The 112295-nt window shown below is 70.8% G+C and carries 106 protein-coding genes, 1 pseudogene and 1 riboswitch (2 of these 108 cut by a window edge); of the genes and pseudogenes, 60 read left to right on the forward strand and 47 right to left on the reverse strand.

Features of this window, described 5'->3' with window-relative positions; genetic code table 11:
- The 6 genes and pseudogenes from RGE_RS02075 to RGE_RS02095 all read left to right on the forward strand — a co-directional run.
- Positions 1-429: the 3' portion of a phenylacetate--CoA ligase family protein gene (locus RGE_RS02075; protein WP_014426644.1), read on the forward strand. 960 nt of this gene lie to the left of the window's left edge; the window shows 429 of its 1389 coding nt (coding positions 961-1389); its start codon lies off the left edge, out of view; it ends in the stop codon at positions 427-429.
- Complete coding sequence (locus RGE_RS02080; RefSeq protein ID WP_014426645.1) at positions 422-1723, forward strand: putative O-glycosylation ligase, exosortase A system-associated; 1302 nt, start codon at positions 422-424, stop codon at positions 1721-1723. The genes RGE_RS02075 and RGE_RS02080 overlap by 8 nt, the downstream gene beginning before the upstream one ends.
- Positions 1723-2937 (forward strand): hypothetical protein, encoded by a 1215-nt coding sequence (locus RGE_RS02085; protein ID WP_052310953.1) that lies wholly within the window; start codon positions 1723-1725, stop codon positions 2935-2937. Before RGE_RS02080 ends, RGE_RS02085 begins: the two co-directional genes overlap by 1 nt.
- Positions 2934-3287 (forward strand): annotated as a pseudogene (locus RGE_RS24970) (GNAT family N-acetyltransferase); the annotation flags it as partial. The gene RGE_RS02085 and the pseudogene RGE_RS24970, both read left to right, overlap by 4 nt.
- Positions 3288-3471: 184 nt before the next feature.
- Complete coding sequence (locus RGE_RS24475) at positions 3472-4014, forward strand: hypothetical protein (RefSeq protein ID WP_014426647.1); 543 nt, start codon at positions 3472-3474, stop codon at positions 4012-4014.
- 46 nt (positions 4015-4060) lie between these two features.
- Positions 4061-5056, forward strand: a complete 996-nt coding sequence (locus tag RGE_RS02095) for a glycosyltransferase (protein WP_014426648.1) — start codon at positions 4061-4063, stop codon at positions 5054-5056.
- Between the two features lie 4 nt (positions 5057-5060).
- On the opposite strand, the gene RGE_RS24430 is transcribed toward RGE_RS02095, so the two are convergent.
- From RGE_RS24430 to RGE_RS02140, 8 genes are read right to left on the reverse strand one after another with little or no spacing between them, the layout of a single operon-like run.
- The gene (locus RGE_RS24430; protein WP_198408836.1) at positions 5061-7439 is read right to left on the reverse strand and encodes a glycosyltransferase family 4 protein; all 2379 of its coding nucleotides are present in this window, start codon (positions 7437-7439) and stop codon (positions 5061-5063) included.
- On the reverse strand, positions 7436-9088 hold the full coding sequence (locus RGE_RS02110; RefSeq protein WP_014426650.1) for an asparagine synthetase B family protein: 1653 nt from the start codon (positions 9086-9088) through the stop codon (positions 7436-7438). The genes RGE_RS24430 and RGE_RS02110 overlap by 4 nt, the downstream gene beginning before the upstream one ends.
- Positions 9085-10014, reverse strand: coding sequence for a glycosyltransferase family 2 protein (locus RGE_RS02115; protein WP_014426651.1), 930 nt, complete (start codon positions 10012-10014; stop codon positions 9085-9087). Before RGE_RS02115 ends, RGE_RS02110 begins: the two co-directional genes overlap by 4 nt.
- Positions 10011-11027, reverse strand: a complete 1017-nt coding sequence (locus RGE_RS02120; RefSeq protein ID WP_198408837.1) for a glycosyltransferase — start codon at positions 11025-11027, stop codon at positions 10011-10013. Before RGE_RS02120 ends, RGE_RS02115 begins: the two co-directional genes overlap by 4 nt.
- Positions 10958-11908: a glycosyltransferase gene (locus RGE_RS02125; RefSeq protein WP_014426653.1), complete on the reverse strand. Its 951-nt coding sequence runs from the start codon at positions 11906-11908 to the stop codon at positions 10958-10960. Before RGE_RS02125 ends, RGE_RS02120 begins: the two co-directional genes overlap by 70 nt.
- Entirely contained in the window at positions 11901-12686 is a 786-nt protein-coding gene (locus tag RGE_RS02130; RefSeq protein WP_043783720.1) for a polysaccharide deacetylase family protein, read from the reverse strand. The genes RGE_RS02125 and RGE_RS02130 overlap by 8 nt, the downstream gene beginning before the upstream one ends.
- A gap of 15 nt (positions 12687-12701) precedes the next feature.
- Positions 12702-13946 carry an ABC transporter ATP-binding protein gene (locus RGE_RS02135; protein ID WP_014426655.1) on the reverse strand — a complete coding sequence of 415 codons (1245 nt, stop codon included), beginning with the start codon at positions 13944-13946 and terminating at the stop codon, positions 12702-12704.
- 11 nt (positions 13947-13957) lie between these two features.
- On the reverse strand, positions 13958-14764 hold the full coding sequence (locus RGE_RS02140; RefSeq protein ID WP_198408839.1) for an ABC transporter permease: 807 nt from the start codon (positions 14762-14764) through the stop codon (positions 13958-13960).
- Between the two features lie 233 nt (positions 14765-14997).
- Between RGE_RS02140 and RGE_RS02145 the strand changes: the two genes are divergently transcribed.
- Together RGE_RS02145 and RGE_RS02150 are read left to right on the forward strand one after the other, a co-directional pair.
- Complete coding sequence (locus tag RGE_RS02145; RefSeq protein ID WP_014426657.1) at positions 14998-16308, forward strand: glycosyltransferase; 1311 nt, start codon at positions 14998-15000, stop codon at positions 16306-16308.
- 62 nt (positions 16309-16370) lie between these two features.
- Positions 16371-17261, forward strand: coding sequence for a hypothetical protein (locus RGE_RS02150; protein WP_014426658.1), 891 nt, complete (start codon positions 16371-16373; stop codon positions 17259-17261).
- On the opposite strand, the gene RGE_RS23905 is transcribed toward RGE_RS02150, so the two are convergent.
- The 9 genes from RGE_RS23905 to RGE_RS02200 form a co-directional block, all read right to left on the reverse strand.
- Positions 17254-17682, reverse strand: coding sequence for a hypothetical protein (locus RGE_RS23905; protein ID WP_014426659.1), 429 nt, complete (start codon positions 17680-17682; stop codon positions 17254-17256). The genes RGE_RS02150 and RGE_RS23905 overlap by 8 nt on opposite strands.
- Positions 17683-17771: 89 nt before the next feature.
- Positions 17772-18722, reverse strand: coding sequence for a glycosyltransferase family 2 protein (locus tag RGE_RS02160; protein WP_014426660.1), 951 nt, complete (start codon positions 18720-18722; stop codon positions 17772-17774).
- A complete protein-coding gene (locus tag RGE_RS22985; RefSeq protein ID WP_052310954.1) occupies positions 18719-19651 on the reverse strand; it encodes a class I SAM-dependent methyltransferase in 933 nt (310 codons plus the stop codon). Before RGE_RS22985 ends, RGE_RS02160 begins: the two co-directional genes overlap by 4 nt.
- On the reverse strand, positions 19648-21105 hold the full coding sequence (locus RGE_RS02170) for a lipopolysaccharide biosynthesis protein (protein WP_014426662.1): 1458 nt from the start codon (positions 21103-21105) through the stop codon (positions 19648-19650). The genes RGE_RS22985 and RGE_RS02170 overlap by 4 nt, the downstream gene beginning before the upstream one ends.
- Positions 21106-21186: 81 nt before the next feature.
- Positions 21187-22086 carry a DUF6492 family protein gene (locus RGE_RS02175; RefSeq protein WP_014426663.1) on the reverse strand — a complete coding sequence of 300 codons (900 nt, stop codon included), beginning with the start codon at positions 22084-22086 and terminating at the stop codon, positions 21187-21189.
- A gap of 37 nt (positions 22087-22123) precedes the next feature.
- A complete protein-coding gene (locus RGE_RS02180) occupies positions 22124-24145 on the reverse strand; it encodes an acyltransferase family protein (RefSeq protein ID WP_043783725.1) in 2022 nt (673 codons plus the stop codon).
- Between the two features lie 62 nt (positions 24146-24207).
- Positions 24208-25116 (reverse strand): FkbM family methyltransferase, encoded by a 909-nt coding sequence (locus RGE_RS23530; RefSeq protein ID WP_014426665.1) that lies wholly within the window; start codon positions 25114-25116, stop codon positions 24208-24210.
- A gap of 287 nt (positions 25117-25403) precedes the next feature.
- A complete protein-coding gene (locus tag RGE_RS02195) occupies positions 25404-27119 on the reverse strand; it encodes an asparagine synthetase B family protein (protein WP_014426666.1) in 1716 nt (571 codons plus the stop codon).
- Entirely contained in the window at positions 27116-28321 is a 1206-nt protein-coding gene (locus RGE_RS02200; RefSeq protein ID WP_014426667.1) for a right-handed parallel beta-helix repeat-containing protein, read from the reverse strand. The genes RGE_RS02195 and RGE_RS02200 overlap by 4 nt, the downstream gene beginning before the upstream one ends.
- 175 nt (positions 28322-28496) lie before the next feature.
- Between RGE_RS02200 and RGE_RS02205 the strand changes: the two genes are divergently transcribed.
- The 6 genes from RGE_RS02205 (at position 28497) to RGE_RS02230 (ending at position 37899) form a co-directional block, all read left to right on the forward strand.
- Positions 28497-28934: a hypothetical protein gene (locus RGE_RS02205; RefSeq protein WP_014426668.1), complete on the forward strand. Its 438-nt coding sequence runs from the start codon at positions 28497-28499 to the stop codon at positions 28932-28934.
- 61 nt (positions 28935-28995) lie between these two features.
- Complete coding sequence (locus tag RGE_RS02210) at positions 28996-32154, forward strand: VanZ family protein (RefSeq protein ID WP_014426669.1); 3159 nt, start codon at positions 28996-28998, stop codon at positions 32152-32154.
- Positions 32155-32205: 51 nt separating this feature from the next.
- Positions 32206-32529: a preprotein translocase subunit YajC gene (gene yajC, locus RGE_RS02215; RefSeq protein WP_014426670.1), complete on the forward strand. Its 324-nt coding sequence runs from the start codon at positions 32206-32208 to the stop codon at positions 32527-32529.
- A gap of 50 nt (positions 32530-32579) precedes the next feature.
- On the forward strand, positions 32580-34487 hold the full coding sequence (gene secD / locus RGE_RS02220) for a protein translocase subunit SecD (RefSeq protein ID WP_014426671.1): 1908 nt from the start codon (positions 32580-32582) through the stop codon (positions 34485-34487).
- Positions 34488-34496: 9 nt separating this feature from the next.
- Entirely contained in the window at positions 34497-35531 is a 1035-nt protein-coding gene (secF, locus tag RGE_RS02225; protein ID WP_014426672.1) for a protein translocase subunit SecF, read from the forward strand.
- A 49-nt stretch (positions 35532-35580) separates the two neighbouring features.
- A complete protein-coding gene (locus RGE_RS02230) occupies positions 35581-37899 on the forward strand; it encodes a DUF1631 family protein (RefSeq protein WP_014426673.1) in 2319 nt (772 codons plus the stop codon).
- 94 nt (positions 37900-37993) lie between these two features.
- Here the strand turns inward: RGE_RS02230 and RGE_RS02235 are convergent, their stop codons facing one another.
- From RGE_RS02235 to RGE_RS02245, 3 genes are read right to left on the reverse strand one after another with little or no spacing between them, the layout of a single operon-like run.
- Positions 37994-38446, reverse strand: coding sequence for a DUF494 family protein (locus RGE_RS02235; RefSeq protein WP_014426674.1), 453 nt, complete (start codon positions 38444-38446; stop codon positions 37994-37996).
- A 46-nt stretch (positions 38447-38492) separates the two neighbouring features.
- Positions 38493-39584 (reverse strand): DNA-processing protein DprA, encoded by a 1092-nt coding sequence (gene dprA / locus RGE_RS02240; protein ID WP_014426675.1) that lies wholly within the window; start codon positions 39582-39584, stop codon positions 38493-38495.
- Between the two features lie 22 nt (positions 39585-39606).
- A complete protein-coding gene (locus RGE_RS02245) occupies positions 39607-40785 on the reverse strand; it encodes a LysM peptidoglycan-binding domain-containing protein (RefSeq protein WP_014426676.1) in 1179 nt (392 codons plus the stop codon).
- A 220-nt stretch (positions 40786-41005) separates the two neighbouring features.
- On the opposite strand from RGE_RS02245, the gene def reads away from it, so the two are divergent.
- The 18 genes from def (at position 41006) to RGE_RS02335 (ending at position 59117) form a co-directional block, all read left to right on the forward strand.
- Positions 41006-41524: a peptide deformylase gene (gene def / locus RGE_RS02250; RefSeq protein ID WP_014426677.1), complete on the forward strand. Its 519-nt coding sequence runs from the start codon at positions 41006-41008 to the stop codon at positions 41522-41524.
- Between the two features lie 5 nt (positions 41525-41529).
- Complete coding sequence (fmt, locus tag RGE_RS02255) at positions 41530-42471, forward strand: methionyl-tRNA formyltransferase (protein ID WP_014426678.1); 942 nt, start codon at positions 41530-41532, stop codon at positions 42469-42471.
- Positions 42472-42563: 92 nt separating this feature from the next.
- Positions 42564-42893, forward strand: a complete 330-nt coding sequence (locus RGE_RS02260) for a hypothetical protein (protein WP_014426679.1) — start codon at positions 42564-42566, stop codon at positions 42891-42893.
- Between the two features lie 117 nt (positions 42894-43010).
- Positions 43011-43739, forward strand: coding sequence for a head GIN domain-containing protein (locus tag RGE_RS02265; RefSeq protein WP_043783734.1), 729 nt, complete (start codon positions 43011-43013; stop codon positions 43737-43739).
- A 56-nt stretch (positions 43740-43795) separates the two neighbouring features.
- Entirely contained in the window at positions 43796-44515 is a 720-nt protein-coding gene (locus RGE_RS02270) for an AzlC family ABC transporter permease (protein ID WP_014426681.1), read from the forward strand.
- On the forward strand, positions 44512-44853 hold the full coding sequence (locus RGE_RS02275; protein WP_014426682.1) for an AzlD domain-containing protein: 342 nt from the start codon (positions 44512-44514) through the stop codon (positions 44851-44853). Before RGE_RS02270 ends, RGE_RS02275 begins: the two co-directional genes overlap by 4 nt.
- Before the next feature lie 61 nt (positions 44854-44914).
- Positions 44915-46108 (forward strand): phosphoglycerate kinase, encoded by a 1194-nt coding sequence (locus RGE_RS02280; protein WP_014426683.1) that lies wholly within the window; start codon positions 44915-44917, stop codon positions 46106-46108.
- 113 nt (positions 46109-46221) lie between these two features.
- On the forward strand, positions 46222-48549 hold the full coding sequence (locus RGE_RS02285; protein WP_014426684.1) for an NADP-dependent malic enzyme: 2328 nt from the start codon (positions 46222-46224) through the stop codon (positions 48547-48549).
- Between the two features lie 91 nt (positions 48550-48640).
- Entirely contained in the window at positions 48641-50068 is a 1428-nt protein-coding gene (gene pyk / locus RGE_RS02290; protein WP_014426685.1) for a pyruvate kinase, read from the forward strand.
- 133 nt (positions 50069-50201) lie between these two features.
- Entirely contained in the window at positions 50202-51266 is a 1065-nt protein-coding gene (gene fba, locus RGE_RS02295; RefSeq protein WP_014426686.1) for a class II fructose-bisphosphate aldolase, read from the forward strand.
- 115 nt (positions 51267-51381) lie between these two features.
- Positions 51382-52284, forward strand: a complete 903-nt coding sequence (locus RGE_RS02300) for a phosphoribosylaminoimidazolesuccinocarboxamide synthase (protein WP_014426687.1) — start codon at positions 51382-51384, stop codon at positions 52282-52284.
- Between the two features lie 4 nt (positions 52285-52288).
- The gene (locus RGE_RS02305) at positions 52289-53392 is read left to right on the forward strand and encodes a hypothetical protein (protein ID WP_014426688.1); all 1104 of its coding nucleotides are present in this window, start codon (positions 52289-52291) and stop codon (positions 53390-53392) included.
- A gap of 19 nt (positions 53393-53411) precedes the next feature.
- The gene (gene purE, locus RGE_RS02310; RefSeq protein WP_043783736.1) at positions 53412-53924 is read left to right on the forward strand and encodes a 5-(carboxyamino)imidazole ribonucleotide mutase; all 513 of its coding nucleotides are present in this window, start codon (positions 53412-53414) and stop codon (positions 53922-53924) included.
- Entirely contained in the window at positions 53921-55081 is a 1161-nt protein-coding gene (locus tag RGE_RS02315) for a 5-(carboxyamino)imidazole ribonucleotide synthase (protein WP_014426690.1), read from the forward strand. The genes purE and RGE_RS02315 overlap by 4 nt, the downstream gene beginning before the upstream one ends.
- 8 nt (positions 55082-55089) lie before the next feature.
- Positions 55090-56064 carry an L-threonylcarbamoyladenylate synthase gene (locus tag RGE_RS02320; protein WP_014426691.1) on the forward strand — a complete coding sequence of 325 codons (975 nt, stop codon included), beginning with the start codon at positions 55090-55092 and terminating at the stop codon, positions 56062-56064.
- 39 nt (positions 56065-56103) lie between these two features.
- A complete protein-coding gene (locus RGE_RS02325; protein WP_014426692.1) occupies positions 56104-57069 on the forward strand; it encodes an SGNH/GDSL hydrolase family protein in 966 nt (321 codons plus the stop codon).
- A 136-nt stretch (positions 57070-57205) separates the two neighbouring features.
- Entirely contained in the window at positions 57206-58423 is a 1218-nt protein-coding gene (locus RGE_RS02330; RefSeq protein WP_043784517.1) for an SGNH/GDSL hydrolase family protein, read from the forward strand.
- Between the two features lie 34 nt (positions 58424-58457).
- Positions 58458-59117 carry an OmpW/AlkL family protein gene (locus RGE_RS02335; protein ID WP_014426694.1) on the forward strand — a complete coding sequence of 220 codons (660 nt, stop codon included), beginning with the start codon at positions 58458-58460 and terminating at the stop codon, positions 59115-59117.
- Between the two features lie 72 nt (positions 59118-59189).
- Here the strand turns inward: RGE_RS02335 and RGE_RS02340 are convergent, their stop codons facing one another.
- Positions 59190-59471 (reverse strand): SemiSWEET transporter, encoded by a 282-nt coding sequence (locus tag RGE_RS02340; RefSeq protein WP_014426695.1) that lies wholly within the window; start codon positions 59469-59471, stop codon positions 59190-59192.
- Positions 59468-60889, reverse strand: a complete 1422-nt coding sequence (gene dacB, locus RGE_RS02345) for a D-alanyl-D-alanine carboxypeptidase/D-alanyl-D-alanine endopeptidase (RefSeq protein WP_014426696.1) — start codon at positions 60887-60889, stop codon at positions 59468-59470. Before dacB ends, RGE_RS02340 begins: the two co-directional genes overlap by 4 nt.
- A 31-nt stretch (positions 60890-60920) precedes the next feature.
- Between dacB and tsaB the strand changes: the two genes are divergently transcribed.
- From tsaB to RGE_RS02360, 3 genes are read left to right on the forward strand one after another with little or no spacing between them, the layout of a single operon-like run.
- Positions 60921-61706, forward strand: coding sequence for a tRNA (adenosine(37)-N6)-threonylcarbamoyltransferase complex dimerization subunit type 1 TsaB (gene tsaB, locus RGE_RS02350; RefSeq protein WP_014426697.1), 786 nt, complete (start codon positions 60921-60923; stop codon positions 61704-61706).
- Complete coding sequence (rimI, locus tag RGE_RS02355; RefSeq protein WP_014426698.1) at positions 61703-62173, forward strand: ribosomal protein S18-alanine N-acetyltransferase; 471 nt, start codon at positions 61703-61705, stop codon at positions 62171-62173. Before tsaB ends, rimI begins: the two co-directional genes overlap by 4 nt.
- Positions 62163-62996, forward strand: coding sequence for a uracil-DNA glycosylase (locus RGE_RS02360; protein ID WP_014426699.1), 834 nt, complete (start codon positions 62163-62165; stop codon positions 62994-62996). The genes rimI and RGE_RS02360 overlap by 11 nt, the downstream gene beginning before the upstream one ends.
- A gap of 57 nt (positions 62997-63053) precedes the next feature.
- Here RGE_RS02360 and RGE_RS02365 read toward each other — a convergent pair whose 3' ends face one another.
- Both RGE_RS02365 and glmU read right to left on the reverse strand, forming a co-directional pair.
- Positions 63054-64499: a sensor histidine kinase gene (locus RGE_RS02365; RefSeq protein ID WP_310732399.1), complete on the reverse strand. Its 1446-nt coding sequence runs from the start codon at positions 64497-64499 to the stop codon at positions 63054-63056.
- Between the two features lie 91 nt (positions 64500-64590).
- Entirely contained in the window at positions 64591-65964 is a 1374-nt protein-coding gene (gene glmU / locus RGE_RS02370) for a bifunctional UDP-N-acetylglucosamine diphosphorylase/glucosamine-1-phosphate N-acetyltransferase GlmU (RefSeq protein ID WP_014426701.1), read from the reverse strand.
- 22 nt (positions 65965-65986) lie between these two features.
- On the opposite strand from glmU, the gene RGE_RS02375 reads away from it, so the two are divergent.
- On the forward strand, positions 65987-66856 hold the full coding sequence (locus RGE_RS02375; RefSeq protein WP_014426702.1) for a DUF6279 family lipoprotein: 870 nt from the start codon (positions 65987-65989) through the stop codon (positions 66854-66856).
- 4 nt (positions 66857-66860) lie between these two features.
- Here the strand turns inward: RGE_RS02375 and RGE_RS02380 are convergent, their stop codons facing one another.
- From RGE_RS02380 to RGE_RS02395, 4 genes are read right to left on the reverse strand one after another with little or no spacing between them, the layout of a single operon-like run.
- The gene (locus tag RGE_RS02380) at positions 66861-67472 is read right to left on the reverse strand and encodes a DUF4136 domain-containing protein (RefSeq protein WP_014426703.1); all 612 of its coding nucleotides are present in this window, start codon (positions 67470-67472) and stop codon (positions 66861-66863) included.
- Positions 67469-68404, reverse strand: a complete 936-nt coding sequence (gene ttcA / locus RGE_RS02385; RefSeq protein ID WP_014426704.1) for a tRNA 2-thiocytidine(32) synthetase TtcA — start codon at positions 68402-68404, stop codon at positions 67469-67471. Before ttcA ends, RGE_RS02380 begins: the two co-directional genes overlap by 4 nt.
- Positions 68401-68793 carry a dihydroneopterin aldolase gene (locus RGE_RS02390; RefSeq protein ID WP_014426705.1) on the reverse strand — a complete coding sequence of 131 codons (393 nt, stop codon included), beginning with the start codon at positions 68791-68793 and terminating at the stop codon, positions 68401-68403. Before RGE_RS02390 ends, ttcA begins: the two co-directional genes overlap by 4 nt.
- Before the next feature lie 7 nt (positions 68794-68800).
- On the reverse strand, positions 68801-69604 hold the full coding sequence (locus RGE_RS02395; RefSeq protein ID WP_014426706.1) for an SDR family oxidoreductase: 804 nt from the start codon (positions 69602-69604) through the stop codon (positions 68801-68803).
- An 18-nt stretch (positions 69605-69622) separates the two neighbouring features.
- Here RGE_RS02395 and RGE_RS02400 point away from each other — a divergent pair, with 18 nt between their 5' ends.
- Positions 69623-70708 (forward strand): class I SAM-dependent methyltransferase, encoded by a 1086-nt coding sequence (locus RGE_RS02400; protein ID WP_014426707.1) that lies wholly within the window; start codon positions 69623-69625, stop codon positions 70706-70708.
- Between the two features lie 5 nt (positions 70709-70713).
- Positions 70714-70905, forward strand: a complete 192-nt coding sequence (locus RGE_RS02405) for a DUF2905 domain-containing protein (protein WP_014426708.1) — start codon at positions 70714-70716, stop codon at positions 70903-70905.
- Between the two features lie 4 nt (positions 70906-70909).
- On the opposite strand, the gene RGE_RS02410 is transcribed toward RGE_RS02405, so the two are convergent.
- The 5 genes from RGE_RS02410 to RGE_RS02430 are packed head-to-tail and all read right to left on the reverse strand — an operon-like array spanning position 70910 to position 76818.
- Positions 70910-72136, reverse strand: coding sequence for a multifunctional CCA addition/repair protein (locus tag RGE_RS02410; RefSeq protein WP_014426709.1), 1227 nt, complete (start codon positions 72134-72136; stop codon positions 70910-70912).
- Positions 72133-72816, reverse strand: coding sequence for a glutathione S-transferase family protein (locus RGE_RS02415; RefSeq protein WP_014426710.1), 684 nt, complete (start codon positions 72814-72816; stop codon positions 72133-72135). The genes RGE_RS02410 and RGE_RS02415 overlap by 4 nt, the downstream gene beginning before the upstream one ends.
- Before the next feature lie 25 nt (positions 72817-72841).
- Entirely contained in the window at positions 72842-73798 is a 957-nt protein-coding gene (locus tag RGE_RS02420) for a complex I NDUFA9 subunit family protein (RefSeq protein ID WP_014426711.1), read from the reverse strand.
- Positions 73799-73801: 3 nt separating this feature from the next.
- On the reverse strand, positions 73802-75829 hold the full coding sequence (locus RGE_RS02425) for a lytic transglycosylase domain-containing protein (protein ID WP_014426712.1): 2028 nt from the start codon (positions 75827-75829) through the stop codon (positions 73802-73804).
- A 47-nt stretch (positions 75830-75876) separates the two neighbouring features.
- The gene (locus RGE_RS02430) at positions 75877-76818 is read right to left on the reverse strand and encodes a LysR substrate-binding domain-containing protein (RefSeq protein ID WP_014426713.1); all 942 of its coding nucleotides are present in this window, start codon (positions 76816-76818) and stop codon (positions 75877-75879) included.
- Positions 76819-76928: 110 nt separating this feature from the next.
- Here RGE_RS02430 and RGE_RS02435 point away from each other — a divergent pair, with 110 nt between their 5' ends.
- Positions 76929-77255: a DUF2917 domain-containing protein gene (locus tag RGE_RS02435; RefSeq protein ID WP_232504975.1), complete on the forward strand. Its 327-nt coding sequence runs from the start codon at positions 76929-76931 to the stop codon at positions 77253-77255.
- On the opposite strand, the gene RGE_RS02440 is transcribed toward RGE_RS02435, so the two are convergent.
- Positions 77256-77612, reverse strand: coding sequence for a TfoX/Sxy family protein (locus RGE_RS02440; protein ID WP_014426715.1), 357 nt, complete (start codon positions 77610-77612; stop codon positions 77256-77258).
- 54 nt (positions 77613-77666) lie between these two features.
- On the opposite strand from RGE_RS02440, the gene RGE_RS02445 reads away from it, so the two are divergent.
- Together RGE_RS02445 and RGE_RS02450 are read left to right on the forward strand one after the other, a co-directional pair.
- Positions 77667-78266, forward strand: coding sequence for a 5-formyltetrahydrofolate cyclo-ligase (locus RGE_RS02445; protein ID WP_014426716.1), 600 nt, complete (start codon positions 77667-77669; stop codon positions 78264-78266).
- A 67-nt stretch (positions 78267-78333) separates the two neighbouring features.
- Positions 78334-81021: a S8 family serine peptidase gene (locus tag RGE_RS02450; protein ID WP_052310957.1), complete on the forward strand. Its 2688-nt coding sequence runs from the start codon at positions 78334-78336 to the stop codon at positions 81019-81021.
- 52 nt (positions 81022-81073) lie between these two features.
- Here the strand turns inward: RGE_RS02450 and RGE_RS02455 are convergent, their stop codons facing one another.
- From RGE_RS02455 to ppk2, 4 genes are all read right to left on the reverse strand, one after another.
- The gene (locus tag RGE_RS02455) at positions 81074-81694 is read right to left on the reverse strand and encodes an OmpW/AlkL family protein (protein ID WP_014426718.1); all 621 of its coding nucleotides are present in this window, start codon (positions 81692-81694) and stop codon (positions 81074-81076) included.
- A gap of 145 nt (positions 81695-81839) precedes the next feature.
- A complete protein-coding gene (gene metF, locus RGE_RS02460) occupies positions 81840-82682 on the reverse strand; it encodes a methylenetetrahydrofolate reductase [NAD(P)H] (protein WP_014426719.1) in 843 nt (280 codons plus the stop codon).
- Between the two features lie 106 nt (positions 82683-82788).
- Positions 82789-84225: an adenosylhomocysteinase gene (gene ahcY, locus RGE_RS02465; protein ID WP_014426720.1), complete on the reverse strand. Its 1437-nt coding sequence runs from the start codon at positions 84223-84225 to the stop codon at positions 82789-82791.
- Positions 84226-84308: 83 nt separating this feature from the next.
- A riboswitch (S-adenosyl-L-homocysteine riboswitch) is annotated at positions 84309-84389 on the reverse strand.
- 60 nt (positions 84390-84449) lie between these two features.
- Entirely contained in the window at positions 84450-85613 is a 1164-nt protein-coding gene (gene ppk2 / locus RGE_RS02470; protein WP_043783742.1) for a polyphosphate kinase 2, read from the reverse strand.
- A 30-nt stretch (positions 85614-85643) separates the two neighbouring features.
- On the opposite strand from ppk2, the gene RGE_RS02475 reads away from it, so the two are divergent.
- Complete coding sequence (locus RGE_RS02475; RefSeq protein WP_014426722.1) at positions 85644-86468, forward strand: HAD-IIB family hydrolase; 825 nt, start codon at positions 85644-85646, stop codon at positions 86466-86468.
- Here RGE_RS02475 and RGE_RS02480 read toward each other — a convergent pair whose 3' ends face one another.
- Positions 86469-86966, reverse strand: a complete 498-nt coding sequence (locus RGE_RS02480; RefSeq protein ID WP_014426723.1) for a hypothetical protein — start codon at positions 86964-86966, stop codon at positions 86469-86471.
- A gap of 139 nt (positions 86967-87105) precedes the next feature.
- Here RGE_RS02480 and purT point away from each other — a divergent pair, with 139 nt between their 5' ends.
- From purT to RGE_RS02495, 3 genes are all read left to right on the forward strand, one after another.
- Positions 87106-88311, forward strand: a complete 1206-nt coding sequence (purT, locus tag RGE_RS02485; protein WP_014426724.1) for a formate-dependent phosphoribosylglycinamide formyltransferase — start codon at positions 87106-87108, stop codon at positions 88309-88311.
- Between the two features lie 165 nt (positions 88312-88476).
- On the forward strand, positions 88477-89436 hold the full coding sequence (locus RGE_RS02490) for a chemotaxis protein CheX (RefSeq protein ID WP_014426725.1): 960 nt from the start codon (positions 88477-88479) through the stop codon (positions 89434-89436).
- Between the two features lie 32 nt (positions 89437-89468).
- On the forward strand, positions 89469-89840 hold the full coding sequence (locus tag RGE_RS02495) for a response regulator (RefSeq protein ID WP_014426726.1): 372 nt from the start codon (positions 89469-89471) through the stop codon (positions 89838-89840).
- A 12-nt stretch (positions 89841-89852) separates the two neighbouring features.
- Here the strand turns inward: RGE_RS02495 and RGE_RS02500 are convergent, their stop codons facing one another.
- From RGE_RS02500 to metK, 4 genes are all read right to left on the reverse strand, one after another.
- Complete coding sequence (locus RGE_RS02500) at positions 89853-90908, reverse strand: S66 family peptidase (protein ID WP_014426727.1); 1056 nt, start codon at positions 90906-90908, stop codon at positions 89853-89855.
- Positions 90909-90976: 68 nt separating this feature from the next.
- Positions 90977-92305: a type II toxin-antitoxin system HipA family toxin gene (locus RGE_RS02505; protein WP_014426728.1), complete on the reverse strand. Its 1329-nt coding sequence runs from the start codon at positions 92303-92305 to the stop codon at positions 90977-90979.
- Positions 92302-92619 carry a helix-turn-helix domain-containing protein gene (locus tag RGE_RS22990; RefSeq protein WP_014426729.1) on the reverse strand — a complete coding sequence of 106 codons (318 nt, stop codon included), beginning with the start codon at positions 92617-92619 and terminating at the stop codon, positions 92302-92304. The genes RGE_RS02505 and RGE_RS22990 overlap by 4 nt, the downstream gene beginning before the upstream one ends.
- A 403-nt stretch (positions 92620-93022) precedes the next feature.
- Positions 93023-94204, reverse strand: coding sequence for a methionine adenosyltransferase (metK, locus tag RGE_RS02515; RefSeq protein ID WP_014426730.1), 1182 nt, complete (start codon positions 94202-94204; stop codon positions 93023-93025).
- A 212-nt stretch (positions 94205-94416) separates the two neighbouring features.
- On the opposite strand from metK, the gene RGE_RS02520 reads away from it, so the two are divergent.
- Genes RGE_RS02520 through RGE_RS02545 form a run of 6 tightly spaced genes read left to right on the forward strand, consistent with a single transcriptional unit; the run spans position 94417 to position 99840 of the window.
- Positions 94417-95271, forward strand: a complete 855-nt coding sequence (locus RGE_RS02520) for a lysophospholipid acyltransferase family protein (RefSeq protein ID WP_043783744.1) — start codon at positions 94417-94419, stop codon at positions 95269-95271.
- Positions 95268-96158 carry a lysophospholipid acyltransferase family protein gene (locus RGE_RS02525; RefSeq protein ID WP_014426732.1) on the forward strand — a complete coding sequence of 297 codons (891 nt, stop codon included), beginning with the start codon at positions 95268-95270 and terminating at the stop codon, positions 96156-96158. Before RGE_RS02520 ends, RGE_RS02525 begins: the two co-directional genes overlap by 4 nt.
- 7 nt (positions 96159-96165) lie before the next feature.
- Positions 96166-97011 (forward strand): diaminopimelate epimerase, encoded by an 846-nt coding sequence (dapF, locus tag RGE_RS02530; protein WP_014426733.1) that lies wholly within the window; start codon positions 96166-96168, stop codon positions 97009-97011.
- Positions 97008-97673, forward strand: a complete 666-nt coding sequence (locus RGE_RS02535) for a DUF484 family protein (protein WP_014426734.1) — start codon at positions 97008-97010, stop codon at positions 97671-97673. Before dapF ends, RGE_RS02535 begins: the two co-directional genes overlap by 4 nt.
- Positions 97674-97681: 8 nt before the next feature.
- Positions 97682-98620: a tyrosine recombinase XerC gene (locus RGE_RS02540; RefSeq protein WP_014426735.1), complete on the forward strand. Its 939-nt coding sequence runs from the start codon at positions 97682-97684 to the stop codon at positions 98618-98620.
- A 38-nt stretch (positions 98621-98658) separates the two neighbouring features.
- The gene (locus RGE_RS02545) at positions 98659-99840 is read left to right on the forward strand and encodes a class I SAM-dependent rRNA methyltransferase (protein WP_014426736.1); all 1182 of its coding nucleotides are present in this window, start codon (positions 98659-98661) and stop codon (positions 99838-99840) included.
- 4 nt (positions 99841-99844) lie between these two features.
- Here the strand turns inward: RGE_RS02545 and RGE_RS02550 are convergent, their stop codons facing one another.
- The gene (locus RGE_RS02550) at positions 99845-100780 is read right to left on the reverse strand and encodes a YcjF family protein (protein ID WP_014426737.1); all 936 of its coding nucleotides are present in this window, start codon (positions 100778-100780) and stop codon (positions 99845-99847) included.
- Between the two features lie 76 nt (positions 100781-100856).
- Entirely contained in the window at positions 100857-101330 is a 474-nt protein-coding gene (locus tag RGE_RS02555) for an Lrp/AsnC family transcriptional regulator (RefSeq protein WP_148280104.1), read from the reverse strand.
- A 154-nt stretch (positions 101331-101484) separates the two neighbouring features.
- Between RGE_RS02555 and glmS the strand changes: the two genes are divergently transcribed.
- Both glmS and RGE_RS02565 read left to right on the forward strand, forming a co-directional pair.
- Positions 101485-103335 (forward strand): glutamine--fructose-6-phosphate transaminase (isomerizing), encoded by a 1851-nt coding sequence (glmS, locus tag RGE_RS02560; protein ID WP_014426739.1) that lies wholly within the window; start codon positions 101485-101487, stop codon positions 103333-103335.
- A gap of 39 nt (positions 103336-103374) precedes the next feature.
- Positions 103375-103803: a hypothetical protein gene (locus RGE_RS02565; protein WP_043783746.1), complete on the forward strand. Its 429-nt coding sequence runs from the start codon at positions 103375-103377 to the stop codon at positions 103801-103803.
- 152 nt (positions 103804-103955) lie between these two features.
- Here RGE_RS02565 and RGE_RS02570 read toward each other — a convergent pair whose 3' ends face one another.
- The gene (locus RGE_RS02570) at positions 103956-104405 is read right to left on the reverse strand and encodes a carboxymuconolactone decarboxylase family protein (protein WP_014426741.1); all 450 of its coding nucleotides are present in this window, start codon (positions 104403-104405) and stop codon (positions 103956-103958) included.
- 200 nt (positions 104406-104605) lie between these two features.
- Between RGE_RS02570 and RGE_RS22995 the strand changes: the two genes are divergently transcribed.
- From RGE_RS22995 to RGE_RS02585, 3 genes are read left to right on the forward strand one after another with little or no spacing between them, the layout of a single operon-like run.
- Positions 104606-105397, forward strand: a complete 792-nt coding sequence (locus tag RGE_RS22995; protein WP_014426742.1) for an acetoacetate decarboxylase family protein — start codon at positions 104606-104608, stop codon at positions 105395-105397.
- A complete protein-coding gene (locus tag RGE_RS02580; protein WP_014426743.1) occupies positions 105390-105842 on the forward strand; it encodes a DUF2000 domain-containing protein in 453 nt (150 codons plus the stop codon). The genes RGE_RS22995 and RGE_RS02580 overlap by 8 nt, the downstream gene beginning before the upstream one ends.
- A complete protein-coding gene (locus tag RGE_RS02585) occupies positions 105833-106624 on the forward strand; it encodes an AraC family transcriptional regulator (protein ID WP_014426744.1) in 792 nt (263 codons plus the stop codon). Before RGE_RS02580 ends, RGE_RS02585 begins: the two co-directional genes overlap by 10 nt.
- An 18-nt stretch (positions 106625-106642) precedes the next feature.
- On the opposite strand, the gene RGE_RS02590 is transcribed toward RGE_RS02585, so the two are convergent.
- On the reverse strand, positions 106643-107593 hold the full coding sequence (locus RGE_RS02590) for a LysR family transcriptional regulator (protein ID WP_014426745.1): 951 nt from the start codon (positions 107591-107593) through the stop codon (positions 106643-106645).
- A 133-nt stretch (positions 107594-107726) separates the two neighbouring features.
- On the opposite strand from RGE_RS02590, the gene RGE_RS02595 reads away from it, so the two are divergent.
- The 4 genes from RGE_RS02595 to pflB form a co-directional block, all read left to right on the forward strand.
- Positions 107727-108656 carry a dihydrodipicolinate synthase family protein gene (locus tag RGE_RS02595; RefSeq protein ID WP_014426746.1) on the forward strand — a complete coding sequence of 310 codons (930 nt, stop codon included), beginning with the start codon at positions 107727-107729 and terminating at the stop codon, positions 108654-108656.
- A 187-nt stretch (positions 108657-108843) separates the two neighbouring features.
- Positions 108844-109977, forward strand: coding sequence for a porin (locus RGE_RS02600; RefSeq protein WP_014426747.1), 1134 nt, complete (start codon positions 108844-108846; stop codon positions 109975-109977).
- A gap of 11 nt (positions 109978-109988) precedes the next feature.
- Positions 109989-111443, forward strand: coding sequence for an MFS transporter (locus RGE_RS02605; RefSeq protein ID WP_014426748.1), 1455 nt, complete (start codon positions 109989-109991; stop codon positions 111441-111443).
- 141 nt (positions 111444-111584) lie between these two features.
- Positions 111585-112295: the beginning of a formate C-acetyltransferase gene (pflB, locus tag RGE_RS02610; RefSeq protein WP_014426749.1), read on the forward strand. It continues 1545 nt past the right edge of the window; only the first 711 of its 2256 coding nucleotides appear in the window; the start codon lies at positions 111585-111587; the stop codon falls past the right edge of the window.

Here is a 112295-nt window from a genome sequence, read left to right on the forward strand (position 1 = left end):
TTCATCCGCTACCGCACCGGCGACGTCGCCGTGCTCGACACCGCGCGCTGCGCCTGCGGCCGCACGCTGCCGCTGGTCAGGGAGATCCAGGGCCGCAGCACCGACTTCATCGTCGCCGCAGACGGCACCGTGATGCACGGCCTGGCGCTGGTCTACGTCGTGCGCGACCTGCCCGGCGTGCGCGGCTTCAAGATCGTGCAGCACAGCCTGCAGCGCACCGAGGTGCAGATCGTCGCCGACGAGGGCTTCGACCGCCCGGCGCGCGCCGCCGAGATCCAGGCCGGCCTGAAGCGCCGGCTCGGCGCCGGCGTGCAGGTGGACGTGAATTACGTCGACGCCATTGCGCCGGAGAAGTCCGGCAAGTACCGCTACGTCGTCAGCCACGTGGCGGCGGCGTCGCCCGCACCGGAGGCCGCCCCTCATGCGTGACTTGGCCGTCGCTCTGGTCGTCTTCGGCCTGCTGCCTTTCGTGCTGAAGCGCCCCTTCTGGGGCATCCTGCTGCTGGCCTGGCTGGGCTACATGAACCCGCACCGGCTGTGCTACGGGTTCATGCTGAACTTTCCGATCGTCTTCATCGTCGCGATCTTCACGATGATCGGGTTGCTCGTCGCGAAAGAGACCAAGCGCATGGTCTGGTCGCGCGAGGTCGTCCTGCTGATCGTGTTCGTCATCTGGATGGGCATCACCACGACCCAGGCGATGTACCCGGCCTATGCCTGGCTGCAGTACGAGAAGGTGCTGAAGATCCAGATCATCACCTTCATGACGCTGCTGCTGCTGTCGACGCGCGAGCGCGTCGATCTATTCGTCTGGGTGGTGGCGCTGTCGCTGGGTTTCTATGGCCTCAAAGGCGGCGTCTTCACCATCGCCAAGGGCGGCGAGCACCGCGTCTGGGGCCCCGAGGGCACCTTCATCGGCGGCAACAACGAGCTGGCTTTGGCTCTCGTGATGACCATTCCGCTGATGCGCTACCTGCAGACGCAAGCGAAGCGGCGCTCGCTGCGCCTGGCGCTCGGGACCATGATGTTCCTGACAGCGATCGCGGCGATCGGCAGCCAGTCGCGCGGTGCCCTGCTGGCGTTGAGCGCCATGGGCTTCATCTTCTGGCTCAAGGGCCGCCACAAGCTGCTGTTCGCCATCCTGATCCCCGCCGTGGCCGCGATCATCCTCGCGTTGATGCCGGAGACCTGGTACGAGCGGATGGGCACCATCGAGACCTATCAGGACGACGCTTCCGCGCTGGGACGCATCAACGCATGGTGGATGGCGTGGAACCTGGCGCGCGACCGATTCTTCGGGGGCGGCTTCGAGGCCTTCCAAGCGCCGACGTTCGCGATCTATGCGCCGAACCCGGACAACGTCCACGACGCCCACAGCATCTACTTCGAGGTCATGGGCGAGCAAGGATTCGTCGGCCTCGCGATGTTCGTCGGGCTGCTGCTGCTGACGTGGCTGAAGTGCAGCCACGTCATCCGGATGTGCAAGAAGCGTCCGGACGGCGGCTGGGCGCGCGAACTGGCGGCGATGATCCAGGTGAGCATCATCGGTTACATGGTCGGCGGCGCTTTCCTCGGGCTGGCGAACTTCGACTACTTCTACCATCTGGTGGCGCTGGCCGTCGTGGTCCACGACATCGCGCTGCGCCGGCCTGCCGAGGGGGCGGCGCGCTCCGTGCCGCGGGCCGGAGGTGCCGCCGGCAGCAGGGCCGGGGCCAGCACGTGATGCCCGCGGGGGCTTGGCCGGCCTTCGGCGTTTTCGTCTGCGCGTGGGGCCTTGCCCTGTGCTCGATCCTGCTGGTGTACCGGAGGCAGATATCGGCGGCCTGGCGTGAGCCGGTGTGTGCCCGCCCGCTCCTGGTCATCGAGAGCGACGACTGGGGCGCCGGCCCGCTGCCACAGGCCGAGGCACTGGACGCGCTGGCCGAGATCCTGACCGAAGTGCGCGATGCGTCGGGGCGTCCGGCGACCTTGTCTTTGGCCGTGGTGCTCGCGGTGCCTGACGCCGCGAGCGGGCGCCTGGAACTCGACGATCTGCGTCTCGCGCCCGTGCTCGAGGCGATCCGCCGCGGTGTCGACCGTGGCGTGTTCAGCCTCAACCTCCATGGTCTCGAGCATTACTGGCTGCCTGCCTTGAAGGCTTCGCAGGATCCGGCCGTCGCGCAATGGCTCGCCCAGCCGGCACCGGCTGCCACGGAGATGTTGCCGCCGCATCTGCAGAGCCGCTGGGTCGACGCCGCGACGCTGCCGTCCCGGCCGCTGGATGCCGGTGACATCGCCCGGGCGGTGGATGAGGAGGTGTCGCTGTTTCGTCGTGTGTTCGGTCGGATCCCTGCTGCGGTGGTGCCGCCCACCTTCGTCTGGACCCGGGAGGTGGAGCGCGCCTGGGTCGCCGCCGGGGTGCGTTGCGTCGTGACGCCGGGCTGCCGCTACACGCAGCGAGGCCGGGGTGGGGAGGCTTGTGGGGTGGAGGGGCCTATCCGCAACGGCGACCATGCGGATGAGCTGCTCTACCTGGCGCGCAGCGAGTACTTCGAGCCTGTCAAGGGGCGGGGCGCGGCCCACGCGCTTCAGGCGCTCACCCGAGACCTGATGCTGGGCCGTCCCTGCGTGCTCGAGAATCACCGCAACAACTTCTGCCAGGACGCGGCGCTGCGTGCCCGCTCTCTGGAAGAGCTCCGCCACTTCTTGCGGGCCGCGCTCGACCTTCATCCGGGACTGCGCTTCGTCACCACCGCCGAACTGGCCGCGCTTTACCGGCATCCGGGGGCGGACGGCTTTGCGTCGGGGCGCACGAAGTGGCCCTTCCTCTGGCGCCGGCTCCAGGCGACGGGCCGGCTCTGGAAACTGCTGCGCCTGACCGGCGCAGCGGCGATGGGTGGCCTTGCCGTTGCACTGCTTTCGACGCCCGGTGTGCGTGCTCCCGCCGGAGGCAAATGAGCCCCCTCGCTGGCGAAATCGAGACCTTCCTCCTGCGCGAGGACGACATCCCGGCCTGCGTTGCGTTGGCCGAGCGGTGCTTCGACGCCTTCGCGGGCCAGCCTCACCTGGTGGGGCAGTGGTTCGAGCGCCGGATCCGCCGCAACCCATGGCAGGTGCAGCTCCCCGGCATCGGTGTCGGCCTGCGCGAAGAAGGGCGGCTCATCGGCTTTCGCGCCATGTTCGCGCAGCCGTGGTGGCTGGCCGGCCGATCCACCGTCGCCGCCTTCGCGGCGCATACCGCGGTGGATGACGCCTATCGAGGTCGGGGGCTCGGTTCCCGGCTCATCGCCGACAGCCGTCGTTTCGCGGACTTGACGGGCAGCACGTCCGCGGGCGACATCACGCAGCGGGCGTATGCCTCGCTGGGCTTCCTGGCCGTGGGGGGGGGCGGACAACGACTTCCACCGCTGTCGCGCCAGCTACGTCGGATCCTGGCGTGCTCGGCTCGGTCCCCGGCTGGGTCGGCCAGTCGGCGAGATCTGCGATCTCGCGTTGAGGCTGCGCCGCCTGGAGTCGGCGCCGGTCTGCGGTCATCTGCTCGTCGACGAAGCCGGCTGCGGCGAAGAGTTCGACAGCTTCTGGAGTCAAGTTCGCGACGGCTACGGGTCGTGCCTGCAGCGCGATGCGCGATTCCTTCAATGGCGACTCTTCGACGCCGCCACGCATCCGTTGACGCTGAGCGCGCTTCGAGACGCGCAGGGGCGATTGAAGGCCTGGGCCGTGTGGGGCCGGCAGGAGTACTCGCGCGATGTCAGTGCCGCCGTTCTGCGCGACGTGCTGTGCCCGGCGGGCGACCGAGAGACGTTTGGCCTGTTGTTGAGCCTGCTGCTGCGGCGTTGGCGGCGTGCCGGCTCGACCTGGGCCAGCCTCGAGGTCGCGATGCCCTGGATCAGTGACGTGTTCCGCTCAAGCGGCTGCGAGCACGTTCCCTCGCGAGGCAACCGCTACCACGTTCACCTGGCCTCTGCTGTCGACCCGGCCGTTCTCGGGAACTGGTACCGAGGCGCACTGGACGGCGACTATTTCGACTACTGAACCGAGCGTCATGCAATCCGATACACGGCCCGAAGGAGCCGAGCGCGTGGCCGTCATCGCCACCGTCCTCAACGAGCGAAAAGGCATCGCGGTCCTGCTCGACGGCTTTCTGCGCCAGACCCGGCCCGCCGACGAGATCGTCGTCGTCGACGGCGGCTCGACCGACGGCACCCTGGACGTGCTGCAGGACTACGCGCGTCGCCACCCGAGCGTACGCGTGTTCGTGGAGCCGGGGGCCAACATCGCGCGAGGTCGCAACGTCGCCATTCATCACAGCCGTGCCGACATCGTCTGCGTCACCGACGGCGGCTGCACGCCGGAACCCGACTGGATCGAGGAACTCGTGCGCCCGCTTGTCGGCCATCCGGAGTTCGGCGCCGTCACCGGCGTGCGCCGTATCGACGCCGCCAACCGATTCGAGGCCTATGCCGGCCTGCTGACGACTTCCGGCAATGCCGCCGACGAGGCCCAGCGTGTGTTCCACGGCCGAAACTCCGCGTTCCGCAAGTCCTTGTGGCAGCAGGTGGGTGGATATCCCGAGTGGCTTTACACCGCGGAAGACACCCTGTTCGCTCAGCGTGCCAAGGCCCTCGGATGCCGCGTCGCGCTGGCGGACTCGGCAGTCGTCGGCTGGCGGCCGCGGCCGACCTTGCGCAAGGTGGCCAAGCAGTACTTTCTTTATGGCCGCGGCACCGGCCGTATCGGGGCGAGCGACCTGGCGGCGGTCCGCTACCACCTGCGCAACCATGCACTCTGGATGCTCTGCCTGCTCGTCAGCCCCTTGGTGCCGCTGGCGGCGCTGGCCGCCGCCGCGATCCTCGGCTTCATGTTCCGCACGCTGGTGCTGCCGGTCCTGCGCACCACCCGCCCCGACGGCTGGGCCCCGTACTACGTCACCCTGCTCGTGATGACGCGCAGCCTCGCGAACAACCTCGGGCAGCTCTATGGCGAGCGCGAATACCGCACCGAAGCCGAGTTCCGCCGCAACCTCGAGCTGTACCGGCGGGGCGAGTGGCGCATGGCACCCGTCGCGACGGTTTGAGGCCTCAAGGCCCCAGGATCACTTCGTAGACCGTTTGCACCTGGCGCACGTGCTCGGCCACCGCGAAGCGCCGCAGCGCTTCCTCGCGCGCCGCGGCGCCCAGGCGCCGGCCGAGCTCGCGGTCGGCGTGCAGCTGCAGGATGCGCGCTGCCAGTTCGTCGGCGTCGTTGGGCTTGAACAGCAGCCCGGTGCGGCCGTCCTCGACCATCTCGACGGCGCCGCCGTGCGCCGGCGCCAGCAGCGGCCGCGCCATCGTCATCGACTCGATGATCATCGTGCCCAGCGGCTCCGGCGAGGTCGAGGCCGAGAGCACGATGTCCAGCCCGTTGTAGACCTCGGCCATGGCGCTCACGTGGCCGGTGAAGACGACGCGGCCGGCAAACGGCGGCTGCGCCGCGCGCTCGCGCAGCTCGGCCTCGAAGTAGCGGCACTCCTCGGGCGCGGCGCCGACGATGACGAACACCGCGTCGGGCATGCGCGTGGCGACGCGCTCGACGGCGTCGAGGAACAGGCGCTGGCCCTTCCACGGGATCAGCATGCCGACCAGGCCGACGGCGAAGGCGTCTTCGGCGATGCCGTGGCGGCGGCGGAAGGCGCCGCCGTCGGCCGCCAGGTCCAGCTTGTCGAGCTCGATGCCGTCGTAGACGTAGCAGCGCTTGCGCTCGGGCACGCCGAGCCGGCCGATGCTGTCGGACACCCAGCGCGAGACGGCGATGAAGTGGTCGGGCAGGCGGAACAGCGAATGCATCATCGGCGAACCCTGCTGGTCGCCGCGCACGTGCGCGACCACCGGCACGCCGGCCAGCTTGCCGGCCAGCACCGCGGCGCGGTTGCACAGCGGCTCGTTGTTCACGTGGATCAGCGCCGGGCGAAAGCGCAGCACGGTCCACAGCGTCTGAAGGAACGAAGGCAGGAAGTTGCCGATGTCGTCGGCGCGCGCGAGCACTTGGTTGGCCAGCCAGCGCAGCCCGGGCAGGGCGTCGGGCCAGCGCGCGTCGGCCAGACGGCGCTTGGCGCTGACCGTGTCCAGCCGCCGGTCGGGGATGTGCTTCCAGCGCGACTCGTTGGCGATGTCCTGGTACTTGGCGTCGCCCAGCCCGGTGACCACCATCGGCTCCCAGCGGCTGCGGTCCAGGTTGCGCACCAGGTGGCGCAGGCAGATGATCGCGCCGCCGTAGCCGATGCCGTTCTCGACGAAGAGCACGCGCCGCGGCGGCGCCAGCAGCGCGGCGTACAGCGCCTCGTAGCGGTCGGCGACACGTTCGATCGCGTAATGGCGCTCTGCGGCGGCGCGGGCCGCGCGCCCCATCGCCGTGCCGGCCGGGCCCAGCGCCTCGCGCACCGCGGCGCCCAGGGCGGCGCTGTCGTCGGGCGCGTAGGTGCGGCCGGTGAGGCCCTCGACGACCAGCTCGCGCGTGCCGCTGGCCGCGGCCGCGACGCAGGGCAGGCCGCAGGCCATGGCCTCGAGCACGACGTTGGGCAGGCCTTCCTTCACCGAGGGCAGCAGCAGCAGGTCGGCGGCGCCATAGTAGCGAGTCAGGTCGGCGCTGAAGTCGTGCAGCGCGAAACGCTGCGGGTGCGCCGCGGCCAGCGCCGCGAGCCGGCCGCGCAGCGCGCCGTCGCGGTCGTCGCGGCTGCGCGGGCCGACGGCGACCAGCAGCGCGCCGGTGCCGAAGGCGTCTTCGGCGCACCAGCGCTCGGCCAGCCAGAGGATGTTCTTGCGTTCGTCGAGCACGCCGGCGTACAGCGCCAGCGGGCGCTCGGCCGGCAGGCCGAGTTCGCCGCGCAGGCGCCGGCGCTCGCCGGCGTCCACCGGGTGGAAGCGCATCGTGTCGACGCCGTTGGGCACGTGGTGCACGCGCTGCGCCGGCAGGCCGCCGGCGCGGAACTCGTCGACCAGGTCGCGGCTGATCGCGACGTGGGTGTCGATGCGCCCGAGCATCGCCCGGTGCAGCCGGCCGACGAGGGTGTGCGACAGGCCTTGCAGGTCGTCGTTGGCGAGGCTGGCCTTGATCAGCGACTTCAGCCCCAGCAGCCGTGCCAGCGGGCCGATGAAGGCGTTGGTGAAGTAGGCGCCGTGGCTGTGCAGCACGTCGAAGTCGCGCCGCCGGCGCCAGACGTGACGCGCGAGGTTGAACCAGAGCCGGAACTCGCGGTGCTTGCGCATGCGCCCGGGCTCGACGCGGTGCACCGCGAAGCCGTCGACGACGACGTCCTCCTCGAGCCCGGCCCAGCGGTTGGTGACGAACTCGACGTGGTGGCCACGCGCGCGCAGCACGCGCGCCAGCGTCAGCGCCTGGATCGCCGCGCCGCTGTATTCGGGGGCGAAGTAGGCCGTGTACATCAGCACGCGGGCGGGGCGGGGCGGGGGCAGGTGGGTCATCGGTCGCCCGATCGGGAAAGCCAAGCGTCCAGCACGATGAGGCTCCAGACGCGGAACGCGAGGCCGTTCTCGCCAGCGAGGAAGCGCCGGGCCAGACTCTGGACCTGCCGAGGGTCCAGCAGTCCGTGTCGGCGCCAGCGCGAAGCCTCCAGGTGCTCGTGAACGATCACATGATCGTCGGCCTGCAGGAAAGCGAGCAGGGGGAAGTCGAAGCCGTGCTTCGGCGTGTCCCAAAAGCCGGCCGGCAGGTGGCGAGCCAGCAACGTACGCAGGATGCGCTTGTTCTCGCCGGGCCGGAAGCGGTAGTGCGTCGGCAGGCCGCGTAGCAGCGTCGCGGCACGGCCCTCGCAGAACGGATAGCGGACTGGCGGCCCGGACAGCCGCGCGGCCTGCGGCAGTCGGTCGCAAGGCATGGTGTCGATCAGGGCGCTGAAGCGCGCAAAGTGCTCGTGACGGGCGTAGCGGCCATAGGCTGCGTAGAACGCCGTGTCGGCGAACGACACCGGCTCGCCGCACAGCGCCTCGATCTCCGTGCGCGTGAACCCACGCCAGCGGATCATCGTGTCGGCCGGGTGCTCGAAATCGATGATCGGTGCGTACCCCGACAGAAAATCGACAGCGCGCAGGCCGCGGTGCGCGATCCGTCGCCATCCGGGGGGAATCAGCGACCCGTACTGCGTTGCCAGGCGTACGTGTCGCGGCGGCATCGCGCCAAGCGCCTCGTCCGCTCCGGTGCCGTCGAGCACGACGTCGAATCGAGAGGCACAGTGCTCCAGCGCCAGCAGCGTCGCGGGTGTCGCAGGATCGGCGCTCGGCTGTTCGGCGCCCTGTCCCAGGCGACGCACCGCGTCGCGGTACTGGGCGACCCCGAACCGCAAGGTCTCGTGGTGCAGCCCGAGCGCCCGTGCGATGGCCTGTGCCGCGCCCGACTCGTCGAATGGCGCTGTGTCGAACCCGACCGTGACCGCGACGACATCTGGCCGTCGGGCGGCCGCCAGAGCGCACAGCAGCGACGAGTCGATGCCGCCGCTGAGGAAGGCCGCCGGGTGCTGCGCGCTTGCCAGGCCGAGAGTCACCGCCTCGTCGAGCAGTCGCGCGACCTCGTCTGCAGCTTCCTCGTATGCCATCGCCGACGAGGCCGGCGTCGCCTCCGGCGCCGGCGGCCTGCGCCGGCCCCCCGACCAACGGACCGCGATGCCGGGCTCGGCGGCCTCCACGCCGTCGAACATCGTGTGCGGCGCCGTGATGTCGCCGAACCGGAGGTACTCGTGCAGCGATCGCCGGCGGATGGCAGGCGGCGCGCGGTGCTGGGCGATCAGGGCCGCCAGATCGCTGGCGAAGAGCAGGCGGTCGCCGTCTGCGCGGAAGAACAGGTTGCGCAGGCCCGACCGGTCCCGATACAGGAGGCGTTCGTCGCCATGCTCCAGAGCCAAGGCGAACACGCCGTGCAGGCGCCAGAGCACGCGCTCGCCCCAGCGCATCCATCCCGTCCCGACGAGCCCGACCGGGTCGGGCGGGACGCCCAGTTCGCCGGCCAGGGACTCGGCGTTGCCAAGAACGCCGGCGAACCAGACCGTCGGCGTCTCGGGCCGCGAGTCGCCGAAACGGCCGGCGAACCCGCCGTAGGGCTGTATGGCGTCCTCGTTCACGCGCGCGACCTGAACGCCTCCGGCAGGTCCCGTAGCAGCACCTTGAGCGACCCGAGCACCGACTCGAAGCCAGGTGCGGCCGATACGCTGCGTCCGAGGCGCTGCAGGGCCACGCCGGGCAGCCCTTTGCGGCTCGCCATCGCCGCGAGCAGGCGGTACTCGCGCGACTCGATGCGACGCGACGCGTGCAGCAGGCCCTGCTCTTCGGTGGACCAGCCGCTGCGATGGCGGTTCAGGACCTGAAGGAAGGCCAGACCCACGGCTTCGCCGTCGAGGGAGATGTTGTGCTCGTGCCGCCGGCGCCAGAGACACTCGTCGGCGCACCAGGCCACGCCGCTTCGACGGGCGAGCCGCAGCCAGAGGTCCAGATCCTCGACCAGCCGAAGATCCTCGGCGAAGCCTCCGGCCTCGACAAGCGATTCGCGACGCGCGACCACCGATCCGGTGGTGACGAAGTTGTGATCGAGCAGGCGCGCATAGGCATCGGCGATCTGCTCACCGTCGCCGAGCCCGTGGTCCGCGAACTCCGTCCGCGCACGGCGCCCGTTGCGGTCGAACTGGCGGCAGTCCCCGGCCACCATGGAGCAACTCGGCAGCCGCGCGAGCACGGTCAGTTGCCGATCGAGTTTTCCTGGCGGCCACAGATCATCGGCGTCGAGAAAGGCGACGAAGTCTCCGGCGGCCTCCCGGATGCCGGTGTTGCGGGCTGCGCTGGGGCCTTGATTGGCCTGGACGATGCAGCGCACGCCGGCATGGGCCTGCGCGATCTCGGCGCTGCGGTCCTTCGAGCCGTCATCGACGACGACGACTTCCATACGGAACGCGCCGCGCTGGGCGAGCACGCTCTCCAGGCACTCCTCCAGATGAGCCTCGGCGTTGTAGGCCGGGATCACGACGCTGACCAGGGGCAGGCCCGCTTCGCTCATGCCCGCGCTCCTGCCGGTGCACGCGTCTTGCGGCGCGCACCCACGATGCGTCCGCAGGCGTAGGTGAAGGTCATCGCCTGACGCAGCCAGGAACTGCCCGACGCCAGATGGCCCAGCGCCCTGAGGCCTTGTCGCAAGGCCTGCGGATAGAGGTACAGCGGCGCGCCGAACGCCTGGCGCGACGAGGACGGCGTGGCATGCAGGCCGGCCCGCACCCCGCTGGTGAAGTGCAGCCGCAGGAAGTACATGCGGCGCAGTCGCCACGCTTCGACGAAATGCTCGACGACCATCTCCGGCCGGTAGCCCATGCGGTGCCCGCGTTCGAGCAGGCTCTCGAACATCACGACGTCCTCGCCTCCCCCCAGGCCGTTACCGACACGGCTGTAGCGCATGTCGAAACGCAGGCCGGTCGCGAACAGCGCCATGCGGTAGCCCACGTTCGCCGTCCAGATCGGGGTGCTGTCGTCGGTGATCGGCCGCGCCTCGGTGCCGTGGTCCACCTCGCACAGAAAGCCCAGAAGGTCGTCGCCCAGCCAGCGGGGGCGGCCTTGCTCGAAGCGCACGCAAACCCGTCCGCCGACGCATTCGAGCCCTTCGTCGCGCAGCGCCCGCAGACCGGCCTGCACCCAGCCCGGAGCAGGCATCTCGTCGTCGTCCATCATCAGCAGGAACTCGTAGCCCTGGGCCTCGCGCAGCAGCCTGTTGCGCGCCGGCACGATGCCTTGCTCCGTCTCCCGCACGTGGTGCAAGCGTACGCCCGGGGCCTCGGCCAGACGGCGCAGCACCTCGGCAGTGTCGTCGGCGCTGTTGTTGTCGACGACGAGCAGGTCGAACGGCTCGTCGCACGCCTGGGCGCGAAGGGCCGAGATCAGCGCCGGCAGCCGGGCCGAGCGGTTGTAAGTGCAAAAGCCGACGGCGGTGCGGCAGGTGTTTGCCGATCCACTCATGAAGATGTCTCCTGCCGATTTCGCATCAGGCGGATGAGAGCGGCGTGCCAGCGCAGCGGCAGCCACGATGGCAGCATCAGCCGCCAGTCGGATCTTTGTCCGTACCAGTGGCGCATCACGGTCGTGAAGATGAGTCTCGCGTCGTCCAGTTCGTCGGCCCAGTAGCACTCGAATCCGCGGTGCATCAGCGTGCCGACCGTCAGGTCGCGGCAGCGTCGCGTTCCCAGGGCTCGCGTGAACTCCGGGTGCCGTGCCAGGTAGCGTTGCTGCACGGCGAAGAACTGGAGCGCCGCCCGTGCGCGATGCCGGGACGCCTGGGCCCCAGAGTGGAAGATGTAGTAGGCCAGCACCTCCGGAACCCGCACGAGCGACCCCGTCGTGCCGATGCCGAGCCACAGCGCGTAGTCCTCGGCGTTCTGCAGCGAGGTGTCGAAGCCCCCGGCTGCCACCACGGCCTCGCGCTGCACGAGCGCGGCATGAATGGGCCACTGGCAACCGGCGAACAAGGTCTCGCGCTTGGTCGCGGATTCGATGTCGGGCGGCACGTACGGCGCCCCGGCCGGCCCCGGGCGTCCGACGTTCTGCCAGCCGCAGTAGGCCAGCACCGCATCGGGTCGCGTCTCCAGGGTCTCCGTCATGCGCTGCAGGAACCGTGCGTCCCAGCGGTCGTCGGCATCGAGGAACGCGATGTAGCGGCCGCGTGCGAGCCCGATGCCCTTGTTGCGCGCCGAACTCACGCCGCCGTTGTCCTGGCAGACCGCGCGTACGCGGGGGTCGCCGACGGCCTGCAGCCAGGCCATGGTCCCGTCGCTGGAACCGTCGTCGACTGCGATCAACTCCCAGTTCTCGAAAGTCTGCGCCAGCACGCTCCCGACGCTGCCGTCCAGGAACGCGAGGGCGTTGAAGCACGGCATCACGATGGAGACCAGGGGTAGCAGGTCATCCATGGCGCAGCCGTCTCCAGGCGTAGCGAGCGACCCCGCTCCAGCCGGCGTCGTGGGACGCGAAAGCCAGCTTGCGCGCGAAGCGCGCGGTCCCGTCGTCGTTGAAGACGCTCAGGCGTCGGATGCGAAAGGCGTCGCCGTCGCGCAGCGCCCATCCGGGCTGGGTGGTGCAGGCGCTCGAGTACCCGGCGGCCCGCACGGCGGCCGCACTGTCTGCGTCGAAATCGCCGTACGGGTAGGCGAACGCGTGCACGGGGCTGCCGAGCGCGTCTTCGAGCATGGTCCGGGAGGCTTCGATCTCATCCTGTCGTCGCCCTGCTGCCAGGCTCGTCAGTCGCTGGTGCGACATCGTGTGCGAACCGATCTCCATCCCGGCGGCCTGGAGTTCGCGCAACTCCGAGGCGGACATCAGCCGGTCCGTCGGACCGCCGTCGGCTTTCCAGCCGGGACGATGCCCGAGGCAGCCCACCACCACGTACCAGGTGGCTCGCATGCCGCGGCGGCGGAGTTCCTCGGCAGCCGCCAGGTTGTCGACGTAGCCATCGTCGAACGTGATCGCCACAGACCGCTTCGCAGGCGCGGGCGTGGCGACCAGTTCGGAGACCGTCGGTGTCACGCAGCCCAGTTCCTGCAACAGGTCGAGCTGGGCCGCGAAGGCCTGTCGCGTGACCGCCCAGCGCCATCGCGCACGGGCACCGTCTTCCAGCGCGTGGTACATGAGCACGAGCGGACTCGCGGCAGCAGCGCTGCCGACAAGTCGCCTCGTGATCGGATCCAACATGGCGCGGGCCAGCCTTCAGGACACCAGGTCCCAGGACGGCGCCAGTTCGACGAAGCCCTGGCGTACAACGGAGGCAAGCTGAGCGTCTCCGGAGGAAACCGCAAAACGCGCGAGGTGCTCGCCGTAGAACACTCCGTGATTCGCCGCACCGACGCCTAAATGCAGGCGGATGCCGTAGACGCCAGGCAGGAACGGCATCGAGTCGAACCGACAGTCGAGCACGTGGCGCCCGGGCGCCAGCTCTTGCAGCTTCAGGCCGCTGTGGGAGGTGCAGGTCGCCAGCCAGAGCGATTCCATCGTATGCACGCCGAACTCGACTTCGAGCAGATCGATGGGCTCGTTGAGTTTGAGCGTGATGCGAAACGTGCAAGGCTGCGCGTAGGGCAGCGAGTCGCAGGGCTGCCCCTTGCCATCCAGCGTCTCGATGGATTCGAGCTCGATCTCGCCGCTGGCCTGGACATGGCTGCTGCCGCGCCCGCCGCCATCGGCTTGTTCCAGGATCTTGCGATGGCTCTGCTCGAAGTACAGATCGCAGACCTCCTGCGGCGAGCCCAATGCGGCGACACGGCCGTGGTCCAGCAACAGGACCCGTTTGCTCAGGCGCTCGATCTCCTTCACGTTGTGTGACACGAAGAGGATCGTTCGTCCTTGACGGTAGATCAGGTCCTGCATCCGGTCGTAGCACTTGCGCTGGAAGGCGATGTCGCCGACGGCCAGGACCTCGTCGACGATGACGATCTGGGAGTCCACCGCCGTGGCGATCGCGAAGCCCAGGCGGACCTGCATGCCCGAGCTGTAGCGTTTCAGCGGCGTGTCGATGAAACGCTCGAGTTCGGCAAAGGCGACGATCTCGTCGAACTTGCGGTCGATCTCGCGCCGCGACATCCCGAGGATCGTGCCATTGAGATAGACGTTTTCGCGGCCCGTCAGCTCGCCTACGAGGCCAGCCCCCACTTCGATCAAGGGGGCGACGCGTCCACGCACGTTCACCCGGCCGGACGTGGGCGCCGAGATGCCGGCGAGCATCTTCAGCAGCGTGCTCTTGCCGGCGCCGTTGTGGCCGATGATGCCGAGCACCTCGCCCTCGGCAACCGAGAAGTTCACGCCGTCCAGCGCCGCGAACGGCGCCTTGCGGCCGGCCTCCGTGTCGCCACGGAGGCGCCGCCATGCGCCGGCCACGGCGCCCTTGAGGGTGCCGGGTCCGCCGATGCGGAACTCCTTGCGGAGATCGTGGACCTCGATGACAGCTGTGTTCGACATCGGGGTCCTCCTCAGATCAGGTCGGCGAAGCGGGCCTCGGCCCGCTTGAAGACCCGATAGCTCGGCCAGAGCGCGACCAGGGTGAGCACGACGCCCGGCGCCATGACGCCTGGATCGGGGGGCAGTCCCATCAGTACCGTGCGCTGCAGGCCGTCCACGAGCCCTGCAACCGGATTGGCGGTGTACAGAAGGTAGAGCGCATGGGACCAGGCACCGGCCGCCTGCTGGTCGACCAGCCTCTCGTGCACCAGGCGCATCGGATAGATGATGGGCGAGGCGTACATCAACAGCGACAGCAGCACCGGCACGGCAGCTCCGACGTCGCGGTATGCGACGTTGATCGCCGAGCCGGCGAACGCGATGGTCCAGGCGGCAATGACGGCGTAGAGGGCCAGCAGCGGCACCCAGGCCGCCTGCGCCGTCGGCGCGATGCCGTACCAGGCCATCATCAGCGACAGCACGAGGAGATTGATGCCGAACTCGATGACCTTGGTCACCGCCGCGGTCAGCGGGAACACCTCGCGGGGGAAGTAGATCTTGCGGATCAGGTGGGCGTTGCCGACGATGCAATTGACGCCGTCGGTGGCCGTATCCTGAAACAGGCGCCAGATCAGCAAGGCCGCGAAGGCCATCACCGGGTAGGGCACGCCGCCGCTGTCGAAGCCGATGAACGCGCGCACGAGCATGAAGATCGCCATCATCATCAGCGGCTGCAGCACGACCCAGGCGATGCCGAAGTAGGCCTGCTTGTAACGCAGCGTGATGTTCTTGACGGCCAGCGCGACGATGAGTTCGCGATACTGGAAGAGCTCGGTCAACAAAGGCTTGGGTGCGGCACGGCCGCCGTAGAGGGTGCGGGGATTCTAGGTAGCGCCTCCTCGCCCGCCGCGAGCACAACGACACGGTTTGCCGTCGACCCTCCCTGCTTGCGGGGGAGCGCCCCCTGGGCGGTCGGGTTCGCCACGGATGCCCTGGGCTATCCTCGTCGGTCCCTTCGAATAGCTACCGTGGTGCGTTCGCGCAGCGAGTCCGGCGCGCCGAGAACCCAGTCTTGCGACTCCTCCACCTCTTCCATCACGGCGATCTGCTCAACGGCGTCGACCGCACGACTTTGACGCTTCTGTCGGTGTTGCAGCGTGGTGGCCACGAGGTGTTCGCCGTCGTGCCGAACGCAGGCGAGGTGACTGCCGCCTTGGAGCGGGCGGGCATCGAGCACCGCATCGCTGCGCTGGGTTGCTGCGCGAGCACCGCGCCGTCCGCCCAGTACGCCTTTCTTCGCCGAGGTTCTGCCCGGACGCAGCAGTTGGTCGACTGGATACGTGAATGGCGTGCCGACGCGGTCCATCTCAACACCGGCCACCTGCTCGACGGTGCCATCGCCGCGGCCAGGGCCGGCGTGCCGGCCATCTGGCACATCCACGCCCCGATCGAGGTCGACCATGAGCGCTATGCGCGTCTTTTCGGCGTCGCGGCGTATGGCTGGCTGCTTGGTGAGCTGGGTGCACGCGTCGTCGCCGTGTCCGACGACGTGCGCGCGAGCCTGCAGGCCTGGGTGAGAGCCGATCGGCTGGCGACCTTGTTCAATGGCGTGGACGTCGATGCCCTGGAGACCGCTGCCGCGTCGCTCGCGTCCAGCGACCTCCGTGCCGAGTGCGGCTGGCCGGCCGACGCCCGGCTCGTGCTCGGCGTAGGGCGCATCTCGGCCCAGAAGGACTTCGCCGCGTTCGCCCGGGTGGCGCATCGGGTTCTCGAGTCGGCTCCGGACACGGTCTTCGCCATCGCCGGCCCTGCAGAAGATGCCGCGCTGGCGGCGGAGTTGACGGCCATGGCCGGGGCCTCCGCGCTGCAAGGCCGGCTCAAAGTGCTCGGCCCACGATCGGACGTGCCGGCGCTGCTCGCGCAAGCCGACGCGTTCATGTCCACGGCCGTGTTCGAAGGCCATCCGATCGCCGTGCTGGAAGCGATGGCCATGCGCCGTCCCGTGGTCGCGATGGCCTGCGTCGGGCTGCGGGAGTGCCTGCAGCACGACGTGGACAGTCTGATGGTGCCGCCCGGTGACGAAGCCGGGGCAGCCGAAGCCGTCTGTCGCGTGTTGTCCGATCGGGTGCGGGCAGGACAGCTCGGATCGCGCGGGCGCGAGAACGTGATCGCGCGGTTCTCCGCCCAGTCTTTCGCTGCTGGATTCGCGTCCTTGGCGGCCGAGGCCGTCGCCGGTTTCGTCCCCGGCAGCAATGCCGCGGCGGCCGAACTCGTCGACGGCTTGCTGCGGGCCGTCGGCGATGTCGGGCAGGAGCTGGACGAGGCGCGCAGACCGAGCCGGTTGTGGACGCTTCGCAACCGCCTGTTCGGGGCCCGGGGCTGACCTGCGGGGCCGCTTCACCGCTGCCATGTGTTGCCGGGCCTGGTGTCCGTGAGGAGAACCTGATGACGAACGTTCCGCCGATCAAGACGGCTTGGGAAGTCGGCAAGACTTCCGGCCGAAACGGCACCGGCCATTGGCGTTACTGGGACCGGCCGGTCGACGACCTTCTGCGGGCCGCGGAGGACTGGGCGCTCGCGCTGGAGGGCGTGAAACGGCCTTGGCTGTGCTGGAATCTCAACGATCGCTGGTGCCTCCTGCAGCAGCGCCTCGTGGCGGAGTTCGGCTGGACGCCCGTGGTCGGCTGGGATCCCAACTGCGGCCAGCGGCCGGGGACCTTGATCCCCGGGGCCGTGGCGGTCGACTTCAATGCCCGGCTGGGTCTCCAGGTGCTGTACCCGCACGTGCCGATGGAGTTCGCCTTCGCATGGGCCGATCGCCTGGCCTTCTGGCACGCCGACGTCCTGATGCCCAGGGCCAAGATGGCCCGGGCCGCCGAGTGGTTCCAGGCCATTCCGGACGGCGAGATGATGGCGGTGAAGACCTACGGTGGCTGGCGCAACCGCTTGCGGCCCAAGTTCCACCGTTACTGGGAGGTGCTCGGGTGCACTACGCGGGCGGCGAGCCTGGATCAGTTCAACAAGGGTTGCGGCTGGTGGCGCGGCTATCAGCAGCACCCGAATGCCCCCTCCGATGCGGCCGAGCGCCGACGCCGCGCCCGCTTCTACGACGACCACGGCTGCGGCATCCAGTACTGGCAACGCTTCTGCGGCGGCCGCGTCGCGAAGATTCCGGAGTCTTGGATCGCGCGCGAGCACTTCTCGGTGATCACCGTCCCCAACTACGTGCGAGCCGCGAGCAAGAGCGAGGAGATCGACATCAACTTCGACCTGTCGGCCATCGCCCGCCAACTCCAGATCGAAGACCTGCTGCCCCGGGAGACCGGGCTTACTTGAGCACCATTTCGAGAATGCGCAGCCGTTCGTCCACCGTGTTCAGGTAGGGCTGCAGCGCGCAGCCAGGCTGGATGCGGGTCTTGGTGTAGTCGATGTCGCCGCGTGCGTTCTTCGCGATGCGCTTGCGTTCCTCGCGCGGAATCGAGGCCTGCCCAGCACGATTCACGAGCACTGCGCCGGGGCACAGGTGGTTCATGTAGACACCGCACATCTGCACCGGGGTCTTCTGGCCCGGCTGGGACGACTTGCCGAGTTGGGCTCGGCAGAACGGTGGCAACTGCGCCAGTTCTACCGGCGACGGCGACCAGCCATTGGCGAGGTCCTCGACGGCATGAGTCGGAGAACTCCAAACCAGCGGCAAGGCCAGGGCAGTGATCTGCGCCAGCCCTTGCAGGCGGCTGAGCAGAGGCGAGGTCGGCATCCTTTGTCTCCGGAGTGAGGGGCGATGGGAGCGGCAGCTTGCTCCAACGCCTGGAGAGCCGCAAGCCGCGCAAGCTCGGGGCGAGCCGCTCAGGCGGGTGGCGACGGGTAGCTGTCGCGGATCTTGATCAGGCCGGCGTGCCATTGGACAGGCAGCCAGGCCGCCAGCATGTAACGCCAGTCTCGAGGCCCTCCGTAACCCTCGCGCATCACGGCGCGGAACAAGGTGCGTGCGGCAGGCAGATCCCGGCGCCAATAGGCTTCGTAGGCGCGCTGCAGCAGGATGCCGAGGGTCAGTTCGCGTACCCGCCTGTGGCCCAGGCGCCTGGACACCTCGGGGTGGGCCGCAAGGAACCGCCGCTGTACGAGCAGGTGGTTCGTGGCCAGACGCACCTTGTCGCCGGTGATCTGCCCCGTGCCGTGGTGATGGTAGTAGGCCAGCACCCGCGGCACGCGAACCAGCGTGGCATCGAGCGCCATCCGTAGCCATAGGTCGTAGTCCATGCAGGACTTCAGCGTGGCGTCGAATCCGTCGACCGCCAGCACCGCCTGCCGCCGCACCAGCGCGCCGTGGATGGGCCAGGGGCAACTGCGCAACAGCGCGGCGGACTTGTCTCCGGCTTCGTAGTCCGGCGGGATGTACGGGGCGTCACGGCCGGCGCCCAGGCCCTTGTTCTGCCAGCCGCAGTAGGCGATCGCGTCCGGTGCCGTTCCGTCGAGTGCCGCGACCATCGTCGCGAGGAACTCCGGGCACCAGGTGTCGTCGCTGTCGAGGAACGCGAGCAGCGGCGCCTGCGCCGCCGCCAGGCCTGCGTTCCGCGCTGCGCCCGGCCCTTTGTTTTCCTGATGCAGCAGCCGGATGCGCGGATCTCCGGAGGCCAGTTCCGCGGCGATCGCTCGCGATTCGTCCGTCGATCCGTCGTCGACGATCAGCAGCTCCCACGCGGTGAAGGTCTGCACCTGCACGCTGCGCACGCTGTTCGCGAGGTGGCGCGCGGCATTGAAGCACGGCATCACGACCGAGACGGCGGGCGAGCTCATGTCGCAGCGGCCTCGCCAGAAGGCCGTCGACGAAGGATGCACAGCCCGTCGACGGTCTGCATGTCTTCGACCTGCCAGTCGGGGGCTGCGCTTCGCCAGCGCCTCACCATCTCCCGTTCCTCGGGCCGTCGCGCGTCGTCGACGACGACGACGACGCTCGCGGACAACCGGCTTTCCAGAGCCGGCACCGCCGGCCAGCGCGCCGGTTCCCTGTCTTCCGGCGGTTGCGGAGGGCCATCCACCAGAAGCAGGTCGATAGCGCCCAAGGTGTCCAGAGCCGATGCGGGAATGTCGTACCAGAGGCGCCGCGTGCCTTGCAGGTCGATCGGCGCGAGCGGTGCGCAGACGACCGTGACCTGCCGTTCCAGCCCGAGCAGCGCCACCTGGCGGCGTGTCCGTTCGGCCCACACCGGATCGTGGTCGATCGACAGCAGGCGGCCCTCGCCGCCTTGTCGTTGCAACGCCTGGCCGATCAGCAGGGTCGAGACGCCCGATCCCAGTTCAAGGACGGCGCGCGGCCGCTGCAGCAGCACCTCCCGGACCAGGAGCGCTGCGGCGTCGCCGGTCAGCGCCCATCCCCCGCCCATCGGAAGCGGGAGCTCGGCGGTGTAGGGCTGCAGCCGCACCAGTCCATGGATGTCGCCGATGTCCCGCCTCAGGCCCTCGACGCGGTCGCGAAGCGTGTGGCTGCGGTTGTCCACCATCGAGGCGAGCGACATGCCCACACCGCGGATGACCGCTGCAAGAACGCCACACACGGTCGCCACCGGCCAAATCGCCGACCTCGGGCACCAGCCCGCAACGGCACCCAGGCCACAGATCACGGCGCCGGTGGCCGCGGCCGCCAAGGCGGTCTTCAAGAGTTTTGCTGGGGAGTCGATCATCCGGAAACGAGCGATGCATTGCTGGAGCGTCGCCGGCTGCGTCATGCACGCCGTCGAAACGCTTCACGTATCCGCGCGCCCTCCCCGTGCAGACCGCGAAACGGTATGAATAACAGCGCGCAAGCATAGACGAGCCCGCCGGTCGTTCCGACGATCAGCAGGTGCAACAGATCGTGAGCGAGCCAGCCGGAGGGCAAGCCGTACTCGAGTGCCGCCAAGGTTGCCGCGAGCATCGTGTTGAGGGCTGCTGCCGGAACCAGCGCCAGGCCGATGTCCCGCCAGCTCGCACCCAGGGCCTCCAGCGCCAGACGCGTCATCAAGGCGCAGCTGATCGTGGATGCGAGCACCATGGCCCAGGCCACGCCTTCGAGCCCCCAGCGAAGCGACAGCGCCACCAGGGTGGCGGTCACGGCGAGGTTCACGAGCTGGATCGGCAGTTCCCGGTCCAGGCGGTTGAGGGCCGCGGCGACGGCACCGGACAGGTTCGCGAGCAGCCAGAACGGCCACGCGGCGGCCATCACCGACAACGGACGTGCGGCGGCGGTCCAGTGGTCGCCGTAGACCCCTCTGACCAGGGGTTCGGCCAGCCAGAGCAGGCCGACATAAAAGGGCGTGCCGTAGACGGCCACCAGGGCGACGCTTCGCAGGTAGAGGTAGCGGCATCTGTCGGAGTTGCTCTGTTCCGCGGCCATCGCCCGAAACAGCACCTGGTACACCGACCCGGAGACGAAGGAGAACGGCATCCTGGCCAGGCTCTCCGACTTGTTGAACAGGCCGACGGCGGCCGGGCCCAGCGAGGTCGACAGGATGAAGACGTTGACGCGCGCCTTGGCGTAGTCGACGAGATCGTTGGCGGTGACGAGAAAGCCGTAGCGGGCCAACTCGCCGGCGCGGCCGACGTCGCGTGACAAGCCCGGCCGCCAGCCGGTGAGCCGCGTCAGGATGGCCGATTGCAGCGCGGCGCCCAGCAGGCCGCTCCAGACCAGGCTCCAGACGCCGCAGCCCAGTGCCGCCATGCCGATGCTGACGGCGCTGGAGAACACGAGGCTGGCGATCGTGACACCGGCCTGGGCCTTGAACCGCATGGCTCGCGTCAGCAGGCTGTTGGGCAGGTTGAGGAAGGGTCTCAGCAGGAAGCTCAGCGCCGATACGCGCAGGAGATCCTCGTACAGCGGCGTCTGGTACCAACGGGCCAGCAACGGCGCCAGCGCGAAGAAGACGAGGTAGATCAGCAGTCCGATGGCCAGCTGCAGCGTGAAGACGATGTCGTAGTCGGCCTTGTCCGCCGTCTTGGCCCGTACCAGCGCCTGCCCCATGCCGCCGCCGGCCACGAAGCCCGCGAGGCCGGTGAAGACCTGGATCGTCAGCAGCATGCCGAAGGCTTCGGGCGCCAGCAGGCGGGCCAAGACGATGCCGAAGGCAAAGGCCAGGACCTGCTCGCCCGTTCGCCCGGCGAACAGCCAGGCGGCGCTGCGCCGCAAGGTCTCAACGCTCGACATCGGCGCTCCGTACTGGCCCGAGGAGGGCCATGACGCCGGTGGCGCCGACGACGCACACGGTCCCTGCGCAGCCGCGGGCTGCTACGGCCGCTGAAGCAGTTCCTCGACCGCCCGGTGATAGGTGCGGGTCGGAATGCCGAGATTCGACTGAGCGACGACGCAGATCCTTTCCGGGTTGCGCTCCAACGCGCTTCGAGGATCGCGGAAGAAGTCTGTGAAAGAAGTCTGGTCCCATAGAATCAAATTGAACGGCTGATCTCTTCGCATCAGCTCGGGTGGCGCTAGAACCTCTTCCACGAAAATCCCGTAGAGCGAATACTCTGAAAAGGTCTCGGTGCCTCTGAGCACTTCCTGCCAGGGTTGGCCGTGAACGCTCTCGATATGCTTCAGAAGCGCGGCGACCCAGTCGGGATACATGATCGCCGGATAAGCCATGTAATGGTGCTCGGTGCCGCCCGGGGGCAGGCCAAGAAGGCGTCGAGCGCCCGCAATGTGTTCCCGGTGCTTGCCGCTCTCGCTGTCCGGCTCCTCGCGTACCAGGACTCGGCGGCCAAGCGGGGCGATGTCGTCGAGACCGAACGGCCGCACGAAGAACAGATCCGAGTCGACGACGATCATCGGCGCCGAGGGCTCGCATAGCGCCGCCGCACCCAGCTTGGCGATCTGCTGGATGATCCAGCCCGGTCGACCCGCCCAGCGCGAGAGCCGCCAGGCCTGATTCGGTGCGATTCCGGTGATCAGGCGATAGGCGGCATGAGGGAAGTAGCGGCTATCGACCAGCGACTGCTGAGCAATCAGTTCGCAGTCGTCCGTACCCATTGCCGACCGGAAAGCGCGCATGTCGGCCTCGGGCACGGCGACGATGTGCCGACAGGGCGACGCGAGAAAACGCCGCAGGGTGCGCCGCATCAGCAGCAGGCGTTCGAGGTCGCCGAGGTAAGAGGGCGTGAAAAGCGTCGGGCGAGGCGTGTTGTGCGTCACGGTTGTCGTCCTTCGAAGGAACGCTGTGCTTCGAATGTCATCGGACGACCTCGGCACCTGACCCGGAGGTCCTGGCCGCGAAGACCTTCGGCACGATGACCTTCGAGCCTTCGACATTGAGGTGGTCGCCGTCGGCGTAGTAGGTCGTGCGCCCGTCGGGTGCTGTCGTCCGGCATTCGTCCTGCGTGCAGAGCGCGGAATCAAAATGCAGAACCACGGCCCCGGCCTCCCGTTCCAGGCGTGCCAGCGACTCGTTGATCGTGCCTTGCCTGGCCATGCGCTCTGCGTGGCCGATGCTGCAGGTCGTGCGGCCGAGCACGATCTGTCCGAGCTGCTGCTTGAGGAAACAGTCTGCGGCATTGAAGCCGCCCGAGGGCGGCGGCGCGACGACGATGACCTCGCGCCCCGTCGCCTTGATGGCCGCGATCGTCGCGATGAAACGCTGGAGTACCTCTTGGCGCTCCGTGGTGATGCTGCCGTGCTCACCGTCGAATATTCGAAGAGAACCCGCCGTGAGATATCCCTGGAAAGGCGAGGCGAGAATGACGTGGCGCACGCTGGGTGTCGACAGTATCATTTCGAGGGCCGCCTTGTTGAAATTCAGGCAGTCCCGCGCCCAGCTGGCATCGTGTTCGGAGTCCAGCGACGCGACGCCCGGAATAGGGGCGCAAGCGGCTTTCGTCAGCTGCAGCATCGAGTTGCCGACCTCGCGCATCTGCAGCAATCCGGGAACGAGGTGCATCGCGAAACTGTCGCCCCAGACCACGTACTCCGGATTCGGCGCCGTGCGGCAACTGGAGGCGTCGCGCACACCGGCCTCGCGCGCGCAGGCCACGCTGATCCCCTTTGCCGCCGGCGGCACGATATCGGCTGCCTTGTCGCCCCAGCGCATTTCCTGCATCACATAGGGAAGTGCCATCACGGTGAGCGAGCACGCCAGCAGTGCCGCGACGCTGTGGCCGAGCCGGCCGCCGCGGTGGAACCTGAAGCGCTGCTCCACGTGACGCCATTGGAGGTACGCGAGAGCCACTGCAATGGCCAACAGGCTGAAGCGCACCAGCGCCGGCGGTTCGCCCAGATAGGCCGCGGTCGCCAACGCGAACAGGGGCCAGTGCACGAGGTACAGCGAATACGACCAGTCACCTATCCGGGCGACGAGCGAGCTGCCGGGATTGCGCGGCAGCCATTCCCCGCGGCCGGCCAGCAGCAGCACCATGCCGGCGGTCACGAGTATCGCGTCCCAGCGCGGGTGGATCTCGTCGATCGGATGCACCAGCAGCACCAGGACGCCCAGAAGGGCCAGCCATTGCACCGGGCGCGGCGGCGTGCGCAGCCGATCGACCTGGGTGACCGCCAGCAGCGATCCGGCCAGCAGTTCCCAGGCCCGGGTCGGCAACATGTAGAAGGCCAGCTGTCTCGAGTCGAGATCGGGAAGCCGCCAATAGGTGTGTGCCTTGTCCACGGCAACGATGCAGAGCGCCAGGCTGAGCACGGCGGTGCCGCCCAGCAGTACCAGACGCCGGCGCCTGGGCACGGCCCAAAGCAGCAGCGGCAGGAGAAAGTAGTACTGCTCCTCGAGCGAGAGCGACCATGCATGCAGCAGCGGCTTCATCTCGGCCGCGGGTTCGAAGTACCCGGTCTGCGCCGGCAGCACGAAGTTCGCGGTGAAGGTTGCCGTGCCCAGCGCTTGTGCCGCGAAGTCGGAGAACTGTCGTGGCGTCAGGATCCAGACCGCCAGAACGCTCGTCCACAGCAGCATGAAGCAGGCGGCGGGGAGCAGGCGCTTTGCCCGGCGGAAGTAGAAGCCGACGAAGGAAAATCGGTTCTGATCGAGATCGCGAAGAATGTTTCGAGTGATCAGGAATCCTGAGATGACGAAAAAGACGTCGACCCCGAGATAACCGCCCGACAAGCCGAATAGACGCGCGTGGTATGTCGCGACCGACAGTACGGCGAGACCCCGCAGGAACTGAATGTCGTCGCGTACATCGTGACGTGCTACGGCCTCCTGCGGCGACGGCGCGCTCAACGCCATCGCTGCGGCCACGGTCGCGGTCATTCTTGTCGCCCCATCAGGTTCTGTCGTGCCGGGTATATATAAGGCGAACAGTCGCCTCGGTGTCACCACCTGACGTTCTGGACCAAGCCCTCACTGAATCCCACCATCGCTGCATCGGGCGGCACCATGAGTACATCGCACTGGGATTCGTCTCGCTCTTCATAGGGTATGACGGGATTCTCGACGCGCAGCACCCGGTAGCCACGGGCCGTAAAGAAAGCGACCAGATCCGACTTGTTGGAGCCGAGGCTGCGCAGGAAGGAATCGGTGACCTCGATCAGCAGGTAAGGCTTGTCGCGCTGAAGCAGGCGCTCCATGCCGCGTGCCACGAGCATTTCAGCGCCTTCGACGTCGATCTTGATCAGTCGTATGAGCGGGAGGGAGTCCAGTAGATCGTCGATGGCCACGGCGGGTACCGTGACGCTGTGCGTCTCCTTTTCACCAAGAGGGCGTATCGACGTGGTCCCGGAGTGGTTCTGCGGACCGAGATGAAGCAACAGCTCACCGGCCTTGTCGGCGACGGCTGCGTGGTAGGCGACGACGTTCTGGTGCAGATTGCGTCTTGCCAAGGTTTGCAGCCGCTGATAAGTCGGAGGGGCGGCTTCGAACGAGAACACACGACCACCGTGTCCGACGGTGAGGGCAGCGACCGCCGAAAAGTACCCGACGTTGGCGCCGATATCGATGGCGTTGTCGCCGGGTCGAAGAATTTGAAGCGCCAGATTGATCAGCGGCTCACGTGGGTTCAAGCCGTTGATCAAGGTCTTCAGGCCGTCGAAACGTTCCTTGGGGTCGAGCTGGAGGAACGTCGCCTGTCCGACCTGCGCTTCTAGCGGGGACAGAGCGCTGAGCTGTCCGGAGTGTCGCGAAAGAAAGCGGCAGATCCGCCAGCGACCTGGGTAATGCTGGTGGATCCTGTTAAACCGACAGAGTCCGAGAAGTGCCGCTTGCCAATGCGCCGCAGTCCTCATCGACGTCTCCCCTCCATCTGCCCACGAGTCGACCATCGGGTGCGCAGGTCGCGGCGCGCGTGCCAAGGACAGGGCCGGCCGCGAGTGCCGCCCGCATGCGACTACATCGTTGACGTGATCGTCCGTGCCATCGGGCGTGCCCAGCCGACGGCGCTGATTGAACGCGTGGCGGATCGTTTCCCGATCACGGTGCCACCCCCGTCGGATCACGCGGCGAGCATACCCCGCAGGTTCTGGGCCACGCCCCCCAGGCCGAGGGGCGGGTCGACGACTCGGGGATGGAGTGATCAGGTCCGGGCCTGCGCCTGGTAGCCCTGCATCCACTGCTCCATCATCATCAGAATCCACACCATCTCGCCGTAGTAGCCCGGGTGCGCGGGCAGCTTGTCGGCGAGCAGGGTCTCGATGAACTCGCGGCGCACGATGCCGCGGCCGGCCAGCGAGTGCAGCGTGTCGGCCGCGAAGTCGCGCAGCCCCGGGTGGCGCGTGGCCCAGACGCCGAAGGGCAGGCCGAAGCCCTGCTTCTTCTTCGTGATGATCTCGTCGGGCAGGAAGCCGCGCAGCGCCTCCTTGAAGAACCAGCGCAGCTTCAGCCCCTTGAGCTTGTACTCGGTGGGCAGCGCCAGCGAGAAGTCGACGACGCCGCGCTCCAGGAACGGGAAGGCGACCGCGACGCCGGCCAGCGAGGTCGCGCCGCAGACCTTGGGCAGGTCGCTCTCGGCCAGCGTGTAGCGCCAGTCGTAGGCCAGCATGCGGTTGAGCGCGCTGGTGTTGCCGGTCTCCTGCCAGACCGCGCGCTGCTGGCGCAGCGGGTCCTCGGCGTCGACGCGGGCCAGGAACTCGGGCGTGAAGACGTCGGCGGTGCCCAGGCGCAGCAGCAGGTTGTACATCTGCATGCGGTCGGGCAGCGGCACCTTGGCCTGCTCGACGTAGCTGCGGCCCTTGCGCGCCAGCGGCAGGGCACCGATCGGCGTGCCTTCCAGCAGCGGCTGCAGCAGGCCGCGGCGCAGCACGCCCGGCACGGCGTCGTACCAGCCGAAGATGCGCTGCTTGGCGTAGCGCGCGTTGCCGCCGTAGAGCTCGTCGCCGCCGTCGCCGGCCAGCAGCCGCGTGATGCCGTCCTCGCGCGCCATCTTCGCGCAGTAGTAGGCCGGCAGCGCCGAGGAGTTGCCGAAGGGCTGGTCGAAGTGGCGCGCGACCTCTGGGATGCTGCGCACCAGGTCGTCCGGCGTCACGTAGTACTCGTGGTGCTCGGTGCCGAAACGCTTGGCGGCGATGCGCGCGAAGGCCATCTCGTCGTAGCCCTCGGCCTCGAAGCCGATCGAGTAGGTCGCGGCGCGGCCGGCGACGTCCTTGATCATGCCGGCCACCGTCGAGCTGTCGGTGCCGCCCGAGAGGAAGCAGCCGGGTTTGCTGCCGTCGAGCTCGCTGGCCACCGCCTCGCGCAGCCGGCCGCGGAAGCTGCGCGCCAGGGCCTCGAAGTCCGGCCGCGCCGGCTCCTCGAAACGCGGCTCCCAGTAGCGGCGGATCTCCAGCGTCTGGCCGTCGTACCAGGCGCAGTGCCCGGGCGGCAGGCGGAACACGCCGTCGAAGGCGGTGCGCGGCGACGGGATCGAGTGGAAGTAGAGGTAGTCGTAGAGCGCCTGCGCCGAGATCGGCGCCGCCGGTTCGACGGCGGCCAGCGCGTCGGCGCGTTCGGCGAACAGCAGCCGCCCGCCGACGAGGCGCCAGCACAGCGTGCGCACCGCGAAGCGGTCGACGGCGAGGAAGACGCGGCCGCGTGCGTCGGCCAGGCCGACGGCGAAGCTGCCGTCGACCGCGGCGGCGGCACGCACCGCGCCGTCCAGGTCGTCGATCGTCGCCGCGGCGCGGTGCCAGGCGGCGGCGTCGCCGTCGCGGCGGGCCAGCTCGACGAGCTGCGGGTCGCTGAAGCGGGGCTCGCCGACGGCGAGTTCGTGGTCGGGCGCGCGCCGCGTGAGCGGCAGCGTGGTCGTCGTGATCATGCGTGGGCGATCTGCTGCAGGGCGCCGGGCCGGCGGGCCGCGCCGGCGAGCGGCGCCAGGCCGCGGGGGTGTCGGTATTCGAAGGTCGGCGCCAGGTCGGCGCCGCGGAAGCGCCCGCAGTCGACGGCGTCGGCGGGCACGGCGCGCGCGTCGGCGGGGTGGTAGTCGTACTCGGCGGCGTCGGCGAAGGCGCTGCGCGCGACACGCGGGTTGTGGCGGTACTCGCCGGGGCCGGCGGCTTCCAGCGCCTGGGCCTCGCCGCACAGCAGGTTGTTGACGGCGCGCAGCTCGACCTCGGCACCGGGCGCCACGCGCAGGAAGCGGCTGTCGCCGCCGCGTTCGTCTACCAGCGTGTTGTGCACCAGCATCAGCGCCTGCGGGCCGGGACGGTAACCCTCGGCGCCGAAGGACACGACGATCGGGTTGTCGGTGCCCGGCGACTGCTGGATCAGATTGCCGACGACGACGGCGACGCCGCCGTTGGGGAACTCCAGTTCGTAGCTGGAGCGGCCGCCGCGTTCGTCGGTCAGGCGGTTGTTCAGCACTAGGCTGCTGGCGGCGCGGCTCTTCAGCAGATGGCCGACCGTGCCGTGGTGCAGCCAGCAGCCGCGCGCGATCAGCGTGCGGATGGTGCCGGCGTAGAGCTGGTGGTTGTGGCCGTCGGGGCGCAGGTTGTGCGCGAACTCGCAGCGTTCGACGACGAGTTCGGCCTCGGGGTCGTTGCTCGTCAGCAGCCCCATCTCGTTGGCGAAGAAGCCGCAGTCGCGTGCGACGAGCCGGCCGCGCTCGAAGCGGATGCCGGCACCGTTGCGGCTGTCGACGCGGCAGCCCTCGAAGTCGAAGCCCTGGACCTCGAACTCGCCGCCGCGCAGCACCCAGATCGCCTTGTCCTCGGCGGCCTGGCCGGCGGCGACGAGGCGCACGCGGCCGCCCACGGCGCGCAGCGTCAGCCGGCGCTGGCTGAAGACGGCGACGTCGCCGCGGTACTCGCCGGCGTCCACTTCGACGACGTCGCCGTCGCGGGCGGCGCGTGCGGCGTCGGCGATGCGTTCGAAGCGCCGGCCCGGGCCGACCTGCAGCGGCGCGGCGGCGCCGGCCGCGTGCGGCAGCAGCGCGCCGGCCGCGAGCGCCGCCAGGGCGCGGCGGCGGTCGGGCCGCGGCGGGCGCGGATGGGGGCGACGGAGGAGCTGGGCCGGGCACATGGGCGGGACGCCGCGGCCGGGGCACCGGCTCGGGGCGCGGGGCAGTGTAGCGAGGCGCCCGCGTGCGTTCTTCACGAACGGCCTCCGGGGGCTCCCCGTTTTCCGGGGGTGGCGTCGCCTGTCCTGACGACAGCGGCCACCGTAGACTGCGGCAGTTCGAACGAGGGGGCTCCGTATGTCGAAATCGACCCAGTGCATGGTCGCCGTGGCGTTGCTGGGCGTGGCCGCGGCCGCGTCGGCGCAGACCTGTCCCAATGGCGGGGCGCGGCTCAACCGCAACCAGATCGGCAACCAGATCATCGGCAAGACGATGTGCGCCACCAGCGGCAACGATCGCTGGCAGGAGTTCCATCAGGGCTCCGGTGACGCCGTCACGGGTGCGCTGATCGACTACAAGAAGGGCCCGAACGACAAGGTCGATCCGAGCCAGACGGTCGGCTCCTGGAGCTACTCGGGCGCCGGCAACAACACGCTGCTGGTGCACAACTACGGCGGGTCGGCGACCTACTCGTGGGCCGTCTGCGGCAGCAACGGCGGCCCGTACACGCTGGTCTCCACGAGCGGCGTGACGGTCACCAACGTCACCGTCAAGGCCGGCCAGACGGGCTGCTGATCGATTCCCGCGGGCGCCGCCGTCGGCTGCGCACCTGCTCTTGTGGCCCCCGGCGGCCCGAATGTCCGACCGCTCCCGTCTGCTCGCGGCCTGCGCCGCCTACGCCTTCTTCGTCGTCTACGGCAGCCTGGTGCCGCTGGACTTCCAGCCCTTGCCGCTCGGCGAGGCGCTGGCGCGTTTCGCCCACATCCCCTATCTGAACCTGGGCGTCGGCTCGCGCGCCGACTGGGTGGCCAACGGCGTGCTCTACATGCCGCTGGGCGTGCTGGCGGCGCGCAGTGCCCGCGCCCTGGGGCTCGGCGCTGCAGCGCCGGTGCTGGCCCTCGCGGCCGCCGTCGTGCTGGCGGTCGCGGTCGAGTTCCTGCAGATCTTCTTCCCGCCGCGCACGGTGTCGCTGAACGACCTGCTGGCCGAGGGCATCGGCTCGGCGCTGGGCGTCGCCGCGGCGCCGCTGGCCGGCCGCGGGGTGGGGCGGCTGGTCGAAACCTTGCATCGCGGGCCGGCGGTCTGGGGGCCGCGGCTGCTCGAGCTGTACGCGGTGGCCTGGCTGCTGCTGTCGCTGTTCCCCTACGACCTGCTGCTGTCGCCCGGCGAACTGGCGGCCAAGCTGCGCTCCGACCAGTGGGGCTGGCTGCTGGCGCCGGTGGACTCCGGGCCGCTGGCGCTGCTGAAGCTCGTGGTCGAAGCCGCGGTGGCCGCGCCGCTGGGCTGGCTGATCGTGCTGCGGCTTCGTCGCAGCGTCGGCGCGGCGGCGCTCGCCGGCGCCGCGGCCGGTGTCGCCCTCGAACTCGCGCAGCTGCTGCTCGCCTCGGGCGTCAGCCAGGGGGCTTCGGTGCTGGCACGGGCGGCGGGTTTCGCCGTCGGGGCGGCGCTGGCGCCGCGGCTGGCGGCCGGCGGCGTGCCGGTCGTGGCGGCGTTCCTGCGCCGCTTCACGGTGCTGGTGCTGCTGGCCTGGCTGCCGCTGCTGGCGGCGGTCAACGGCTGGTTCAGCGGGCCCTGGCATGGCCTGGCCGGCGCGGCGGCGTCCTGGGAGCAGCTGCGGCTGCTGCCGTTCTACTACCACTACTACACGACCGAGGCGCTGGCGCTGCAGAGCGCCGGCAGCGTCGCGCTGGCCTATCTGCCGCTGGCCGCGCTGGGCTGGGCCTGGGGGCGGCCGGCACGCACGGCGGCCGGCTGGGTGCTGGCCGCGGCGGCGCTGGTCGAGGCGAGCAAGTTCTTCCTCGGTGGCGGCCGCCACCCCGACCCGACCAACCTGCTGATCGCGCCGGCGGCGGCCTGGGTGCTGCACGCGCTGCTGCGGGCGCTGGCCGAAGGGCCGCGTGCGGCGGCCGCGCCGGCCGTCGCGCCGGTCGGCGAGAGCGCGCCGCGGGCCTCGCCGCTGCCCTGGCTGGCGCTGGCGCCGCTGCTCGCGGTGGCGCTGCTGTACCAGCCCTTCGGCGGCCTGCTGCTCGTCGGCCTGGGGGCTGCGGCGGCACTCGTGGCCTGGCGTCCGGTGCTGGCGCTGGCGCTGGTCCCGGCGACGCTGCCGGTGCTGGACCTGGCGCCGTGGACCGGGCGTTTCTTCGTCGACGAGTTCGACCTGCTGCTGCTGGCCTGCGCTGCCGTCGTCGCGGCCCGCGTGCCCAGGCCGGCGGTGGCGGCGCGCGGGCCGCGCCTGCTGGCGCTGGCTTTCGGGCTGCTGGCGCTGTCCTTCGCCGCCTCGACGCTGCGCGCGCTGTGGCCGCCGTCGCTGCCGGCGGCCGGCGACTGGTGGAGCTTCACGAGCCCGGTCAACGCGCTGCGCATCGCCAAGGGCGGTGTCGAGGCCTGGCTGCTCGTCGGCCTGTGGCGGCGGCTCGAGCACGACGGCGCGGCGCGCGCCTCGATGTTCGGTGCCGGCATGGCGGCCGGGCTGGCGCTGACGGTGGTCTGGATCGTCGCCGAACGTTCGGCGTTCGCCGGGCTGCTGGACTTCGCCGCCGACTACCGCGTCACCGGGCCGTTCTCGGCGATGCACCGCGGTGGCGCGTACGTCGAGTGTTATCTGGCGATCGGCTTGGCCTTCGTGCTCGCCCAGACGCTGGGCGCGCGCTCGGCGGCGGCGCGTGCCGGCGGCGTGCTGCTGCTGGCCGCCGCGGGCTACGCGCTGGCGGTGACGTACTCGCGCAACGGCTGGGTGGCCGGCGCCTTGGCGCTGGCGGTGACGGCGGCGCTGCTGCTGTCGCGCCGCGGCGGCGGGCGCGGCCGGGCGCTGCTGGCCGGCCTGGCGCTGTTGCTGACGGCCGCCGCCGCCTTGCCGGTGCTGCTGGGCCCGTACGCCCAGCAGCGCCTGGGCCGCAGCGGCCAGGATCTGGCGACGCGCCAGGCGCACTGGACCGACGCGCTGGAGATCCGCCCGCCGGGCCTGGCCACGGCGCTGTTCGGCGCCGGCCCCGGGCGTTACCCCGACCTGCACTACTGGGGCAGCCGCGAGCCGGTGCACGCCGCGCGCTACGCCTGGCAGCAGGAGGACGGCCGCCCCTTCCTGCGCCTGGCGCCCGGCGCGACGCTGTACGTCGAACAGATCGTCGATGCCGCCGGCGCGCCCGAACTGCTGCTGTCGGCCTCGCTGCGCCGTGCCGCCGGGCCGGTGGAACTGGCGGTGACGCTGTGCCGCAAGGCGATGCTGAGTTCACGCGAGTGCAGCCGGGCGACGCTGCAGCCGGCGCAGGCCTCGGCGCCCGGCGCCTGGGTGTCGGCCAGTGCGCGGCTCGCGGTGCCGCCGGGCACGCTGCCGCTGAAGCTGTCGCTGCTGACGCCGGCCGAAGCGCCCGCGCTCGACGTCGGCGCGCTGTCGCTGCACGACGCCGCCGGTGGCCAGTACCTCGCCAACGGCGGCTTCGAACGCGGGCTGGCGCGCTGGTTCTTCGCCACCGACGTCGACCCGCCGTGGCACGTGCACAGCCTGCCGGTGGCGCTGCTGTTCGATCAGGGCTGGTTCGGCGTCTTCGCCTGGGCGGCGGTGCTGGGGCTGGCGCTCGCGGCGGCGCTGTCGCGGGCGCGCCGGGGCGATGCGCTGGCCGCCGCGGCGACCGGCGCACTGGCCGCCTTCGTCGCCAGCGGGCTGCTGAACACGCTGGTGGACACGCCGCGATTCCTGCTGCTGGCGCTGCTGCTGCCCTGGCTGGCCGGGGCCGCGCCGCTGGACTCCCCGCGGCGCGAGGGCCCGCGCAATCCGCGGCCCGGGGCCGCCCCCTAGAATTGCCGGTTCGCCCGCGTCAGCGGGCTCCAGACATCCTGAAGGATCGCCGTGTTCATTTCCTCCGCCTTCGCCCAGGCTGCCGCACCCGCCGGCGGCGCCGAGTCCTCGCTGTTCAGCATCCTGCCGCTGGTGCTGATGTTCGTGGTGCTGTACTTCATCATGATCCGCCCGCAGATGAAGAAACAGAAGGAACACAAGACGATGGTCGAGGCGCTCGCCAAGGGTGACGAGGTCGTCATCGCCGGCGGCGTCATCGGCCGCGTGGCCAAGCTCAGCGACAGCATCCTGCACGTCGAGGTGGCCGACGGCGTCGAACTGCAGGTGCAGCGCGTCTCGGTGCTGCAGGTCCTGCCCAAGGGCTCGTACAAGTAAATCCCGCGCGCGGCCGCGTCCGGCCGCACGACGCTGTCCCAGGAATCTCCATGAACCGCTACCCCTGGTGGAAGTACGCGATCCTCGCCTTCGCCTTCGTGGTCGGCCTGCTCTACACGGTGCCGAACTTCTACGGCGAGGCGCCCGCGGTGCAGGTGTCCTCGGGCAAGGCCACCGTCAAGATGGACCCGGCGATGGTCCAGCGCGTCGAGCAGATCCTCTCGAGCGCTGGCCTGAAGGCCGACTTCGTCCAGCTCGACGGCACCTCGGTGCGTGCGCGCTTCGACGACACCGACACCCAGATCAAGGCCAAGGACGCGATCGCGCACGCGCTGAACCCGGACGCCAACGACCCGACCTGGATCGTCGCGCTGAACCTGGTGTCGCGTTCGCCGCAGTGGATGGCCAGGATCCACGCGCTGCCGATGTACCTGGGCCTGGACCTGCGCGGCGGCGTGCACTTCCTGATGCAGGTCGACATGAAGGCCGCGCTGACGAAGAAGGCCGAGGCCGTCGCCGGTGACGTGCGCACGCTGCTGCGCGACAAGAACATCCGCCACGCCGGCATCACGCGCGAAGGCAACGCCGTCGAGGTGCGCTTCCGCGAGACGGCGCTGGCCGAGCAGGCGCGCAGCCTGCTCACCGACCAGCTGCCCGACCTACAGTGGACGCCGACGGCCGACGCCGCCACCGGCGACACCAAGCTCGTCGGCACGCTCAAGCCGCAGGCCGCGACGCGCGTGCAGGAGCAGGCGCTCAAGCAGAACATCTCGACGCTGAACAACCGCGTCAACGAGCTCGGCGTCGCCGAGCCGGTGATCCAGCAGCAGGGCATCGACCGCGTCGTCGTGCAACTGCCGGGCGTGCAGGACACGGCCAAGGCCAAGGACATCATCGGCCGCACCGCGACGCTGGAGATCCGCCTGGTCAACGAGACCAACGAGGCGATGGACGCGGTGCGCGGCTCGGGCCCGGTGCCCTTCGGCAGCGAGCGCTTCCTCGAGCGCGGCGGCCAGCCGGTGATCGTCTACCGCAACGTCGTGCTGACCGGCGAGAACCTCACCGACGCCCAGCCCGGCTTCGACGGCCAGACCCACGAGCCGACCGTCAACCTGACGCTGGACGCACGCGGCGCGCGCATCTTCAAGGACGTGACTCGCGAGAACGTCGGCAAGCGCATGGCCATCCTGCTCTTCGAGAAGGGCAAGGGCGAGGTCGTCACCGCGCCGGTGATCCGCAGCGAGATCGGCGGCGGCCGGGTGCAGATCTCGGGCCGCATGACGACCGAGGAGGCGAGCGACCAGGCGCTGCTGCTGCGCGCCGGCTCGCTGGCCGCGCCGATGGAGATCATCGAGGAACGCACGATCGGCCCGAGCCTGGGCGCCGAGAACATCGCCAAGGGCTTCCACAGCGTGCTGTGGGGCTTCGTCGCGATCGCGATCTTCATGTGCCTGTACTACATGCTGTTCGGCGTGTTCTCGACGCTGGCGCTGGCCTTCAACCTGCTGATGCTGATCGCGGTGCTGTCGATGCTGCAGGCGACGCTGTCGCTGCCGGGCATCGCCGCCATCGCGCTGGTGCTGGGCATGGCGATCGACTCGAACGTGCTGATCAACGAGCGCGTGCGCGAGGAGCTGCGCCACGGCGCCACACCGCAGGTGGCGATCAACGCCGGCTACGAACGTGCGTTCGGCACCATCCTGGACTCGAACGTCACGACGCTGATCGCCGGCCTGGCGCTGCTGGCCTTCGGGTCCGGCCCGGTGCGCGGCTTCGCCGTCGTGCACTGCCTGGGCATCCTGACCTCGATGTTCTCGTCGGTGATGTTCTCGCGTGGCCTCGTGAACCTCTGGTACGGCCGCCAGAAGAAGCTCAAGTCGGTGTCGATCGGCCAGGTCTGGCGCCCGGACGGCGGCACTCCCGTGCCCGCCGAAGACAAGCAAAACGCCAAGGCCTGAGGAGGACATATGGAGTTCTTCCGTTTCCGCCGCGACATCCCGTTCATGCGCTACACGCTGGCGCTGAACGTCATCTCGTTCCTGACCTTCCTCGCCGCGGTGTTCTTCCTGTTCAGCCGCGGGCTGCACCTGTCGATCGAGTTCACCGGCGGCACCGTCGTCGAGGTCGCGTACTCGCAGCCGGCCGACCTGGAGCGCACGCGCCAGGCGGTCGAGAAGCTGGGCTTCGGCGAAGTGCAGGTGCAGAACTTCGGCACCTCGCGCGACGTGATGATCCGGCTGCCGCTGCGCGACGGCCAGAAGCAGGATCAGGTGGCCGGCCAGGTGTTCGGCGCGCTGTGCGCGGCCGAAAGCGGCAGCACCGGCACCAAGGAGTACACGACGCCGCAGGGCGAGCAGGTCAGCCGTCCGTCGTGCACCACGGCGGCCGGCGCCGAGCCGCTGAGGCTGTCGCGCACCGAGCTCGTCGGGCCGTCGGTCGGCGCCGAGCTGGCGCGCGACGGCGCGCTGGCGCTGGGCTTCACGGTGCTGGGCATCATGATGTACTTGGCCTTCCGCTTCGAGTGGAAGTTCGCCGTCGCGGGCATCATCGCCAACCTGCACGACGTCGTGATCATCCTGGGCTTCTTCGCCTTCTTCCAGTGGGAGTTCTCGCTGGCGGTGCTGGCGGCGGTGCTGGCGGTGCTGGGCTACTCGGTCAACGAGTCGGTCGTCATCTTCGACCGGATCCGCGAGACCTTCCGCAAGATGCGCAAGATGTCGACGCACCAGGTGATCGACCACGCGATCACGAGCACCACGAGCCGCACGATCATCACCCACGGCTCCACGCAGATGATGGTGCTGTCGATGCTGTTCTTCGGCGGCGCGACGCTGCACTACTTCGCGGTCGCGCTGACGATCGGCATCCTGTTCGGCATCTACTCGTCGATCTTCGTCGCCGCCGGCATCGCGATGTGGCTCGGTGTCAAGCGCGAGGACCTGGTGAAGGCAGGGGTCAAGGAGAACGATCCGAACGACCCGAACGCCGGGGCCGTGGTGTAGAGTCGGTGCAACGGCCGCCCGCGGCCTTGCACAGACGGACGACCGACCGATGGCGGCCGGCGCCCCCAACACCAACCTCGCGAGCCAGGCCCGGCGCCTGTACACCGAGGAACTGGTCAAGGGCCTGCCGGCCCTGGTGCAGGCAGCGCTCGACGGCGCCCGTTCCCTCTTCGAGAAACCGACCGAGCACGCCGCGTTCCAGCGCCGCCGCGACATGCTGCAGGGGCTGAACGCCGGTGCGCAGTCCTGGCACCGCGGCTTGGTCAACGGCCTGCGCCACGCGCTGCTGCACGGCGGCTCGACCACCCGTCTCGGCGACCTGCCGTCGATGTCGCCGGGCCAGCTGACGCTGGTCGACGACGACACGATCGAACTCGAGATCGTCACCTCGCGCCTGGCGCTGGCGATGATGGACCGCGCGTCCTGGGAGTTCGCCGACCTGCGCTCGCGCATCGCCCACCTCGAAGGCCGCGGCGAGCTCGACGCCCACGACATGCTGCGCGCCCACGTGCTGGCGCGCATCGTCTTCGAGGCCTGGCGCGCGTCGGGCCAGACGCTGGTGTCGTGGCGCGAACTGCAGCCGGTGCTGCACGAGGAGTTCGCGCTGCTGGCCGAGGAGGCCTACCACGAGACCAACCGCTGGCTCGCCGAACGCGGCGTGCTGCCGGAGGTCGATCTGCGGCCCTTCATCCGCCGTTCGCGCAGCCATCCGGCGGCGCTGCCCTCGGGCGGCGGCTACGCAGGTAGCGGTGACTCGGGGCCGCCGACGGGTTTCGGCCACACGCCGATCTCCGGCCCGCCCTCGGCCTACGGCTCGGGCAGCGGGCTGATGCGCGGCGTCGGCGACGAGACGCGCATGATGACCCGGGCGGCGCCGTTCGCGCGCGGCCGTGACCACGCCGAGGCGGTGCTCGGCCGGCTCAACCGGCTGGTCGGGCGCCAGGTGCCGGCGTTCGGCCAGTCGACGCGGCCGCAGGGCCTGTCGCCGGGTTTGGCGCGCGCGATCGACACCGCCGAGGCCGGCATCCGCCAGCGCATGACGACGACGGCCGCCGGCGTCGACGCGCCGGCCACCTCGCCAGTGCTGCTGGAGGACATCCAGCAGCGCAAGCAGCAGCTGAAGAAGGCCGCCGCGACGCCCGAGGAGCGCGCCACGATCGAGATCGTCGCGCTGCTGTTCCAGAGCATCCTGACCGAGGAGCGCATCCCGGCGGCGGTGCGCGTCTGGTTCGCGCGGCTGCAGATGCCGGTGCTGCGCGTGGCCGTCACCGAGCCCGATTTCTTCGCCACCGTCGACCACCCGGCACGCCGCCTGATCGACCGCATGGGCGCCTGCGTGATGGGCTTCGACAGCGCTGCGCAGAAGGTCGGCGACGCGCTGGAGCGCGAGATCAAGCGCATCGTCCAGGTCGTCGAGGCCTATCCCGACACCGGCCGGCGCGTCTTCCAGACCGTGCTGACCGAGTTCGAGAAGTTCCTCGAGCACTACTTCCGCACCGAGAACGAGGCCACGCGGCGCGGCGTCTCGCTGGCCCAGCAGGTCGAGCAGCGCGAGACGCTGGCGATCCAGTACACGATCGAGCTGCGCCGCATGTTGAACGACATGCCGGTGCAGGAAGGCGTGCGCCAGTTCCTGTTCCACGTCTGGGCCGACGTGCTGGCGACGACCGCCGTGCGCTACGGCGCCCAGGGCCAGGAGACGCGCTCGATGAAACGTGCCGCGGCCGACCTGATCTGGTCGGCCAGCGCCAAGGTCACGCGCGAGGAGCGCGCCGAGGTCATCCGCCGCCTGCCGCCGCTGCTGAAGTCGCTGCGCGAGGGCATGGCCTCGGCCGGCATGGACGCCGAGCGCCAGGACGAGCAGATCCAGCAGCTCAACAACTCGCTGGCGGCGGCTTTCACCGCCAAGACCGCGGCCATTCCGGACGACCGTCTGCGCGAGCTGATGGACCGGCTGGAGACGCTGGAAGAGCTGCTGCCCGACGCCGAGGACGTGCGCATCGACGAGTCGATGGTGCTCGACCTGTCGGGCCACCAGAGCGCCGACCTGGAGGTCGTGCTCGACGGCGGCTCGATGCCGTCGCCGGCGATGCTGGCCTGGGCGCGCGAGCTTCAGGTCGGCAGCTGGTTCATGCTCGAGTACCGCGACCGCAACGAGGCGGTGCAGCTCGCCTGGCAGGGCATGCGGCGGCAGCTGTCGCTGTTCGTCACCGCCCAGGGCCGCTGCGTGCTGTTCCAGCAGCAGCGGCTGGCCTCGTACCTGCAGGCCGGGCTGCTGCTGCCGGCGCAGGACGAGGCGCTGACGGTGCGCGCGACACGCAGTGCGCTGGCCAAGCTCGACGTCGACGCGTCGCGGCTGCTGAACTGAGGGTTCGGGGGAGGGCGGGCTCAGCCGTCGCGCGTGAAATCGCGCTCGGGCCTGAGCCAGGCGCGCAAGGCCTTCCGGCCTCGTGCGTGCGGGCTCAGTGGATCAGCCGGTCTTCGGCGGCGACGAAGAGTTCGTCGAGGATCAGCGCGTCGGGCTCTTCGCCCAGGCTCCAGAAGACCATCAGGACGATGATCTTCAGGTCTTCCAGCCCGATCGGGCCGGTGCCGACAGCGGTCGCGCGGTCGATGACCATCTCGCGCATCGGCGCCGGCAGCACGCCGGCGGACTCGAGGAAGCAGATGAAGCCGATCGATTCCTCGCCGAGCAGGTCACGCTCGGCCTCGGTGTAGACGCGCAGGCTGCCCGGCATCGCGCTGCCGACGCTGGTGTCGGCACTGTGGGCCAGGCCTTCCAGCCAGCGCAGCGCTTCCTGGATCTCGTCGGACTCGAAGCCGACGGCCGACAGCTTGCGCTGGAGCTGCTGGGGGTCGGGACAGGCGTCCGGCCGCCAGTAGTTCTCGTAGAGGTACACGAGGACGTCGAACATGGATTCACTATACCCCAGGGGGCCCGCCGCTGCCCGCGGCCCGGACTCAGCCCGCGATGCGGCGTTGGAAAAGTCCGCCCGGCAGGCGCGCGACCCGGCCGTCGAGCTCCAGCTCGAGCAGCTTGGCGCTCAGTTCTGCGCTCGGCCAGCCGGTGCGCGCCAGCAGCGCGTCCAGCGTCGCCGGGTCGTGGCCGAGCGCGGCGAGCAGCGGGTCCTCGGCTTCGTCGCCCGTCTCGGCAGGCGCTGCTGCCGGGCGCGTGCCGCGCAGCGCTTCGAGGATGTCGGCGGCGCTCTCGACGAGCAGCGCGCCCTGGCGGATCAGCGCGTGGCAGCCCTTGGACTGCGCCGAGTGGATCGAGCCGGGCACCGCGAACACCTCGCGCCCGGCTTCGACGGCCAGGCGGGCGGTGATCAGCGAGCCCGAACGCGGCGCTGCCTCGACGACCAGCGTGCCGCGCGAGAGTGCCGCGATGATGCGGTTGCGCTGCGGGAAGTGCTCCGGCAGCACCGGCGTTCCCGGGTCGTACTCGCTGACGATGGCGCCGGTGTCGGCGATGCGCCGCGCCAGCGCGCGGTGGCGTGCCGGGTAGACGCGGTCGGGGCCGGTGCCGACGACGGCGAGCGTGGTGCCGCCGGCGGCAAGCGCGCCTTCGTGCGCCGCGCCGTCGATGCCGGCGGCCAGGCCGGAGACGACGCTCAGGCCGGCCTGCGCCAGTTCGCGGGCGAACTCGCGGGCGTTGGCGAGGCCTTGCGGCGTCGCGTCGCGGCTGCCGACGATGGCCACCGACTCCGCGGCCAGCAGCGAGGCACGGCCCTGCACGTACAGCAGCAGCGGCGGGTCGGCGGTCTGCAGCAGCAGCGGCGGATAGAGCGCGTCGCCCAGCGTCAGCACGTGGCGCTCGGCGCCGTCGGCCAGCCAGGCGCGTGCGGCGGTCAGGCGGGCCTCGCACTCGGGCTCGCGGCGCGCCATCGTCGCTGCCAGCGCCGGCCCGCCGAGCTCGGTCAGCGCCTGCGCCGTCGCGCCCAGCGCCGCATCGGGGCTGCCGAAGGCCGCGAGCATGCGGCGCGCGCCTTCGCGGCCGAGTCCCGGCGTCTGCAGCAGGCGGAACCAGGCGTCGAAGTCGTCCGGGATCGCCACGGCGGCCTGCCGATCAGCCGGCTCAGGGGCTGGTGAAGCGATCTCCGGGCACGACCGGATCCTTCACGTTGACGATCAGCGCGTAGGACACGCGCTCGAAGACGCGGAACACGAAGAGCAGGCCGTGGCGCTCGTCGGGCAGCTGGATCGGCGTCTTCTTGCCGCTGGTGGTGTCGAAGTCGGCGCGCCCGGCGCGCCACAGCGCCAGCACGTGGCCGCGTTCCAGGCCGTCGCGGCGGCCCTTGTTCAGCGCGACGATCTGGTTCTGGCCGGCCGACAGCGCGTCGCCGTACAGCGAGGCGATGCGGCCTTCGACCGGCACCGCGGGCGCGTGCGGCGCGTAGGCGGTCAGCTCGCGCTGCGGCACGGGCGACAGCCGGTCGCCGACGCCGGCTTCCATGCGGATCGTGGTGACGACGAAGGTCGCCGGCACCGCGCGCGGCTTGCCGTCGGCGCCCAGGCGTTCCTCGCCAGGGCGCACGTAGTCGGCGGTGCCGACGTAGCGCGCCTCGTAGCCGAGGATCTCGCGCGTCTCGGGGTCGCGCACCGGCTGGGGTTCGCGGAACAGGCGGAACTCGCGTGCGCCGCCCAGGTCGCCCATCACGTAGGCGGTCTCGCCGCGCGACAGCAGCACGCGGCCTTCCTGCGTCGCGACGATGCGCGGCGCGAGTTCGAGTTCGTTGGTCTCGAAGACCACCGCCTCGTTGAGGAAGGGGCCGATCAGGTGCAGCGGGATCGAGGCGATGGCGCCGTTGTCCAGCAGCTCCGAGCGCACGCGCGGCGACAGGCGTTCGACCGGCGGGTCGGCGCTCACCGACTGGCCGACCTGCAGCATCGCGCGGCCGTCGCGCTTGACCAGCACCAGCACCTGGCCGGGGAAGATCAGGTGCGGGTTGCGGATCTGGTCGAGGTTCATGCCCCACAGCTCGGGCCAGCGCCAGGGGCTCTTCAGGAACAGCTTGGAGATGTCCCAGAGCGTGTCGCCGCGCTTCACGACGTGCGACTCGGGCGCGTCGGGCGCCAGTTCGGACAGCGGCACGCCGGCCTGCGCGACCTGACGCGCGGTGTCGCGTTGCGTCGGCGTCACGGGATAGTTCGGCGCGGCCTGCGCGGGCAGCGCGGCGGCGACGGCGGCGGCCATGGTGGCCTGCGCGGCGACGGCACCCCAGCGCGTGATCTTCAGCGGCCTCGGGCGGCTCATGGGTCTTTGCTCTCCTCGCAAGGGGCGTCGCGCGGCGGGTGCGACAATTCGCAGGGGCTGCGGGCGCGAACTGCTCACTTGAATTGGCAGATTCTGCCCGTAAACCCTTGATGTCGTAACGAAATCGTCGTTGCCGCCGCGCCCGCGTGCAGCCGTTCACGCTGCCGGGCGCCGCGACGTGGCCCGGCTCCGACGACCGGGCACCATTCGCCGCCGCACCATGGCCCAACTCCCCATCCTGCGTTATCCCGATCCCCGGCTGCACAAGGTCGCCAAGCCCGTCGAGGCCGTCGACGCGCGCATCAAGCAGCTCGTCGCCGACATGCTCGAGACGATGTACGAATCCGAAGGGGTCGGCCTGGCGGCCACCCAGGTCGACGTGCACGAGCGCCTGTTCGTGATGGACACCTCGCCCGAACACGACCAGCCGATGGTCTTCATCAACCCGCAGATCGTCGCCCGCAGCGAGGAGCTGGTGATCTGGGAAGAGGGCTGCCTGTCGGTGCCGCAGGTCTGGGACAAGGTGACGCGCAACGCCCGCGTGACGGTGCGTGCGCTCGACCGCGAAGGCGCCGAGTTCGACATCGCGCTCGACGGCCTGGCCGCGGTCTGCGCCCAGCACGAGATCGATCATCTCGACGGCAAGGTGTTCGTCGAGTACCTCAGCCTGCTCAAGCGCGAACGCATCAAGATCAAGATGGCCAAGCGCGCCCGCGAAGAAGCGCGCGGCGTCGCATGATCCGTTTGCGCGCGGCCTTCGCCGGCACGCCCGAGTTCGCGCGTGTCGCGCTCGACGCGATGCTCGCCGCCGGCATCGAGGTGCCGCTGGTGCTGACCCAGCCCGACCGCCCGGCCGGCCGCGGCATGAAGCTGCAGGCCTCGCCGGTCAAGCAGTGCGCGCTGGCGCACGGCCTGCCGGTGGCGCAGCCGCGCAGCCTGCGGCTGGACGGCAAGTATCCCGACGAGGCCGCGGCCGGACGCGCGGCGCTCGAACAGGCGGCGCCCGACGTTCTCGTCGTCGCCGCCTACGGCCTGATCCTGCCGCAGTGGGTGCTGGACCTGCCGCGCCTGGGCTGCATCAACATCCACGGCTCGCTGCTGCCGCGCTGGCGCGGCGCGGCGCCGATCCACCGTGCGATCGAGGCCGGCGACGCCGAGACCGGCATCACGATCATGCAGATGGACGCCGGCCTGGACACCGGGCCGATGCTGCTGAAGGAATCGCTGGTCATCGCCGCCGACGACACGACGGCGACGCTGCACGACAAGCTGGCGGCGCTGGGCGCGCGCCTGGTCGTCGACGCGCTCGGCCGGCTCGACGCGCTGCCGCCCCAACCGCAGCCCGAAGCAGGCGCTAACTATGCCGCCAAGATCGAGAAGGCCGAGGGCGCCGTCGACTGGACGCTGCCGGCGGCCGTCATCGAACGCCGCGTGCGCGCCTTCGATCCCTTCCCCGGCTGCAGCTTCACGCTCGACGGCGAGGCGTTCAAGCTCTGGCGTGCCGCGGTCGTGGCCGGGTCCGGCGAGCCGGGCCGCGTGCTCGCGGCGGGCGAGGGCGGTCTCGTCGTCGCCTGCGGCGAAGGCGCGCTGGAATTGCGCGAACTGCAGCGCACCGGCGGCCGCCGCGTGCCGGCGCGCGAGTTCCTGAAGGGCCGGCCGGTCGCGCCGGGCACGCGCCTGGGCTGAACGGCGGCGCTCAAGCCGCCGCCGCGGCGGCCGATATTCCGGCGGTGAAGATCCTTCGCCTCCGTCTCCCGCTCCGTGTCGCGGCCGCTGTCGTGCTGCCGCTGGCCATCGCCGGCTGCGACCAGCTCGGCATCGAGTCGGCTTCGGCCGTCGCCGCCAAGAAGGACGCCGACGGCCGCGCCATCGGCGCCGCCTGCCGTCACGCCGGCCGCGCGATCGAGGACTGCTTCGGCATGAACAAGAAGGCCGACAAGGCCGCCGTGTTCGCCGGCTGGAAGGAGATGAACGACTACATGCGCGAGAACAACATCGAGGTCGTTGCGCCGCAGGGCGCCGCCACCGCGGTCGCCAAGGACGCGGCGCCCGAGGACGCCAAGGACGACGCGCCGGCGGCCGACGCCGGCCACAAGAAGCACTCCTGACGACGGTCCGGGCGGGCGCCACGGCGTTCCGTCGGCCGCGGCTGCGCTTCGTCGCAGCGTGATGGCCGTGATGCGGCGGCGCAGGCAGGATGCCGGCATCCGTCTGGAGCCGCTGCCATGAAAAGACTTCTCTCCACCCTCGCCGTCGCCGGCGCTTCGGCGATGTTCGCCGTGCTCAGCTTCGCCGCCGCGCCCGCGCAGGCGGCGACGATGACCGACTTCGGCCCGCTGGCCGACTTCAGCGCGATCCAGGTCAGCGGCCCGGTCGACCTCGCGGTGCGTCCCGGCGCGCGCGAGTCCGTGCGCCTGGACGGCGACGCCGATCTGCTGGCGCGGCTGGAGGTCAAGGTCGAGGAGCGTCGCGGCCAGCGCACGCTGGTGATCCGCGTGCGCGAGGAAGGCTTCTCGTTCTTCAACCGCGGCAAGGCCAAGGCCAGCGTCGAGGTCGTCAACCTGCGACGCGTGGGCAGTTCGGGCTCGGGCAACATCGAGCTCGAGGACCTGAAGACGCCGGTGCTGGCGCTGGGCCTGGCCGGCTCGGGCAACGCCCGGCTGAACCGGCTGGACGCGGCCAAGCTGGCGGTGTCGATCGCCGGCAGCGGCAACGTCACCGGCGACGGCCGTGCGAGCGATCTGTCGGTGGACATCGCCGGCAGCGGCAATGCCCGCTTCGCGTCGCTGCCGGCCGACAGCGTCACGGTGTCGATCGCCGGCAGCGGCAATGCCGATGTCACCGCCGACTCGTCGCTGACGGTGTCGATCGCCGGCTCCGGCGACGTGCGCTACGGCGGCAAGGCGGCGCCGCACACCAGCATCGTCGGCAGCGGCCGGGTGCGTGCGCGCTAGTCCCCGCGCCGGCGCGGTGCCGGGGCCGATGGGACAATCGGCGCATGTCTGATGGGATGTTCGGCTGGCGCCACCCCGAGTTCCGGCGTGGCGCCCGCGAGATGGCCGGCATCCTGCCCGGCATCGGCGCCTGGGGGTTGATCACCGGCGTCGCGATGATCAAGGCCGGGTTGTCGGTGCCGGCGGCGGTGGCGATGACGCTCTTCGTCTACGCCGGCTCGGCGCAGCTGGCGGCGCTGCCGCTGATCACCGCCGGCGCGCCGCTGTGGGTGATCTGGGCCACCGCCTTCTGCGTCAACCTGCGCTTCGTCATCTTCAGCGCCCAGTGGCGGCCGTACTTCGCCGTCTACCCGCGTGCCGAACGCACGCGCATGGCCTTCTTCAGCGGCGACCTGAACTACATCCTGTTCATGCGCCGCTTCCCCGATCCGGTGCCCGCGCCCGAGCAGAAGCCGTACTTCTGGGGCGGCGCGGTGTCCAACTGGTTCGCCTGGCAGATCCCGTCGATGCTCGGCATCGCGATGGCCGACGTGATCCCCACGTCCTGGGGCATCGGCTTCGCCGGCACGCTGGCGCTGATCGGCCTGGCCTGCTCGCTGCTCGGCAGCCGTTCGTCGCTGGTGGCCGCGGCCGTCGCCGGCTGCGCCGCGGTGGCGGCCTACGCGCTGCCGCTCAGGCTGAACATCGTCGTCGCGATCGCCGCGGCGGTGGCCATCGGCCTCTTGATGGAGCGCACGCGTCCCGGCCCCGCCACGCCGGTGGGGGGCACGAGATGATCGACTGGGCCGGCGTGCTGCACATGGCGCTCGCGATCGCCGGGCTGGCGGCGATCACCCTCGTCACGCGCGCCTTCTTCATCCTGCCCGAGCGCGAACTGCCGATGCCCGCCTGGCTGCGCGAAGGCCTGCGCTACGCGCCGCTGGCGGCGCTGATGGCCGTCGTCGCGCCCGAGGTCGTGATGTCGCAGGGCCATCTGATCGACACCTGGCGCGACCCGCGGCTGTTCGCCGCGGCAGCCGGCGCCGGCTGGTACTTCTGGCGCCGCGGCATCCTCGGCACCATCGTCGTCGGCAGCGCGGTGATGGTCGGCCTGCGCCTGGGGCTCGGCTGGTAGCCCGGCCCGGCGCCGGGATGCGACACTAGCGGCCGTCTTTCGTCAGCCTGTCGCTCACACCATGAACGTCCTGCGCTTTTCCGACCTCGCCGCTTCCGGCCGCGCCCGCGGCCAGCGTGTCTTCATCCGTGCCGACCTCAACGTGCCGCTGTCCGACGACGGCCAGATCACCGAGGACACCCGCGTGCGCGCCTCGGTGCCCTGCATCAAGATGGCGCTGGACGCCGGCGCCGCGGTGATGGTCACCTCGCACCTGGGCCGCCCGACCGAAGGCGAGTTCAAGCCCGAGGATTCGCTGGCGCCGGTCGCCAAGCGCCTGGGCGAGCTGCTCGGCCGCGAGGTGCCGCTGGTCGCCAACTGGGTCGACGGCGTCGACGTCCAGCCCGGCCAGGTCGTGCTGCTGGAGAACTGCCGCGTCAACAAGGGCGAGAAGAAGAACAAGGAAGAGCTGGCACGCAAGATGGCGGCGCTCTGCGACATCTTCGTGCACGACGCCTTCGGCACCGCGCACCGCGCCGAGGCCAGCACCTACGGCATCGCCGAGTACGCCAAGATCGCCTGCGCCGGCCCGCTGCTGGCCGCCGAGATCGACGCCATCAGCAAGGCCCTGGCCAACCCGAAGCGGCCGCTGGTGGCCATCGTCGCCGGCAGCAAGGTCAGCACCAAGCTGACGATCCTGCAGAGCCTGGCCAAGAACGTCGACGGCCTGATCGTCGGCGGCGGCATCGCCAACACCTTCATGCTGGCTGCCGGCCTGAAGATCGGCAAGAGCCTGGCCGAGCCCGACCTGCTGGGCGAGGCCAAGGCCGTCATCGAGGCCATGAAGGCCCGCGGCGCCGAGGTCCCGATTCCCGTCGACGTCGTCACCGCCAAGGCCTTCGCCGCCGACGCGCCGGCCACCGTCAAGGACGCGGCCGACGTCGCCGACGACGACCTGATCCTCGACATCGGCCCCAAGACCGCGGCGCTGCTGGCCGACAAGCTGAAGGCCGCCGGCACCATCGTCTGGAACGGCCCGGTCGGCGTCTTCGAGTTCGACGCCTTCGCCCACGGCACCGAGACGGTGGCGCGTGCGATCGCCGCCAGCGACGCCTTCAGCATCGCCGGCGGCGGCGACACGCTGGCCGCGATCGCCAAGTACGGCATCGAAAAAGACATCGGCTACATCTCTACCGGCGGTGGCGCCTTCCTCGAAGTGCTCGAGGGCAAGACGCTGCCGGCCTTCGAGATCCTGACCCGCCGCGCGGCTGCCTGAAGCCCCGGCGGCACCGGCGCACGCCGGTGCCCACGAGCCGGCGGCGGGCGCCGCCGGCCGTTTTGCATTCGCCCCCGGCAAGGCATCAACGCCGGGGCGCGAGGAGTTCCCCCTTGGACAAGAAGCTCTCCGACGCCGAAGCCGCACTGCGCGAGGCGGCGCTGGACTACCACCGCGCTCCCGTGCGCGGCAAGATTTCCGTCACCCCGACCAAGCCGCTGTCCAACCAGCGCGACCTGTCGCTCGCCTATTCGCCCGGCGTCGCCTATGCCTGCCTGGCGATCGAGGAAGACCCCGCGCTGGCCGCCGAGTACACCTCGCGCGCCAACCTAGTGGCCGTCGTGACCAACGGCACCGCGGTGCTGGGCCTGGGCGACATCGGCCCGCTGGCCGGCAAGCCGGTGATGGAAGGCAAGGGCTGCCTGTTCAAGAAGTTCGCCGGCATCGACGTCTTCGACATCGAGCTCGCCGAACGCGACCCCGACAAGCTCGTCGACATCATCGCTGCGCTGGAGCCGACGCTGGGCGGCGTGAACCTCGAGGACATCAAGGCCCCCGAGTGCTTCTACATCGAGCGCCGCTTGCGTGAGCGCATGAACGTGCCGGTCTTCCACGACGACCAGCACGGCACGGCGATCATCTCGTCGGCGGCGCTCTTGAACGCGCTGGAACTCGTCGGCAAGGACATCGCGAGCGTCAAGCTGGCGGTCTCGGGCGCCGGTGCCGCGGCCATCGCCTGCCTGGACCTGATGGTCGACCTGGGCGTGCGGCGCGAGAACGTCTGGGTCTGCGACTCCAAGGGCCTGATCCAGGACCAGCGCGCCGACGTGCTGGCCGGCAAGCTCGACGAGTCGAAGATGCGCTACTGCCAGCGCGGCGAGGGCCGCACGCTGGCCGACGCGGTGGCCGGGGCCGACGTCTTCCTCGGCTGCTCGGCCGCCGGCGTGCTGACGCCGGAGATGGTGGCGACGATGGCCTCGCAGCCGGTGATCCTGGCGCTGGCCAACCCCGAGCCCGAGATCCGCCCCGAGCTGGCCAAGGCCGTGCGGCCCGACTGCATCATCGCCACCGGCCGCAGCGACTACCCGAACCAGGTCAACAACGTCCTGTGCTTCCCGTACATCTTCCGCGGCGCACTCGATTGCGGCGCGACGAAGATCACCGAGGCGATGAAGATCGCCTGCGTGCACGAGATCGCCGCGCTCGCCAAGGCCGAGGCCAGCAGCGAGGTCGCGGCCGCCTACGCCGGCAAGGAACTGAAGTTCGGCCCCGACTACCTGATCCCGACGCCGTTCGACGCCCGCCTGATCCTGCGCATCGCGCCGGCGGTGGCCAAGGCGGCGGCCGAGTCCGGTGTCGCGACGCGTCCGATCGCCGACCTCGAGGCCTACCGCCAGTCGCTGACGCGCTTCGTCTACCAGACCGGCATGTTCATGCGCCCGGTGTTCAACGCCGCGAAGGCGCGCCCGGCGCGTGTCGTCTACGCCGAGGGCGAGGACGAGCGCGTGCTGCGTGCGGTGCAGGCGGTGCTCGACGAAGGTCTGGCGCGGCCGGTCCTCGTCGGCCGTCCGGCGGTCATCGCCGAGCGGGCGGCGCAGGCCGGGCTGCGGCTCGAAGCCGGCCGCGACTACGAGGTCGTCGACCCGGCCGACCACCCGCGCTACGACGAGTACTGGCAGGCCTACCACCGCCTGATGGGCCGCGACGGCATCTCGCCCGAGGCGGCGCGCACGACGGTGCGGCGCTCGCACACGCTGACCTCGGCGCTGATGGTGCGCCGCGGCGAGGCCGATGCGATGGTCTGCGGCCTGGCCGGGCGCTACGACTCGCACCTGGAACACGTGCGTGCGGCGATCGGCCTGAAGCCCGGCGCCAAGACGCTGGCGGCGATGAACGCGCTGCCGCTGGACAGCGGCACGCTGTTCCTGGCCGACACCTTCGTAAACGAGGAGCCCAGCGCCGAGCAGCTCGCCGAGATCGCGCTGATGGCCGCCGAGGAGGTGCGCCGCTTCGGCCTGCCGCCGAAGGTGGCTTTCGTCTCGCACTCGATCTTCGGCTCGTCGGCGCGGGGTTCGGCGCAGCGCATGCGTGCGGCGCGCGACCTGTTCGTCAAGATGGCGCCGCACATCGAGTGCGACGGCGAGATGCACGGCGACGCTGCCTTGTCGGCCGAGGTGCGGGCCCGTTACCTGCCCGACAGCACGCTCACCGGCAGCGCCAACGTGCTGGTGCTGCCCAACCTGGACGCCGCCAACATCCTGTTCAACGTGCTGAAGATGACCAGCGGCCACGGCGTCACCGTCGGTCCGATGCTGCTGGGCACGGCGGCGCCGGCGCACATCCTGACGCCGTCGGCCACCGTGCGCCGGGTCATCAACATCACCGCGCTGGCGGTGGCCGAGGCGGCGACGCTGGCGGTCGTGCGGCAAGCCACGACGTAATCAGGCCGTACCCGGGCAAGCATGGCGGCGGCAGGCCTTCTGCCGATAATCGCAGGCGCTGGGTTTCCAGCGTTTCGAGAAAAGAGCCGCCATGCGAGCCACGAAGATCGTCGCCACCCTCGGACCCGCCTCGTCGTCGCCGGAGGTGCTGGAAGCGATGATCCGCGCCGGCGTCGACGTCGTGCGCATGAACTTCTCGCACGGCAAGGCGCAGGATCACATCGACCGCGCCAATCTCGTGCGCCAGGTCGCCGCCGCCGCGGGCCGGGAGGTCGCCATCATGGCCGACCTGCAGGGCCCGAAGATCCGCGTCGGCAAGTTCGCCGAAGGCAAGGTCGAGCTGGAGAACGGCGCGCCCTTCGTGCTCGACGCCTCGCGCACCGAGCCGGGCGACGTCGAATGCGTCGGCCTGGACTACAAGGACCTGCCGCGCGACGTGCGCCCCGGCGACACGCTGCTGCTCAACGACGGGCTGATCAAGCTGTCGGTCGAGCAGGTCATCGGTGACCGCGTCGCCACCCGCGTCGTCGTCGGCGGCGAGCTGTCCAACAACAAGGGCATCAACAAGGCCGGCGGCGGACTCACCGCGCCGGCGCTGACGGCCAAGGACATGGAAGACATCCGCACCGCGATGAGCTTCCAGGCCGACTACGTCGCCGTCAGCTTCCCCAAGAGCGCCACCGACATGGAGATGGCGCGCCAGCTGTGCAACGTCGCCGGCGAACCCTGGCGCCACAAGCCCGGGCTGATCGCCAAGATCGAGCGCAGCGAGGCGATCCCCGTGCTCGACCAGATCCTGCGTGCCTCCGACGGCATCATGGTCGCGCGCGGCGACCTCGCGGTCGAGGTCGGCAACGCCGCGGTGCCGGCGCTGCAGAAACGCATGATCCGCATGGCGCGCGAGGCCGACAAGATCGCGATCACCGCGACCCAGATGATGGAGTCGATGATCGTCAACGCGGTGCCGACGCGCGCCGAGGTCAGCGACGTCGCCAACGCCGTGCTCGACGGCACCGACGCGGTGATGCTCAGCGCCGAGACCGCCGCCGGCCGCTACCCGGTCGAGACCATCCAGCAGATGGCCGCGATCGCGCTGGAGGCCGAGGCCGCCGACGACTTCCGCCTCGAGACCGACTTCGCCAACAAGCGTTTCGGCCGCATCGACCAGTCGATCGCGATGGGCGCGCTGTTCACCGCCCACCACCTGGGATGCCGCGCGATCCTGGCGCTGACCGAGTCGGGCTCGACGGCGCTGTGGATGAGTCGCCACCACATCAAGGTGCCGATCTACGGCCTGACCTCGTCGTCGGCGCCGCAGCGCCGCATGACGCTGTACCGCAACGTCACGCCGCTGCTGGTGCCCAAGTTCACCGACCGCGACGAGGCGCTGGCCGCGGCCGAACGCATCCTCGTGCAGCGCGGCGTGCTGCGCCCCGGCGACACCTATGCGATCACCTGCGGCGAGCCGATGGGCCACCCCGGCGGCACGAACATGCTCAAGGTCTGCCGCGTCGCCTGACGCGGCTCGCGCATACCCGCCTGCGGCCCGGTCGTACCCGGGGCGCGGCGGGGGCCAGTGGCTAGAATCTTCCGCATGCCCGGCGCGCGTCGCGCGGCCGGGCGCCACCTATTCACTCCGCGGGAAGACCACCATGCCACTCGTCTCGATGCGTCAACTGCTGGATCACGCCGCCGAAAACGGCTACGGGATCCCGGCCTTCAACGTCAACAACCTCGAGCAGGTGCAGGCCGTGATGTCGGCCGCCGCGGAGGTCGGTGCTCCGGCCATCCTGCAGGCCAGCGCCGGCGCCCGCAAGTACGCCGGCGAGGCCTTCATCAAGCACCTGATCCAGGCCGCCGTCGAAGCCTTCCCGACCGTGCCGCTGGTGATGCACCAGGATCACGGCCAGAGCCCGGCGATCTGCCGCGGCGCCATCGACCTGGGCTTCGGCTCGGTGATGATGGACGGCTCGCTGATGGAAGACGGCAAGACGCCGTCGAGCTACGAATACAACGTCGACGTGACGCGCAAGGTCGTCGCGATGGCGCACGAGGTCGGCGTCACCGTGGAAGGCGAACTCGGCTGCCTGGGCTCGCTGGAGACCGGCGAGGCGGGCGAGGAGGACGGCATCGGCGCCGTCGGCAAGCTCGACCACTCGGCTCTGCTGACCGACCCCGAGCAGGCCGCCGACTTCGTCAAGCAGACCCAGCTCGACGCGCTGGCGATCGCCATCGGCACCAGCCACGGCGCCTACAAGTTCTCGCGCAAGCCCACCGGCGACATCCTGGCGATCTCGCGCGTCAAGGAGATCCACGCGCGCATCCCCAACACCCACCTCGTGATGCACGGCTCGTCGTCGGTGCCGCAGGACCTGCTGGCGCTGATCAACCAGTTCGGCGGCAAGATGAAGGAGACCTACGGCGTGCCGGTCGAGGAGATCCAGGAAGCCATCAAGCACGGTGTTCGCAAGATCAACATCGACACGGACATCCGCCTGGCGATGACGGCTGCGGTGCGCAAGTTCCTCGTCGAGAACCCCGAGAAGTTCGACGCCCGCGAGTGGCTCAAGCCCGCGCGCGAAGCCGCCAAGCAGGTCTGCAAGCAGCGCTACCTGGAGTTCGGCTGCGAAGGCCAGGGCGCGAAGATCAAGCCGCTGGCGATGAGCGAGATGGCGCAGAAGTACGCCACGGGCGCGCTGGCCCAGCTGGTCAACTGAGGCCCGTGCGCGGGCGCTGAAGCGTCCGTCGCCCAGACGAGGAGGGGGCCACCACCGGGGCCCCCTCGTGCATTTTCCGCCCCAAACTTTTGACGCGGTCCGCCCGCGAAAGCGCATGAGCAACGCCCTGTACCAGTCCGATCTCCACTCGCTGCCGCTGCTGGCGCGGGGCAAGGTGCGTGACAACTACGCCGTCGGCGAAGACCGCATCCTGATGGTCGCCAGCGACCGTCTGTCGGCTTTCGACGTCGTGCTCGACGACCCGATCCCGGGCAAGGGCGAGCTGCTGACGCGCATGGCGCTGTTCTGGTTCGACAAGCTCGGCGCCATCGTGCCGAACCACCTCACGGGCGAGGACCCGGTCTCGGTCGTCGCCGCCGACGAGGTGGCCCAGGTGCGCGGCCGCTCGATGCTGGTCAAGCGGCTCAAGGGCTTGCCGGTCGAAGCCGTGGTGCGCGGCTACCTCGCCGGTTCGGGCTGGAAGGAGTACCAGCAGAGCGGCACCGTCTGCGGCGTCGCGCTGCCGCCGGGGCTGAAGAACGCCAGCCGTCTGCCGCAGCCGATCTTCACGCCGGCCACCAAGGCCGCGGTCGGCGACCACGACGAGAACATCCCGTTCTCGCGCATGGAAGAGATGATTGGCGCCGAGCTCGCCGCCAAGGTGCGCGAAGTCTCGATCCGCCTGTACGAAGCGGCCGCGGCGCACGCGCTGACGCGCGGCATCATCATCGCCGACACCAAGTTCGAGTTCGGCCTCGACGAACACGGCACGCTGACGCTGATGGACGAGGTGCTGACGCCCGACTCCTCGCGCTTCTGGGAAGCTGCCGGCTGGCGCGAGGGCGAGAACCCGCCGAGCTACGACAAGCAGCCGGTGCGCGACTGGCTGGAGACGGCCACCGTCGACGGCCAGCCCTGGAACAAGCGTGCCCCGGCGCCGCGCCTGCCGGCCGAGGTGGCCGCGGCCAGCACCGCGCGCTACGCGCTCGCCTGCGAGCGCCTCACCGCGCCGGCATGACGCCATGAGCCGGCTGCTCGCCCGTCTCGACCACGAGCTTGCCGGCTGCCGCGATCCGCTTCGGCGTGCCGAACTGGCCGCCGAACGCGCCTGCCACCTCGCGCGTGTCGGCGACATCGCCGGCGCGCAGAACGTCGCCGCGCAACTGCGGCGCGACCACGGCGACGGCCGCGCCAGCCGCATCGCCGTGCGCATCATGCTGCTCGAAGGGCTGATCCTGTTCTTCGACAACATGGATCCGGCCGCCGCCGACCGCATCCTGCGCGCCCACACGGTGGCGATGGCCTGGCGCCACGACGACCTGATCCGGCTGACGGCCTCGTGGCTGGCGCACATGCATTTCGTGCTCGGCGACTTCGGCGCGATGGTGCAGGCGCTGGGCGCCTGTTTCGACCGGCCGGGCGCCTGCATCGAGGCGAGCAGCCGGGTCTGCGTCGTCGTCGGCACCGCGCACCAGTTCGCCGGCGACGCACAGGCCGCGCGGCCCTGGTACGAACGCGCGCGGCGCGAGGCCATCACGCTCGGCGACGACGCGACGATCGGTGCCCTGGTCTTCAACCGCCCGGCGATGTCGCTGGTGACGCTGCGGCTGGACGCGCTGTACGGGCGCCTGGACGCGGACGAGCTGCGCATGGCGGCCATCGGCGTCGAATCGGCCTGGGCCTATTGCCTGGGCGCACACCAGTATTCGCTGATGCAGCTGATGCGGGTTTGCCGCGCCCGCATCGCGATGCTGTCGGGCGAGCCGGAGCGCGCGGTCGTGCTGTTCGACGAGCTGCTGCAGCCGCAGGACACGCGCTTCGGTTTCCATGCCGACCGGTTGGTGCCCGAGATCGAACGTGCGGCCTGCCTGGCGGCCGCCGGCCGCGTGCATGACGCGCGCATCGCCTTCGAGGCGCTCGATCCCTCGCTGTACGTGCAGTTGGCAGTCGAAGACCGGCTGCTGTTCCTGCTGCAGTACGCCGCGCTGTCGCAGGCGCTGGGCCGACCCGAGCAGGCCGCCGAATGGGCCGGCGCGCTGGCCGAGGTCCGGGGAAGGTACGATTCCGAGATTGACCGCCTCAAAACGGCGCTGGCGGGCCTGAGCCTGTCGCGCCTGGCGGCCTGATCTGCAAGGAATCGTCCACTTGAGTTCCCCCGACACCCCGGCGCGCACGCCGCGCGTGGCCATCGTCCTCGGCTCCTCCAGCGACTGGGAGACGCTGCGTGGCGCGGCCGAGCTGCTGCAGGAGTTCGACGTGCCTTACGAGGCGCGTGTGCTGTCCGCGCACCGCATGCCCGACGAGATGTTCGCTTTCGCCGAAACGGCGCGCGAACGCGGCCTGCGCGCGATCATCGCCGGCGCCGGCGGTGCCGCGCACCTGCCGGGCATGGTCGCCGCCAAGACCACGGTGCCGGTGCTCGGCGTGCCGGTGGCCAGCCGCCACCTGCAGGGCGTGGACTCGCTGTACTCCATCGTCCAGATGCCCAAGGGCATCCCGGTGGCGACCTTCGCGATCGGCGCTGCCGGCGCGGCCAACGCGGCGCTGTTCGCGGTGGCGATGCTGGCCGCCGACGACGAGAGCCTGCACGCCCGGCTCGCCGCGTTCCGCGCGCGCCAGACCGAGGCGGCGCGGGCGATGACGGCCGACCTGAAGTGAATACGCCGCTGCTTCCCGGTGCCGCGCTCGGCGTGATGGGCGGCGGCCAGCTCGGCCGCATGTTCGTGCACGCCGCGCAGACCATGGGCTACCGCACCGTCGTGCTCGAGCCCGACGCCACCAGCCCGGCCGGGCTCGTCGCCCACCAGCATGTCGCCGCGGCCTATACCGACGCCGCCGGGCTGGCCGAACTGGCGGCGTCCTGCGATGCGGTGACGACCGAGTTCGAGAACGTGCCGGCCGATTCGCTGCGCACGCTGGCCGAACGGGTGCCGGTCGCCCCGGCCGCGGCCGCGGTCGAGATCTGCCAGGACCGTGCCGCCGAGAAGCGCCACTTCCAGCGCTCGGGCGTGCCCTGTGCGCCCTTCGCGACGATCGAGACTGAAGCCGACCTCGCCGCGGCCGCCGGCCTGCTGCCCGGCATCCTGAAGACCGCGCGCCTGGGCTACGACGGCAAGGGCCAGGCCTCGGTGGCCACGGCCGATGAACTGGCCGCTGCCTGGCAGCGCCTGGGCCGCGCCACCTGCGTGCTCGAGAAGCGCCTGCCGCTGGCGCTGGAGCTGAGCGTCATCGTCGCGCGCGGGCGCGACGGCGCGCTGGTGCACCTGCCGGTGCAGCAGAACCTGCACCGCGACGGCATCCTCGCCGTCACCCAGGTGCCGGCGCCGGGTGTGTCGCCCGGGCTCGCCGCCCAGGCCATCGACTGCGCCGGCCGGCTGGCCGCGTCGATGGACTACGTCGGCGTGCTCTGCGTCGAGTTCTTCGTGCTCGCCGACGGCAGCCTGGTCGCCAACGAGATGGCGCCGCGGCCGCACAATTCGGGCCACTACAGCCTGGACTCCTGCGACGTCTCGCAGTTCGAGCTGCAGCTGCGCACGCTGGCCGGCCTGCCGCTGGCCGCGCCGCGCCTGCATTCGGCGGCGGTGATGCTCAACCTGCTCGGCGACCTCTGGTTCCCCGGCGAAACCAGCGAGCCGCGCACGCCCGACTGGGCCGGCGTGCTGGCGCTGCCCGGCGTCGCGCTGCACCTGTACGGCAAGACCGACGCGCGGCGCGGGCGCAAGATGGGCCACCTGACCGTCACCGCGGCCGATGCCGCGGGCGCACGCGCCACCGCGCTCCGGGTCTGCGAACGCCTGGGCCTGCCGGCGTTCTGAACACGAAGATGCCGATCCTCGACGGAACCCTGCCTGCGGCCATCACCAGTGCCGCCGAACGCCTGCGCGACGGCGGTCTCGTCGCCTTCCCGACCGAGACGGTCTACGGCCTGGGCGCGCGCGCCGACCACGACGTCGCCACCGCGGCGGTGTTCGCCGTCAAGGGCCGGCCCGACGACCACCCGCTGATCGTGCATGTCGCCGACGCGGCCGCGGTCGCCGAGTTCGCCGAAGCGCCGGGCCCGGTGGCCGAGGCGCTGATGGCGCGCTTCTGGCCCGGCCCGCTGACGCTGATCCTGCGCCGCCGTGAAGGCCGCGGCGAAGCCGCTGCCGGCGGCCAGGCGACGATCGGCATCCGCATGCCCTCGCATCCGGTGGCGCAGGCGCTGCTGCGCGAGGCGGTCCGGCTGGGCGTGCACGGCGTCGCGGCGCCGAGCGCCAACCGCTTCGGCCGCGTCAGCCCGACGACCGCGCAGCACGTGCGCGGCGAGTTCGGCGACGGCCTGCTGATCCTCGACGGCGGCGCTTGCGAAGTCGGCATCGAGTCGGCGATCGTCGACTGTTCGGGCGAACGGCCGGCGCTGCTGCGCCCGGGTGCGCTCGACCGGCGCGAGATCGAGGCCGTCATCGGTGCGCCGCTGGCCGCGCCGGGCGCCGATTCGCCGCGCGCCTCGGGCACGCTGGAGTCGCACTACGCGCCGGCGGCCAAGGTCCGCCTCTACGACTCCGCGTCACTGACGGCCATGCTGGCGAAACCGGCGCCGGCAGGCGTCGCGGTATATTCCCGCGTCGTTCCGTCGCCGGCGTCCGGCGTGCGTCATCGGCCGATGCCGGCCGATCCCGCGGCCGCCGCGCACGAGCTCTTCGCGGCGCTGCGCGGCTTCGATGCCGCCGGTGCCTCGGTCGTCTGGGTCGAGCAGCCGCCAGCGGGTCCCGAATGGGACGGCGTGCGCGACCGCCTCACCCGCGCTGCCGCCGCCTGAACCTACGCCATCGCGCGCTGCCCCCGTCTCGGAGTCCACATGTCTCTCTTCCTGAATCGCGGCCAAACCCTGCGTCGCGTCGTCGGCAGCATCGCCATCGCCGCCGCGCTGGCAGCCTGCGGCGGCGGCACCTCGCAGTACGACAAGTTCGAGCCCGGCCGCGTCATCGCCTTCGGCGACGAGAACAGCCTGCTGACGTCCGAGGGCAAGCGCTGGTCGATCAACAACATCACGACCGACGAGACGACCAAGGTGGACACCTTCTCGTGCTCGTCCAACCCGATCTGGGTGCAGCGCGTGGCGTCCAACTACGACTACGTCTTCGCCGAGTGCAACCCGAAGAGCGCCGCGGTGAAGGCCTTCTTCCGGGCGTCCAACGGTGCGGTCGTGGACGACCTGCAGGCCCAGATCGACGCCCAGGTCGCCGCCGGCGGCTTCCGCAGCGACGATCTGACGACCGTGATGATCGGCGCCAACGACATCCTGGCGCTGTATAAGCAGTACCCGACGCGCACTGCGGATGACCTGAAGAACGACGCCGCCGACCGCGGCAAGGCGCTGGCCAAGCAGGTCAACCGCATCGTCGAGCTCGGCGGCAAGGTGCTGCTGTCGGACCTGCCGGACATGGGCCTGTCGCCGTACGCGCTGGCCGAGAAGGCGGCCAACACCGACGTCGACCGCGCCGAACTGATCACCTCGCTCGTCGACGCCTTCAACGTCGCGCTCGGCACCAACATCCTGATCGACGGCCGTTATATCGGCCTGGTGCAGTCGAACACCCGCAGCAAGCTGATGAAGAAGTCGCCGGGCAGTTTCGAGTTGAAGAACGTGAAGGAGTCCGCCTGCCTGGCCAGTGCCGAGTTGCCCGATTGCAACACCAAGACCTTGGTCGAAGGTGCGGGCAACAGCACCTATCTCTGGGCCGACGAATGGCACTTCAGCCCTCGTGCGCACTACGAATTCGGCCGTCTGGCGATCGCCCGCGCTGAAGACAACCCGTTCTGACGCCACGCGGCCGCGCGCCGCGACCACGGGTTTCCGCTGACCGGGGTGGCCCCGGGCACGCTTATAGTCGCCTCGCCAAATTAGAACGAACGTTCGTGATGACGTTCGAATATAGGAAGAAAGCGGGGCAGATATGATGAAGATGCGCAGAGGCGTGCTCGCGGCCGCCATCAGCGCGGCGTTGCTGGCGGCGTGCGGCGGCGGCAGCAATCCCGACCCGGCGAGCGAAGGCCCGTCCGGTGCTCCGACGACGGTCGGGGCCTTCAGCGCCGTGGTGTCCTTCGGCGACAGCCTCAGCGACGTCGGCACCTACGCGCCTGCGACCTCGCTGGCCGGCAACGGCACGGCCCCGTACTTCGGCGGCAAGTTCACGACGAACACCGACTCGGCGACCGGCGACCTGATCTGGATCGAGCGCGTCGCGGCGACGCTGGGCATCACGATCACGCCGGCCGACGTGGGCTTCGCCGGCAGCTCGGTGGCCTGCCCGGCGGCGCTGCAAAGCGCTGCGCTGGCCGGCACCTGCACCGCGTACGGTCAGGGCGGCTCGCGCGTCACCGATCCCAACGGCATCGGCCATACCAAGAACGGTGCACCCGCTGCGCTGACGGTTCCGGTCTCCACCCAGATCGACCACCACCTCGCGCGCTTCGGCAGCTTCAAGGATACCGACCTGGTCATCGTCTGGGCCGGCAACAACGACGCTTTCATCCAGCTGCAGACCTTCGTCGCCACGGCTCAAGCCATCCAGGCCAAGGTCGCCGCCGGTGAGCTGACGGCCGACCAGGGCAACAAGCAGCTCTACGACGCGCAAAGCGCGGCGCAGGAAGGCATGAAGGAAGCTGCCCACGAACTCGCCGGCTACGTGAAGACCAAGATCCTGGCTCACGGCGGCAAGTACGTCGCCATCGGCAACCTGCCGAACTCGGCGCTGACGCCGCAGTTCCAGGCCTATCCGGCCAGCATCCAGGGCGTTCTGACGACGCTGACCGAGACCTTCAACCTGTGGCTGAAGTCGGGCCTTGACGGCCAGCCGGTGCAGATCATCGACATGGCCGCCATCGGCGCCGCCGCGTACAACGCGCCGGCCACCTACGGCTTCACGAACATCACGACGCCGGCCTGCAGCGCCGCCAAGATCAGCGCCATCACCGGCGGTCAGGTCACCGATGGTTCCTCGCTGTTCTGCAACGCGACGACCGGCATGCCCTACAACGGCCTGACCAGCGGCGCCGACCCGGCGACCTGGTTCTTCGCCGATGGCGTGCACCCGACCAGCGGCGGGCATGCGTACTACGCCCAGCAGGTGCTGGAGCAGTTGCGCAAGTTCGGCTGGGTTGCCGCCGCGCAGTGACGGCCACGCGAACGCCACGACAAGGAATCACGACATGAACAAGACGATTCGCGCCCTGGCGGTGCTGGCGCTCGCGGTCGGTGCCGCCGGCGTCGCCCAGGCCCAGGACCAGACGCCGGACTACAACGTCAACGTGGTCAAGCTCGGCCTCACCCGCTACGACACGCACGCCAAGACCAACGGCGTTCAGGGTCTAGGCGTGCCGGCCGGCGCCGACGCGACGACCAGCGACGCGACGACGGTGGTCTTCATCTACGAGCGCATGGTGTCGCCCAACATCGGCGTCGAGCTCGTGCTCGGCAAGCCGCCGACCATCAAGGGCTACGCCGCGGGTTCCGTCGACTACCTGGGCAAGGTCGTCGAAGCGGACTCGGTCGCGCCGACGCTGCTGTTCAACTACCACTTCGGCGAACCGAGCGACAAGTTCCGCCCGTACCTCGGCCTGGGCATCAACTACACCCACTTCTCCAACCGCAAGTCGCCTTACGGCTGGAAGATCCACATGGAGAACTCGTGGGGCCCGGCGGCCGAAGCCGGCTTCTCCTACAAGTTCGACAAGACCTGGGGCATGTTCGCCAGCGTCGCGGTGCTGAAGGTCAAGAGCGAGCTCGTCGGCGAAGGCGCCGCGGTCATCAAGACGACGATCGACTACCGTCCGGTCGTCTACACGGCGGGCGTCAGCTACAGCTTCTGATCCGCACGCCAGGGAGCGCTCGCGCTCCGTCCTCCGAGGCCCGCCGGCACCGCCCGCGGGCCTCGTGTCGTTTCAGGCCCCGTCGCGGCGCCGGTTCCGGCGTTCGATCGACAGCTTCATCCCGAGGATCGTCGCCGCCAGGCCCAGCGTCGCCGCGTTGGCGGCGATGATCGGCCACTCGCCGAGCGCGACGCCGTAGGCCAGCCACATCGCGACACCGGCGGTGAACACCGCGTACATGCCCAGCGAGATGCCGCTGACGTCGCGCGTGCGCAGCGTCAGCAGCGCCTGCGGCACGAAGGCCGCGGTGGTCAGCGTCGCGGCCAGGTAGCCGATCGTGTCGGTGAGCGTCATGGTGTCGTGGCGGGCGGAGCGTCGCGTGCGGTCCACTGCAGCAGCGCGTCGAAGGCCGGCCGCGCGGCGGCGGCGTTGGGATGCTGGACCAGCGCGACGAAGGCGTAGCGCCGGCCGCTGTCGGCGAACACGTAGCCGGCCAGCGCCGCGACGTCGCGCAGCGAGCCGGTCTTCAGGTGCGCGCGGCCCGGCACCAAGGCCTTGGCGCGCCGCATCGTGCCGTCGATGCCGGCCACCGGCAGCGAGGCGACGAACTCGGGCATCGCCGGACTGGCGTAGCCGCGTTCGAGCAGGCGCGCCAGCAGCCCGGCGCTCAGCCGCGTCGCGCGCGACAGCCCCGAGCCGTTGTCGACGACGGTGCCCGCGGGCAGCGGGCCCAGCGCCTCGTCCAGCCAGTCGCGCAGCGCGGCGCGCGCGCCGGCGGCGTCGGCCGGCAGGTCGGGGCGGCGCTGCAGCGCCAGCGTGCGCGTGATCTGCTCGGCCATCGTGTTCTGGCTGAGCTTGTTCATGTCGCGCAGCAGGTCCGCCAGCGGCGGCGAACGAAGCTCGAAGCTGGGCGCGACGTCGCGCGGCGCGAGGCCTGGGCGTGCACGCCCGCCCAGGCGGCCACCGGCCTCGGTCCACAGCGCTTCCAGCAGGCGCGCGTCGTAGCTCGCCGGGTCGGGGTCGGCGACGTACCAGGCGAGTTCGCCGCAGGCCGCCGGGTAGCGGCCGGCAAAACGCACCGTCGGCCCGAAGCTGGCGCCCAGCGCCGTGCGCCAGTCGCTGCACGGGGCGGCAGACAGCGGCACCGTGGGCTGCACCGCGGTGCGCGCCAGCGGCGGGTCGGCGAGCACGCGCGCGACGCCGGCGCCGGGGTCGGGCACGAAGGTGTAGCCGACGGTGCGAAAGCTCGGCAGCAACGCCGCCGGCTGCACGTTGTAGGGCCGGGACGGGTCGCCGTCGAAGTCGCCGGCGGCCGCTTCCGGCGCCGCGAAAGCCGAGCCGTCGAGCACGATGTCGCCGCGGATCTCCAGCACGCCCATCTGGCGCACGCGGCGCAGCGCGGCGCGCAGGCGGTCGGCACTGAGCTGCGGGTCGCCGCGGCCCTGGATGACGAGCGAGCCTTCGAGCACACTGTCGCGGATCTCGCCCTGCAGCCAGACCGGCGTCGCCCAGGTCCAGCCGGTGCCCAGGCGCTCCAGCGCGGCCAGCGTCGTCAGCAGCTTGGTCACCGAGGCCGGGTTCTGCGGCAGATCGGGCTGCCAGGCCAGGCGCGTCGGGCCAGCCGGCAGCTCGCGCACGACGACGGCCAGCGCCGACGCCGGCACGCCGGCACGTTCGAGCGCGGCGCGGGCCTCGGCGGGCAGCGTCTGCGCCCGTGCGGCCAGCGCGGCGAGCGCGAACACGAGGCAGGCGAGGGCGCGCGGCAGGCTCATCCGGCGATGATCGCACGGCTAAACTCGGCCGATGCCCGATCCGTCCCTCCCGCCCGGCGCCGCCGCCGTGGCGAGCCCCGAGGCGGCGCGTCTGCTCGCCTTCGACACCTCCACCGAACGCATGGCCGTCGCGCTCGCGGCGCCGCACGGCGCCTGGACTGCCGACGAAGCCGGCGGCGCGCTCGCGTCCGCCGCCTTGCTGCCCACCGTGCAGGCGCTGCTCGCGCGCGCCGGCCTGGTGCTGGCCGACGTCGACGCCGTCGCCTTCGGCCGGGGGCCGGGCGCGTTCACCGGCTTGCGCACGAGCTGCGCCGTGGCCCAGGGCCTGGCGTTCGGCATCGGCTGCCCGGTGCTGCCGGTCGACAGCCTGCTGATCGTCGCCGAGGACGCCCGCGTCCAGCTCGCGCCCGACGCCGCCGAGTTCGAGGTCGACGTCGCGATGGACGCGCGCATGGACGAGGTCTACGCCGCACGCTGGCGCTGGGCCGACGGGCGCTGGAACGAAGTCGTCGCGCCGGCGCTGTACACGCTGGAGGCTTTCGCCGCGATGACCGCCGGCAGCCGCGGCGCGGTGGCCGGCAGCGCGCTCGCCGCGTTCGGCGAGCGCCTGGGCCTTGCGCCCGGCCGCCCCGGCGTGGCCCGCGAACACGACCGCCCGGCCGCGCTGCTGCGTCTGGCGCGCGCCGCCTGGGCCGCCGGCCAGGGCGTCGACGCGGCGCTGGCGCTGCCGCTGTACCTGCGCGACAAGGTCGCGCTGACGACGCGCGAACGCGAGGCGGTGCGTGCCGCGAAGGACGCCGCGGAGGCTGGTCGGTGAGTGTCGCCACGCTGCGCGCGATGACGCTGGGCGACGTCGACGCCGTCGTCGCCGTCGAGGCCACGGCCTACGAGTTCCCGTGGACCCGCGGCAACTTCGTCGACTCGCTGGCCGCGGGTTACGAGGCCTGGGTGCTGGAGGATGCCGGTGCCCTCGTCGGCTATTACGTCGCGATGGTCGGCGTCGACGAGATGCATCTGCTCAACGTCACCGTCGCGCCGGCGCTGCAGCGTCGCGGCCTGGGGCGGCGGCTGCTCGACGAGCTCGATGCACGCTGCCGCACGCTGGCGCTGCCCATCGTCTGGCTGGAGGTGCGCGCGAGCAACGAACGTGCGATCTCGGTCTACCTTCGCCGCGGCTTCGCGCCGGTCGGGCGCCGGCGCGGTTATTACCCGGCGGCGCAAGGCCGCGAGGACGCGATCGTGATGAACCGGCGCGTGCCGCAGGAGGCCGGCGATGTGGTCTGACCGCCAGGTCGCGATGCTGCGCGCGATCGGCGTGCGGCTGTGGCAGCCGCCGGTCGCCAAGGCGCCGGCGGAAGAGGCTGTCGAGGTGACGCCGGCGCCGGTCGTCGAAGTCGCTCCGCCCGCGCCCGTCACCCCACCGCTGCGCCCCGAGCCGCGCCCGGCCGCGCGGCCGTCCCAGGCGTCGCCGCCACCGCCGCCGGCCGTCGTCGAGCTCGGCGCCGTCTCGGGCCTGGACTGGCAGCCGTTGCGCGAGGCCGTCGCCGGCTGCACGGCTTGCGCGCTGTCGCAGAGCCGCACGCAGACCGTGTTCGGCGTCGGCCACCCGCAGGCGCACTGGATGATCGTCGGCGAGGCGCCCGGCGAGCAGGAAGACCTGCGCGGCGAGCCCTTCGTCGGTCCGGCCGGGCAACTGCTCGACGCGATGCTGCGTGCGCTGTCGATGTCGCGCGAGGCCGAAGGCGAGCCGGCGCAGCGCGTCTACATCGCCAACACGCTGAAGTGCCGCCCGCCGCGCAACCGCAATCCGGCACCCGAGGAGCTGCAGCGCTGCGAGCCATTCCTGGTGCGCCAGATCGAGCTGGTGAAGCCGCGCATCATCCTCGCGATGGGCCGTTTCGCGGTCCAGGCGCTGCTGCGCAGCAGCGAGCCGATCGGCAAGCTGCGCGGCCGCGTGCACCGCTACCAGGGCGTGCCGCTGGTCGTCACCTACCACCCGGCTTACCTGCTGCGCAACCTGCCCGACAAGGCGCGCGCCTGGGACGACCTCTGTCTGGCGGCGGCGGTGGCCGAACGCGCGGGCGCCGGCCTCAGCCCTCGCGCGTGAAATCGCGCTCGGGCCTGAGTCTGGCGCAGCAGGCCTTCCGGCCTCCTGCGTCCCGGCTCAGGAAGCTGGCCAGCTGAGCGTGTAGAGCGCGCTGCCCGGGCCGCCGCGGCGGCAGGCCAGGCGCGCGCCGGCGCGTTCGGCCAGCCGCGCCGCGAGTTCGTGCGCCAGCCCGCTGCCGTCGGGGCGCGCGCCGCCGCAAGGGGCGGGCGGCGCGTCGAGCTCGCTGCCGCGGCCCAGGGCCAGCTGGACCTCGGCGTCGACCAGGCGCACCGCCAGCACCAGTTCGGCACCGCTGCCTTCGCGCAGCGCCTGCGCGGCCAGCGTGCGCACCAGGCGTTCCACGCTCGGCCGGTCGGCCTCGATCGGTGCCGCAGTGGCCGGCAGGGCCGTCGCCAGCATGCAGCCGGCGTGCTCGGCCAGCGGCGCCAGGCGCGGCACCATGACGCGCAGCAGCGCCGCCAGGTCCAGCGGCTCGGGTGCCGGCGGCGCCGCGCCGGACTGCAGCTGCGCCAGCGCCAGCAGCTGCTCGATCAGCGCCAGCAGCTGCTCGCCGCTCTGCCGCACGATGGCCAGCTGGCGCCGCTGCTCGTCGTTGAGCTCCCCGGCGCGCTGCATCAGCAGCAGCCCCGAGAAGCCGATGATCGCGTTCAGCGGCGTGCGCAGCTCGTGGCTCATCGTCGCCAGGAAGCGGTCCTTGGCCTGATTGGCGACGGTCAGCTCGATGTTCTTCTCCTGCAGCGCCTGCTCGAAGCGCTTCTCGGCGGAGATGTCGCGGATCGCGCTCATCACGTAGTGCACGTCGCCGACGGCCAGCGGGCTCAGGCTGATCTGCACCGGGAACTCGGCGCCGTCGCGGCGGCGGCCGAAGAGCGCCAGCCCGGCGCCCATCTGGCGCACCGCCGGCCGCTCGAGAAAGCGCAGCCGGTGCGCGACGTGGGCGGCGTGGAAGCGCGCCGGCAGCAGCGTCTCGATCGGCTGGCCGACGATCTCCGCGCGCACGAAGCCGAACAGGCGCTCGCACTGGCCGTTGAAGAGCACGATGCGGCCGATCTCGTTGACCATCGCGTCGGGCACCGACTCCAGCAGGTCGCGGAAACGCTCCTCGACGAGCCGCGTGTCGCGCGAGATCGTCAGCGCGGTGACGTCGCGCTCGCAGATCGCGTAGCCCTGCAGCCTGCGGTCGCTGCTGAAGACGGCGCGCAGCGCGCTGTCGGCGTGCAGCAGCGTGCCGTCCTGGCGCCGGCGCAACACGGCACGCGCGGTGACGTTGCCGTCGCGGGCGCGCTCGCGCCGCCCCTGCTCCTCGCGGGCCGCACCCGGCGGCACGACGAGCTCGTCCCAGCGCCGGCCGAGCGCCTCGTCGGCGGTGTAGCCGAAGAGCGCCTCGGCGCCGGGGTTCCACAGCAGCACGCGGCCGTCGTCCGCACACAGCGCCATCGCATCGGGCGACTGCTCGAACAGCAGGCGCTGCAGCTGCAGCGCGTCGGTGGCGGCGGTGTCCAGCGGGCCCTCCTGACGGCGGTCGTTCGCCGCCTGCCTCGCGGCGTCGGCCGCGAGGCAGGCGGGAAGAGGGCAATCGGCTTGCCCGCCGGGCTCAGGCCTTGGGCGCCTTCTTCGGCCGCTGCCAGCCCGGCAGGCTGGCCTGGCGCGCGCGTGCCACCGTCAGCTGGCCGGCCGGCGCATCCTTGCCGATCGTCGAGCCGGCGCCGATGGTGGCGCCGTCGCCGATCGTCACCGGGGCGACGAGCACGCAGTTCGAGCCGATGTGCGCATCGGCGCCGATCACCGTGCGGTGCTTGTTGGCGCCGTCGTAGTTGGCGGTGATGCTGCCGGCGCCGTAGTTGACGCGCGGGCCGACCGTCGCGTCGCCGAGGTAGGCCAGGTGGTTGGCCTTGGCACCGTCGGCCAGCCGCGAGTTCTTCACCTCGACGAAATTGCCGATGTGCACCTCGCGGCCGAGCTCGGCGCCCGGACGCAGCCGCGCGAACGGGCCGACCAGCGCGCCAGCCCCGACCGTGGCGCCTTCGACGTGGGTGAACGGGTGCAGCACCGCGCCGGCGCCGATCTCGGCGTCGCGGATGACGCAGTTGGCGCCGATCGAGACGCCGTCGCCGAGCACGACGCGGCCTTCGAAGACGCAGTTGACGTCGATCTCGACGTCCTGGCCGCATTCGAGCGTGCCGCGCTGGTCGAAACGTGCCGGGTCGGCCAGGCGCACGCCGGCGGTCATCAGCGCCTCGGCGCGCTGGCGCTGCAGGCGGCGCTCAAGGTCGGCGAGCTGCGCCGGGCTGTTGACGCCCAGCACCTCGGTCTCGCCCGAGGCCGCCGCGGCGACCACCGCCACGCCTTCGGCGACCGCCATGCCGACGATGTCGGTCAGGTAGTACTCGCGCTGGGCGTTGTCGTCCTTCAGCGCCATCACCCAGCGTTTGAGCAGCGCCGTCGGCGCGGCCATCATGCCGGTGTAGACCTCGCGGATCGTGCGCTGCGCGTCGCTGGCGTCCTTGTGCTCGACGATCGCTGTCACCGCGCCCGCGGCGTCGCGCACGATGCGGCCGTAGCCGCTGGGGTCGGCGAGTTCGACGGTCAGCAGCGCCAGGCGTTCGCCGCCGCAGGCCGCGGCCAGCGCCGCGGCGGTCTCGGGGCGGATCAGCGGCACGTCGCCGTTGAGGATCAGCGTGGTGTCGGCGGCGTCGTCCAGCGCCGGCACCGTCTGCTGCACGGCGTGGCCGGTGCCCAGCTGCGGCTGCTGGCGCACGAAGACCGCGCCGCTCGCCGCCACCGCGGCTTCGACCTGCTCGGCGCCGTGGCCGGTGACGACGACGGTGCGCATCGCCCCCAGCGGGGCGGCGGCATCCAGGACATGCTGCAATAGGCTGCGACCGCCGAGCCGGTGCAGCACCTTCGCCCGCGCCGACTTCATCCGCGTGCCTTTGCCCGCGGCCATCACGACGACGTTCAATGCCATGAGACGGTCCTTGTTGAAAGCGATGATTATCGCGGCCGCCCTGGTGCTCGCCGGCTGCAGCGCGCTGCGCCTGGGCTACGACAACGGCCCCCGACTCGTGTGGTGGTGGCTCGACGGCTACATGGACTTCGACTCGCGCCAGGCGCCGGCGGTGCACGCGGCGATCGCACGCTGGTTCGCCTGGCACCGCGCCAACGAGCTACCGCGCTACGCCGCGCTGCTGCAGGAAGCCGGCGCCGCGATGCCGCAGGCCACGACGCCCGAGGCCGTCTGCCGCTGGACCGATCGCCTGCGCGACGCGCCGGCGGCGGCCGTCGACCGCGCGCTGCGCGAGGCGACGCCGCTGGTCGCCGGCCTCGGCGAGCCGCAGCTGCGCCACCTGGAGCAGCGCTACGCCAAGCGCCTCGCCGAGATGCGCGAGGAGTACCTGCAGCCCGACCCCGCCGAGCGCCGCAAAGCCTCGGTGGAGCGCGCGGTTGAACGTTTCGAGGAGCTCTACGGCCGGCTCGACGCCGCCCAGCGCCGCGTCGTCGCCGAGGGCGTCGCCGCGTCGCCGTGGGACGCGGAGGCCTGGGTCGCCGAGCGCGACCGGCGCCAGCGCGAGGTGGTGCAGACGCTGCGCCGGCTGGTCGTCGAACGTGCCGATGCCGACACGACGCTGGCCGCGCTGCGCACGCTGGCCTCGCGTTCGGAACGATCGGCCGATCCGGCTTATCGCGAGTTCCAGGCGAAGCTGGACGCCTACAACTGCGGCTTCGCCGCGCGCGTGCACAACGCGACGACGGCGGCGCAGCGCGAGCGGGCGCGTGATCGCCTGGCCGGCTGGGAGCGCGACCTGCGCTCGCTGGCCGCCGACGCGGGCGCGCCGGCGCCAGCGGCGGTGTCGCCCTGAGGGCTCAGCGTGCGTCGGGTGCCAGCGGCACGACGACGCGGTGCGGGTTGACGCCGGTCTTCGGGAAGTCCAGCAGCGCGGCGGCGAACATCGCCGCCAGCGTCGGGTCGTCCAGGCCGCGGTTGCTGTCCAGGCTGGCGCGAGCCTCGAACAGCGGCTGGCCGCTGGCGCGGTCGCGCAGCAGCAGGGCGACCTCGCCTTCGTAGCGCGCGACGCGGTCCATGTAGCCGGGGCCCCAGTACGGGCCCGGGCCGTACCACGGCGAATGGCGCCAGTAGCCCCAGCCGCCGCGCCACCACATCGGGTCGTCCCAGACGATCTGCTCGGCGCGCGTGACGCGGGCGCCCACCTGCACCAGCACGTCGGGCGACTGGCCGGCGGCGGCCGGCGTGAAGCCGGCCTTCTCCAGCGCCGGGCGGGCGGCGAGCTCCAGGCGCTCGGTCTCGGCAGCGCGCGCCTGCTGCGAGGGCAGGCGGTCGAAGGCGTAGGTGCCGGGCGCGCGTTCGGCGGGCCAGGAGCCGTAGCTGGAGACGTCGGCGGTGACGTTGTTCAGGCCGGCGCAGCCGGCGAGCAGGGCGGCGGCGGCGACGGCCGCGGCGCCGATCCAGGTCTTCATGGCGTGTCCTCGGAGTCCGGGGCGATGCGCAGCGCGCCCGGGGTCGGCGGCGGCGGCGCGCAAGGCTCTTCGTCGAAGGCCTTGTCGCCGTCCGCGTCGGCCACGCCGGTGGCGCGCAGCGTCTCGAAAGGATAGAGCTTGCGATCCATCATGTGCGAAGGAACGATGTTGCCCATCGCGGTGAACATGTTGTCGATCCGCCCCGGGTACTGGCGTTCCCATTCGCGGATCATCTTCTTGGTCTGAACGCGCTGCAGGTTCTCCTGGTTGCCGCACAGCGAGCAGGGGATGATCGGGAACGCGCGGTGTTCGGCCCAGCGCTCCAGGTCGGTCTCGGCGACGTAGGCCAGCGGCCGGATGACCACGTGGCGGCCGTCGTCGCTGACCAGTTTGGGCGGCATACCTTTCATCCGGCTGCCAAAGAACATGTTCATCAGCAGCGTGACGACCATGTCGTCGCGGTGGTGGCCGAGCGCGATCTTGGTCGCGCCGATCTCGCTGGCGACGCGGTACAGCACGCCGCGGCGCAGCCGCGAGCACAGGCTGCACATCGTCTGGCCTTCGGGTACCAGGCGCTTGACGATCGAGTAGGTGTCCTGCTCCTCGATGCGGAACTCGACGCCGCGGCTCTTCAGGTAGGCCGGCAGCACCTCGGCCGGGAAGCCGGGCTGCTTCTGGTCGAGGTTGACGGCGACGATCGAGAAGTCGATCGGCGCGCGCTGGCGCATCGACAGCAGGATGTCCAGCAGCGCGTGGCTGTCCTTGCCGCCGGACATGCAGACCATCACGCGGTCGCCGGCCTCGATCATGTTGAAGTCGCCGATGGCCTGGCCGACCTGGCGGTGCAGGCGCTTGGACAGCTTGTTGGCTTCGAAGGCGGCCTTCTTCGCCGCCGCGGCGTCGGTGGTGATCGTGTCCATCGTCGTGTTCATTCCTTGCAGCCGAAGACCTCGACGCCGACCGCGGCGCAGTCGGGGTAGACGTCGGGCTTCTCGGTGGAGACGCGCGCCGCGCGCACCATCGGGTGCGCCATAAGCGCGCGCAGCAGGTCGTCGGCCAGCGTTTCCTGCAGGTGGATGTGGCCGCGCGCGACGCGCTCGGCGACGGTGCGGCGGATGAAGTCGTAGTCCAGCACCTCGTCGAGCCGGTCCTCGCGTGGCGTCGAGATCGCCAGCGGCACCCAGAGGTCGACGTTGATGACGATGCGCTGCTCGCCCTGCTTCTCGAAGTCGTGCACGCCGATGTTGACGTGGATCTCGTGCTCGCGCAGGAACAGGCGCCGGCAGTCGCGCAGCGTGGCGGAGAAGGGGAGGCTCTGCATGGTGGGGTCAGCCTTGGCGGGCGAGGAACAGCACGTCGCGCGCCTGGGCCTGCAGATGCTGGCCCCCGTCGACGAGGATCGTGGTGCCGGTGATGGCCGGCGATTCGAGGACGAAACGCACCGCGCGCGCGATGTCGGCGGGCGTGGAGGAACGGCCGAGCGGCGTCATCGTGTGCGCCTCGGCGAACTCGGTGGCGTCCATGTCGCCCGAAGGCAGCGTGACGCCGGGCGCGACGCCGCAGACACGCACCGCCGGCGCCAGCGCCTGGGCGAGCAGCGTCGTCGCCTCGCGCAGCGCGGCCTTGGCCAGCGTGTACGAGAGATGGTCGGGGTTCGGGTTCCAGAGCTTCTGGTCGAGCAGGTTGACGACGACGCCGCCGCCGGCGCGTGCCAGCGCGCGCGCCAGCACGACGGCCGGCGCGACGTTGGCGCGCCAGGCGCGCTCCATCGCCGCGTAGCCGAAGTCCTCGACGGTGTCGTACTCGAACAGCGAGGCGTTGTTGACGACGGCGTCGACGCGGCCGAACGCCGCCTGCACCGCCGGCAGCAGCGCTTCGCACTCGGCCTCGACGGCGAGATCGGCGGCGAAGGCCTGGCCGCGTGCGCCAACCGAGGCCAGCGCGCGCACCGCGGCTTCGGCGTCGGCGGCCGAGTCGCGGTGGTGCACCGCCACGTCCCAGCCGTGGGCGGCGAGTTCGAGCGCGATGGCGCGGCCGATGCGCCGCGCGGCGCCGGTGACGAGCGCTACCGGACGGCTGCCGCCCGCGGCGTCTGCGCTGCCGACGTGGGCTCCGAGCTGAGCTGTTCCCATGCTTCCTACAATGCCCGCGTGACCACAGGCGAACCCGACAGTTTATCGGCGCGCATCGGCGCGCGCCTGCGCGCGGACGGCGGCTGGTGGCCCTTCGACCGCTTCATGGCCGCGGCACTGTACGAGCCGGGGCTGGGCTACTACACCCGGGGCGCCCCGGTGTTCGGTGCGATGCCGGCCTCGGGCAGTGATTTCGTCACGGCGCCGGAGCTGTCGCCGCTATTCGGCGCCGCCTTCGCGCGCCAGGTGGCGCAGGCGCTGGCCGCGGCCGGCGCGCACGAGGTCTGGGAGTTCGGCGCCGGCAGCGGCGCCTTCGCGGCGCAGCTGCTCGCCGCGCTGCCGCCGGATACGCGCTACCACGTCGTCGACCTGTCGGGCACGCTGCGCGCGCGCCAGGCCGAGCGCCTGGCGCCGTTCGCGCCGCGCGTGTCCTGGCACGACACGCTGCCCGAGGCGATCGAAGGCGTGGTCGTCGGCAACGAGGTGCTCGACGCGATGCCGGTGCAGCTGCTGCACTGGGACGGCGAGCGCTGGCACGAACGCGGCGTCGTCGCCGACGGCGGGCGTTTCGCCTGGGCCGACCGGCCGACCGGGCTGCGGCCGCCGGTCGACGCCGGTTTCCTGCCCGGCACCACCGTCGAGCTGCCGCGGCAGGCCTCGGCCTTCGTCGCGACGCTGGCGGCGCGCCTGGTGCGCGGCGCGGCCTTCTTCGCCGACTACGGTTTCCCCGAGCGCGAGTACTACCACCCGCAGCGCCGCGGCGGCACGCTGATGTGCCACCGTGCGCACCGCGCCGACACCGACCCGCTGGTCGAGGTCGGCGAGAAGGACATCACCGCGCACGTCGACTTCACGGCCGTCGCGCTGGCCGGCCAGGACGCCGGGCTGGACGTCGTCGGTTACACCTCGCAGGCGCGGTTCCTCGCCAACTGCGGCTTGCTCGACCTGCTCGAGGGCGCCGACCTGAAGACCATCGCCAACGCCCAGAAGCTGATCACCGAGCACGAGATGGGCGAACTGTTCAAGGTGATCGGGTTCGCGCGAGGATTGCCGGGGTTCGTGCCGCTGGGTTTCACGGCCGGCGACCGCACCCACACGCTGTAGCCGCGATGCGCTGGCTGCTGGTCTTCATCGTCGCCTGCCTGATCTTCAACGGCCTGCAGCACTGGTTCTCCAAGCTCGGGCTGGGCCGGCTGCCGGGCGACCTGCGCTTTCGTGTCGGCGGGCGCGACTGGTTCGTGCCGATCACCAGCTCGCTGGTGCTGAGCCTGATCGCCGGGCTGATCTCGCTGGTCGTCTGAGCCGCTACAGCACGGCGCCGACGGCGTCGGCGCGCGCCATCTGGATCGCGGCGGCGATCTGCGGTCCCTTGGCGCCGCGGGCGGCGGCCGCGGCGGCCACCGCGGCGGTGTCGATGCCGCGCGCGGCCTCCAGCAGCGCCGCGAGGCGTTCGCGCGGCGGGTAGGGCCGGTCCTCGTGGCCGGTGCGGCCGCGTGCGTCGCACTCGCAGGCCAGCAGCGCCTCGGCAAAACGTTCGGGGCGGCGGAAGGCGTCGCAGCGTTCGAGCAGGCGCACGACGGCGGCGGCGCCGAACTCGTTGCTGCGGTGGATGTTGCCGTGCTCGCGCGCGACCAGGTCAGCCAGTTCGCGGCAGGGGTTGGGCACGCGCCAGCGTTCGGCCACGGCCTGCGCCAGCACCGCGCTGCGGCCTTCGTGGCCCAGGTGGCGCGGCAGAACCTCGGCCGGCGTCGTGCCCTTGCCCAGGTCGTGCATCAGGCAGGCCCAGCGCACGGTGAGCGGCGTCTGCAGCCGCGCTGCCATGTCCAGCACCAGCATCGCGTGCACGCCGCAATCGACCTCGGGGTGGTGCTCGGGCGGCTGCGGCACGCCCCAGAGCCGGTCGAGTTCGGGCAGCAGCCGCGCCAGCGCGCCGCATCGGCGCAGGATCTCGAACATGCGGCTCGGCCGCGCTTCCATCAGCCCGCGCGACAGCTCCTGCCAGACACGTTCGGGCACCAGCGCGTCGACCTCGCCGTCGGCGACCAGGCGTTCGAGCAGCGCCTCGGTCTCGGGCGCGACGCTGAAGTCGGTGAAACGCGCTGCCAGCCGCGCCAGGCGCAGCAGGCGCACCGGGTCCTCGACGAAGGCGTCGGAGACGTGGCGGAAGACACGCGCCTGCAGGTCGCGCTGGCCGCCGTGCGGGTCGACCAGCGTGCCGTCTTCGGCGCGCGCGATGGCGTTGATCGTCAGGTCGCGGCGCAGCAGATCCTCTTCCAGCGTCACCGACGGGTCGGCGTGGATCGTGAAGCCGCGGTAACCCGGCGCCGACTTGCGCTCGGTGCGCGCCAGCGCGACCTCTTCGCCGGTTTCGGGGTGCAGGAAGACCGGGAAGTCGCGGCCGACGGGGCGAAAGCCCGCGGCGACCAGTTCTTCGGGCGTGCTGCCGACCACGACCCAGTCGCGGTCGCTCGCCGGCAGGCCCAGCAGCGCGTCGCGCACCGCGCCGCCGACGACGTAGAAACGGCCGTTCATCGCGCGCTGCGGTACGGTTCCTCGTCGGCGATGTAGTCGGCCTCGGCCAGCGCGTCGGCGATCCAGGCCGCGACGCCGGGCGCCGCGAGCACCCGCCGCACGTAGGCGCGCGTCGCGTCGGACACCGGCAGCGCGTAGCTCACGATGCGTGTGCAGACCGGCGCGTAGAAGGCGTCGGCGGCGCCGAACTCGCCGAACAGGAAGGGGCCGCCGCTGGCGTCCAGCGCCTCGGCCCACATCGATTCCAGCCGCGCGACGTTGCGGCGCAGTGCCGGCTGCTCGGCCCAGAGCTTCTGGCCGACGTCGGGCAGCGCGGCCTCGATGTTCATCGCGCAGTGCTGGCGCAGAGCGCCGAAGCCGCCGTGCATCTCGGCGCACAGGCTGCGCGCGCGGGCGCGCTGCTTCGCGTCGGCCGGCCAGACGCCGGCCTGCGGGAAACGTTCGGCCAGGTACTCGGCGATCGCCAGCGTGTCCCAGACCGCGAAGCCTTCGTCCAGCAGCACCGGCACCAGCCCGGCCGGGCTGACCGCGGCGACCTGGCGGCGGAAGTCGGAGCCTTCGGCGAAGTCGAAACGCAGCTTGCGTTCCTGGAACTCGATGCCGAGCTGGCGCATCAGCACCCAGGGCCGCATCGACCACGACGAGTAGTTCTTGTTGCCGATCACCAGTTGCAGGGCCATCGCGGGTTCCTTTCGATCGCGGCGCTCAGCCGCGGCGGGCGTGTCCGCGCCAGCGGTCGTAGCGCGCGCGCCCGAAGGCGCCGCCCAGGTAGCCGGGCGCCACGGCCTCCATCGCGGTCGGCTCGATGCCCAGCGCATGCAGCCCGGGCAGCTTGCCACTGGCGACGTTGGGCACACGCATCGAGTCCAGGTTGTCGCGCGACATCAGCGGCGTGCCCGGCATCGCCTCCATCAGCATCGCCTGCAGCCGGCCGACGGCATCGGGCAGCGGGATCTGCCTGCGCTCGTGGCCCGACCAGCGGCCGGCCAGGCGCACGATCTCCGACAGCGTGTAGACCTTGGGCCCGGCGAGTTCGTAGACCTGGCCGATCGTCGTGTTGTCGTCCAGGCAGCGCACGATGGCCGTCGTGACGTCCTCGATCCACACCGGCTGCATCTTCGCGTCGCCGCCGGGCAGCGGCACGAAGGGCGCCGCGGCCTGCAGCTCGGCGAAGACGTTGAGCACGCGGTCCTCGGTGCCGAAGATCAGCGAGGGCCGCACGATCGTCAGTGCCACGCCGGGCGACTGCAGTGCGGCTTCGCCTTCGGTCTTGCTGCGCAGATAGTTCGACGGCCCGCCGGCACCGACGCCCAGCGCGCTGACGTGCACGACACGGCGGCCGCCGGCCGCGGCGCAGACGTGCGCCAGGCGCCGCGGCAGCTCGACGTGCACGCGCTGGAACTGCGCGCGGCTGCCGTGCAGGACGGCGATCAGGTTGATGACGGCGTCGGCCTGGCCGACCAGGCGCGCGAGCGTGCGCTCGTCGTGCACGTCGGCTTCGACGAGCTCGACGGTGGGCAGCGAGCGCAGCGCGGTGCCGTGCGAGATGCGGCGTGTCGGCACGATGACGCGGCCACCGCCGCCGCCGTTGCGCTCGACCAGCCGCTCGACGAGCGAGCGGCCGACGAAGCCGGTACCACCGAGGACGAGAACGTTCTTCATGGTTCAGGGGAGGTCACGATCGACGGGAGGAGCACTCGCATCGGCCGGGCCGATCGGCGCGCCCAGCCGGGCTTTCAGCGAAGGCGGGGTGCTGCCCAGCACGGCCGCATAGTAGACGGCGTTGGACAGCACCTTCTTCACGTAGTCGCGCGTCTCGCCGATCGGGATCGCCTCGATCCAGGCGGCGGGCTCGACGGTCGGCGCGTCGCGCCAGCGGCGCGGGCGGTTGGGTCCGGCGTTGTAGCCGGCGGTGGCCATCGGCTGCGAGCCGGCGAAGTTGTCGAGCACCATCTTCAGGTAGCTGGTGCCCAGCAGCAGGTTGGTCTCGGGGTCGTGCAGCATCGCCGGCTTGTAGTCCAGGCCGATGCGGCGCGCGACGATGCGCGCCGTGCCCGGCATCACCTGCATCAGCCCGCTGGCGCCGGCGCCCGACTGGGCGACGGTGATGAAGCGCGACTCCTGGCGGATCAGGCCGTAGACGTAGGCCGGGTCCAGGCCGACGCGGCGCGCGGTCTGCGTCAGCTCGGCGCGGTGCGGCGTCGGGAAACGCTGGGCGACGTCGATCTCGGTCTTGCTGCGATCGCTGGTGAAGATGCAGCGGTCCCAGACCTCGCGTTCGCAGGCCATCTGCGCGGCGGCCAGCAGGTCGCGTTCGGCCAGGCCGCGCAGCGAGAAGTTCCATTCGCGCTGGCCTTCGCTGCGCAGGCCCAGCGCGATCAGCTGCAGCGCGCGTGCGAAACCGGGGTTGCTGCGCGCGGCCTCGCGTTCGGCCGGCTGCAGCGTGCGCGGCGGCGCCGGCAGCACGAAGGGCAGGCCCAGGTCCTCGGCGGCGAGCTGGCCGTAGAAGTGCATCTGGCCGGCGATGGACTGCAGCATCGCGCGCGAAGCGGCACGTTCGGCGTCGCCGGCGGCCCCGGCCGCGGCGCCGGCGGCCATCGCCCGCGCGCGCCAGTAGACCCAGGCCGGGTCGGCACGTTCGGCCGGGCTCATCGTGTCGATCGCACGCGCCACCAGCGTCCAGCGGTCGGGTTGCTCGCCGGCGCGCAGCGCAGCGCGCACGCCCCAGGCCAGGGTGTCGTCGCTCCAGCCGGTGGCGGCGCTGCCGGCCAGCGTCCAGGCGCGACGGTAGTAGTCCAGCGCCTGCGGCTGCTGCAGCACCGCGGCCCACTTGCCGGCGAAGGCCCAGGCGAAGGCGGCGTCGCGCCGGCCCAGGCGCTGCTCCCAGCCGCCGGCGGCGAGCTGCGCGGCGGCGCCGGCCGGGTCGTTGGAGGCGAGCTTGAGCATCGCCATCTGCGCCACCGAGGGCGGCGTGTCGGGCTTGGCCAGCGTGCGCGCCGGGTTGGCGACCGCGTCGTCGACGGCGCGCGCGATCTCGGGCCCCAGCAGCTGCACCGCGGCGCGCAGCGAACGCTGGCCGCGCGCCGAGTTCTGGCGTTCGAGCTCGAAGGACAGCCTGGCCTGCTGCCAGACGTCGTCGACGTTGAAGCGGCCGGCGGCGAACATCGATTGCGCCAGCAGCGCGCAGCCGTCGTCGGCGTCGCGCTGGGCGTACCAGGCTTCCAGCGCCGCCTGACGCACGTCGCGCCCGGCCTGATGCTCGACGAGGCGGCTGTAGCAGGTCACCTCGCGATCGTCGTTCATGCGAAAACGCGGCACGTCGCGGGCGAAGCTGGCCCAGTCGCGGCGCTTGCCCAGTTCCAGCAGCCAGTCGTTGCGCAGCCGGTCCTCGACGTACTGGCCGCTCCAGCGGCGGTAGAAGGCCTCGACCTCGGCGACGTCGGCGTCGCGCAGCCGGCCCGACAGCTCCCAGTAGTCGACCCAGGGCGCCAGCGGATGCGACGCGAAGAGCGCTGCGGTGCGCAGCGCCGACAGCTTGGCGCGGTCGCCCTTCTGCGCGGCGGCGCGGGCGTCGAGCACGAGGTCGTCGCCGGTCTGCGCCTGGGCGGCGGGCAGGGCGAGCGCGAAAGCCAGCGTGGCTGCCGCGAGCGGGCGCAGCGGTGCCCGGCGGGTGATGCGTTGCAGGGCGTTCATAAGGGGGAATCTAGCGGATCACGAGTATCCGTCCGTGTCAGGCGCGATCAGGACGAGGCGGCATGGGCGTCCAGGCCGGCGCGTGTGGCCTGCGCCTGCTCGAGCACCCAGGCCTCGAAAGCGGCCAGTTCGGGACGTTCGCGCCGCGCCGGCCAGCGCACCAGCCAGTAGGCGAAAGGCGAGCGCAGCCGGCCCGCGGGGCCGAAGGGTTCGACCAGCTCGCCGCGCTCGAGCGACTCGCGCACCAGCGCCAGCCGGGCCAGCGCGACGCCCTGGCCAGCGGTCGCCGCCTGGATCTGCTGGTAGGTGTAGTTCAGGTAGAGCCAGCCGCGCGGCTCCAGGCCGGGCACGCCCTTGGCGCCCAGCCAGTGGCGCCAGCTCAGGTACTCGACGCTGGGCAGCTGCGAGTCCTCCTCGAGCAGCGTCATCTGCGCCAGGTCCTCGGGCTTGGTGAGCGGCCCGAGGCCGGGGCTGGCGACCGGCGTGACGACCTCGCCGAACATCAGCGTCGAGCCCGGCGGCGCGTTGTCGGGGTGGCAGTAGCGCAGCGCCAGGTCGAGCTCGGGGTCGTCGAGGTCGGCGATCGCGTCCTGGGCCGAGACGCGGATGTCGATGCCCGGCTGCTCGCGCTGGAACTGCTGCAGCCGCGGCAGCAGCCACATCGACGCGAACGAGGGCCAGGTCGTCAGGTTGACCTGGCGGCGGCCCTGGGCGCTGCGGATCTGGTGCACGGTGGCGTCGAGCCGGTCGAGCAGCGGCGCCACGGTGCGCAGCAAGGCCTCGCCGGCACCGGTGAGTTCGACGTGGCGCGTGCCGCGCAGGAACAGCGGCAGGCCGATTTCGTCCTCCAGCGAGCGGATCTGGCGGCTGACCGCCGGCTGCGTCAGATGCAGCTCGTCGGCCGCGGCACGAAAGCCCAGACGGCGCGCGACCGCCTCGAAAGCGCGCAGCGGGCCGATCGACAGCGGGCGTTGGCGTCGAAGATTCATGCGTTTAGGTTATCAATGTCGCGCGGATTTTTGATTGGACCCGGCCCCGTCCGCTGCCGAGAATACCTTCCAAGCAGTCGATCGTGGAGCCTGAGATGTCGCAAACCGCCATGAGCAATTCGCATCAGAGCGCGCCCTGGGAATGGGCCGTCGGTCCGGCCACGGCGATGCGTGTCCCGGCCGCCAACCAGCCGCGTTGGCTGGTCGTCTCCGAAGGCCGCGTCTGGCTGACGCGCAGCGGCTCCGGCCCCTACGGTGAGGACGTCTGGCTGCAGGCCGGAGAACGCCTCGAACTGCCCTGCGGCAGCGAATGGGTCATCGAAGGCTGGCCGTCGGCCCAGGTCGAACTGCTGGAAGCGCCGTGCAGGACGCCGGCGCGCACGCCGGCCCGCCCGGGCCGCTGGCACGCGCCCTGGGGCGCGGCGCACGCCGCCTGATCAGCGCCGGCGCGGCGCCCTCGGCTTGGGGGCCCGCGCGGCGAGTGCGGCCTGCAGCGCCCGCTGCGCCCAGGGCCGCATCGCCTCGGGCGCGTCCAGCGCCTCGGCCGGCGGGGTCCAGAAGCCCAGCCGCATCGGCTTGCCGGCGCGCTGGTATCGAAACGGCTCGCCGCCGGCGGCCTCGAAATCGGGCTCGGTCGCAGCGCAGGTCTTCAGATAGAGCTGCTCGTCCAGGATCAGCGCGACGAACAGTCCGTCGATGTCGAAACCGTGGCCGCCGAACATGCGGCGCACGCGCACCGCGCCCAGCGGCGCCAGCAGTTCGCGGCAGTGTTGTGCAAACGGGTCCTCGCGCATGACGGCGCCAGTCTAGGCCCCTGCGGCGGCGCCGCAAGCGTCACAATCCGATCCATGAACCTGCCGTTCCCGCTGCCGCTGCAGCCCTCCCGCGACAAGAAGACGCTGAGGCGCCAGCTTCAGGCCGAACGGCAGTCGCTCGTCGACCGCCACCAGCGTTCGGTGCACCTGCAGGAGGTGCTGCGCGTCTGGCTGATCGGCCGCACCGAGAACACGATCGGCGCCTACTGGCCGATCAAGGGCGAGTTCGACGCCTTGCCGGCGCTGTTCCGCTGGAGCGAAGCCGAACCCGACCGCCGCATCGGCCTGCCGGTGATGGACCGCGAGACCAAGCAGCTGCGGTTCCACGTCTGGTATCCCGGCTGCCCGATGGAAGAAGACGCCTACGGCATCCCCAAGCCCAAGGACACCGAGCAGTTCGAGCCCGGGCTGCTGCTCGTGCCCTGCGTCGGTTTCGGCCCCGGCGGCGTGCGCCTGGGCTACGGCGGCGGCTTCTACGACCGCACGCTGGCGACGCTGCAGCCGCGGCCGCTGACGGTGGGCGTCGGCTACGCGCACGGCTTCGTCCCCTGGCTCGAGGCCGAGGCGCACGACGTGCCGCTGGACGTCGTGCTGACCGAAGACGGCGTGCACTGGCAGCACCCGGACATCTGAAGTTACCGGCCGCTCGGCCGGCCTGCCTATCATCGCCCTCGCCGTGCCGGCGTCACGGGAGGTCACGATGGCTCATGAACATCGCAGCCCAGCGCTGCCTCTGGTGCGAAGGGCCGCGCTGCTCGCGGCGCTGACGGTGCTGGCCGCCTGCGGGGGCGGAGGCGGCGGTGGTGGCGACGACAGCGCGGCCGGCTACAGCGTCTCCGGCACGCTGTCGGTGTCGGCCAACCTCGTCGTCGACAGCGACACCAACGACCCGAACCAGACGCGCATCGCCAACGACGACTCGGCGCAGGCCCAGCCGATCGCCGCGACCAGCCAGGTGATGGGCACCGTCAACGTGCCTCGGGCGGGCGCGGACGGCGCCAGCCATGCCGCCGGCGACCCGAGCGACTTCTTCCGCGTGACGCTGGCCGCCGGCCAGACGCTGCAGCTGGACTTCACCGCCGATACCGCGGCCAACGACCTCGACCTCTACGTCTATCGCCGCGTCGGCGACGCCGACGTGCTCGTCGGCTCGTCGACCGGAAGCTCGCTGTCGGAGTGCGTGCGCGTCACCGAGCCCGGTGAATACGTCGTGCAGGTCGAGGCCTACGACGGCGCGTCGCTCTACAACCTGCGCATCGCCGCGGCCGGTGCCGGCGGCAGCTGCGCCAACGCGACGAGCTCGGTTGCGGCGCGGCGCCTGGTGCCGGGCCAGCTGATCGCCGGGCTGGCCGAAGGCAGCGGCCGCGTGCGCGCCGCCGGCGCGCTGGTGTCGGCGCAGCCGCTGTCGCTGCTCAAGGGCCGTGTCGCGCCCGGGCGGCTCGGGCTGATGGCGCTGGCCGATGACGAGAAGTCGCGCCGCCGCGGCCTGCTGGCGCTGGCCGGTGCCGACGAGGCGACGCTGCGCGCCGCCCGCCGGCCGGCGTGGATGGACCGGCTGTCGCCGGATTCGCGGCTGCAGGTCGAGACGCTGCAGTACGCCAAACGCCTGGCCGCCAGCGGCGCCTTCGACTACGTCACCGTCAACCGCCCGCTGCACGCGACGGCGCTGGTCGGCAGCTTCCCGCCCGACGACCCGCGTTACGCGCTGCAGCGCTGGCACTACGAGCAGATCGCGCTGCCGGCGGCGATGGATGCGCTGGTCGCCTTGAGCCCGCAGCCGAGCCAGCGGCCGATCGTCGCGGTGCTGGACACCGGCATCGTCGCCGACCATCCCGACCTTGCCGGCCAGATCACCGCCGGCTACGACTTCGTCCAGGACGCCGCGTCGGCCGGCGACGGCAACGGCCTCGACGCCGACCCCGACGACTTCCGCGCGGCCGACTCGCAGCCCTCGTTCCACGGCACGCACGTCGCCGGCACCGTCGCCGCGGCCACCTACAACGGCACCGGCGTCGCCGGCGTCGCGCCGATGGCCCAGGTGATGCCGATCCGCGTGCTCGGCAAGGGCGGCGAGGGCACGTTCTACGACATCCTTCAAGGCCTGCGCTACGCCGCCGGCCTGGCCAACGACTCGGCCAGCGTGCCGGCGCGGCGGGCCGACGTCGCCAACCTCAGCCTGGGCGCGAGCGGCGTGGCCTGCGACAGCGCCAGCGCGACGCTGATCGCCCAGGTGCGCGCCCAGGGCACGATGATCGTCGCCGCCGCCGGCAACGAGTCCGACCGCGACAGCGGCCGTGTCGCCGCGGTCGACTACCCGGCCAACTGCGCCGGCGTGCTGGCGGTGACGGCCACCGACGCGCAGCGCGGCGTCGCCTACTACGCCAACGGCGGCGACGAGCTCGCGCTGGCCGCCCCTGGCGGCGACATGCGCGTGGCGACCACCGGCAGCGGTCTGCCCGACGGCATCTACAGCACGCTGGCGACCTTCGATGCCGGCGGCGTGCGCACGCCGACCTACGGCCAGTACCAGGGCAGCTCGATGGCGACGCCGCACGTCGCCGCGGTGCTCGCGCTGATGCGCTGGGTGCACCCGGCGATCACGCCCGAGCAGGTGGACGCGCTGCTGCAGGCCGGCGAGCTCTCCGACGACGCCGGCGCCACCGGCCACGACAGCCAGTACGGCTGGGGCATCGTCGACGCGGCCAAGGCGGTGCGTGCGGCGATCGCGCTGAAGAACGGCGGTTGGGCGCCCGGGATCCAGGGTGTCGTCGAGGCCCAGCCTTCGGCGCTGGACTTCGGCACCACGACGAGCAGCCTGGAGTTCACGCTGCGCGTCACCGCGCCGACCGACGAGACCGTCGGCGCCGTCGGCGACGACAGCGCCGCGGTGAGCGTCGCGCCGGTCGCGGTCGACGCCGCCGGCCTGGGGCGCTACCGCGTCACGGTCGATCGCAGCGGCCTGGCGGCCGGCGTCTACACGCCGCAGATCACGGTGATGACGAGCCGGCGCACGCTGACCCTGCCGCTGAGCATCCAGAAGCTGGATGCGACGAGCACGCCGGACATCGGGCCGATCTACGTGCTGGTCTACGACGCCACGGGCGACAAGGTGCTGAAGCAGGCGATGCTGCGGGCCTCGGGCGGTGTCTACCGCTACCGCATCGACGGGCTGGACGCCGCCTCGGTGACCGTGCTGGCCGGCAGCGACTACGACAACGACGGCGTCGTCTGCTCCAGCGGCGAGGCCTGCGGTGCGTACCCGGTGCTCGGCGTCTCGCTGACGCCGGTGCCGCTCGGCGCCGACCGCAGCGGGCTGGACTTCCTGCTGTCGGCCGTGGGCTCCGGAAACGCGGAGGCCGCCTCGCGGGCGGCCTCCAGGAAACGCTAGGACGTAAAGGACAGGGAACACGCGGCCCGGCCGTGCCGGGCCGCTTCGAGCATCAGAAGCGCTTGCCGACGCCGATGCTGTAGAGCATCGGGTCGACCTTGAAGGTGCCGACCTTGGTGCCGCTGGAGGACACGTCGGTGCGGATCTGGACCTTCTTCACGTCGACGTTGAACAGCCAGCCGCCGCCCATCGGGACGTCGAAGCCGGCGTTCAGCGCCATGCCCCAGCTGTTCTTGTCGATCGAGGGATGCAGCGCGGTTTCGACCGCCGGGTCGAAGTCGACGTTCGAGAAGCGCGTGTAGTTCACGCCGGCGCCGAGGTAGGGACGGAAGCCCTGCACGTTCGTGAAGTGGTACTGCAGCGTCAGCGTCGGCGGCAGGTGCTTCAGCGAACCGATCTTGGCGCCGCCGGCCTTCAGGTCGTGCTTCTGCGGGTAGGTCAGGATCAGCTCGGTGGCCAGGTTCGGCGTCCAGAAGTAGGTGATGTCGACTTCCGGGAAGGTCTTGTTGTTGACGCTCAGGTCGAGGCCGGTGCTGTCCTTGTTGGCGGAGTCGAGGTACAGCGCGCGGGCACGGACGATCCACGAGCCGGTGTCGTCAGCCTGGGCCTGGGCCATCGGGGCGGCCAGACCGGCCATCATGGCGACGAGCGCGAGCGCGGTGCGCTTGAACATGGAGAGACTCCTCTTCTCTTGATGTGAACTAGGCCACATGGCCGAGATCAATTTGGCGCGCATCAATTTCACTCATATTTGCGTTAACGCAAATTCGAGACCGCTAACGCCCCAGGCTGTCCCGGGTTGTTGCTCTTGACCGACGTCAGTCCGCTTGAGCCAAGCCCAGTTTGCGGCAGATCTCCAGCGACAAGGCCGACTGGTTCAGCGTGTAGAAGTGGAGCGCCGGGGCGCCGCCGGCGATCAGCCGTTCACACAGCCGCGTGACGACCTCGACGCCGAAGGCGCGCACCGACGCGGCGTCGTCCATGAAGCCTTCCATCTTCAGCGCCACCCAGCGCGGGATCTCGATGCCATCGCGTGCGGCGAACTGGGCGATGCGCGCGTAGTTGTGGATCGGCATGATCCCCGGGACGATGGGCACGCGCACGCCGAGCTTGTGCACTTCGTCGACGAAGTGGAAATAGGCGTCGGGGTTGAAGAAGAACTGCGTGATCGCCGAGTTGGCGCCGGCGCGCACCTTGTGCGCGAAGTGCTCGAGGTCGCGGCGCGCGTAACGCTGCTGCGGGTGGTATTCGGGGTAGGCCGCGACTTCGATGAACCAGTCGTCGCCTTGGGTGCGGCGGATGAACTCGACGAGTTCGCTGGCGTAGCGGAACTCGCCGGCGGTGGCGGTGCCGCTGGGCAGGTCGCCGCGCAGCGCGACGATGCGGCGGATGCCCTGCTGGCGGTAGGTGGCCAGGATCTCGGCGATGTTGGCCTCGGTGCTGCCGACGCAGGACAGGTGCGGCGCGGCCTCGTGGCCCATCGCGGCGATGGCCTTGACGGTTTCCAGCGTGCGCTCGCGCGTCGTGCCGCCGGCGCCGTAGGTGACGCTGAAGAACTCGGGTTTCACCGCCGCCAGATCCTGGACGACGGTGCGCAGCTTGTCCGCGCCGACGGGCGTGTTCGGCGGGAAGAACTCGAAGCTGACGGGCGTGGTGCTCATGGGCGAACTCGCAGGCGGTCAGGAGAAAAGCGGGCCGTGGCGGAACAGCGGCCCGTCAAGCAACCGCCGCGGCCCGGCTCAGCCGGGCCGCTGGCGGTGCCGGGGCTCAGTACCGGTAGGTGTCCGGCTTGTACGGGCCCTGCTTGGGCACGCCGATGTAGGCCGCCTGCTCCTCGGTCAGCTCGGTCAGCTCGGCGTTGAGCGTCTTCAGCTGCAGGCGCGCGACCTTCTCGTCCAGGTGCTTGGGCAGCACGTAGACCTTGCCGGCCTCGTAGTAGTCGCTGTGCGTGAACAGCTCGATCTGGGCGATCGTCTGGTTCGCGAACGAGCTCGACATCACGTAGCTCGGGTGGCCGGTGGCGCAGCCCAGGTTCACCAGGCGGCCCTTGGCCAGCAGGATGATGCGCTTGCCGTCCGGGAAGATGACGTGGTCGACCTGCGGCTTGATCTCTTCCCACTGGCACTTGGCTTCGAGCGACGCGACGTCGATTTCGTTGTCGAAGTGGCCGATGTTGCAGACGATCGCGTTGTGCTTCATCTTCGCCATGTGGTCGAAGGTGATGACGCTCTTGTTGCCGGTGGCGGTGACGAAGATGTCGGCCTTGTCGGCGGCCCAGTCCATCGTCACGACTCGGTAGCCTTCCATCGCCGCCTGCAGCGCGTTGATCGGGTCGATCTCGGTCACCCAGACCTGCGCCGACAGCGCGCGCAGCGCCTGCGCGCTGCCCTTGCCGACGTCACCGTAGCCGGCGACGACGGCGATCTTGCCGGCGACCATCACGTCGGTGGCGCGCTTGATCCCGTCGACCAGCGACTCGCGGCAGCCGTAGAGGTTGTCGAACTTGCTCTTCGTGACCGAGTCGTTGACGTTGATCGCTCGGAACAGCAGCGTGCCCTTGGCGGACATCTCGTTCAAGCGGTGCACGCCGGTCGTCGTCTCTTCGGTGACGCCGATGATCTCGGCGCTCTTGCGGCTGTACCAGGTCGGGTCGACGGCGAGCTTGGCCTTGATCGCGGCGAACAGGCAGGTCTCTTCCTCGCTCGTCGGCTTGTCCAGCAGCGACAGGTCCTTCTCGGCGCGTTTGCCCAGGTGCATCAGCAGCGTCGCGTCGCCGCCGTCGTCGAGGATCATGTTCGGGCCTTCGCCCTCGCTGCCGGCCGGGCCGAACTCGAAGATGCGGTGGGTGTAGTCCCAGTAGTCGGTCAGGTTCTCGCCCTTGTAGGCGAAGACCGGCGTGCCGCGCTCGACCAGCGCCGCGGCGGCGTGGTCCTGGGTCGAGAAGATGTTGCACGAGGCCCAGCGCACTTCGGCGCCCAGCGCCTGCAGCGTCTCGACGAGCACCGCGGTCTGGATGGTCATGTGCAGGCTGCCGGCGATGCGTGCGCCCTTGAGCGGCTGGCTCTGGGCGTACTCGCTGCGGATGGCCATCAGCGCGGGCATCTCGCATTCGGCGATGTTGAGTTCCTTGCGGCCCCAGGCGGCGAGTGCCAGGTCGGCGATCGCGTAGTCGGGGTGGTGCTGTGCTTTCAGGACGGCAGTCATCACGAGGCTCCAGTTCGGTTGGAACCCGCGCGGCCGGCGTCAGGGAGGAAAAGCGCATCGCCCACCACCCACGACGACAGTCGTGCGGGTGAGCGCGGTTGCAAGGGGGTGTGGTTTTCCGAGCCTGGCCTCAAGCGGGTGAGGTTGCAACGCTCCTCGGAAAAGGTGGGCGATTGTAGCCACGGGCCGGCCGCGCGCGATACCGCGCCGGCCCGCGCCAAGGCTCAGGACTCGCTGGCGCGCGTGAACTCTTCCGCGCTGAAGCTGGCGATCGCCGCGCGCCCGACGAGCAGCGTGTCGACCGTGCCCAGCGTGCCCAGGTCCTTGTTGGAATACGGCAGCCGGTGCAGCAGGTAGCGCATCGCGTTCAGACGCGCGCGCTTCTTGCAATCCGACTTGATGACGATCCACGGCGCGTCCGAGGTGTCGGTGTGCAGGAACATCGACTCCTTGGCGCGCGTGTAGTCGTCCCACTTGTCCAGCGAGGCGACGTCGATCGGCGACAGCTTCCACTGCTTGAGCGGGTGGGCGCGGCGCTCCTTGAAGCGGCGGCGCTGCTCGTCGCGGCTGACCGAGAACCAGAACTTGAACAGGTGCACGCCGCTGCGCACGAGATGGCGCTCGAACTCGGGCGCCTGGCGCATGAACTCGTCGTACTCGCCGTCCGAGCAGAAGCCCATCACGCGCTCGACGCCGGCGCGGTTGTACCAGCTGCGGTCGAAGAGCACGATCTCGCCGCGCGTCGGCAGGTGCTGGATGTAGCGCTGGAAGTACCACTGGCCGCGTTCGACGTCGCTGGGTTTCTCCAGCGCCACGACGCGCGCGCCGCGCGGGTTCAGGTGCTCCATGAAACGTTTGATCGTGCCGCCCTTGCCGGCGGCGTCGCGGCCCTCGAACAAGATGACGACACGCTGGCCGGTCTCCTTGACCCAGGCCTGCAGCTTCAGCAGCTCGACCTGCAGCCGGTACTTCTGGCGCTCGTAGCTGCGCCGCGACATCAGGTTCTTGTACGGGTAGCCGCCGTCGCGCCAGCCGGGGCGCAGCTCGAGGTCGGGGTCCACGCCTTCGGTGACGGCGGTCTCGCGCGTGAACAGCAGCCGGCGCAGGGCCTTGGCTTCGTCGGGCGACGAGCCGGCGATCAGCGCCTGCAGCTGGCGCAGCCATTCGCCGTCGGGGCCGGCGTCGCCGTTGGCGTGCGCGCTCAGCACGTCCTTCAGCGCCATCGCGGTGACGGTCTGGTGGCGCTCGGCGGCGCGCTGCACGACGCTGGTCTCGATGGCCGGCGCCGACAGCGTCGGCGCGGTGTCGCCGCTGGCGACGGCGCGCGGGCGCCGGGGGCGTCGCGCAGGCTTGGAGGGCAGGGGGCTTGCGGCAGAATCCTGGGCCATGAGACGTGCTCGCGACGTTTCGACCTGCCCATGATCGACCGTCCAGCCGAGCTGTCAATTATCTTGAGTCAAGCCGTCGACCTCGTTCCCGCCGCACTTCACGGCAGCCTGGGTCTCTTCACCGACATCGACGACACGCTGACCGCCGAGGGCCGGATCGACCCGCCGGCCGCCGCCGCGCTGGCCGAGCTGCGCGCCGCCGGCGTGCCGGTGATCGCGATCACCGGGCGGCCGCTGGGCTGGTGCCTGCCGCTGCTGGGCGCCTGGCCGCTGGACGCGATGGTCGCCGAGAACGGCGGCGCGGCGCTGATCCCCGACGGTGACGGCGCACGCATCGAGTTCGCCCAGCCCGCGGCCGAACGCGTTCGCAACGCCGAGCGCCTGCGCGCCGCCGCGGCGCGGGTGCTGCGCGAAGTGCCGGGTGCGACGCTGGCGCGCGACAGCGACGGCCGCGTCACCGACATCGCCGTCGACCATTCCGAGTTCGCGCGGCTGGACGAGGCGCAGATCCAGGCCGTCGTGCGCCTGATGCAAGAAGAAGGGCTCACGGCCACCGTCAGCTCGATCCACGTCAACGGCTGGATCGGCACGCACACCAAGCTGAGCGCGGCGCACTGGATGCTGCGCCGGCTCTACGGGCGCGAGCTGGCGCCCGAGATCGGACGCTGGGTCTACGTCGGCGACTCGACCAACGACCAGCTGATGTTCGGGGCCTTCGAGCGTTCGGTAGGCGTCGCCAACCTGCGGCGTTTCGCCGCGCAGCTGCACACCTGGCCGCGCTGGATCACGCGCGGCGAGCGCGGCGCCGGCTTCGCCGAGGTCGCGCGCGCGGTGATCGCCGGCTTGGGCCGCTGATCAGGCCAGGGCCAGCGGCCCGAGGCGGCGGTACGGCGCCTCGACCAGCTCGCGGTGGTGCCAGCCGCGCGCCGAGCGGATCGGGTACTCGGCGGCGTACTGGCCGTCCTCGGACGCCAGCTCGACGTAGAGCACCGCGCGGCGCTTGATCTTGCGTTCGCAGACGTAGACGAACAGCGACTCCGGCCGCGGCTCGGCCAGCAGCTGGGCCAGCGTCGCGCGGCGCAGGCCGTTGTCGGCCAGGCGCTCCGGGTCCGACGCCGTGCCGGCGACCGGCGCGATCCAGGTCGAGCCCAGCAGCTCGCCGGGGATGCAGGGGTCCATCTCGATGCCGTACAGCTGGCCCTCGATGGTCATGCCTCGGCGCACGTTGGCCTGCAGCGGGCGGAACAGCTCGCGAAAGACGATGTTGATGTCCGCCGACTCCATGAAGCGGTGCTGGCGGTCGCCACGGTGCTCGTGCAGCGGGGCGCCGAAGAGGTCGTCGAGGTGGGCCATGATTGGGTTTCGGCTTTCCGACGAAGTCGTTGAGCGGGAAAAGCCGGGCAAAGGTCGCGTTGTGCCGCGCGACAAGCGGCCCCGGGCGTGCCTGCGGCGACAATCCGGGCCGTCCGTCCGACTTCCCCCTCCCCCCGTCATGAGCACCGTCATCGGCACCCCGCTGTCCCCGTCCGCCACCCGCGTCCTGCTGCTGGGCAGCGGCGAACTCGGCAAGGAGGTGCTGATCGCGCTGCAGCGCCTGGGCGTCGAGACGATCGCCGTCGACCGCTACGAGAACGCGCCCGGCCAGCAGGTCGCGCACCACGCGCGCACGATCACGATGAGCGACCCGGAGCAGCTGCGCGCGCTGCTCGAAGCCGAGAAGCCCCAGCTCGTCGTGCCCGAGATCGAGGCCATCGCGACGCCGGTGCTCGAGCAGATGGAAGCCGAAGGCCGCATCCGCTGCATCCCGACGGCCCGCGCCGCGCGCCTGACGATGGATCGCGAAGGCATCCGCCGCCTCGCCGCCGAGACGCTGGGCCTGCCGACCAGCCCCTACCGCTTCTGCGACTCGCTGGAAGAACTGCAGGCCGCGATCGACGGCGGCATCGGCTACCCGTGTGTCGTCAAGCCGGTGATGAGCTCCAGCGGCAAGGGCCAGAGCAAGATCGACGGCCCCGACGGCGTGAAGAAGGCCTGGGACTACGCGATGGCCGGCGGCCGCGTCGCCGGCGGCCGCATCATCGTCGAAGGCTTCATCGCCTTCGACTACGAGATCACCCAGCTCACCGTGCGCGCGCTGGGCGCCGACGGCCAGCCGCAGACCCATTTCTGCGACCCCATCGGCCATGTGCAGGTCAGCGGCGACTACGTCGAGAGCTGGCAGCCGCATCCGATGAGCCCGGCGGCGCTGGCCGCCTCGCGCGACATCGCCAAGAAGATCACCGACGACCTCGGCGGCCTGGGCCTGTTCGGCGTCGAGCTCTTCGTCAAGGGCGACCAGGTCTGGTTCAGCGAAGTCAGCCCGCGCCCGCACGACACCGGCATGGTGACGATGGCCACGCAGTGGCAGAACGAGTTCGAGCTGCACGCGCGCGCCATCCTCGGCCTGCCGGTCGACGCCTCGCTGAAGAGCCCGGGCGCCAGCGCCGTGGTCTACGGCGGCGTCGACGCCGCCGGCATCGTCTTCGACGGCGTCGCCGACGCGCTGGCCGTGCCGGGCAGCGAACTGCGCCTGTTCGGCAAGCCCGAGAGCTTCGCCAAGCGCCGCATGGGCGTGGCGCTGGTGCACGCCGACGACGTCGACACGGCGCGCGCGCGCGCCAAGCTCGCCGCCTCGCGCGTCAAGCCGCGCGCGGCCTGATCGCCGCCGGCCGGCGTGCGCGGGGCGCGCCGGCCGTGGACAACGCCACGCTCGGGCGTGGTGGCTGGGGGCAACCCGCCTCAAGCTGAGCCTCGGCGCGGCCGATGTGCGGTGCAGACCGGCCGGCCTGCAGCCGTGCCGCCCGTTTTTTGCCGAGCGCCCGCCATGTCCGAAGCCCCCACGCTCGCAGCCAAGGTGCTGCTGCTCGAACACGATCCCCGGCACTACCAGACGCTCTGGGATTTCGCGCAGTCGCTGGGGCTCGTCGTGCTGCCGCGAAGCGCCACCGACGCGCTGCCGACGCTGGGGCAGCACAAGGACCTGGGCGGCGTGATGCTCGCCGAGGACCTGCCCTGCGAGAACGGCAGCGCACTGGACCTCGCGGTGGCCATCCACCGCCAGCGCCCCGAGCTGCCGATCTTCCTGCGCCGCACCGGCGACACACCGCTGGACGAGACCCAGGCGCGGGCCGCCAGCCACCCGTGGACCGAGCTGGAGGCGCTGCGCCAGTCCGTCGAGTGCAGCCTGTTCAGCCTGCGCTACCCGACCGAGCTGGTGAACGGCGTCGTCGAGCTGACCGCCGGCGCGATCCGCTCGATGTTCCCGCACGCCCAGGTGGACAACGAGCCGCCCTACGTCGTGCACGACCGCATCATCTTCGGCCAGGTGTCGACGCTGATCGCGCTGGAAAGCACCTGGTGCCGCGGCTACATGATGCTGCAGACCGAGGAGAGCGCGCTGCGGCAAGGCATGCTGCAGGGCTTCGGCTACGAAGGCGTCGGCGGCGACCTGAGCTTTCGCGAGCTGAACCACCTGCTCGGCGAGACGACCAACCTGATCTGGGGCGCGTTCAAGAACCGCTACATCCCGCCGCAGGCCTTCGCCAACGAGCAGACCCAGGTGCCGATCGTCATCAACCACGAGCAGAAGTACATCTCCTTCGGCTCGCAGGACCCGCAGCTGTGCGTGCGCTACAAGCTCTCGGACCCGCGCCGTCCGGGGCTGCCGCCGCTGATCATCGTGCAGCGGCTGATCTTCAACCTGCTGTGGCGCCCCGACCGTTTCACCGAGTTCGCCAACGCGGCCGAGCCGCCGCGCGACACCGGCGAACTCGAGCTGTTCTAAGAACCACCAAAACTCCGTCAGCGTCCACCGCCATGGCCCAAGTCCTCGTCGTCGACGATTCGAGCACGATGCGCGAAATCGTCTCCAGCTTCCTCAGTCAGAACGGCTTCGACGTCGCCGTCGCCAGCGACGGCCGCGACGGCCTCGCCAAGCTCGGCGCCGATCCGGGCATCCGGCTCATCGTCAGCGACGTCAACATGCCCAACATGGACGGGCTGACGATGGCGCGCACGATCCGCCAGGACCTGGGCAACAAGGACGTGCGCATCGTCATGCTGACCACCGAGGACAACGCCGCGATCCGCGCCCGCGGCCGCGAGGCCGGCGTCACCGGCTGGATCGTCAAGCCTTTCCGCGGCGAGGCGGTGCTGGGGCCGTTCCGCAAGCTCTGCGGCATGGCCTGAAGACGCGGCGCCTCAGGCCAGGCGCTGCTCCAGCGTGCCGCCGGGGCTGCGGCCGTCCCGGCGCAGCCGGGCCATCGCGCCGTTGAGCAGCAGCCATTGCGGCGGCCGGTGGCCGATGTCCAGATCGGCCAGCACCGGGGAGGGCAGGTCGGCCGTCGATTGCTCGACGGCCCGGGCATCGTCCAGGCGTTGCGGGTCGTCGGCCGGCTCGGCGCCGCTGCGCCCGATCAGCATCGCCGCCACGCCGTCGAACCAGCCGGCCGCGCGCAGCCCGCGCAATGCGCGCACCAGCGCAGGCGGCGGCAGTTCGGCGTTCTCCAGGTACAGCAGCGTGGCTTCGCCGCGTGCAGCGCTGCGCAGAACGTAACCCGGCAGGTCGCCGTCGGGCGATGCGGCCAGATGCATCAGCGTGTCGATGCAGCCGCCGATCAGCCGGCCCTGCAGGTCCAGCGCGCCGGCGGCAGCGGCGTTCACCGGGCGCCAGATCGTGGTTTCGCTCAGTTGGTAGGGCTGCTCCGGCGCGCTGGCGAAGTCGGTCCACTGGCGCTGCCAGCGGCTTGACGCGGCCTGCACGAAGCGGCCGCCGGCCGGCGTCGCCAGGTGCTCGAAGAGCGCGGCCGTCAGCGGGTCGTCCTGGCCCGGCACCAGGTCCATCAGGCAGGGGCCGTGGGCCGTGGCCCAGCCCAGGCGCAGCGTGATCGGCAGCAGCAGCGTGCTGGTGTCCGAATAACCCAGCAGCCATTTCGGCCGCGCCCGGGCCAGCGCCGCCCAATCCAGGCGCTGCAGCACCTCGATGGCCAGTTCGCCGCCCCAGGGCGGCACGATGGCGTCGACGTCCTCGCGCAGAAGCAGCGCCATCAGCTCGGCGGCGCGTTCGGCGGCCGGGGCGCTGGCATCGTCCTGCTGCTGCCGCAGGCAGCGGCCTTCCTCGACGACGAAGCCGCGGGCGCGCAGCACGCCGAGCGCCAGTTCCAGCCGCGCATGCAGGCGTGGCGCGACGCCCGAACTCGGCGCGGTGACGGCGATGTGGCTGCCGGGGCGCAGCGGGGCGGGGTAGATCGTGGACATGGGTCGATGATGCCGGCGTACTCTTGCCGGCGACGCGTGGCGATCCACCCGTCGACCCATGGGGCGGATCAACTCATGAGCGGCAGGGGCGAGCGTCCCAGCTTCTCTCGTGGCGGCTCCTTGGGCCGGGCCACATCGGCAAGGCCTTCGGCCTGCAGCAAGGGCGCCAAGGACGGCAGGCTCCAAGTCTTGCGCAGCCGCAGGCTGTTGAGGCCTTCGTTCCAGGCATGCAGCATGCGCGGCCCGACGCGCTCGAAGTTCTTGAACGTGCGGCTGGCGCTTACCACGTCAGGCGACACGTCCACGACGGCCTGGCAGAGCCGCTCCACCCTCTGTTCGATGTGCTGCGGCTTCAGGCCGCAATGCGTCTGCAAGTAGAGTTCCAGTGCCTTGCCCGGGCTCCAGGTGCTGCGGCCATGCACCGACATGCCCGGCGGGTTCTTGCAGTAGTCGTCGTAGACCGTGATGGTCAGCATGTCGTAGACGGGCGCCAGCCGGACGTCTTCGCTGCCGGAGTAGAGCAGCGCGATGTTCTTCGTGTGGCAGTCCGCGTTGCGCAGTGCATAGGTCAGCAGCAGCAGGTCACCCAGATGCGACAGTGCCTGCGCCTGACAGGCCGGTGGCGTGACGTTCTTGATGCGGTTGGCGACCTTCTCCCAGGTCGACTCGTATTTCTGTTCGGGGCGCAGGGCCAGCAGGCTGCAGAGGTCTTCCATGCCCAGCCGTGTGGCCCCGTCCGCGGCGTAGTCGAAACGATGCACCACCAGCGCCTGCCCGTCATCGGACACCTCGGTCCTGGCGGCATGTCCGAAAGCGAGCTGTGCCACCCGCATGCAGAAATGCTCGTTGAGCGCCACCCCGGGCAGCTTCTCCGTGGTGCCCTTGATGATGAAGCGCTCCGTGGCCAGCGTCGACTTGTGATGACCTTCCGGAAGCTCCTGGGTGCCGGGCGACAGGAACTTGGGCACGACGCCGGACACGCCGCTCTGCGCATAACGGTGTACCAGTTCCACGAAGGCCGCCTCGGAGTTGTCGCCTCGCAGGATGTCGCGCAGCTCGAATGCCGGCGCCGGAGCGACGGGGTCAGCACCCTCGGGCGCCACCTTGACGCGGCCAATCGCGTTGCGGCCCACCACCGAAAGCAGGCTCAGCGGCGAGGCCCCGATGTGCGGGCCCAACTGTTCCTGCAGGACCGACAGCAGGTAGCCCTCCGGCAGATTCATCCGGAACACCGGATGCAGTTCGGGGTAGGCGTATGACTTCGTCCGCACCGGCATGAGCAGGGAGACGAAGTCCTCGGCCGCCACGCCGGGATGGTAGGTGAGCACGTGCTCGAAGTTGTCGGGCGACTCCAGTGTCGCCACGGCCTTGTTCTGGACGAAGACGGTGAGCTTCAAAGCGGCTCCTCGAAGCTCGTCTTGGCAGAACCCGGGTTGTCGTGAGCGGCCTCGCTGCGCCGCACGCGCAATGCGTCATCCAGGGTGAACTGCGGCCGCTCCTCGGTGACCGCCAGCCCGTGCCCCAGCACCTCCAGAAGGCGAAGTAGTTTTCGACTCCCGAACTCGGCGACCTGACCCGTCTCGAATCGAGCCAGCGTCGACTGCCCCATCCCGGTGAGGGCGCCCAGTTCCTTTTGTGTCAGGCCTTTGGCCTTGCGCAGCCTGGCCACCTCGCGGCCGAGGTCCGCCAAGCTGGAAAGTTGATGCTGCATTTGCTATGTTCCTGCTACGGAGGTTTCGGTCTGAGAATGCTGTATTTGCTATCAACGGCATGCCCGCCTCGGTGCCAAATTCCCTCTTGAGACGGTGCAAAGAGGGCGCTCTACGGCTGACGGAATATAGCAAATACGGCATCCATCGGCAGGCGACCGTAGGCGTCAAAGGTTAAAACGCTTTCTTGGTTATAGCAAATAAGGCAAGAACCTGGCCCCGGATGGATGCCTCCGCTGCGCAGGCGCTTCTGGCCACCGAGGCTGCGGGCTCGAACCAAGGGTCCGTGCGGAAGCGGGGCGTGCCGGGGCCTGCGTGGTGCACGACCGCGGTTGTCCGACGATCGCCCGAAACCCATGAAAAAGGCGGCCCGCAGGCCGCCTTTCGTCCGGGTGTCGGATGGGGTTACAGACCAGCAGCCGCGCGCAGCGCCGCAGCCTTGTCCGTCCTCTCCCAGCTGAACTCCGGCTCTTCACGGCCGAAGTGGCCGTAGGCCGCGGTCTTCTCGTAGATCGGGCGCAGCAGGTCGAGCATCTGGATGATGCCCTTGGGGCGCAGGTCGAAGTGGGCTTCGACCAGCTTGGCGATCTCGGCGTCGGAGATGACGCCGGTGCCTTCGGTGTAGACCGTGATGTTCATCGGCTTGGCGACGCCGATCGCATAGGCGACCTGCACCTGGCACTGGCGCGCCAGGCCGGCGGCGACGACGTTCTTGGCGACGTAGCGCGCGGCGTAGGCGGCCGAGCGGTCGACCTTGGACGGGTCCTTGCCGGAGAACGCGCCACCGCCGTGCGGGCAGGCGCCGCCATAGGTGTCGACGATGATCTTGCGGCCGGTCAGGCCGCAGTCGCCTTGCGGGCCGCCGATGACGAAGCGGCCGGTCGGGTTGACCAGGTAGCGCGTGTCCTGCAGCCATTCCTTGGGCAGCACCGGCTTGATGATCTCCTCGATGATCGCCTCGTAGAAGCTGGGCTTCAGCTTGGTGGCGGTCTCGCTTTGGTCGGGGTGGTGCTGGGTCGACAGCACGACCGTGTCGATCGAGTGCGGCTTGCCGTCGACGTAGCGCATCGTCACCTGGCTCTTGGCGTCGGGGCGCAGGAAGGGCAGCTTGCCGTTCTTGCGCAGCTCGGCCTGGCGCTCGACGAGGCGGTGCGCGTAGTAGATCGGCGCCGGCATCAGCTCGGGCGTCTCGTCGCAGGCGTAGCCGAACATCAGGCCTTGGTCGCCGGCACCGGTGTTCAGGTGGTCGTCGCTGGCGTGGTCCACGCCCTGGGCGATGTCGTTGCTCTGCTTGTCGTAGGCGACGAGCACCGCACAGCCCTTGTAGTCGATGCCGTAGTCGGTGTTGTCGTAGCCGATGCGCTTGATCGTGTCGCGCGCGACCTGGATGTAGTCGACGTGCGCGTTGGTCGTGATCTCGCCGGCCAGCACCACGAGGCCCGTGTTGCACAGCGTCTCGGCGGCCACGCGGCTGCGCGGGTCCTGCTTGAAGATCGCGTCGAGGATGGCGTCCGAGATCTGGTCGGCCACCTTGTCGGGGTGGCCTTCAGAGACGGACTCGGAGGTGAAGAGGAATTCGTTCGCCACTGCTGAAAAGCTCCTGATATCTGTCTATCGAACCCTGACTGCGCGATCGTCGGGGTCAGACACTTCTGGAGCCGCGGCGAACGCTTTAGCGGATTTGTTGAGCCAACCCCACCCGAAGTGGCGTTCGGCCCGGCGGCGCCTCGGTATCCTTCGGCTCCCGCGTCGCCCCGCAAGTTGTCCTGTTAACTCGGCGACGCGCGGATCATACAAGCATGTTTTTCCTGGTTCGCTGGCTATCTCGCCGTTCCTTGCGCTTCCTCCACATCCTGGGCGCTTTTCTCGGTTGGCTGGCCTACTGGTTTTCCCCGACTTACCGCCGCCGCCTCGACGCCAACGCCGCGCTGGCCGGCCTGACGGCCGCCGAACGCCGCGAAGCGGTGGCCGACGCCGGCCGTCTGGTGATGGAAGTGCCGCGCCTGTGGCTGCGCCCGCGCGACGAGCCGATCGCCGACCCGGTGCGCTGGGAAGGTGCCGAGCTGATGGAGTCGCTGGTCGGCCGCGGCAAGGGCCTGGTGCTGCTGACGCCGCACATGGGCAGCTTCGAGATCGCCGCGCAAGCCTATGCCGAACGCTTCGGCGCGCGCCAGCCGATCACCGTGCTCTACCGCCCGGCGCGCAAGCAGCTGCTGCGCGAGCTGGAAGAGACCGCGCGCGCGCGCCCGGCGCTGGCCACCGCGCCGGCCACGCTGGCCGGCGTGCGCCAGATGCTGCGTGCGCTGAAGAAGGGCGAGACCGTCGGCCTGCTGCCCGACCAGGTGCCGCCCGAAGGCCAGGGCGTCTGGGCGCCGTTCTTCGGCAAACCCGCCTACACGATGACGCTGGCCGCGCGCCTGGTGCAGCAGACCGGCGCCGAGATCGCCATCGTCTGGGCCGAGCGTCTGCCCCAGGGCGCCGGCTACGTCGTGCGCGTGATGCCGCTGCCCGAGCCGCTGCCCGAAGGCGGCGGCGACGAAGCCGCCGCGTGTGCCGTCAACCGCTCGATGGAAGCCGTCATCCGTCTCAAGCCCACGCAGTACCTGTGGGGCTATCACCGCTACAAGGCGCCGCGCAGCGGCGCGTCCTCATGACTCTGCTGTCCCGCGCCGTGCTGGCGCTCGTCTGGCTGCTGCACTGGCTGCCGCTCGCGTGGCAGGCCGCGCTCGGGCGCGGCCTGGGCGCGCTGTTCTACCGCCTGGCCGGTTCGCGCCGGCGCATCGCGCTGCGCAACCTGGAGCTGTGTTTCCCCGCCAAGCCGGCGGCCGAACGCGAACGCATCGCGCGCGAGCACTTCGGCTGGCTGGGCCGCAGCCTGATCGAACGCGGCCTGCTCTGGTACGCCAGCCCCGAGCGGCTCAAGCGCCTGATCCACGTCGAAGGCCAGGTCCACCTGGCCGACGAGAGCGAGCGCCCGGTGATGTGGCTGGTGCCGCACTTCCTGGCGCTGGACGTCGCCGGTGCCGCGACGCAGCTCTTCCAGAAGCGCTGGGTGGCCTCGATCTACCAGCGCCAGAGCAATGCCGTGATGGACGCCGCGATGCGCAGCGGCCGGCTGCGGTTCAAGCAAGGCGAGGTGTTCTCGCGCCACGAGAGCGTGCTGCCGCTGATCCGCGCGATCAAACGCGGCGCCGCCTTCTTCAATCTGCCGGACATGGACTTCGGCCGCCGCGACGCCGTCTTCGTGCCGTTCTTCGGCGTGCCGGCGGCGACGCTGATGGCGCCGGCCAAGATGGCCGGTTCGCTGAAGATGATCGTGCAGCCGGTCATCGCCGAGTTCCTGCCCGGCGGCGCCGGCTACCGCGTGCGTTTCCTGCCGCCGCTGGCCGACTGGCCGACCGGCGACGCCGAAGCCGACGCCCGGCGCATGAACGAGTGGATCGAGAGCGAGGTCGTGCGCAACCCGGCGCAGTACCTCTGGGTGCACAAGCGTTTCAAGACCCGCCCGGTCGGCGAGCCCAAGCTGTACCCGAAGCGATAATCCGGCGATGCGACTGCGCTTCACCAAGATGCACGGCGCCGGCAACGACTTCGTCGTGCTCGACGCCACCGGCGCGCCGCTGGCGCTGTCGCGCGAGCAGATCCGCCGGCTGGGCGACCGGCGCTTGGGCGTCGGCGCCGACCAGATCCTCGTCATCGAGCGCAGCACGACGCCGGGCGTCGACTTCCGCTACCGCATCTTCAACAACACCGGCGACGAGGTCGAGCAGTGCGGCAACGGCTCGCGCTGCTTCGTGCGCTACGTCGTCGACCACGGGCTGACCGACAAGACGACGATCCGCGTCGAGACCGTCAACAACTTGCTGGAACTGTCGCTGGCCGCCGACGGCCGCGTGCGTGTCGACATGAACCGCCCGGTGTTCGACCTGGCGCGTGTGCCCTTCGACGCCGGCGGGCTGACGCCGCGCCTCGTCAACGGCGTCGAGCTCTGGCCGCTGGCCGACGCCGGCGTCGAGGTCGCGGTGCTGTCGATGGGCAACCCGCATGCGGTGATGCGCGTGGACGACGTCGACACCGCGCCGGTGGCCACGGTCGGCCCGCTCGTCGAAAGCCATGCGCGCTTCCCGCGCCGCGTCAACGCCGGCTTCCTGCAGGTGCTGTCGCGCGCCGAGGTGCGGCTGCGCGTCTACGAACGCGACGCCGGCGAGACGCTGGCCTGCGGCACCGGCGCCTGCGCCGCGGTCGTCGCCGGCATCCGCCTGGGCTGGCTGGACCGGCGCGTCGAGGTGCACGCGCGCGGTGGCGACCTGCTGATCGAGTGGCCCGACGACAGCGCCTCGGTGCTGATGACGGGCCCTGCCGTGACCGTCTTCGAAGGAGAAATCGAGCTGTGAACCTCCAGGGCATCACCGAAAACGACATCGCCGAGTACCTGGCCAACACGCCCGGCTTCTTCGAGCGCCACGCCGAACTGCTGTCCAGCGTGCAGCTCACCAGCCCGCACGGCCAACGCGCCGTCTCGCTGCAGGAGCGGCAGATGGAAATGCTGCGCGACCGCATCAAGGGCCTCGAGATGCGCATCGTCGAGATGATCCGGCACAGCCAGGAGAACGTCGGCATCGCCGAACGCCTGCACCGCTGGACGCGTGCGCTGCTCGTCACCGCCGACGCCGCCGCGCTGCCCGAGGTGCTGGTCGACGAGCTGCAGCACCAGTTCATGATCCCGCAAGCCGCCCTGCGGCTGTGGAACGTCGCCCCGGCGCACGAAGGCCAGCGTTTCAGCGCGCCGGTCAGCGACGACGTGAAGAGCTTCACCGACAGCCTGTCGCAGCCGTATTGCGGCGTGAACGCCGGCTTCGAGTCGGTCGGCTGGCTGCCCGAGCCGAGCGCCATCGCCTCGCTGGCGCTGATCCCGCTGCGCAACGCGGCCGGCAGCTTCGGCCTGCTGATCCTGGGCTCGCCCGACCCGACGCGCTACAGCGCCGACATGGGCACCGAGTTCCTGGTGCGCATCGGCGACACCGCGGGAGCGGCTCTTTCTCGTCTGACGGCCTGAGCCCGACGATGGACGCCACGCTGCCCGACGACGTGCAGCGCTGGCTGGACCACCTGGGCGTCGAGCGCCGGCTGGCGCCGCGCACGCTGACGCTGTACCGCGACGCGCTGCAGCGCCTGGCCGCCAGCGCCCAGGCCGACGGCGTCGCGCTGCGCTCTGCCCAGCCGCACCACCTGCGGCGCTGGATGGGCACGCTGCGCACCGCGGGCCTCGCGCCGCGCAGCATCGCGCTGGTGCTGTCGGCCTGGCGCGGGCTGTACCGCTGGTGGGGCCGCGAAGGCCTGGTGCCGGCGAATCCGGTCGACGGGCTGAAGGCGCCCAAGGCCGCCAAGCCGCTGCCCAAGGCGCTGCCGGTCGACCAGGCCGTCGCGCTGGCCGAACACGAGAACGAAGACGGCGACGCCCGCCTGGCGGCGCGCGACCACGCGATCGTCGAGCTGCTCTACGGCTGCGGGCTGCGCATCGGCGAGCTGCTGGCGCTCGATGTCGCCCCGTCGGCCACGGCCGCCGGCTGGATCGACGCCGAGGACGCCAGCGCCCACGTGCTCGGCAAGGGCCGCAAGCGGCGCAGCGTGCCGGTGGGCGCCAAGGCGCTGCAGGCGCTGGCCGCCTGGCTGGCGGTGCGCGGCGAGCTGGCCGCGGCCGGCGAGCCGGCGCTCTTCGTCAGCCGCAACGGCGAACGCCTGTCGCAAGGCGGCTTGCGCACGCGGCTGCGCCAGCTGGCGCTGCAGGCCGGGCTGCCGACGCACGTGCACCCGCACATGCTGCGCCACAGCTATGCCAGCCATCTGCTGCAGAGCAGCGGCGACCTGCGCGCGGTGCAGGAGCTGCTGGGCCACGCCAGCATCGCGACGACCCAGGTCTACACCAAGCTCGACTTCCAGCACCTGGCGCGCGCCTACGACGCCGCGCATCCGCGCGCCAAACGCAAGACGCCGGGCGGCTGAGCCGGCCCGGGGCCGCGGGCGCTGAGACAATCGCGGCCATGAAATCGATCCGACTGCGCGAAGGCAAGGAGCGCTCGCTGCTGCGCCGCCACCCCTGGGTGTTCCAGGGCAGCATCGAAAAAGGCAAGGCCGACCCGGGCGAGACGGTGCGCGTCGAAGCCTCCGACGGGCATTTCCTCGCCTGGGGTGCGTTCAGTCCCAGCTCGACGATCCGTGTGCGCGCCTGGAGCTTCGAGGCCGGCGAGCGCATCGACGCCGCCTTCTTCGAGCGCCGCATCGCCTCCGCATTGGCGCTGCGCCGCAAGCTGCCGGTGGCCAGCGACGGTGTGCGCTTGATCCACGGCGAAGCCGACGGCCTGCCCGGGCTGATCGTCGACCGCTACGGCGACCTGCTGTCGGTGCAGTTCCTGTCGGCCGGCAGCGTGCGCTGGAAGGAGACGATCGCCGACGCGCTGATGGCGCAGACCGGCGCGCGCGGCCTCTACGAACGCTCGGACTCCAGCGTGCGCTCGCTCGAAGGGCTGGAGCCCGTCACCGGCTGGCTGCGCGGCGGCGGCCCGACCGAGGTGACGATCCGCGAACACGGCTGGAAGCTGACGCTGGACGTGGCCACCGGCCACAAGACCGGCTTCTACCTCGACCAGCGCGACAACCGCGCGCGCTTCGCCGAGCTGGTGCGCCAGCAGGGCGCCCAGCGGGTGCTGAACTGCTATTGCTACACCGGCGGCTTCAGCGTCGCGGCGCTGGCCGGCGGCGCGCGCCAGGTGACCAGCGTCGACTCGTCGGCGCCGGCGCTGGAACGCGTGCGTGCCCACGTCGAGCTGAACGGCTTCGACGCCGCGCGCAGCCAGACGCAGGACGCCGACGTCAACCAGTTCCTGCGCGACGAGCTGAAGGCCGGGCGCCAGTACGACGCCATCGTGCTCGACCCGCCGAAGTTCGCGCCGACCGCGGCGCACGCCGAGCGCGCGTCGCGCGCCTACAAGGACATCAACCGCCTGGCGCTGAAGCTGTTGGCCCCTGGCGGGCTGCTGCTGACCTTCAGCTGCTCGGGCGGCATCGGCGCCGAGCTGTTCCACAAGATCGTCGCCGGCGCGGCGATGGACGCCGGCGTCGACGGCGCCATCCTGGCCCGCCTGGAAGGCGCGCCCGATCACCCGACGACGCTGTTCTTCCCCGAGGGCGAGTACCTGAAGGGCCTGGCGATCCTGAAGCTCTAGGCGCTCAGCGCCCGCGCACCAGCGCCATGACCTTGGCGGTGTCCAGCGTGCGCGCCTGCTGCTGGATCTGCGGCGCGTACTGCGCCTGCAGGCCACGCGCCTGCTGCAGCAGCTCGGTATAGGTGCTGCGCAGCATCTCGGTGGAGAAGGTGCGCCCGCCGGCGTAGTAACGCTTGGCGACCTGGCCCAGCGCCCAGGTCGTCGCGAAGCTCAGCCCCGAGCTGACGGCCTGCTTGCCCAGGCCGCCGAGCAGCCCGCCGCCGACGCGCCCGAGCAGCCCGCCGAGCAGCTTGCGCCCGGCCTGCTCCAGGTACTGCGATGTCAGGCCCACGCCGGCCGTGGCCAGGAAGTCCTTCACGTGGCCGCTGTCCAGCGGGTAGCCGTAGGCCAGACCGACGCGGTGCACCAGCTTCATCTGCAGCGGGATGATGGCCAGCGTCGACAGCGACTCGGGCAGCAGCTCCAGCGCGCCGTTCAGGATGGCGGCGTTGAGGATCGCGCGGTCGAGCTCGGCTTCGTCGACCGCCGGCTTGGTGGCCGCCGGCGCGGCCGTGGCCGGCAGCACCTCGGTGGCCAGCGTTTCGGCCTGCGCGGCGTAGGCGTCGGCCTGGTCGACGTCCAGCCCGAGGCGCTGCGCCAGGTCGGCGAGGAAGGCGCGCTCGGCGTCGCTCTGCGAGCCGTCGGCGTCGCAGACGCCCACCGCCATCTCGTAGGCCAGTTGGCGCGCGTCGTCGCTCGTCAGAGCCGCGGCGGCGCCGGCGACGTCCACGCGCTTGAGCAGTACGTCCTGCACCAGCGACGGCAGATCGACCGCGGCGTCCTGCGCCAGGCCTTCGGCGATGCGGCGGATCTGCTCGCGTTCGCGTTCGTGCTTGCGGCCGTCGGCGAAGGCGGCGAGCAGGGCGATAGTCAGGACGGCGCGGGTGTCGGCGGTGTTCATCGGGCGGTGGCGGCGGGTGGTGACGCGCGCACTCTAGCGAGCGTGCTTTGGGCCGCCGCGCCGCGGGTGCTTGGCCTCAGCGTGCCGGCGCCGGCAGCGGCAGCCGCGGGTCGAACTTGGCGCGCTTGACGCTGAAGAAGGCCTTCACGTTGCGCACGTTGGCGTCCTGCGTGAACAGGCGCTGCACCAGCGCGTGGTAGCCGGCCATGTCGGCGGCGTGCACGACGAGCACGAAGTCCGGCCCCGGCGAGACGCGGTAGCACTGCTGCACCGCGGCGTCGTCGGCCACACGGGCCTCGAAGGCGTCCAGGTGCTCGGCGCCCTGGCGGTCCAGCGTGATCTCCACCAGCGCCGTCAGCCCGGCGCCCAGGCGTTCGGGCGAGAGCAGGGCGACGCGGCGCTCGATGACGCCGCCGTCGACCAGCCGCCGCACCCGCCGCAGCGCCGTCGCCGGCGAGGTGTGGGCACGTTCGGCCAGCGCCTGGTTGGACAGCGAGGCGTCGTCCTGCAGCAGTTCGAGCAGGCGGTGGTCGGTGGCGTCGAGATCCATGGCGAAAGAATATGCCATCAGATATGCCGCGGAGAAAGAAAAAGTCGATACCTAGCTCGCGTGGGTGAATCGTTCACAAGTCGGCCATCAATGAACGAAAACTTCATCCGCCCCGGCCTAGCATCCCGCCACCGAAGTTCGAAAGGTTGAATCCATGTGCGGCATCGTCGGCGCGGTCAGCACGCGCAACATCGTCCCGATCCTGATCGAAGGCCTGAAGCGGCTGGAGTACCGCGGCTACGACTCCTGCGGCGTGGCCGTGCATCAGGATGGCGAGTTGCGCCGGGCGCGCAGCACCTCGCGTGTGGCCGAGCTGGAAGCCAACGTCGGGCGTGACGGCATCGCCGCCACCACCGGTATCGCCCACACGCGCTGGGCGACGCACGGCGCGCCGCTGGTGCACAACGCCCACCCGCATTTCTCGGCCGGCCCTGGCGCCGACGGCCCGGGCCGGATCGCGCTGGTGCACAACGGCATCATCGAGAACCACGACGAGTTGCGCGCCGAGCTGCAGCAGCGCGGCTACGTCTTCGCCAGCCAGACCGACACCGAGGTCATCGCCCACCTGGTGCATCGCTATTACGAAGGCGACCTGCTCGAAGCCGTGCAGCGCGCGCTGCCGCGGCTGCGCGGCGCCTACGCGATCGCCGTCTTCTGCCGCGACGAACCGCACCGCGTGGTCGGCGCGCGCCAGGGTTCGCCGCTGGTGCTGGGGGTCGGCGAAGGCGAGAACTTCGTCGCCTCCGACGCGATGGCGCTGGCCGGCGTCACCGAACGCATCGTCTACCTGGAAGAAGGCGACGTCGTCGACCTGCAGCTGGGCCGCGTGTGGATCAGCGCCGCCGACGAGCAGGGCCGCTACCGCGCCGTCGAGCGCGAGGTGCGCACCGTCGCCGCCTACAGCGGCGCCGCCGAGCTGGGGCCGTACCGGCACTACATGCAGAAGGAGATCTTCGAGCAGCCCAAGGCCATCGCCGACACGCTGGACGCGGTGCCCGGCATCAGCCCCGAGCTGTTCGGCGACGGCGCCTACCGCATCTTCAAGGAAGTCGACCGCGTGCTGATTCTGGCCTGCGGCACCAGCTACTACGCCGGCAGCACCGCGCGCTACTGGCTGGAGTCGGTGGCCGGCATCCCGACGACGGTGGAGATCGCCAGCGAGTACCGCTACCGTGACAGCGTGCCCGACCCGCGTACGCTGGTCGTCACGATCAGCCAGAGCGGCGAGACCGCCGACACCCTGGCCGCGCTGAAGCACGCGCGCAGCCTGGGCATGAAGCACACGCTGACGATCTGCAACGTCGCCACCAGCGCGATGGTGCGCGAGTGCGAGCTGGCCTACGTCACGCGCGCCGGCGTCGAGATCGGCGTGGCCAGCACCAAGGCCTTCACGACCCAGCTCGTCGCGCTGTACCTGCTGACGCTGGCGCTGGCGCAGGTGAAGGGCCGGCTGACCGACGAGCAGGAAGCCGCGGAACTGAAGGCGCTGCGCCACCTGCCGCTGGCGCTGCAGGCCGTGCTGGCGCTGGAGCCGCAGGTCATCGCCTGGAGCGAAGACTTCTCGCGCAAGGAGAACGCGCTGTTCCTGGGCCGCGGGCTGCATTACCCGATCGCGCTGGAAGGCGCGCTGAAGCTCAAGGAGATCAGCTACATCCACGCCGAGGCCTACCCGGCCGGCGAGCTGAAGCACGGCCCGCTGGCCCTGGTGACCGAGCAGATGCCGGTGGTGACGGTGGCGCCGAACGACGCGCTGCTGGAGAAGCTGAAGAGCAACATGCAGGAAGTGCGCGCCCGCGCCGGCCAGCTCTACGTCTTCGCCGACGCCGACAGCCACATCGCCAGCGACACCGGCGTGCACGTCATCCGCATGCCCGAGCACTACGGGCGGCTGTCACCCATCCTGCACGTCGTGCCGCTGCAGCTGCTGGCGTACCACGCCGCTTGTGCGCGGGGGACGGATGTGGACAAGCCGCGGAATTTGGCTAAGTCGGTGACGGTGGAGTGAGGGGGCGCGGCGCCGGGCCCGACCATCACAGGACGATCCATGAAGCTGAGCCGCAAGCTGGCCTGGCTGTCATTGAGCGTCGTTGTCGCGGCGGCGCTCGTTTTCCAGGGCTTCCGCAACCAGCAAGGGTATTGCCGCGCACAGGGGCGTCCCTTGACCGACGCGGAGATGGTGCAGGCTGCCGTGCGCCATGTGGCGGGCGACGTCGGCATCGATACTGAGCCGTCGGTCGTGCGCGCTTGGGTGGAAGCCCATCCCGGCTGCTGCGAGGTGGATCGCAGCTCCCTTCTCACCTCCAGCGTCTGGAGCAGGGTGATCGGCGAGTACTGGATCTGGGTCACCTTGACCTACGACGTGCGGCCCGAGAAGGCCATGGGCGGTTTACGTCGGTACCGGCAGTCTGTGGAAATCGGCGCCTGCGGCCAGCGGGGCGACGTCTTCGGTGAGTTCATCGACCCGGCCAAATAGGACCGCTTCAACATCCAGCACGAGGCCGCGAAGACCCTGCTTTGCGACACCGAGATCGCCGTGAGCCGGTACAGCCCGGCGGCCGCCACCGCGTGCGCCAGCTCGGGGGCCGCGCTCCGGCCATCCCGCGTCGCCTTGGCGGCCCGCCGGCTTCACGCCCTGGCCCGCGGTTTCATGCGGAAGCTGATGCCCATGCGGTTGATGGCGTTCATCGCGGCGATCGTCAGCGTCAGATCGACCAGATCCTTCTCGCCGAACACGGCCAAGGCGGCGGCATAGGCATCGTCGGAGGCGTGGGTCTCGCTGACGCGCGTCACCTCCTCGGTCCAGGCCAGCGCGGCGAGTTCCTGCTCGGTGAAGAGGTATCTCGCTTCGTGCCAGACCGGGACGAGCACCAGCTTCTCCACCGACATGCCTTCGGCCAGCAGGTCCCGCGTGTGGATGTCGATGCAGTGCGCGCAGCCGTTGATCTGCGACACGCGCAGGAATACCAGGTGCGTCAGCAAGCTCGGCAGGCTGGTGCTCTTGCTGACGTAGTGATGCAGCGTGCCGACCGCCTTGGCGCCTTCGGGAGAGGCCTGGAACCAAACAGCGCGATTCATGAATCGGATTCCTTCGAAGTGAACGATGTGCGGGGGCCGGGGCCGGCCTCCTGATCACAAGACGTTCGACTTCGCGCGGCTGTGACACGGGTCGCGGCAGTCGCGCGGAATTCGCGCTGAGCGCTGCCGCTGGAGCGTGGCGCAGACCCGGTTCACAAACGTTCTAGGCAGCCCGACCGCCGTTCTGCAGCATCCGGGGCATGCACGCATCACCCTGGATTCATCGCAGCTTCACCGCGCCCTTCACCACGACGGGGCGCTCGGCCCTGGTGCCGCCGCCACCCTGGCATTACGCCGGGTGGCTGCTGAACGTGGCCTTCCGCTTCGACGCGGCGGCGGCGGCCGCGCTCGTGCCGCCGGCCGCGGGCCAGGCGACCGGCCGCGGCTGCGTGCACTTCGCCGACTGGCAGGCCACCACCGATGGCCACGAGCTGCTGGACCCCGTCATGGCCCAGTACCGCGAGACCATCGTCGTGCTGGAACTTGAGCGGCCCGACGGCAGCCGCTGCATGTACTGCCCCGCCATCTGGGTCGATCAGGACATCTCGATGCTGCGCGGCCTGCTGCAGGGCTGGCCCAAGAAGATGGGCAGCACCTGGCTCACGCGCAGCCTGCCGCTGGACCATCCTGCCGCGGCGCCATGTCGTGCGGGCAGCCGCCTGGGCGCCAGTCTGGCGGTCAAGGACCGGCGCGTGCTCGAGGCCCGGGCCACGCTCACCGGCCGGCCAGGGTTGCCGCTGGGTTTCCTGGCGCAGCCCACGATCGGCGCCGTCGGCTGGCCCGACCTGCGGCAACCTCGCCAACTGCCGGAGATCACGCTGCTCAGGGCCGACATCCAGGGGCGTGTCGGCGGCGACTGGTTCGACGCCGAGGCCACGCTGCATCTGCTGCCGCATCCGGCCGAGGACATCGGCCTGCTCGGCGAACTGAGCGCCGAGCAGGCCAGCGCCGGCTGGCTGGGGATCACGGTGACGGGAGCGCTGGATGTCTGAGCCGGGCGGCCCCGTCGTCGCGCCGGAAGACGCCGACAAGGTCGCCGTCGTCCTGGCGGCAGAGCTGGCGCCGGGCCCGGCCGCGAACATCGCCGCCTGCCTGGCTGCGGGCCTGGCCGCGGCGACCCCGGGCTGGGCCGGACGCGAACTGGTCGACGGCGCCGGGCTCGCGAGCGTCGCTTCGTCGCATGTCCCGATCACGATCCTGCGCGCGACGGCCGACACGATGCAGGCCTTGATGCAGCGGCTGGCGGCGCCGGCGCGGGCCCATGGCTGCACCCTCAGCCTGTTCCCGGCCTATGCTCAGGCGATGCATGACGGTGATGCCTATGGCGAGCGCCACGCCGCGAGCGTGCACACCGACGAGGTGATGCTCGGCATCGGTCTGCATGGCCCCAAACGGTCGGTGAACCGGCTGACCGGAAGCCTGCCGCTGTGGCGCTGAAGCGCTCCGAGGTCTACCGCCTGCGGGTGTTCGACCTGGAGCAGGTGCGTCATCACCAGGACGGGCAGGAGTGGGTGCCGCACTGGCACGACGAATGGTCCTTCGGCGCGGTGGTGCAGGGCGAGTGCCGCTGCAGCGTCGGCGGCCGCCCGTTCGTGGCGCGCGCGGGCGACCTGATCGCGATCGCCCCGGGTGTCGTGCACACCGGCGCGCTGGTCGCCGGGCCGCCCGGCGACGGCGTCACGGTGATGATGTTCTACGTGCCCGCGTCCTGGCTGCAGCACGCCGGGCTGCAGGCCCCGGCGCAGAGCACGAAGCTGGCGTCGCCCGGGCTCGCCGAGGCCGCGGTGAAGCTGGCGTCGGCCGACGAGGTGTTGGCCTGGCTGCGGCGCGCCGTGCCGGCGCTGACCGGCGCTTCGCACCTTGCACGCGCCGAAGCCGACGCCTTGCCCAGCGAAGCGGTGCGCGAGCTGATCCGCCGTGTGCAGGTGGCCGTGCTGCGTGGCGAACAGACCGTGTCGGGCCTGGCGCGGCAATGCGCCGTCAGCCGCCAGCGGCTGCATCGGGTGCTCTGCCGCTGGCTCGGCATGTCGCCGGCGTCGTACCTGCTCGCGGTCCGGGTGCACCGCGCCCGGCAGTTGCTGCTCGACGGTGCCGGGCTGGCTGCGGTGGCGGCCGAATGCGGCTTTGCCGACCAGGCGCACTTCACGCGGTGGTTCAGGCGCACGTTCGGCTACAGCCCAGGTGACCTGGTACAGGCCAGCCGGGCACGAGCGCCGTAGACGCCCCCGCAGGGCCCGTCAACGCGCGCCCAGCAACTCGTCGTTCAGCGGCTCGTCCGTGATGTGCCCGCCCCAGGAGGCGACCAGCTCCTGGATCGTCTGCGCGACGACGCGGCAGGGCGGCGACAGCTTGCCGTGGCGCGGCAGTGCCAGCGCGAGGTGGCGGCGCAGGTCGGGCTGCACCAGACGGCTGGCCTGCAGGCGGCCGCTGCGCAGGTCGTGGGTGATGGAGTAGGGGCCCAGCACCGAGTACAGCGGCCGGCCGGTGCCGCGTGCCACCAGTTCACGCTGCACGGTCAGCGAGTCGGCCTCCAGCACCGCACGCAGCTGGAAGCCCAGGCCGCGCGCGGCGTCGTCCAGCGCGCTGCGCCAGTGGCTCGGGCGGCGCGGCAGCACCAGCGGCAGGTCGGCCAGGCGCGAGAACGGCACCGTCGGCTGGCGCGTCAGCTCGTCGCCCGGGGCGCTGACGAGGTAGGTCTGGGCCACGCACAGCGGGATCTCCTCGCCGCCGGCCGGCTTGCGGAAGCGGATCAGGATCGCCAGGTCGACGGCGCCGCTGTCGAGCATCGCGTCCAGCTCGGTGCCCTGCGCTTCGGCGACGTCGAGCTGGATGCCCGGCTGCGCCGCTTCCAGCCGCTCGTGCAGCCGCGTCAGCAGCGGGTGCGCGGCCGACGGGATGATGCCCAGCCGCACCTGGCCCAGCAGCTGGCCGGCGTCGGCGCGCAGGTCCTGCGTCAGCTGCTCGGTCTCGTGCACCCAGGCGCGCAGCCGCACCGCGGCGCGTGCGCCCAGCTCGGTCAGCACCACGCCGCGCCCGGTGCGCCGGAACAGCGGGCCGCCGCACAGCGCCTCGAACTCGGTGATCTGGCGGCTGATGTGCGACTGCACGGTCTGCCGCCGCGCGGCCACCTTGCTGATGCCGCCGGCCTCGGCCACTTCCAGGAACAGACGCACCATCGCGACGTTCATGACCCTGTCTCCGACTCGGTCTTAGATTTGCCTATAGCGGCAACTCTGAAAGCTCGGAATTGTATCTATGAAGATATCGCGACAATTCCTACAGTGGCCTCCATCGCAACCCCTTAGCTGAAAGGAAATAGACATGACTGCGATCGATCTGCGAGGCCTGAACCCCGCTCCCGTCACCCCCTTCACCCAGGACGGCGCGGTGGATTACCCCGCGATCCAGCGCCTGGGCAGCTGGCTGGCCAGCGTGCCGGGCGTCAAGAGCCTGACCGTGCTGGGCCACGCCGGTGAAGGCACGTTCCTGGAACGCGACGAGCAGTGCCGCGTGATCGAAGCCTTCCGCGAGTCGGTCGGCGGCAAGCTCCCGATCATTGCCGGCATCACGCTCGAAGGCACGCAAGTCGCCGCCGAGGAAGCCAAGCGCGCCGTCAAGGCCGGCGCTTCGGCCGGTCTGCTCTACCCGTCGCACGGCTGGCTGCGTTTCGGCTACCAGAAGGGCGCGCCGCAGGACAAGTACAAGGCCGTCTACGAAGCCAGCGGCCTGCCGCTGATCCTGTTCCAGTACCCGGACGTCACCAAGTGCACGTACGACCTGGAAACCCAGCTCGAGATCGCCGCTCAGCCGGGCGTCTTCGCGATGAAGAACGGCGTGCGCAACATGAAGCGCTGGGACCGTGAGATCCCCGTCATCCGCAAGGAGCGTCCGGACCTGCAGATCCTGACCTGCCACGACGAGTACCTGCTGCACACGATGTTCGACGTCGACGGCGCGCTGGTCGGCTACGGCTGTATCGCCCCGGAAGTGCTGGTCGAGATGATCGCCGCCGGCAAGGCCAAGGACTACAAGAAGGCGCGTGAACTGCACGACCGCCTGCTGCCGGTGACGGCCAACGTGTACCACCGCGGTTCGCACATGGAAGGCTCGGTCGCGCTGAAGTGGGCGCTGGTCGCTCGCGGCATCCTCGAGCACGCCGCCGTGCGTTCGCCGCTGCTGCCGCTGGCCCCGGGCGCCGAGCACGAGATCGCCGCCGCGATGGCCGCCGCCGGCCTCGGCCGGGTGCGCTGAGCCCCCTGGCAGGCGGGGCTGCCGGCTCGCGCCGCCCCGCCTGCCCGCCACCGCGAGCCTGCATCGCCCACGATCGTCACGATCGTCGAAGACCAGAACTAGACCAAAACGGCGGAGACTGGCGCATCGCAGTAGCCCGCACCCAGAGCGGGTGGCGCTATCTCGCCGAGCCACGAGAGAGATAGACATGACAAGCTTCCCGCTCCCCACCCGGCGCCTGGCGCCGGGTGCGGCCCGGGCCGCCGGCACGCTGTGCGTGCTCGGGCTGGCCTCCGGTGCCGCGTTTGCCCAGGTCACCCTGGGCGGCACGCTCGACGTCGCCACGCGCCACGTGCGCAACGGTGACCTCGGTTCGATGAACTCGGTCGTCAGCGGCGCCAACACCACCAGCAAGCTCGTCGTGCGCGGCCAGGAAGACCTGGGCGGCGGCCTCAGCGCCGGTTTCTACCTGGACGGCACCATCCTCGCCGACAGCGGCACGACGAACACCCCGTTCTGGGATCGCCGCGCCACCGTCGGCCTCGTGCACCAGCGCTACGGCGAGGTGCGCATGGGCCGCGACTGGGTGCCGACGCAGCTGGTCTGGAACGCGATGGACCCGTTCTCCACGATCGGCATCGCCGGCGCCAACACCTTCCGCACGGTCTACGGTTCCCGGGCGATGGGCCAGGCCTTCGGCGCCAACGCCACCGGCGCGGCGCAGAACCCGACGCTGCGTGTCGCCAACGCCGTCGAATACATCCTGCCGGGCGGTCTCGGCGGCTTCAACGGCGCGCTGATCGTCACCACCGGCGAAGGCGGTTCGGCCGGTGCCGGCCAGACCAAGAGCGACGGCTTCCGTCTCGGCTGGGCGCAGGGCGCCTGGCAGCTCGGCGCGTCGCAGTTCACGGTGCGCAACGCCAACCAAGACGAAGACTTCAGCGACCGCGTCTGGGGTGTCGCCTACGACGCCGGCTTCGCCAAGCTCAGCGTCGGCCAGCGCCGCTGGAACTACCGCAGCGACACGACGACCAACAGCCTCGTCGGCATCATCGTGCCGCTCGGCGCCGGGCAGCTGAAGTTCAGCTATCTCCGTGCCGACCAGACCGGCGCCACCGCGGCGCTCAGCGCCAACGACGCGACGCTGCTGGGTGTCGGCTACGTCTACTCGCTGTCCAAGCGCACGGCGCTCTACGCGCACGCGGCGCGCCTCAGCAACCAGGGCGGAGCCAGCTTCGCCATCGCCGGCGGTCCCGCCACCAGCGGCGTCGCCACTGCGGCCAACTACTTCGGCGGCCAGCGCTCCACGGGCTTCGAGCTCGGCATGCGCCAGGACTTCTAGGAGCCGCCGCCATGAAAGACTCTTCCACGCTGCCCATTCCGGGCGGCATGTCCGACGCCGCCTCCGCGATGAACACCACCGCCGCGACGCCGTCGGCCCGCGCCCGTGCGCAGCTGCTGTTCCGGCTGGAGAACGTGCCGTTCTGCCGCTGGCACACCAAGGCCCGTGTGATCATGGGCAGCGCCACCTTCTTCGACGCCTTCGACGCGCTGTCGCTGGCCTTCGTGCTGCCGGTGCTGGTCGGCCTGTGGCATCTGTCGCCGGGCCAGGTCGGCCTGCTGATCGCCGCCGGCTATCTCGGCCAGGTGGTCGGCGCGCTGCTCTTCGGCTGGGTCGGCGAGCGCTACGGCCGCGTGCCGGCGATCTCCACCGCGGTCGGCGTGATGTCGGTGATGAGCATCGCCTGCGCCTTCGCCGGCAACTACGAGGTGCTGTTCCTGCTGCGCCTGCTGCAGGGCATCGGCGTCGGCGGCGAGGTGCCGGTGGCGGCGACCTACATCAACGAGCTGTCGCAGGCCAAGGGCCGCGGGCGCTTCTTCGTGCTCTACGAGCTGATCTTCCCGCTGGGCCTGCTGGCTGCGGCGCAGGTCGGGGCCTTCGTCGTGCCGCGCTTCGGCTGGGAGTACCTGTTCCTCGTCGGCGGCATCCCGGGCGTCATCATCCTGATGTTCATGATGCGTCTGCCCGAGTCGCCGCGCTGGCTGGTCGGCAAGGGCCGGCTGCACGACGCCGAGCAGGTCATCCGCCAGGTCGAGGCCGCGACGCCCAAGCGCAGCCTGGACGCCCAGCGTGACGCCGGCGAGATCGAGCAGCGCGTGCAAGGCCTGACCGACGGCATCGGCAAGCAGAACAAGGCTTCGTGGAAGGAGCTGTTCTCGGTGGTCTATCGGCCGCGCACGCTGGTCGTCTGGGTGCTGTGGGCCTCGTCGTACTTCGTCGCCAACGGCATCAACAACTGGCTGCCGACGCTCTACAAGACGGTCTACCACCTGCCGCTGCAGGAAGCCCTGCGCATGGCGTCGCTGAGCAACGTGATGAGCGTCTGCGCGGTGCTGGCCTGCGCGCTGTTCGTCGACCGCATCGGCCGCCGCCGCTGGGCCATCGGCAGCTTCATCGTCTGCGGCACGCTGCTCGCCACGCTGGCCTTCCTCGGCGCCGAAAGCGCCTGGTCGGTGATGCTGCTCGGCTCCTCGGCCTACGCGGTGATGGGCACGACCACGGTGCTGCTGTACCTGTACACGCCGGAGATCTACCCGACCCGCATGCGCGCCATCGGCACCGGTCTGGCCACCTCGTGGCTGCGGGCGGCTTCGGCCACGGCGCCGGCGGTGGTGGGTTTCGTGCTCACCGGCTATGGCATCGCCACGGTGTTCGGCATGTTCGCGGCGATGACCGTCATCGGCCTGATCGCGGCACGCCAGATGATCGAGACGGCCAACCGGTCGCTCGAAGAGATCTCGCCCTGATCCCGGGCTGAGACCCACCGGCGCGGGGGAACCCGCGCCGGTTTCCCTGATTCCCCAATAAGAACAACAATGGTCCCCGGCCCACCCGGCCGGGACCTTACGGAGACGGCCACCCGCCCCATTCGTTTTCAAGGAACCCAGATGAACACCATGACCATTGCCAGCAGCCGAGCCAACGCCTGGGAGGGCTTCGCCGGCGGTCGTTGGGAAACCGCGGTCGACGTCCGCGACTTCATCCAGAAGAACTACACCCCCTACGGCGGCACCAGCGCCTTCCTGGAAGGCCCGACGACGCGCACGCTGGCGCTGTGGAAGAAGCTGGCCGAGCTGCTGAAGCAGGAGCAGGCCAAGGGCGTGCTGGACGTGTCGGCCGACCGTCCGTCGACCATCGTGGCGCACGACGCGGGTTACATCGACCAGGGTCTGGAGCTCATCGTCGGCCTGCAGACCGACGCCCCGCTCAAGCGCGCGATCATGCCCAACGGCGGCCTGCGCATGGTGCAGTCGGGCCTGAAGGCCTACGGTTTCGAGAGCGACCCGACGGTCGACGAGATCTGGACCAAGTACCGCAAGAGCCACAACCAGGGCGTCTTCGACGTCTACTCCACCGAGATCGCCAAGGCGCGCAAGTCGGCGGTGCTGACCGGCCTGCCCGACGCCTACGGCCGCGGCCGCATCATCGGTGACTACCGCCGCGTCGCGCTGTACGGCGTGGACGCGCTGCGCAAGTTCAAGCAGCAGGAATACAAGGACCTGGACAGCCGCGAGTTCAGCGAAGACGTGCTGCGCCTGCGCGAAGAGCTCTCCGAGCAGGGCCGCGCGCTGGAAGAACTCAAGGTCATGGGCGCCAAG

The sequence above is a fragment of the Rubrivivax gelatinosus IL144 genome (assembly GCF_000284255.1).
GTDB lineage: Bacteria > Pseudomonadota > Gammaproteobacteria > Burkholderiales > Burkholderiaceae_C > Rubrivivax > Rubrivivax gelatinosus_A.

Excerpts from the sequence above, each read along its gene's own strand:
- RGE_RS02430 (WP_014426713.1), bottom strand. The coding sequence starts at position 76,818 with ATGAATCTTCGACGCCAACGCCCGCTGTCGATCGGCCCGCTGCGCGCT.
- RGE_RS02280 (WP_014426683.1), top strand. The coding sequence starts at position 44,915 with ATGAACGTCCTGCGCTTTTCCGACCTCGCCGCTTCCGGCCGCGCCCGC.
- dapF (WP_014426733.1), top strand. The coding sequence starts at position 96,166 with ATGCGACTGCGCTTCACCAAGATGCACGGCGCCGGCAACGACTTCGTC.
- RGE_RS02180 (WP_043783725.1), bottom strand. The coding sequence starts at position 24,145 with ATGACCGCGACCGTGGCCGCAGCGATGGCGTTGAGCGCGCCGTCGCCG.
- RGE_RS02320 (WP_014426691.1), top strand. The coding sequence starts at position 55,090 with ATGCCGATCCTCGACGGAACCCTGCCTGCGGCCATCACCAGTGCCGCC.
- RGE_RS02490 (WP_014426725.1), top strand. The coding sequence starts at position 88,477 with ATGTCCGAAGCCCCCACGCTCGCAGCCAAGGTGCTGCTGCTCGAACAC.
- def (WP_014426677.1), top strand. The coding sequence starts at position 41,006 with ATGGCCCAACTCCCCATCCTGCGTTATCCCGATCCCCGGCTGCACAAG.
- RGE_RS02335 (WP_014426694.1), top strand. The coding sequence starts at position 58,458 with ATGAACAAGACGATTCGCGCCCTGGCGGTGCTGGCGCTCGCGGTCGGT.
- RGE_RS02150 (WP_014426658.1), top strand. The coding sequence starts at position 16,371 with ATGACGAACGTTCCGCCGATCAAGACGGCTTGGGAAGTCGGCAAGACT.
- RGE_RS02480 (WP_014426723.1), bottom strand. The coding sequence starts at position 86,966 with ATGGCCCACCTCGACGACCTCTTCGGCGCCCCGCTGCACGAGCACCGT.
- RGE_RS02425 (WP_014426712.1), bottom strand. The coding sequence starts at position 75,829 with ATGAACGCCCTGCAACGCATCACCCGCCGGGCACCGCTGCGCCCGCTC.
- secF (WP_014426672.1), top strand. The coding sequence starts at position 34,497 with ATGGAGTTCTTCCGTTTCCGCCGCGACATCCCGTTCATGCGCTACACG.
- RGE_RS02565 (WP_043783746.1), top strand. The coding sequence starts at position 103,375 with ATGAAGCTGAGCCGCAAGCTGGCCTGGCTGTCATTGAGCGTCGTTGTC.
- RGE_RS02570 (WP_014426741.1), bottom strand. The coding sequence starts at position 104,405 with ATGAATCGCGCTGTTTGGTTCCAGGCCTCTCCCGAAGGCGCCAAGGCG.
- RGE_RS02380 (WP_014426703.1), bottom strand. The coding sequence starts at position 67,472 with ATGAAGACCTGGATCGGCGCCGCGGCCGTCGCCGCCGCCGCCCTGCTC.
- RGE_RS02450 (WP_052310957.1), top strand. The coding sequence starts at position 78,334 with ATGGCTCATGAACATCGCAGCCCAGCGCTGCCTCTGGTGCGAAGGGCC.
- RGE_RS02235 (WP_014426674.1), bottom strand. The coding sequence starts at position 38,446 with ATGTTCGACGTCCTCGTGTACCTCTACGAGAACTACTGGCGGCCGGAC.
- RGE_RS02360 (WP_014426699.1), top strand. The coding sequence starts at position 62,163 with ATGTGGTCTGACCGCCAGGTCGCGATGCTGCGCGCGATCGGCGTGCGG.
- tsaB (WP_014426697.1), top strand. The coding sequence starts at position 60,921 with ATGCCCGATCCGTCCCTCCCGCCCGGCGCCGCCGCCGTGGCGAGCCCC.
- ahcY (WP_014426720.1), bottom strand. The coding sequence starts at position 84,225 with ATGACTGCCGTCCTGAAAGCACAGCACCACCCCGACTACGCGATCGCC.
- RGE_RS02395 (WP_014426706.1), bottom strand. The coding sequence starts at position 69,604 with ATGGGAACAGCTCAGCTCGGAGCCCACGTCGGCAGCGCAGACGCCGCG.
- RGE_RS02115 (WP_014426651.1), bottom strand. The coding sequence starts at position 10,014 with ATGAGCGAAGCGGGCCTGCCCCTGGTCAGCGTCGTGATCCCGGCCTAC.
- ttcA (WP_014426704.1), bottom strand. The coding sequence starts at position 68,404 with ATGAACACGACGATGGACACGATCACCACCGACGCCGCGGCGGCGAAG.
- RGE_RS02520 (WP_043783744.1), top strand. The coding sequence starts at position 94,417 with ATGTTTTTCCTGGTTCGCTGGCTATCTCGCCGTTCCTTGCGCTTCCTC.
- RGE_RS02580 (WP_014426743.1), top strand. The coding sequence starts at position 105,390 with ATGTCTGAGCCGGGCGGCCCCGTCGTCGCGCCGGAAGACGCCGACAAG.
- RGE_RS02405 (WP_014426708.1), top strand. The coding sequence starts at position 70,714 with ATGCGCTGGCTGCTGGTCTTCATCGTCGCCTGCCTGATCTTCAACGGC.
- fba (WP_014426686.1), top strand. The coding sequence starts at position 50,202 with ATGCCACTCGTCTCGATGCGTCAACTGCTGGATCACGCCGCCGAAAAC.
- RGE_RS02420 (WP_014426711.1), bottom strand. The coding sequence starts at position 73,798 with ATGAAGAACGTTCTCGTCCTCGGTGGTACCGGCTTCGTCGGCCGCTCG.
- RGE_RS02195 (WP_014426666.1), bottom strand. The coding sequence starts at position 27,119 with ATGATCACGACGACCACGCTGCCGCTCACGCGGCGCGCGCCCGACCAC.
- RGE_RS02545 (WP_014426736.1), top strand. The coding sequence starts at position 98,659 with ATGAAATCGATCCGACTGCGCGAAGGCAAGGAGCGCTCGCTGCTGCGC.
- RGE_RS02200 (WP_014426667.1), bottom strand. The coding sequence starts at position 28,321 with ATGTGCCCGGCCCAGCTCCTCCGTCGCCCCCATCCGCGCCCGCCGCGG.
- RGE_RS02130 (WP_043783720.1), bottom strand. The coding sequence starts at position 12,686 with ATGTTGGATCCGATCACGAGGCGACTTGTCGGCAGCGCTGCTGCCGCG.
- purT (WP_014426724.1), top strand. The coding sequence starts at position 87,106 with ATGAGCACCGTCATCGGCACCCCGCTGTCCCCGTCCGCCACCCGCGTC.
- RGE_RS02500 (WP_014426727.1), bottom strand. The coding sequence starts at position 90,908 with ATGTCCACGATCTACCCCGCCCCGCTGCGCCCCGGCAGCCACATCGCC.
- RGE_RS02330 (WP_043784517.1), top strand. The coding sequence starts at position 57,206 with ATGAAGATGCGCAGAGGCGTGCTCGCGGCCGCCATCAGCGCGGCGTTG.
- secD (WP_014426671.1), top strand. The coding sequence starts at position 32,580 with ATGAACCGCTACCCCTGGTGGAAGTACGCGATCCTCGCCTTCGCCTTC.
- RGE_RS02410 (WP_014426709.1), bottom strand. The coding sequence starts at position 72,136 with ATGAACGGCCGTTTCTACGTCGTCGGCGGCGCGGTGCGCGACGCGCTG.
- RGE_RS02590 (WP_014426745.1), bottom strand. The coding sequence starts at position 107,593 with ATGAACGTCGCGATGGTGCGTCTGTTCCTGGAAGTGGCCGAGGCCGGC.
- RGE_RS02135 (WP_014426655.1), bottom strand. The coding sequence starts at position 13,946 with ATGTCGAACACAGCTGTCATCGAGGTCCACGATCTCCGCAAGGAGTTC.
- RGE_RS23530 (WP_014426665.1), bottom strand. The coding sequence starts at position 25,116 with ATGAGGACTGCGGCGCATTGGCAAGCGGCACTTCTCGGACTCTGTCGG.
- RGE_RS02540 (WP_014426735.1), top strand. The coding sequence starts at position 97,682 with ATGGACGCCACGCTGCCCGACGACGTGCAGCGCTGGCTGGACCACCTG.
- RGE_RS02495 (WP_014426726.1), top strand. The coding sequence starts at position 89,469 with ATGGCCCAAGTCCTCGTCGTCGACGATTCGAGCACGATGCGCGAAATC.
- ppk2 (WP_043783742.1), bottom strand. The coding sequence starts at position 85,613 with ATGGCCCAGGATTCTGCCGCAAGCCCCCTGCCCTCCAAGCCTGCGCGA.
- RGE_RS02170 (WP_014426662.1), bottom strand. The coding sequence starts at position 21,105 with ATGTCGAGCGTTGAGACCTTGCGGCGCAGCGCCGCCTGGCTGTTCGCC.
- RGE_RS02455 (WP_014426718.1), bottom strand. The coding sequence starts at position 81,694 with ATGTTCAAGCGCACCGCGCTCGCGCTCGTCGCCATGATGGCCGGTCTG.
- dacB (WP_014426696.1), bottom strand. The coding sequence starts at position 60,889 with ATGAGCCTGCCGCGCGCCCTCGCCTGCCTCGTGTTCGCGCTCGCCGCG.
- RGE_RS02435 (WP_232504975.1), top strand. The coding sequence starts at position 76,929 with ATGAGCAATTCGCATCAGAGCGCGCCCTGGGAATGGGCCGTCGGTCCG.
- RGE_RS22995 (WP_014426742.1), top strand. The coding sequence starts at position 104,606 with ATGCACGCATCACCCTGGATTCATCGCAGCTTCACCGCGCCCTTCACC.
- RGE_RS02440 (WP_014426715.1), bottom strand. The coding sequence starts at position 77,612 with ATGCGCGAGGACCCGTTTGCACAACACTGCCGCGAACTGCTGGCGCCG.
- RGE_RS02525 (WP_014426732.1), top strand. The coding sequence starts at position 95,268 with ATGACTCTGCTGTCCCGCGCCGTGCTGGCGCTCGTCTGGCTGCTGCAC.
- RGE_RS22990 (WP_014426729.1), bottom strand. The coding sequence starts at position 92,619 with ATGCAGCATCAACTTTCCAGCTTGGCGGACCTCGGCCGCGAGGTGGCC.
- RGE_RS02595 (WP_014426746.1), top strand. The coding sequence starts at position 107,727 with ATGACTGCGATCGATCTGCGAGGCCTGAACCCCGCTCCCGTCACCCCC.
- RGE_RS02205 (WP_014426668.1), top strand. The coding sequence starts at position 28,497 with ATGTCGAAATCGACCCAGTGCATGGTCGCCGTGGCGTTGCTGGGCGTG.
- RGE_RS02325 (WP_014426692.1), top strand. The coding sequence starts at position 56,104 with ATGTCTCTCTTCCTGAATCGCGGCCAAACCCTGCGTCGCGTCGTCGGC.
- RGE_RS02445 (WP_014426716.1), top strand. The coding sequence starts at position 77,667 with ATGAACCTGCCGTTCCCGCTGCCGCTGCAGCCCTCCCGCGACAAGAAG.
- RGE_RS02085 (WP_052310953.1), top strand. The coding sequence starts at position 1,723 with ATGCCCGCGGGGGCTTGGCCGGCCTTCGGCGTTTTCGTCTGCGCGTGG.
- RGE_RS02230 (WP_014426673.1), top strand. The coding sequence starts at position 35,581 with ATGGCGGCCGGCGCCCCCAACACCAACCTCGCGAGCCAGGCCCGGCGC.
- RGE_RS23905 (WP_014426659.1), bottom strand. The coding sequence starts at position 17,682 with ATGCCGACCTCGCCTCTGCTCAGCCGCCTGCAAGGGCTGGCGCAGATC.
- glmS (WP_014426739.1), top strand. The coding sequence starts at position 101,485 with ATGTGCGGCATCGTCGGCGCGGTCAGCACGCGCAACATCGTCCCGATC.
- RGE_RS02305 (WP_014426688.1), top strand. The coding sequence starts at position 52,289 with ATGAGCCGGCTGCTCGCCCGTCTCGACCACGAGCTTGCCGGCTGCCGC.
- RGE_RS02605 (WP_014426748.1), top strand. The coding sequence starts at position 109,989 with ATGAAAGACTCTTCCACGCTGCCCATTCCGGGCGGCATGTCCGACGCC.
- RGE_RS02275 (WP_014426682.1), top strand. The coding sequence starts at position 44,512 with ATGATCGACTGGGCCGGCGTGCTGCACATGGCGCTCGCGATCGCCGGG.
- RGE_RS02125 (WP_014426653.1), bottom strand. The coding sequence starts at position 11,908 with ATGGATGACCTGCTACCCCTGGTCTCCATCGTGATGCCGTGCTTCAAC.
- RGE_RS02375 (WP_014426702.1), top strand. The coding sequence starts at position 65,987 with ATGATTATCGCGGCCGCCCTGGTGCTCGCCGGCTGCAGCGCGCTGCGC.
- glmU (WP_014426701.1), bottom strand. The coding sequence starts at position 65,964 with ATGGCATTGAACGTCGTCGTGATGGCCGCGGGCAAAGGCACGCGGATG.
- RGE_RS24430 (WP_198408836.1), bottom strand. The coding sequence starts at position 7,439 with ATGACCCACCTGCCCCCGCCCCGCCCCGCCCGCGTGCTGATGTACACG.
- RGE_RS02265 (WP_043783734.1), top strand. The coding sequence starts at position 43,011 with ATGAAAAGACTTCTCTCCACCCTCGCCGTCGCCGGCGCTTCGGCGATG.
- RGE_RS22985 (WP_052310954.1), bottom strand. The coding sequence starts at position 19,651 with ATGACGCAGCCGGCGACGCTCCAGCAATGCATCGCTCGTTTCCGGATG.
- RGE_RS02415 (WP_014426710.1), bottom strand. The coding sequence starts at position 72,816 with ATGGCCCTGCAACTGGTGATCGGCAACAAGAACTACTCGTCGTGGTCG.
- RGE_RS02600 (WP_014426747.1), top strand. The coding sequence starts at position 108,844 with ATGACAAGCTTCCCGCTCCCCACCCGGCGCCTGGCGCCGGGTGCGGCC.
- RGE_RS02245 (WP_014426676.1), bottom strand. The coding sequence starts at position 40,785 with ATGAGCCGCCCGAGGCCGCTGAAGATCACGCGCTGGGGTGCCGTCGCC.
- pyk (WP_014426685.1), top strand. The coding sequence starts at position 48,641 with ATGCGAGCCACGAAGATCGTCGCCACCCTCGGACCCGCCTCGTCGTCG.
- RGE_RS02390 (WP_014426705.1), bottom strand. The coding sequence starts at position 68,793 with ATGCAGAGCCTCCCCTTCTCCGCCACGCTGCGCGACTGCCGGCGCCTG.
- RGE_RS02210 (WP_014426669.1), top strand. The coding sequence starts at position 28,996 with ATGTCCGACCGCTCCCGTCTGCTCGCGGCCTGCGCCGCCTACGCCTTC.
- RGE_RS02270 (WP_014426681.1), top strand. The coding sequence starts at position 43,796 with ATGTTCGGCTGGCGCCACCCCGAGTTCCGGCGTGGCGCCCGCGAGATG.
- RGE_RS02550 (WP_014426737.1), bottom strand. The coding sequence starts at position 100,780 with ATGAACACCGCCGACACCCGCGCCGTCCTGACTATCGCCCTGCTCGCC.
- RGE_RS02340 (WP_014426695.1), bottom strand. The coding sequence starts at position 59,471 with ATGACGCTCACCGACACGATCGGCTACCTGGCCGCGACGCTGACCACC.
- RGE_RS02080 (WP_014426645.1), top strand. The coding sequence starts at position 422 with ATGCGTGACTTGGCCGTCGCTCTGGTCGTCTTCGGCCTGCTGCCTTTC.
- RGE_RS02475 (WP_014426722.1), top strand. The coding sequence starts at position 85,644 with ATGATCGACCGTCCAGCCGAGCTGTCAATTATCTTGAGTCAAGCCGTC.
- metF (WP_014426719.1), bottom strand. The coding sequence starts at position 82,682 with ATGAGCACCACGCCCGTCAGCTTCGAGTTCTTCCCGCCGAACACGCCC.
- RGE_RS02555 (WP_148280104.1), bottom strand. The coding sequence starts at position 101,330 with ATGGATCTCGACGCCACCGACCACCGCCTGCTCGAACTGCTGCAGGAC.
- RGE_RS02300 (WP_014426687.1), top strand. The coding sequence starts at position 51,382 with ATGAGCAACGCCCTGTACCAGTCCGATCTCCACTCGCTGCCGCTGCTG.
- RGE_RS02160 (WP_014426660.1), bottom strand. The coding sequence starts at position 18,722 with ATGAGCTCGCCCGCCGTCTCGGTCGTGATGCCGTGCTTCAATGCCGCG.